Here is a 97,670-nt window from a genome sequence, read left to right on the forward strand (position 1 = left end):
CGAGCAATCCATCGAACGACTGCAAAACGAAATCATCAAGCTGTCGACGCAGGCGAAGGATATGCAGCAAAGGATGCAGCAAGTCGACGAATTGGAGCGGCAGCTTCAGCAGTTTATCCAAAAACACGGCACCGGCATGGCCGCGGATGATTCATCGGATAAAGCGTCTTCCCTGTCCCGGGATGCTTCGCAGCATGTCGGGGGCGAGTTCGTTGCCGTGCACCAAAACGAGATGCTGGATTTGGCCCGGGAGACGAAAGACGACTTTCAGGAGATGCAGGAGCTGCTAAAAACGATGGAAAGCAAGATCCCCCAAACGCTGCAAAAAGCCCAGGAAACCCAGCGGCAGATCGCAGGCAGCCCGACCTTATGGCCGACCGAATCCAAAGTGATGACCTCCAGCTTCGGGTACCGGACCGATCCCTTTACGGGCAGAGCTTCCTTCCATGCCGGCATCGACATTGCGGGAGATAACGGCGAACCGGTTTATGCCGCGGGCGCGGGAAAGGTCATCGCTGCCGATCAAAGCGGCGCCCGCGGGCGCTATATCGTTATCGAACACCCGAACGGGCTGCAAACCTGGTACATGCACCTCAGCAAACTGCAGGTCAAAGAAGGGGACTCGGTGGATAAAGGCGAGCAAATCGCTCTTCTCGGGTCCACCGGCCGCAGCACCGGCCCCCATCTTCACTTTCAGGTCGTCAAAAACGATAAGCCCGTGAATCCGCTTCCGTACATTCGAGCGCAGAATTCTGAATTCGATTAAGGAGGGTTTTATGTTGAGCAGATCCAAATCGTCCAAAAAAAATGCCATGCCGACGGATTCGTTGATCGGCAGAGGCACCGAGGTTGAAGGCGCCTTGGCCTGCCAGGCCAACGTGCGCATCGAAGGCAAATTCAGCGGCGTCATCGAAAGCACCGCCTGCGTCACCATCGGCGAGCATGCCGAGGCCAGGTCCGACATCAGCGCCAGGGAGGTTATCATTGCGGGAAAAGTGTTTGGAGACGTGCAGGCGGAAGGCAGGCTGACGATCACCTCGACCGGCCAGATGTTCGGCAACGTGCTCGCCGCCTCGTCCCTCGTCATCGCCGAGGGCGGGATCCTGAACGGTTCCAGCAAAATGGAGCCCAAACAGGACGAACGCCAGGAAAACGCCGGAGCAGGCGATGTGCATCTGCTGGAATCGGAAGCAGGCTAAAACCGATGCACTGCCGCCGGAAAACGTGACGCTTCACGCCATCATTCGTCCTCCCAGGGCATTTCTCAAAAAAGCCCGGCCTTCGCGGTACGCGAGCGAATGCGCGCACAGCTAAAGCCGGGCTTGACGAATTAGGCGGCAACGTCCCTTTTATGGAACACGTACCAGGAAACCGCCATAAACACGATATAATAGACGGCCAGCACCGCCAGGGAAAATCCAAGGGTCGCTCCGCCCGGTCCTTCGTCGGCTTTCAGATACCCCGAGAGATCCATGTGCGAAAACAGAAGATATTTTGCCCAGCCGTAACGGTCCGGGTTGAACAAGCTCGCAAAAATCCCTTTGGCGAACATGATGAACAGCGCCAGACCGATGGACAACCCTCCGGCACGGAACACGGTCGACAGCATGAACGCAATCGCCACCGTCATGAACAAATTCACGTAATCGCAAAGCAGGTAGCGGAACGTAAAGGCGGAACCGCTCTCGCCCGGACCGATCAAACTGCTTTCCCCGCCGCCCGCAAAGAAAATGCTCGACGCCAGCATCGCGACCGCGGCAAGCAGCAGCGTGCACAGCAGGCTAAACAGAATGACCGCTATATATTTGGAAAGCAAAATTTTGGACCGGCTCCACGGGCGGATCAAAAGCAGCTTGATCGTGCCCCAGGAAAATTCCCCCGCCACGGAGTCGGCTGCGACGATGACGGAAAAAATCGTGCACAGGTAAAACGTAAACGATGCGGTCAACATGACGCTGTCCCATAACGTGGTTTGCCCTCCCGAATCGACCATGGAAAAAAGCACCGGAAGGATCGCATTGCAAAACGCCAAAATCCCGAGCATGACCCACGTCCGGACGCGCCGGTAAATTTTCATGTTTTCGTTTCGCACGAGGCCGAGAAAATTACCCAATCGGATCACCTCCCGTCATTTCCAGGAACTGATCTTCCAGCGACCGGGTCACCGTTTGGATGCCGTACACCTTGATGCCCGCCTGAACCAGCCTGGCGTTGATTTCCGGAATCTCGTCCCGGCCCAGCTTCAGGGTAATCACGTTCCCCTCCCGGCTGCCGCCTTCCAGGACGGCCAGGGCGCGCTCCGGCTCATCCACCGCAAATCCGGTTTCGGCCGCTTCCGCCTTGCTTTCGCTGCCGTTTCGGAGCGATCTGACGTCGATCAGCCGACCGTTCTGGATAATCGCCACGCTGTCGCACATCAGCTCCATTTCGGACAGCAGGTGGCTGGAGACGAACACGGTCGTCCCTTCATCCCGGCACAGATGGCGCAAATAATCGCGGAGCTCCCGGATTCCTTGCGGATCAAGCCCGTTGGTGGGCTCGTCCAGAATCAAAAGCCGCGGCCGGTGCAAAATGGCCTGCGCCACGCCCAAGCGCTGCCGCATTCCCAGGGAATAAGTCCTAACCTTGTCGTGAATCCGGTTGCCGAGACCTACGAGCCGGACCACCTCTTCAATCCGCTTTGCGTCAATGCCCTTCATCATGCGGGCAAAATGGCGCAAATTTTGGTATCCCGTCAAAAACTTGTACATTTCCGGATTTTCGACAATAGCCCCCACATTGGCGACGGCCTTCTCGAAATGCTCCTTTATGCTGTAACCGCAAATGTTGATATCCCCTTGGCTGATGGAGGTCAAACCGACCATCATGCGAATCGTCGTGGTTTTCCCGGCGCCGTTGGGTCCCAGAAATCCGAATACCTGCCCGGGCGGAATGTCGAGCGTAACGTTTTCCACCAGCGTTCTGGACCCAACCTTTTTCGTTACCCCTTCCAGCCGGACCACCGGTTCATGCTGCATTCGCTTCACTCCCTCGTCGTAGATTATCGCCTCATTGTAACATAGCCGTGACGCAAATGCCCCATATACTGGTAATTTTTCTCTTTTTCCCCCTGTTGATAACATGGTTGACAGCAGCCCAAAGGAATCGTCCCCCGGTAGTATCCCGTCTGGAAAATAACCATCGCGTCCGATGCAGGCACCGCGCTCTCGCAGCACAAGCAATAGACGTACTGCAGGTTTTTCATTGGAACCGCCTTCCTCTCCCTGGGTATAAAGCCGCATTTTTTATCCTGATTCGTGGACAAACCGCCTGCCGCATCTTCTTGTTTCGGAAAGGTTACGTTTTGTATCGTTATCAGAAATCTACATCAAGCGCTGCTTTCTGTCAAGTTTCTTGCCGTACAATGCAAAAAAACCGCCGGGATAGTTTCCCGGTCGGTTACATCCTTACTCCATATGCTGCTTGATCAACTGATGGATCCGGCTTCGTTCCTTGTCGTTCACCAGGTAGTACCAGATGCCTTGGATCCGTTGCCCTTGGCCGCTGATTTCGACCTGATCGATTTTTTTGAGGTCGGTTCTGTAATCCATCAGAAAGGTTTTCATGTCTTCAAAGGTAATATCCGTTTTGACGGTGTCCGCAACCTCATCCAGCAACGACTCGATTTTGGTCACGGTGGCGATGTTCAATGAATTTTTGATGACCTGCTGCAAAATCTGTCGCTGCCTTGCGTTTCTGCCCATGTCCCCGCGCGGGTCGTCGAACCGCATCCGCGAATACATCAGCGCCTCTTGCCCGGTCAAATGCAGCTGTCCTTGATCAAACCGGTGCCCTGCATAAGAGAAAGCAAAAGGATTGTCGACATCGACGCCGCCAAGGGAGTCAATGAGGCGCGCGAACCCCTCCATATTCACCCTGACATAGTAATTCACGGGGTAATCAAGGAAATGCTCCACCGTCTTGACGGACATGTTGACGCCCCCGAACGCGTATGCGTGGTTGATTTTATCCACGGTGCCGCGGCCGATAATTTCCGTCCGGGTATCCCGCGGAATATTGAACATCAGCATGCTTTGCTTCGCCGGGTTGACCGTCAGAAAGATCATCGCGTCCGATCGTCCCCGGTCATGCTCGCGCTGATCGACGCCCAGCACAAGCACGGTGAATGGTTTCTTATCCTGCAAATCAAAAGGAGCGGCCTTTTCCGTTCGGGAGGCACTGTACTCCGCCCCGGCTGCCTCGGCGGTGTTCCCTTCCTTGCCGGCCGGCTCAGGCAGCACCTGCCCATCCCTGCTTTCATAGATTTTGTGCGCGGTCGTCTTGACCGATTGGTAAATGTAAGCGGCATATGCCGTAACACCCGCGACGGCGATGATCAATATGGAAGACACGATAAGGATCCATTTTTTCATTGAATCGGCACGCTACCTTTCGTTGGTTAATAGGTGTCCCCGCCCGTTGGCACAAAACCCGGTAAGCCTGGATCGCCCCCAAAAATGGCTTTTATGCTTTTGCGCAAATCCGAGTCCCCCGTATGGATTACTCCACGCTTATTTAAATGGTTTTTTCGGGCGAAAGCACTATGCAGCGCTTCGATAAATATAGTAAAATGACTTTATCCCATTGATATTCTTTTCCCGTAATAATACGGTTTTTTTCTAGCGATCCCATGTTTTTTTTCAACAACATTCCTATGTAGAAACATCAAAGATCCGGCCGCTTTCATGTTCAGCCATGACATCCGTATAGGGATCATATTGTTGCTGTCGAACTCTGCCGCCCGTGACGGTGCGGGTGATTTGTTTCGCCATGTTTGCTTGTCCGTGCTCATCCGGATCGAGGAGGACTCCGTACAGCTTGGCATTCGACAAACTGTCCTCTTTCCACAGCAGCTTGCCATGCATCCGGCAGATCGGCCTTCCATCGTAACCGATGTCGAAGAAGAGCCGGATTTCCGGCACGAGAGGAAAATCCAAATCACTGATAAATACGAGCGTGCGGGATTCGACTTCCCACAATACGGCCGGACGGGAGCGTCCCAGGGCAACGAGGGTTTCTCCTATTTGTTTAATGGATATGTACATTTGAAGGTGTATGCCGTATGACGTCAATATATTCATCGCACCGACCCTGCCTATGGGTATAAAAATATGTGAATCGTACTACACTTATTATCGATACATAATGTTTCTGATATGGATACATTTAGTATCACTCGCATTTTTTACTTTACGATACATTTTGTAACTAGTCAATCTTTTTTTAAGCCAATTTCGATATACATAAGCATAGGAAAGCATGCGATTCATTTGTTTCCTTAAATCGGTAATTTGCAAGCAATCAGAGGAGGTTAATTCATGAATCATGGTAATCGCATCGCAGAACTCCGGGACCAAAGAGGATGGACTCAAGAAGAATTAGCCCAATCGATTGGCATCACGAGAGCCGCACTCTCCCATTATGAAAAGAACCGCCGCAAACCTGATTTCGAAATATTGACCAAGCTTGCCGATAAGTTTGAAGTTTCCATCGATTATTTGATCGGCCGCACGAATCAGCCCAAGCTGGAGATGGACCCCGAGGTGCGGGAATTCGTGGATCATTTGGAGCTTTCGGATTCCGATTTGCTGGACCGGTTTAACTTGACCGTCGACGGACGGAGCCTGACCGAAGAGGAAGCCAGACGTTTCATCGCTTTCGTTCGGATGGAGCGCTCCATGAAATAAACAGAAAGAGACCTCGGCAGCCATCAGCCGCCGAGGTCTTCAAGATTATAGAATGTATGCGCTTTACGCAAAGGAAGAGGGATTCTATAATCATTTGCCGCAATTCTATACAACAGATAGGCAGATCCAACGTTTCAACCCAAGTTACCATAGAAAAAGTAGGAGCCCTGCAAGCAGTATTCCGCTGGAATGAACGGATCTATTTGGGTTCATGCCGTACCAAACGATCCTGCCGCTTACAGTAGCTATGCCAGCTGTCGGGGTGTATCCCGCATTGCTCCAGTACTTTAAGGATATCCACATGGGTCTGCGCCGGATGCTCATGATCGGTCCGTGCTTCGGTACCAAACTCCTTCTCTTCTCTCATCGAAAGATACCCTCGCTCCACTCATCGATTTATTCATCATAGAATCAGATCATCCGTCTTATCCTCAAGTCGAGTCTCCTTGACCAAAGAGAATAGGACTTTTCTATTATATCCCAAGAACGTCCGTGATGCTGTCGTCTGATGGAGAGTTTGTCTCTTAAATATAGTTCTATTTTTGTCGAAAAAAACGGGTCTGCGAGTTCTGTCTCCTTTCGGAGCCCGAATCACAGACCCGTTTATGACCGAGCCTACACGTTCACGAAAATGTTATGACTTATTGACTGCCGGTTCTGGCAAGCTCTCTCATGTTGGCTTCGAAGGCCGCCATCAGGGCCGCTTCGCCCGTCAGTCCTTTTTCTTGAACCTTGCGGATATGCTGCGTCATCCGTTTGTAATCCTTCGGAATGACCCGCACGAACTGATTCAAGTTTTGATCCCAGTTTTCGAGCACTCTTTGTCCCATGGCGCTGCCTGTATAGGATACGTGCTTTTGAATCAGCTGCTTCAGTTCTTCCGCCTCTTCGATTTCCTCCACCCGCTCCAGCAGCACCATTTCCAGGTTGCAGCGCTGGATGAAGTTATTCTCCGGATCATAGACATACGCGATTCCTCCGGACATGCCGGCCGCAAAGTTGCGTCCCGTGCCGCCCAGCACGACGACGCGTCCGCCCGTCATGTATTCGCAGCCGTGGTCGCCCACGCCTTCGACGACGACCGAAGCTCCGGAGTTCCGGACGGCAAAACGTTCGCCGGCAATCCCGTTGATGTACGCTTCGCCGCTGGTCGCCCCGTAAAACGCGGTGTTGCCGATAATGATATTCTCTTCGGCTTTGAAGGTCGCTTGATCCGACGGTTTCACGATCAGCTTGCCGCCGGAGAGGCCTTTGCCCGTATAGTCGTTGGCATCGCCCACGACCGTCAGGGTCATGCCTTTCGGCACGAATGCCCCGAAGCTTTGGCCGGCGGTTCCCGTAAACGTGAAGGATATCGTATCCTCCGGAAGCCCGGCCGCGCCGTATTTCCGCGTGACCTCGCTGCCCAGGATCGTGCCGACGGCCCGGTCCACGTTGGTGATCGGAAGCGTGCCCGATACGGCTGCCCCGTTTTCCAGCGCCGGTTCAGCGAGGGAAAGCAGGCGGCGCATATCCAGCGTTTCTTCCAAACCATGGTTTTGCGTTTTGCTGCGGTAACGCGTGCTGCCTTCCGGAATTTCCGGCATGTGCAGCAGCGCGGACAAATCGATGCCCTTCCGCTTCCAATGGTCGCTGACCGCATCTGCATCCAGGCAATCGGTACGTCCGATCATTTCTTGCACGGTACGGAAGCCCAGCTCGGCCATCAGCTCGCGCAGATCTTCGGCCACGAATTTCATGAAGTTGACGACATGGGCCGGATCGCCCATAAAATGCTTGCGCAGCTCCGGATTTTGCGTGGCGACGCCGACCGGGCACGTATCCATTTGGCAGACGCGCATCATGATGCAGCCGAGCGCAATCAGCGGCGCGGTGGAGAAGCCGTATTCCTCGGCCCCCAGCAGCGCGGCGACGGCCAGGTCGCGTCCGTTCAGCATTTTGCCGTCCGTCTCCAGCACGACGCGGTCGCGCAGATTGTTCAGGATCAGCGTCTGATGCGTTTCCGCGAGCCCGAGCTCCCACGGCATGCCGGCATGGCGGATCGAGCTTTGCGGCGATGCTCCCGTGCCGCCGTCATACCCGCTGACCAGAATGATGTCGGCTCTGCCTTTGGCGACGCCGGCCGCGATGGTGCCGACGCCCACTTCAGATACGAGTTTGACGTTAATGCTTGCTCTCGGGTTGGCGTTCTTCAAATCATAGATCAGCTCCGCCAAATCCTCGATCGAATAGATGTCATGATGCGGCGGCGGCGAAATGAGGCCGACCCCCGGCGTGGAACCGCGCACTTCGGCTACCCACGGGTACACCTTACGGCCGGGCAGCTGCCCGCCTTCGCCCGGCTTGGCGCCTTGCGCCATCTTGATCTGGATTTCGTCGGCATTCACCAGGTAATGCGACGTGACGCCGAATCGGCCCGACGCAACCTGCTTGATGGCGCTGCGGCGGGAATCGCCGTTCGCATCCGGAATGTAACGCGCGGGATCTTCCCCGCCTTCGCCGGTGTTGCTTTTGCCGCCGATCCGGTTCATCGCGATCGCCAGGCTTTCATGCGCTTCCTTGCTGATCGAACCAAAGGACATCGCCCCGGTCTTGAAACGGCGCATGATGGATTCGACCGGCTCGACCTCTTCGAGCGGCACGGCAGGTCCCGCCGGCTTCAGCTTCAGCATGGAACGGATGGTCATCCGCTGCTCGTTTTCGCCCTGCACCAGCTTGGCGTATTTTTTATACACCTGGTAATCGCCGGTGCGCACGGCCTGCTGCAGCAGGTGGATCGTTTGCGGGTTGAACAGATGCTCTTCCCCGTCTTTGCGCCATTGGTATTCGCCGCCGGAGTCCAGCACCTTGTCGTTGCCGTCCTTGTCGGTGAAGGCGCGGTTGTGGTGCGCCAGCGCTTCGGCCGCCACCTCTTCCAGGCCGATGCCGCCGATCCGGGACGGCGTGTTGGTAAAGTATCGCTCCACGAATTCTTCCTTCAGGCCCACCGCCTCGAAAATTTGGGCTCCGCGGTAGGACTGGATCGTGGAAATGCCCATTTTGGACAATATTTTCACGACGCTTTTCGTCGCCGCTTTAATATAGTTTTTGACGGCTTTTTCATGCGTTACGCCGCGCAGCAGCCCCTGCCGGATCATGTCGTCCAGCGTCTCGAAAGCGAGGTAAGGGTTGACCGCGCTTACGCCGTAACCGAGCAGCAGCGCGTAATGATGCACTTCGCGCGGTTCGGCGGATTCCAGCAGGATGCTCACCTTCGTGCGCGTTCCCTGGCGGATCAGGTGGTGATGCAGGCAGGAAACGGCCAGCAGCGCCGGAATCGCCGCATTTTCGCGGTCGACGCCGCGATCCGACAAAATCAGGATGTTATGGCCTTTGGCGATCACGCGGTCCGCGGCTTCGCACAGCACGTCAAGCGCCTGACGCAAACCTTCGGCCCCGTCCGCCGCCGTGAAAAAGATCGGAATCGTCATCGACTTGAAGCCCGGACGATGCACATGGCGGATTTTCGCGAAATCCTCGTTGGAGAGGATCGGCGTGTCCAGCCGGATCTGCCGGCAGCTTTCCGGCTCCGGATGCAGCAGGTTGCGCTCCGGTCCGATCGTCGTTGCGGTCGACGTGATGATCTCCTCGCGGATCGCGTCGATCGGCGGGTTCGTGACCTGCGCGAACATTTGCTTAAAGTAATTGTACAAACGCTGCGGCTTGTCGGACAGCACGGCCAGCGGAGCGTCGTACCCCATCGAGGCGAGCGCCTCCATGCCGGTAGCCGCCATCGGCTCCAACACTTTGCGCAGCTCCTCGAACGTATAGCCGAACGCCAGCTGCAGCTGCGTCACGTTGTCATGCTTCGGATTCGGCAGCTCCGGCGCGTCCGGAAGCTCATCCAGGTTGACCAAATGCTCGTCGAGCCACTGCCGGTAAGGCTGCTCGGATGCGATTTGCGCCTTGACTTCCTCGTCGGAAATGATGCGCCCTTCCTTCGTGTCGACCAGCAGCATGCGGCCCGGGCGCAGCCGGTCCTTGTACAGCACGTTTTCCGGCGCGATGTCGAGCACGCCCGCTTCGGAGGACAGGACGATCAAATCGTCTTTGGTCACGTAATAACGGGAAGGTCTCAGGCCGTTCCGGTCCAGGATCGCCCCGATTTGCACGCCGTCCGTGAACGCCATGGCCGCAGGCCCGTCCCACGGCTCCATCAGCGTGCTGTGGTATTCGTAGAACGCTTTTTTCGTTTCGTCCATCGTTTCATGGTTGTTCCACGGCTCCGGCACCATCATCATGGCCACGTGCGGCAGGGAACGGCCGCTCAGATAGAGGAACTCAAACGTGTTGTCGAACATCGCCGTATCCGAACCGTCCGGATTGATGACCGGCTTTACCTTGTCCAGGTCGGCGCCGAAAACGTCGCTTTTGAACAAGGATTGGCGGGCATGCATCCAGTTGACGTTGCCGCGCAGCGTGTTGATTTCGCCGTTATGGATCATGAAGCGGTACGGGTGCGCCCGCTCCCAGCTCGGGAAAGTATTCGTGCTGAAACGGGAGTGGACGAGCGCGATGGCCGTTTCGACCGCTTCGTTTTGCAGATCAAGGTAAAATTGGCCGACCTGCGCCGTCGTCAGCATCCCTTTGTATACGATTTTCCGGCAGGACAGGCTGGAAATGTAGAACGTTTCGCCTTCAGGCGTGCCGCCGTAACGAATGGCCCGTTCCGCGCGTCTGCGGATGATGTACAGCTTGCGCTCGAAATCCAAATCTTCTTTCAGGTCGGCGCTGCGTCCGATAAACACCTGGCGTACGTAAGGCTTGGCTTCTTTGGCCGATTTGCCGAGCATTTCGTCGTAGGTCGGGACGTCGCGGAATCCGAGGAATTTCTGCCCTTCTTCCTTAATGATCTGAATCAGCCGGCTCTCATGAGCCTCACGAACGGCCTCATCATGGGATAGAAACAACATGCCTGCTCCGTATTGCCCGGGCTCCGGAAGCTCGAAACCTTGTTTTTGCGCCTCTTCGGCAAAAAAACGATGCGGAATCTGCAGCATAATCCCGGCTCCGTCACCGGAATTCGGTTCGCTGCCCTGTCCGCCCCGATGCTCCATATTTTCGAGCATCGTCAGCGCCTGGGTGACGATTTCATGGGAAGCCCTGCCCTTGATGTGAGCAACAAACCCCATGCCGCAGGCGTCTTTTTCAAACTGCGGATCATAAAGTCCCTGTTTAGGGGGAAGTACCGTATGTCTCATGGAAAGCAACCTTTCTGTCTTCAGAATGAATAATGACTTAATTTCGGGTACGGCAAAACAAAACCACGTCGAGACGATCATTGGCTACAGAACAAAACAGTGACTAAGATTGGGGAATGGGGTAACTTACAACAGCGGACAACCTTGTTGCTTAGGGGAATGGGTATTGATATTTATTCAGCAAGAATTGGTTTTTTTATTTTATCACTGCCCTAAAAGCAGCGCAATTCAAAGTTTTTATGAGCCCGATAAATAATGATTTGCAGTGCCGCATTAAAGCGTTTTCCGGTTAAATACTATAAATGCCGAATAAAAATGCATGGGGCATCCTGGATTTTCCTCCACCGGCCATAATACTCCCCTTGCACAATGGATTCATCGTTGCTTGAAACATTTTTGCCTTCCGGGCCGTTTGTTAAAATGCGGTAATCTATCAAAGCTTATGGAGAAGGAGACTACATCCCATGAAAAAAACCTGGACTGTAACCGCCCTGTCTTTCGCCCTGCTGGTATCGGCGGCCGGCTCTGCCTTGGCTTCGGCATCTTTTCGGGACATCGGCGAAAGCGGCGCCAAGCAACAAATCGAAGCTTTGCAGGCCAAGGGAGTCGTGACGGGCGTTGCCGCCGACCGGTTTGCGCCAGGCGAACGGCTCCTGTTGGCCCAAGGCATGGCCATGATCGCACGCGGCCTGTTAGCCGATGCGCCGGCAGGCGATGACAAAACGGGCCCGGGCGGCGCGTATTTCACAAGCATCCCTGCGGATGCTTGGTATCATGCTTCATTTGTTGCTGCGCATGACCGCGGGCTCGATTTGCCCGCCGACGCCGATCCGGCAGGCGCCGTGACCAAAGAGCAGTTTGTCCATTATGTCATGCAGGCTTTGGAGTCGACGAAGCGTTTCCCTATGATCAATCTGGTTCCTGCAGCCCTCGCCGATGAAGACCAGTTGACCGTCGAATACCAGGGCACGATTCAGCGCGCCCTGCACTACGGTTTGGTTGATCTTGACGAGTCGGGCCGTTTCCATCCGCAAACCCGAATAACGCGGGAAGATGCCGCTTCGATTTTATACAAAGCGATCGCGCTTTATGAGAAGCAGGCCAAGACCAACGATCCAACGAAGCCGCAAAGCTCCCAGGATTCTTCCAAATAACGGGGCCTTGTGCAGGTTCGGAGTTATCGCGCGCCGAGGTCCGCATCAGCGGAAAAAACTCTTCGAAGCCCGCTTGAAACGCGGGATTCGAAGAGTTTTTTAATGGCTTAAGGTACGCTCGATCCGTTGATCCGGCATGAACCAGACCACGGCAACAAGCACGAAAAAGATGCCGGACAACCATGGACTCACGTAAGCGGTCAAAACCCCGAACAAGTAGAGCAGCGGAGACAATTTCCCTTTCCAGTCTTTCCCCATCGTTACGACGAAGGAGGAGTCGCCGGCATGCTGCTTCATGATCGTGCGCTGAAGCAGCCAGTACGAGAACGCCGCCAGCATTAAAACCATGCCGTACAGTGCCGTAGGAGTGGCTGCAAAATGGCTTTCCCCCATCCAGGCCGTCGTGAACGGCACCAGGGACAACCAGAACAGAAGCAGCAGGTTCAGCCACATTAACCGGCCGTTCATCGTTCGAACCATGTGCAGCAAGTGATGGTGATTGTTCCAGTAAATGCCGACGTACACGAAGCTGAAAATGTAGCTAAGAACTTTCGGCCCAAGGCCGATCAACGCATGCCAGTCATGGCCTTCCGGCACTTTGAATTCCAGGACCATGATCGTAATGATAATCGCCAGCACGCCATCGCTGAACGCTTCCATGCGATTTGCTTTCAGAGTGGTTCCCCTTTTCCCGCTTCCCGCGCTCTATTCAATATTCGATATCAGTAAAATTGCATGATCCCCTTTATATTGTCAAGGCGAATTTTTTTAGCGAACGGCCAACAGCCCCTGCCCTCGGCGTGATTCGTTATTTTTTCTCCGTGGCAAAATATAATATCGCAGCGACCGGAAATGCCAGACCGAACCATAACGCAGCGCTCCATCCTCCCGTGGCGTATGCCCAGCCCCCGACCGCCGAGCCCGCGGCGCCGCCCAAAAAGAAAATAGCCATAAAAAGCCCGTTCAAACGGCTGCGTATTTCGGGGCTCAGCGAGAAAAGCGCGCGTTGTCCAAGCACAAGATTCGCGGATACTCCCGCATCCAACAATATGGCTGCAGCGACGAGAACCGCGACGCCGACCGGCGAACCGGTCCGGACGACCAGCGGCAGCAACACCGACAGGACAACCGTAACGAGCGCGATTCCTGTGCCGGGCCTGGTCCAGCCGCGGTCTGCCAGCCGTCCGGCCACAGGCGCGGCAACCGCGCCCGCGATGCCCGCAAGCGCGAACAACGCGATGGCTTTCTGGGAAAAATGAAACATCGGGCCGGCCAACAGGAACGGAACCGTCGTCCAAAACAGGCTGAACGTCGCAAACACGCATGCATGATACGCGGCCCGGCGGCGCAAAAGCGGGGTGGTTCTCAGCAATCGCCACATCGATCCGAGCAGCGCGGCGTAGGAAGCGTTCGAGGAAGGCCGTCTCGCAGGCAGCACCTTCGACAATACGATCGCCAAAACCAAAACGGCTGCGCCGGACAAAACAAATACGGCATGCCAGCCAAAAAGATCGGCGACCAGGATCGACAGCGGGCGCGAAAGCATGATGCCGAGCAGCAAGCCGCTCATCACATTGCCGACCACGCGGCCGCGCGAAGATTCGGATGCAAGGTACGACGCAAAGGGCACCAGCACTTGCGCAGCGACCGAACCTAGTCCGATGACAAAGGACGCGGCCAAAAACAGCGGGACCTGTTTGGCAGCCGCAGCGGCGGCAAGGGCCAGCGCGGTCAGAAGCAGCGAGGCGGCGACGAGCCTGCGATTTTCAATGATATCTCCCATCGGCACGACAAACAACAAGCCGGCTACGTATCCGACCTGCGTCAACGTCACGATCAACCCGGAACTGTTTGCGGACAACCCGATCGAAGAACTGATGGTCCCGACCAATGGCTGCGCGTAATAAAGGTTGGCTACGATGATGCCGCATGCGGCGGCCAGAAGCATGGTCAGCCAAGCCGGGAGGTTTTTCCCGTTGGTTTGTGTTTTTGAATCCGTCATGTTGAGCAGCTCCTTATTCTTATTATAGAAATTTCTTGTTTTTCCCCGATCCATCCCTTTATCGCTTCACGGCAACTCCGATTCCATTCGGTTTTCTCCTCAGCATGAGCTCCTCCTCTTTTAAATACTAAACGTATAGTTTATAAATTCGATACCAAAATAATATACTGAACGTACAGTTTTGTAAATAGGCGATGACGGTTTTATCTTCGAACCATTATTGGTATACTGAACGTATAGTTTATTTTTTTCGGTAAAAAGCGATGTATGGACGAAAGAGGATGATGACGATGAGTGGAAAAAGAGGCCGCCCGCGTAACGTAGAAGCGCAGAAGTCGATCCTTTCCGCATCTTACGAGTTATTGCTGGATCACGGCTTTCAAGCCGTTACCGTTGATAAAATCGCCGACCGCGCCCAAGTCAGCAAAGCCACGATTTATAAGTGGTGGCCCAACAAGGCTGCGGTTGTCATGGACGGTTTCCTGCATGCGGCCACCGCCAGATTGCCTGTGCCTGATACCGGTACGACATTCGATGATATTCTCCTTCACGCCACGAATTTAGCCATGTTTTTGATAAGCCGCGAGGGTACCGTCATTACGGAGTTATTAGGCGAAGGGCAATTCGATGCGGGGTTGGCGGAGGCCTATCGGGCCCGGTTTTTCCGCCCCCGCCGGCTTGAGGCCAGAGGTCTTTTGGAGAAAGGGATTCAACGCGGGGAATTGAAAAACGATATCGACGTCGGCGTATGCATCGATCTCATTTACGGTCCGATTTTCTATCGTTTGCTCGTGACGGGCGATCCGCTGGACGAATCCTACGTGAAGCAATTAGTGACAAGCGCATTTGAAGGCATCCGTTCCGCCTGAACCAAGGTTGGATCGGCCCATGGAGCCATAAAGGCTTGGCATCCGGATACAACGGACCATGCCGGAAATCAAAAACGGGACCGCCCCCCGAATGAAACGTTGGGGAACGGTCCCTTATTCATGCCTCCCGTTAATTTAGGCCGACACGGAAGACTGCTGTTGGTCGAGGACGCTTTTATGCGATTTCATCAGGAAGTAAACCAGCGTCAGAGCCAGGAAGACGATACCTACCGCGCCAAGCACGGCCGTTTGCTGCCACATGGCCGCGAAATCGCCGGTGGACACGACCGCTTTGAAGCCGATCACGCTGTACGTCATTGGCAGGAGCGGATTGAGGGCTTTCATCCAGTCCGGAATGAGCTCCAGCGGGAACGTGCCTGCGCTCGTCGTCAGTTGGAAAATCAGCAAAACGATGACGACAAAGCGCCCGGGCTGATCCAACCAGGTGACGATGGCCTGAATCATGAACATAAAGGACAAACTCGTAATAAACGTAAACAAGTAGAACAGAGGCACGTTTTGCACATCGAGCTTCAAACCGTAAAGAATGATGATGGCCGACAGCAACGATTGCAGCACGCTCATCATGACAAACGACAACGTCCGGCTGATGAACCGGTTGAACCCGGATGCCCCGAGCACGGAACTGTCCCGCATCGGAATGACGATGGTCGAGATCAAAGCGCCCACGAACAGTCCCAGGGACAGGAAATACGGCGCGAAGCCCGTTCCGTAGTTAGGAACTTTGGAGAACTTCTTCTCCTCAATTTTCACCGGTTCGGCGAACATTTTAAAGTTCTCGTCCCCCGCTTTCACTTCCCCGCTTTTTTCGGCGGCTTCGTTCAGCTTGGACGCAAGCTCCCCGGAGCCGTCCTGCAGCTTGCCGAGTCCTTCCGTCAGTTGTCCGGCGCCGTCGTCCAGCTGCTTGGAGCCGTCCGCAATCGCCGCTACGCCGCTGCCCAATTGGCTCATGCCGCCTTTCAGCTTGCCGGAGCCTTCGGCGATTTGCGCGGCGCCGCTCGCCAGCTGCTTGCCGCCTCCCGCCGCTTCGCCAAGCTTCGTGCCGAACTGCTTCATGCCGGATTCCAGCTTGGATTGCCCGGCTTCAAGCCGCGTCGCTCCTTGAAGAAGCTCCTTTTGCCCTTGATGCAGCTGCTCCATCCCGGCCGTCAGCTGCTTCGCGCCTTTGCCGAGCTCATCCGCGCCTCCCGAAACCTGCCGCAGCCCGTCATGCAGGCCCGCGGCTCCGCTTGCGAGCTGCCGCTGCGATTGATGCAGCTGGAAGGTCCCCTCGCTAAGCTGTTGTTGCCCTTGATGCAGCTCCTCGGTGCCTTTGGCTACCGATTGGCTCGCTGCAACAAGCTTCTGGAAAGCCGGGTTTTGCGCCAGCTCGGGGTTCTGCTGAGCCAGCTGCTGGAGGCCCTGCGCCACGCTTTGGGCGCCTGCGGCGACCTTGGCTCCCCCGGCTTCGGCCGTTTTCATGCTTTCCGCCAGCTTTGCGCTGCCGGCCTCCGATTGCTTCAAGCCGTCCTGCAGCTTGCCGCTGCCTTCCAGCGTGGCCGCCAATCCTGCTTGCAGTTTGCCGCTGCCTTCCACGGCGCTTTGAAGCCCGCTTTGCAGCTTCGCGCTGCCGGCCGCCGAAGCCTGCAGCCCTTCTTTTAATTGGACCGTGCCCTGATGCGATGCACTCACGCCGTTTTCCAGCTGCTTATGCGCCGAGGCGAGTTGTCCAAGACCGCCTGCAAGCTGCTGCGAGCCTTCTTTCAATCTCAACGCGCCTTTCTGCAAATCGGCCGCACCGCCTGCAAGCGGCTGGACTCCCTGCTGAAGTTTGACGGTGCCCGCTACCATTTTGCTTAAGTTCTCTTTCAGCTTGGCAGCCCCTTCATTCAGCTTAACCGTGCCGTCGGACAGCTCCGAGGCGCCTTTTCCGGCTTCCCCGAGTCCGTCCGCTACCTTGGTGATTTGTTCAAACAGGCTTTTGGAATAAGCCTCCGTCACTTTTTCGGATACTTTGGCCCGGATTTCCTTGACGGCCGTCCCGCCGATTTGGGAAGCCAGGAAGTTATAACCCTCGTTTGGCTCGAAAATAATCTCCGAAGGTTGCGGATGTTCATCCAGCACCGTCGCGGCTTTGGAGGAGAAGTCCTCAGGGATGACGATCGTCATATAATAGCGGTTCTCCTCCATCCCCTTCTCGGCCTCGTCGCGGCTGACGAACTTCCAGGCGAAGTCCGCTCCTTTTTTCAACTCCTCAACGAGATCATTGCCGATCTGCAATTCCTCGTCCCCGTACTTCGCCCCGGTATCGTTATTGACGACCGCTACGGGCAGCTGGTCCATTTTGCCGTAGGGGTCCCAAAAGGCACCCAGGAACAGTCCGGCATACATGACCGGAATGCAAATGACCGCGATCATGGAAATGAGCAGTTTACGGTTGCGGGCCGTCGCAGCCATATCCTTTAAGAATACCGATAATGACCTCATCATAGTTCTCTCCTTAAATCCGTTTTGAAGTGATGAAACCAATTGACCGTTTTAATCATTTGGTCAATTTTTGACCGATAAAAACTTCCTCTTCGTCGCCGTCCGTCCGGACGCTTACGGGGAAGCACTTTTCATCAGGTATGCTGATATGGCCTGCATTCGGGATTCGCGAGACCGTCCGCCAAAAATAAACGGATATAATGGTGGATTTCTTCTTTGCCGAGCGGCTCCCGAACATGCTTGTAATCGGAAGTCAGCGCAATGTACAGCTTGAACATGACAAAAGCGGCCACCTGAGGATCGCATGTGCCGATCTCCTCATGATCCAGCGCATAGGCGATCTCTTTCTCCAAATACTCCAAGATGACCCGCTCCAGCCTGGCAAGGCCGTCTCTGGCTTTGAGCGTTCCGACGTCCCGCACCTCTTGGGAAAGCTTGATGAACAGCTCATGTTCGCCGCGAAACTCCAGCAAAGCATCCAGGACGCTGAACAGATTCTCGAAAAAGGTTTTCTCCCTGTCCACCTTGCTCTCGGCCAACCGTTTCATCTCCAATATGGCCGTATTCAAAATCTCGTCAAACAGCTCTTCCTTGTTCGAGAAAAACGTATAAATCGTCCCTTTGCCGACATTCGCTATTTTGGCCACTTGATCCATCGTCGTGGCTTTGTACCCAAAAAGCGTAAAAGATTGCGCCGCCGCACGAAGGATTTGCTTTCGGCGATCTACGGCAGACATACCCTCGCCCCCTTTCCGTGGGGAATGGTCGTTCATGAGTTATGACTGATTTTCCATTTCGGTCAATTGGTCAATTCATACTTTAGCACGCCGATCGCTTTTTGGCAACCCTTGCCATCCTCTTTTTTTGATTTTTTCTGCAATTTTCGGCGATGGTTTTCATGCTCCGGCGATTCTCTTGCTCTTTTATGGATTTTTGATATGGCCTCCTGTAAGATAGAGGAAGGAAAAGTGGGTGAATACATGCGAAAAAAGAGAGTGCTGCTGCTGTCCGAAGGTTTCGGCACCGGGCATACGCAAGCAGCCTACGCGCTGGCGGCCGGGATGAAAAGGCTCGACCCCCATTTGCAATGCCGCGTTATTGAGCTCGGCAATTTTTTGAATCCGAAGATGGGCCCCTTCATCCTTTCGGCCTACCGCAAAACGGTCAGCAGCAGCCCAAGGCTGGTCGGAATGCTCTATCGCAAGCAATACGACAAATCGCTGAACCGGCTGACCAAACTTGCGCTGCACCGGATTTTTTACACGCAGGCGGCCCGGGTGATGAAGCAGCTCAGGCCGGATTTGATCGTTTGCACGCATCCCTTTCCCAACGCGGTGATCTCCCGCCTGAAACGGAAAGGAATCCAGGCGCCGCTGATCACGCTCATTACGGATTACGACGTCCATGCCACCTGGGTCAACAAAGAGGTGAACCAATACCTCGTCTCGACGCCCCAGGTGCGGAATCTGCTGCTGCGGCGAAACGTGCCGGCCGAGTCGGTCCAGGTTACCGGCATCCCCGTCCATCCGAATTTTTGGGAACGAGGGGACAAGGAGCAGCTGCAGAAAGAACTGGGACTGAAGCCGATGCCGACGGTGCTGATCATGAGCGGGGGCTGGGGCGTTTCTTTTAATAAAGAAATGATACGTCTGCTCTTGTCCTGGGCGGATGACATTCAGTTGATATTTTGCATGGGAAGCAACGAAAAGCAGCTGCAGAAGATGAAAAGCACCCCCGAGCTCGACCACCCGAATATCCGCCTTCTCGGGTATACGAAGGATATCGACAGGTGGATGGATGTCTCCGATCTGCTGATTACGAAACCCGGAGGCATGACATGCACGGAAGGGCTCGCCAAAGGCATTCCGATGCTGTTTTACGAGGCGATTCCCGGGCAGGAGGAAGAAAACGGCCAATATTTCGTGGAGCTGGGCAGCGCGGAGATGATCTCTCCCATGGTGCTTCGCCGCTGGCACCACCGCCTCCTGCATGAATACGGCCAGGTGGAAAACGACAGGCTGAAGGCGCTGACGGCCACAGGCCCCGGAAAAAAACCTTGTTATTGCGCGCAGCAGGTTCTGGAATGGCTCCATCGACATACGCTGTCTTAAAGCAAGGGACTCTTCAACCAGGTTACATAGGATCCAGCCTAAATGCGGACGCAAAAACAGCTCCCTCCAACAATATGGAGGAAGCTGTTTTTTTGCGGCGATGAACGGGGAGTAAGTCCCCTTCTACAAGAAGCGCCTCCGGATGCGGCAATTATTTCCGGATGACGCCGATCCGCCCTTTGCTTTTCGCCGAATCCCCGTTCCCGGCCAAATAATCTGCATATAAAGACTGCAGCCGGATAGCCCAGCGGGTTTCCCCGTTCATGGCGCGCTGCAGCATCCATTGCAGCTGCGGATCCCGCGTGCAGTGCAGCAGTCCCTCGTACAGCTCGGCGGCATCAAGCGCATCGCCAATCAACAAGCGAAGCCCGTCCGGATATTCCTTGGGAGGCTCAACCTTGCTGAACACCGGATAACAGGCGGTCAAACGGTAATACCATCGCGTCCAGACCGCAAGGCGCTCCTTCTGCTTCATTTCCACGTTCCTGCTGAAGTACGCCCGATGCTCCGGCGGCGCAAGCTGAAGCAATCGCTGCGCGTAAATCATCGAACGATACTCCGCCTGAATCATGTATTGAAGGTCGTGAACGGCGATGGGGCTGCATCCGGTCATCCGGTCCATCATCGGGAGACTCCCGCCTTTCCTGTAGGCTTATTCCCGACCAGTATATGCCCGGGAAGCGGCGTGGTGTTTGTCTAAAGACATGACGCTGCTTGGGGAGGCGAAGTTCTAGATTTCGAAGCTTTCGCCGGATTTCAGCGGGTGACCCTGGATGCCTTTTTGGGCCAGCCGTTCGCAGAACGCGGAAGCGTCCTGCCGGATGCCTTCGAACGTATCGTAGTGTACCGGAAGCACGTGGGACGCCCGCAGCCATTCCGCCGCCACGAGCGCGTCCTCCGGCCCCATGGTCAGCGAATCGCCGATCGGGAGCGCCGCCGCATCGATCCGGTTCATTTCCCCGATCAGGCGCATATCGCCAAACAGTCCGGTATCGCCTGCATGGAAAAAGGTTTTGTCGCCGATCGTCAGCAAAATGCCGCCGGGTTCGCCGGTATAAATCACGGTATCCCCCACCGTAAGCGAAGAACTGTGAAACGCGAGCGTATATTTTACCTTAAAGCCGTCAAACGTCTGACTGCCGCCGATGTTCATACCGTACGCTTCAACCCCTTGGCTTTTGCAATATTCCGCCAATTCGTAAACGGCAACGATCGGGCACTCATTCGCTTTTGCGATGTCGATGCAATCGCCAAAATGATCTCCATGGCCGTGCGTCAACAGCACCGCGTCCACGCGGATATCCCGGGGAGAAACGGTCGCGGCAGGATTCCCCGTCAGGAACGGATCGATGATGATTTTTTTCCCTTCCGCCTCCACCAACACACATGAATGACCGTAATACGTAATTTTCATAAACGTCGGCACCTCCTACAATTAATCGCCAAAACATGATATTCCGGATTGAACGGCAAAGCCTGTACAACCCATCTCTATCATATCGAATTGGGATTTATTTGTAAAAAGTATGATTGCCGATCCGCTTTTCGTACGTGCGGGTATGATGAATGGTCAGGTCCTGCGCCAGCTTCAGGGACAGGAAGAAATACGTGTCATCCGTCACGGCTTTTTTGCCGTTCAGCGCCTCGTTCACCGCGCGAATGCAATCCCGGTTCGGCTTCACGCGGTCAAAGCGTCCGTTCGCCACGGGACTGAACTGATGTTTTTGATAGATGACCTTTTTAATCGTATTGGGAAAATTGGCTGACCGTAGCCGGTTCAAGACAACGTTCGCGACTGCGATTTTGCCTTGGTACGGTTCGCCTTCTGCTTCTGCCATGACGATTTTTTGCAGCAGGAGCACATCTTCAGCGGTCACGTTGTACTGCCAGGTGGCTTTCGCCCGTTCCGACGGACTCAGCAGTTTGGTCCGGCTGAAGAATAATGTTTTTGGGGGAGTCAGCTGAAGATTTTGCTTTTGCCGATGGGAAGCCTCCGCCTGAACGACCTTCGGTTTCGCTTGGGCTTGCTCGCGTGCCAACACCGTTTTGGACTTCGGCGACGTCGAAGGAAGCTGCTCAACAAAAGCAATTTTCGTTTTATTATTCCATGTTTTGAAATTATTTACATTTTGCAATTGAATAGGCAACTCAAAACGCGTCTGTTGCGACGTGCTCCGTTTGCCCTGGACCTGTATATGTTCCTTGTTCACCGCGCTCGCGTTTTCGTTCATGCTCAAAGAAACCGCACCGATCCGGTCCAGCGTCATATTGCCTTTATGCTGCAGTTTTTTCGCTTGCTCGTCTTGCAGAAGCAAACAAATCGCAGAGAAACACACCAGAAGAACTCCGATCAGCAAAGCCATCCAGCGGTTTTGTCTTAAAGTGTACATGTTTTTCCTCCCACTACTCCCGGCACATTCCCTTTTCACACCGAATTTTGCAAATGACGATCATCTTGCATCATTCTCATGTAACCGAAAATAGAGGTTTTGAAAACCTGTTAATATTTTCAGTGATTTGCTGCATCCGCGAATACGAGAAAACGGAAAATACGTTTGTTACATCTTTACAACACCAAACAGCTTCGTGACGGCACAATTTTACGGTTCACAGATACGGCTAAAGGGAACAAGCTATTGTTTTATGTGCAGGAATGTTTTGAATGATCGGATCTTGCCGGACATCCTCGCCCGGATGCCCGCAAAATCCATGTATGCTAAAAACGCTCGAAAATATCAATCTACGAATATTCCATACGGAAGGATTCTAGTATCTCATACATTGGCTTTTCGTGCAAATGTGTGGAAAAAAGTACAAATTCATCGGCGATCCATGTTGCCATGTCGTCCCCTTGTTCCGAAGCCGCTGTTTGCTGAAGCAGAGGGGGCATCGAAGCCAGCTGAAATCCCTGATTTCCCGCGTATTTTCGGGCGATCGTGATGTGCGGGCGATAAGGTCTGGACTCTTTGGCGAACCCTAAGGTTTCCATGGCGTCCGTCACCTTTTCCTGCAGTTCGGCGAGGCCGTTTTTGTAGTCAATTACTCCAGCCCAAAGCACTCTCGGGGATGCCTCTGCGCCAAACACCCCCGCCTTTCCAAAACCAAGCTCAAATGGGCGAAATTGGCTGGCGATGGACTTTAATTTTTCCGCGATGGCCGGCACGCGCTCCGGTTCGACGTCCCCTAAAAATTGCACCGTAATATGATAATCTTCCCTGTGCGTCCATTTTTTGAAAGGATACAGATGTTGATGGGCTTCCCGCCAACGTTCCAGCACCGATTTCAATTCATCCGGCAATCTGACCGCGATAAACAGCCGCAGCGGCCGCTCCTTATTTTCCTTGTCCAAGTAAAATCTGCTCCTTTCACAAATTTTTGCTACTATATAATACCGTCCATTTTATCATATCCAAAATCGCCTGTTTCCACCAAAACAAAAAGGATGTTCCGAAAGCTCCAAGAGCCTTCAAAACATCCTTGCCCCTATTCAGCGTTACCCAAATTGCGCCCGGTGCAATCTTGCGTATACGCCCCCGCTTCTCAGCAGATCCTCATGCCGCCCGTGTTCGGCGATGCCTTCCTCCGTGACGACGATGATCCGGTCCGCGTTCCGGATGGTGGCCAGCCGGTGCGCAATGACCAGCGTGGTCCGGTTCACCGCCAAAGCTTCCAGCGCCTCCTGGATGATCGCTTCCGTTTCGGTGTCGAGGGCCGACGTCGCTTCGTCCAAAATGAGGATCGGAGGATTTTTCAAAAACATCCTTGCGATCGCCAGCCGCTGGCGCTGCCCGCCCGACAGCTTGAGCCCCCGCTCGCCGATGACCGTATCCAGCCCGTCCGGCAGGGAAGCAACCAGCGACTCCAGATGGGCTTTGCGCACCGCATCCATCAGCTCGTCTTCGGAGGCGTTCAAATTGCCGTAAAGGATATTTTCCCGGATCGTCCCGCTGAACAAAAACACGTCCTGCTGCACCATGCCGATTTGCGAGCGGAGCGATTGCTGGGTCATTTCGCGGATATCGATGCCGTCAATCGTGATGCTTCCCTCCTCCACCTCGTAAAACCGCGGGATCAAGCTGCACAGCGTCGACTTGCCGGCACCCGAAGGCCCGACGAGCGCTACCGTCTCCCCGGCTTTGATGCTCAGGTCGATCCCTTCCAAAATCCGCCGCTGCTTCTCATAGCCGAAGGAAACGTTCCGGAACTCGATGTTCCCGCCCAGCTGCCGCACCTTTATCGCATCCGGCTGATCCTGGATGTCCGGCTCGGTGTCCATCAGCTGGCAGAAGCGCTTGAAACCCGCCATTCCTTTCGGATAGATCTCCATCAAGGCGTTGATTTTGTCGATCGGCTTCAGGAAAATGTTGACGTACAGCAAAAATGCCACCAATTCGCCGTAGCTCAGCTTGTTTTGGTATGCAAACCAGGCCCCGCAGACGAGCACGATCAGCGAAATCAGCCGCGTCAGCATATACATGCCCGAGACGCTGAACGACATGGCCAGGTACGACCGAAGCTTGGCGAGGCGGAATGCGGCGTTGCTTTCGCGGAAACGCGCGATTTCGTATTCCTCGTTGCCGAACGATTTGACGACCCGGATGCCGGACACGCTGTCTTCCACGCCGGCGTTCAGCTCCGCGATGTTGCGGAACATTTCCGAGGAAGCATGGTTCAGCTTCTGGTTAAAATAAACGATCATCCATACAATGACCGGCATGACGATAAACGTGATCAGGGCAAGCTGCCAGTTCACCGACCACATGATCGCAAACGCCCCGAAAAAGGTCATGACGGCGATAAACATGTCCTCCGGCCCATGGTGGGCCATTTCCCCGATATCAAACAAGTCGTTGGTCATGCGCGACATGAGATGCCCCGTTTTCGTATTGTCAAAAAACTTGAAGGACAGCTTCTGCACGTGATTAAACGCCTGCTGGCGCATGTCCGACTCGATGTTGATCCCCAGCTTATGCCCCCAATAGCTGACGATAAACTGCAGCCCCATGCTGATCAAATATAAAGCGAGCAAGCCGCATCCGGCGGCGACGATCGTCCCCCACGCCCCGTCCGGCAGCAGCCGGTCCACGACCCACTGGACGGCGACCGGAAACCCGAGCTCCAGCAAGCCCGCCACCACCGCGCAGCCGAAATCGACCATAAACAGCCGTTTATGCGGGCGGTAATACGACATAAACCTTCGAATCAGGCCGGGCTGAGCGCCCGAAGCCTTACCTGCTGCATTTTGCATCATAACCGTATTCGTGCCTCCAAATTCTGTATGAAATACTCTAATTATAGCGTATTCCTCGCACATGGGACCAGAAAAACTGGATGTTGGTTCGCCGCCGCTCCAACGGCGATTCGTCCAAACGCCTTTTCACTTCCCGCCGGAATCTGGTATCCTAAAAACAATTCTGCTTAGGCAAATAACGATCGACGGAGGAGCCGAACCATGAAATCTATCGTATGTCTTCATTCCTTAACGCCGGAACAAGTCGGACAAATCAAGCAGGCCGCCCCAGGCTACGATTTGATCGTAAAAAATAAAAAGGAACTCAGCGCGGAACAGGTTCAAAACGCGGAGGTCATTCTCGGCTGGTCAAAAACGATCGTCGAAGACGCCCTGCTCGCAACCAGCAAGCTGAAATGGGTGCAGACCTGGTCGGCGGGCGTGGATACGCTGCCTTTGGAACGCCTGCGGGACAAAGGGGTGCTGCTCACGAGCGCCAGCGGCGTGCACGCGATCCCGATCTCGGAAAGCATCATCGGCATGATGCTTTCGTTCTCGCGCCAGCTGCATATGGCGGTTCGCCATCAACTGAAAAAGGAGTGGAAATCCGACCTCTCCGTTCCCGGTCTCGCCACGTTGGGCGAAATCAGCGGCAAAACGCTGGTCATCGTCGGCGTCGGCGAAATCGGCCGCGAAACGGCCCGGCTCGCCAAAGCGTTCGGCATGCGGGTGATCGGCGTCAGACGGTCGGACCAGCCGGAACCGCATGTGGACCGGATGTATACGATGGACGGCCTGCATGAGGCGCTGGGACAAGGCGATTACATCGTGAACATCCTGCCGTTGACGGCCGAAACGCGCCGCATCTTTAATGCAGCGGCTTGGAACGCAGCCAAGGAGGGCGCTTATTTCTTCAATGTCGGCCGCGGACCTACGGTGGATACGGACGCGCTTATGGATGCCCTCAAAAGCGGCCGGCTGAGCGGCGCGGGCCTCGACGTGTTCGAAGCGGAGCCGCTTCCGGCGGACCATCCGCTCTGGGACATGGAGCAGGTCATCATCACCCCGCATGTCGCGGGCAGCAACGACCGTTATACCGAACGCGTCATCGCCATTTTTACGGAGAACCTCAAAGCCTATGCCCAAGGCCAAAAACCGCCTCGCAATCTGGTGGATTACGGGCGGATGTATTAAAATTCAGGCATATTTGAGAAAACGATAGGCTTTAACGAAAAATATCCCTTAACCGGGCACCGGAGCGCCATGCAGGCCTCCGATCCCCTGTAAGGGATATTCTCATTCGGCGCAAACGGGCGCCTTTTCCTCTCCATTTCCTTAAGACAAGCGTCTATTCGAAGGCCGCAGAGCCCACGAGAGCATATTTAGCGCAGCATAGGAAAGCGGGAGGATCAGATTAAACCCGTAATCGCCATAATCGTTAGCCAATGCATGGGAACATGCCGCGCCCGTCATTAAAAAGAAGATCCCGGCGTGAACCCATTCTTTAAGCCGAGGCAAACCCGGCACGACGAGAGCGACGGCCCCCAGCACCTTCCAAATCCCGAGAATGGTCAATACGTATAATGGATACCCCAGATTTTTCACCAAATCGATGTTTCCTCCAAATTGCATCAGCTGTCCGATCCCGCTTAACGCAATCGCAATGACGAGCAGTGATGTGACTGACCAATAAGCCACCCTTTTTCCAAGGGGCTGGGGATAGACTTTCATGCTTGTTTCCACACCGACCATCTTACTCATTTTTGACTCCTCCTCATCATTATAAAATCTTTTTTCGTTTCAAAAAAACGAGCCGCGAACGTCTCTATTTCCTAACGACCGGAATCCACATTTCTCCATATACCAAACCGTTTCGCTCACCCATCTCCACCGTTGCGTTTGGCCCGCCGACATAGGCAAAATCGGTGGCTTCCGGCAAAACTTGACCAAAGGCAATGCCGGAAAGCATGTTGCCCAGCTCATCGGCCGTTTTTCCTTCCCCTTTGACAACGAGGTATTCCCCTTTAGGGAACTCAATCACGCGGGTTGCTTCGGGTACCGAGGCCTCCGTCATGACGCCGGCGTAGTACATCATCTTGTTGTTTACCGCTTCGTTGACGGCAAAAATGCAGTCGTTTGCGGCTACGGATTTTAAAGCGTCAAGTCTTCCGTCTTGCATCACGGCTTTCCGAAAGTCGGCCTTCTCCTGGTTTATGCCGGCATAGTCCGTGTAATCGCTTCGAAGCTCCGTCCCAATGCCCAAAACGTTAAAGCTTTCTTTTTCCTCAAGGGTGTAATTTTTCATCTTCGATTCCTTCCTTCGCTTTAAATTTTCAATGATTCGTCTTTTCTCTTGATGGGTTTATCATAACTTCTAATCATGCCAAAAAATGATACTGTTTAAGGCCCGCAGAAAAATAAAGAGGAGGACCAACGCGGTCCCCCCTTTAAAGTACGACCCGGAACTTTCAATGCCCCGGTATTGGCCGGGGAGCCTCGGCGCAGGCCCCCCATCCCCATATATTATAATTTTTCGATTTCCCGCATGTTACTGGAGCGCTTCGCAAAGCCACACCTGCCGCACGAAGCTTCCTTTCCTCACTTGGCATTCATCGGCGATCCGATACCCCGCTTCTTGCACCCGAACCCGCACATCCTCTTCCGTCGTGACGATCACCGCACGGGGCGCCAGGCGGCGCAGGCTTGTCAGCATCCTCTGCTGCTCTTCTTCCGGAAGCACCGAGCACAGATTGTAGGGCATGTCCAACACCGCCGCATCGTAATGGCCTTCCAGGTCGTTCATATCCCCAAGCGTCACCAGCGTTTCGGGAAATCCGTAATGCTTGAGGTTCGTTCTGGCGCCGCGGATCGCAAGCGGATTGATGTCCCTTCCCCGGATATCCAGCCCCATGGATAATGCCTCGATCAGGACGTTTCCCATGCCGCAGCAGGGATCAAGCAGGCGCAAGCCTTCCGTCTCCGGAGCCGCGATGTTCACCAGCGCCCGGGCTACGGCCGCGGAAAGGCCGGTGGAATAATTCTGCGGCTTATGGATATGCGCGTGCCAAGCCCGCTTTGAGGCATGCCATACGCCAAGTACCCAAGTCCCGTTCACAGCCGTCAGCCCCAGCGTCACATCGGGATGCTTCATGTCCGCCTTGCCCTGAATCCGGCTGCCGACCAGCCGTTCGAAGCTTCTTTGTTCTGCATAATCAAACGGATCCCCGGCTTTGATGTACGTGACCTTAAACGTTTCTCCGCTTTCTACCCAACGCCTTGAGCCCGCGAGCTCGGCGATTTTTTCCGCAGAGTCCCCGCAAGCGGCGATATCCAGACGCAGGTTTAGAAACGGGCTGCGATCCGGGTCGATCCTCCGGCGGCTAAGCAAAAGCGACTCCGTCTTCCATTCCGTCCAGCCGCCGAACAGCGCCCGCAGCTCCATCGCGCAAAGCTCGGCTTCCGTTTCATGGCTGGCGTACGCGTATAGATAAAGCGAGCGGCCGGCGGCCAACGCTTGTTGGATCCGTTCACCGATCCGTTCATCGATTGGTTCATCCATTCGCCCAGCGATTTGTTCATGCATCGGCCGATGCATCCGACCACTTGCCTGTTCCTGTTTTTTATTCATTCATGTAACCCGTACCTTTCCCTGCATCTTTCGGCTTCTTACCCTTTCCAGCCGCCGGCGGCCAAAAGCCTGTAAGATTCCAGGCGGTGCCGGTAATCCTGGATGGGGCAAAAGATCAAAAACTCCCGGCATCCGGTCGATTCCGCCACCCGAACAAGCCGTTCCCGCACCTGCTCGGGCGTACCCGCTATCAATCGCCTTTGCGGATCGGAGTGCTCCTCCGGCTCCCCCTGCTCCGCGGCCCGCTCGGGTCCCGGCAGCTTTGCGTCCTCCAGCAGCTTCCGGGCTTTCGCCTCCGTCCGGGCGCAGATGACCCCGATCGACAGCATCGCACGGGGTTTGTCCAGCAATGCCGACGGCTTGAACTGTTCGCGGTACGTTTGCAGCACTTCGGCCCCGTCCCGCTCGCTCATAAACTGCCCGAAAACATACCCGGTCCCGTATTCGGCGGCAAAACCGGCGCTTTTGCTGTTCGTTCCAAGCATCCACACATCGGGCTGCACCGTCGGCAGCGGCCGCGCCTGGACCAGCCTGTCCTCATACATATAACGGTCTTCCAGCAGCTTGATCAATGCGCGCAGCTTTTTGGGCATATCCGCCACGTTTTGCAGGAAATTGCCGCTAAGCGCCATCGAAGCGTGGGCCGACCCGCCGGGCGCCCGCCCGATGCCGAGGTCGATCCGTCCCGGATACAGCGCCGCCAGAAGGCGGAAGCTTTCCGCGACCTTCAGGGGGCTGTAATGGGGCAGCAGCAGCGCGCCCGTGCCGAGGCGAATGCGTTTCGTTTTCGCCCCGATGTGAGCCAGCAGCACTTCCGGCGACGCGCAGGCCAAATCCTTCAGATCATGGTGTTCGGCCGCCCAATAACGTTCATAACCCCATTTTTCCGCGGATACGGCCAGCGCCGCCGCCTCTTGCAGGGCTTGTTCGTAAGAAGCGTCCCCGATTTTCGGAACCAAGTCCAGCACTCCCAAGCTTAACCCCGTAACCATCTGCGAAACTCTCCCCTCATGCCGCTGTTTCTCGTCTCTTCTCAAGTGAACCCGGCCGCTTAATCCAAATCGTAAATGGACCCGACCTTCAGTCCGTACAGTTCATTATAAATCTTTTCCGCAAAGGCGTCCGTCATGCCCGCAATATAATCGATCACCATATGCTCCCAAGTCCAGATCGGGTTCGGGCTGGCCTGATCCCTTTCGAACCGCTGCAGCCAGTCGGAAGGGATGATGGATTTCGATGCCACCGGATCAAGGAAAGCGTCCCACAGCCGTTTGATCATCCATTCGCTCCGTTTTTGCAGGCGCTGCACGCGCAGGTCGCGGATCATCGTCACCCACGCGAAGCTTTTCAGCACGCTGACGGTCCGAAGCATATCGAAATCTTCTTCCTGTCCTTTGATGAAGGTGACCTTTTTCCAATCCCCGTCCGGGATGACGCCAAGGCTGCCGACAAAATGGCTCACCCAAAAAGCTTTGACCTCGCGCCGCGCCCGCGAAAAATCATGCTCGCAATACGGCAGCTTCTCCTTCCACACGTGAAGAAAAGCGGCCATGACCTCTTCCACCTTCAGCCGGATGCGGTCCGCGTCCCAGCCCTGCCAGAAAGCGTCCTCGAGCGTCATGATTTTTTCGATGATCAGCCGGATAATGTACGGGTCATATAGAAAATGCTCATGCACTTCGATTTTGCCCGCCTTGATGCCGTCCTCCAGATCATGGGCCGAATAGGCAATGTCGTCGCACAGGTCCATCAGCTGGGATTCCAGCGTTCTTTTTCCTGCCGGAATGCCCCATTCGTTGCGAATCTCCGAAATATAGCTCCATTCATGCTTGTACAAGCCCTTTTTATTGACCGTGCCGGGAAACGGATATTTGTTGATGCCAAGCAGCACGGCGTCGGAGAGATTCAGGCCGTCCACGTTTTCGCGTTTTTCCAGAAACATGATCAGCCGGAAATTATGCGAATTCCCTTCAAAATGCTCGTATTTATGCCGCATCCGCGTCCGCACGTCCTGGATTTGCTCGGAATTCATGTAGAGCCCTTCCACGGCTTCTTTCGTTTTATCCTTGATCAGCTGCTCCAAAATGCCGTCCAGCACTTCTTCGCCCTTATGGCCGAAAGGCGGATGGCCGAAATCATGCGCGATCGCCGCGCATTCCACCACCTCCGGATCGATCACGAGCCCGGGGTTGCCGGCCTGTTCCTCGGTTACTTCCGGGTAAGCCCGCACGAGGCTTTTGGCCGCTTCCCGCGCGATTTGCGCCACCTCCAGCGAATGCGTCAGGCGCGTCCGGTAATAATCGCCCGTGCCGGCACCGAAGACCTGCGATTTCCCTTGCAGGCGGCGGAACGTCGGCGAATGGATCAGCCGCGAATAATCCCGTTCATACGTCGCCCGGGATGCGTCCGCTTTGGTTTGTTCAGGGTACTGACGATGTTCCCTTTGATCCTTGATATTCATATACAGCACTCCCTACTCCGTTTTTTTATTTTTTCATTATAAGGCATTTCGGCCTGTGCCGTTCTTTGATTTTTTCATGAGCGCGTGGTGCCTCTGTCACCCATTGTTGCCAGTCCGCCAGCCCATTAGGAGGTTGGGAGTGCATGTCTCGAAAAAAAAGGATCCTTTCGGTAGGGCTGCATGCAAAAATAAACCGCCCCTCTCGGCCATTGCCTGAAAAGACGGTTTATGAGTAAATCATTCGGCGCGGCCTATTCGCGCCAGTTCCACAGCGCAACCTCCCCGATGCGGATCGCGGATACTTCCGGATCTTCTTTCAGTTTTAAAATTTCTTTGGTCGGTCCGGTAATGACGGCACCGTAGATTTTGACCCCGTTTTTTTCGACGTAGTCCAGCGTTGCTTTGAAATCGACGGAGGGAACCAGACTCCCGGCAGCCCGTTTATGTTGGTACAGGACGCGCAGCGTCTGGATGAAATTCGCTTCCCGCAAAGCGCCGGAGCCGTACGGATCGATCGGAGGGTACGAGGTGGAAGATGAGCTCATGGTGACAAACGGTCCGACTTTTTGTTTTGGCCCTTCGGTCACTTGGCCGTCCCCCGGGTGCCATACCGGCATCGCCGGAAAACCGATCGGGCTGATGACGAGCCCGTCAAAGCGTTTGATGTCTGAGTCCCCATTGTCAACGGCAAACCAAAGCGGGTCGTAATGTTTGCCCTCGAACCTTTTCAAAAACTCGTCGGTCGAATAGAGCTTTTTATAAGAAACATAGGCCTCCGCCACCGTTCCTTCAGGCAGCTTCTCCAACCGTGTCCATTCCCGCCCGCTGTCGCCCCCCTGATAACCCGGGAAAAGAAACATTCCCTTATAGGCCACGCTGTTGTCCGACCAGGAAAAATCATAAAGCCGGAGCCATTGAAAGGAATACGTCGCCGAAAAATCGCCGACCTCCCGTTGTTCGTCCCCGATGCGTTTGGACATTTTGCCGCTAATCTTCATATTAAAATAGGTTCCGGCGTTGCTGTTGGGTTGAATCGTCACATTCGGATAACCGACCGCAAACGCCGATTTCACAACGTCGCGGTTGATTTCGCTAAAACTCGGATCTCCCGCCTGATAAAAAATGGACGTGCCGATCGAACACAGGATGCTAAACCCGATAAAAAAGCCGATCAACGTAAACGCCGTCCCGATCCGCGCCTTCCATTTTCCTTTTCTCAGCAGCCTGGCTTCACGTTTATGCCTTTTCTTCTCGGCGTCCGATAGGGGACGAGGGTTCATATTTGCCGCGTGTTCTTCAAGGTCCATCATTTCATCCAGATAGGATTGGTAGACCTCCATCTTTTCGAGTTCACGCTCCAGCTCTTCCCGCTCCTCCCCGGACAGTTTTCCGTCCTTGTAATCCCGGAGCTTTTGCTTAAAATCGTCGCTCATCCCGCTCCTCCTTTTCCCGGATCTTCCTCAGCTGCTGCCGCGCCCGAAACAGCACGACCTTAAAATGGGACAACGTGATGCCCATGATCTCCGCGCCCTCCTGGTACGAAAATTGATGCAGATCCACCAAAACCACCGCTTGCTTCTGCATCTCCGGCAGCCCCCCAATCCATGCCAACAGCCGGTCATGCCCCTCTTTGCGCAAAAGCACCGATTCCGGCCCATTCCCGTCGTCGTCCGGCAAGCGATGAAACCACTCGTCCGCAGACGCGATGCTCCGGCTCTCTTTGCGCTTCAGATCGATCAACGCATGATAGGCGACGCGGAAAAGCCAAGGTTTGACCTGCTCATCCCTATAATTTTCGAGGTGCAAATAAGCGCGGTAAAACGTCTCCTGCACCAAGTCTTCCGCTGTCGCATCGTCCCCGCAAAGGGAACGCAAATATCGGTAAACGTCCGGCATATAAGTTCGATATACGCTTTCGAGCGTGCTGCGTTTGGCCATCTCATCCCCTCTATCTAAACACGTTTCAAACAGGGGAATAGTTACATAATTTCGGAAAAATATTCATGTTTCGGAAAGAAGGGAGGGTAATTCCCCAGCAAATCGGAGTTTATTTCCGCACAAAAACGGCCCGCCGCCTGGATCGGAAAGGCAGAGGGCCGCGTCGTGGGCAAATATTTATTCAGTCTATGGATGTTTTACGGCATGAACTTTAGGGTTTCAAGCAGATTCCCGCGCACGCCCCTCCGAATAATGCCGATCCCGGCCGGACGGCCCAAAGCTGCGCTAGAAAAAGCAAGCATATCACGCCCATGGCGAGAACCAGGATCCGCATATAAAGGAATACCTTCCCTACGCCCAGTTTGCGGATCAGCGTTCACCCAAGCAAAGGCGAAACAACCATGATCAGGCTGGCAGACATGTTGGGCCATATGCGTCCCTCCTTTCTGCTGATTCGCAGGATGCTGAAAACAAAAGAGACCCGCCGGTTGCGGGGCTCTTCTCTCCTTCTATTTGAATGCCATGGCGGCGTGGATCGCTTTTTTCCACCCGGCATACAGCTTATCGCGCTCCTCTTCCCCCATCACAGGCTCAAATTGGCGCTCCTTGGCCCACATGGCGGATATTTCCTCCTGGCTTTTCCAATAGCCGACCGCAAGTCCGGCCAAATAAGCCGCGCCCAGCGCCGTCGTTTCGTTGATCACCGGCCGTTCCACCGGCACGCCAAGCAGGTCGCTTTGGAACTGCATAAGGAAGTTGTTCTGCACGGCCCCGCCGTCTACGCGGAGCGTCCGCAGCTCGATGCCAGAATCGCCCTCCATCGCCGAGATGACGTCCCGCGTCTGGTAAGCGAGCGACTCCAGTACCGCCCGGATAAAATGCTCTTTGGACGTGCCGCGGGTCAAGCCAAACACCGCTCCGCGCACATCGCTGTCCCAATACGGCGTACCGAGGCCTACGAATGCAGGCACGACATAAACGCCTTCCGTGCTTGCGACCCGGTTTGCGTAATTTTCGCTTTCTTTGGAATCCTTCAGCATCCGCAGTCCGTCCCGGAGCCACTGCACCGCCGATCCCGCCACGAAAATGCTGCCTTCCAGCGCGTATTCTACGCGGCCGTTAATGCCCCAGGCGATGGTGGTCAACAACCCGTGCCCGGAGCGAACCGCGGTTTCGCCGGTATGTTTGAGCATGAAGCAGCCGGTGCCGTACGTGTTTTTCGCCATCCCTTCGTCAAAACAAGCCTGCCCGAACAACGCCGCCTGCTGGTCGCCGGCCGCCCCGGCGATCGGAACCTCCTGCCCGAAAAAGTGGTGCTTCACCGTGTGCCCGTAAATTTCGGAGGATGGGCGCACTTCCGGCAGCATCGAAGCCGGCACGCCCAGGATTTCCAGCAGCTCGTCGTCCCATCGGAGTTCGTGGATGTTGTACATCAGCGTGCGGGAAGCGTTGGAATAGTCGGTGACATGCCGTTTGCCCCCGGTAAACTTCCAGATCAGCCAGGAATCGATGGTGCCGAACAGGAGCTTGCCCTGCTCGGCTTTTTCGCGGGCGCCTTCCACATGGTCGAGAATCCACTTGACCTTCGTTCCCGAAAAATACGGATCGATGAGCAGACCGGTTTTTTCGCGGATCTTGTCGTCGTATCCTTTCGCTTTCAGTTCCTCGCATATGCCGCCCGTCTGCCGCGACTGCCACACGATCGCATGGTACACCGGCTCTTCCGTTTCCTTATCCCACACGACGGTCGTTTCCCGCTGGTTGGTGATGCCGATGCCTTCGATCTGCTCCGGCTTCACGCCCGATTCCGACAGCACCGACGCGATGACCGACAAAATCGACCCCCAAATTTCGTTGGCGTTATGCTCCACCCAGCCGGGCTGGGGAAAATGCTGAGTTATCTCCTTTTGCGCGATATGAACGATTTCGCCCGCTTTATTAAACAAAATCGCCCGCGAGCTTGTCGTCCCCTGATCCAATGACAATATGTAGGTTTCCATCGTTCTCCCCCGTTTCGTTGGCATGTTGAATGTTTCGTAAGCGCTTTATCATTAAGATGAAATGAAATGATCTAAGTATGGACTTATGTGGGTATGGCTGCTGCAATTGGCTTCCTACTTCTTATGCTATTCGAAAACGGGGAGGTTTTGAAGGGGGATTTTGAAAAGAGGAGGCGGAAAGGACGAACAGAGGAGAATTCGCGAGATTATACAGAGTCAAATCGTATGTATTCATTGGTACAAACTTGAATTTAGACCGTTCTCCCTGCATTGCTAGCCTTTCGTTTGAGTTGTAGCAATAATCTCGTTTTTTTTAGCAATTTCTATTTTTAATTCTAATCCGGACTTTGAGCATCAAAGAATACAATTTCAGCAACGTTCTGCATTTTACTTATCCGGTTAAAAAACCAAACTTAGTTAAAAGCCGCCGATCCATAAGGTCAGCGGCTTTTTATGCCGACACTCTTAAAAGCGTGCTATGACAAATAAAACAGTTCATTCCTTCGTGCCACCACTTCGGCGGTTAAATGCCAATTCAAACAAACCTGTAGCGGACAGCCCGGCAATTCCTCCTGCCCAGATCCTGAGCACCAGTCCTAACTCCGTAAAAGGATAGGCTGCCGCACCGATGATGAAGCCGATAATCAGGCCAACGACCGGTACGATATTCTTCGGCACGTTTACCGCGCTTTTAACAAGTTGGACTAGCGACAGAACAAACACCGCCAAAACGGAGGCAAATGCTAGCACATGATCCAATACTTCATTTTCCATGTCGATTCTCCTCTCTTATTCTTCCGGAATCCCCGCGGCGCGCCGCAAATTATTCGCCAAGTTATGGTAATGATTCATGGCCGTCCGGTCTCCAGCAGCTTTAGCCTGAAACCATGCCGGCGAAAGCCAACGGAAAATAATCTCCTGCGCGTTGCTTTTCGGCAATCGGGTAAGCGGTTGGGCTGCCTTTCCCGCTTCCAGTGCTATCCCTGCAGCCAAACGAAGATTATTGGCCAAGTTATGGAAATGGGTTTTCCCTGCTTCATCCCCGAAGTTATGAGAGGAAAACCACGCTGGTTGTATATAGTAGCGGATCAGCGATTGAGCGATAGCAGCGGGTAAAGGTTCAAAATCAGGTGCAGCGATCGGAGCCGCCAACTCAGCACCCACGTCCAGGATTAAATTCTTGAAGGTTTTATTGCCTGCGAAGAGGGCTTGTTCGCAATCGCTCTTACGGGCTGGATCAAGCTGTTTGTGGCTCACGATATAAGTGGAGGGATTTTTGCCCCACTTGTCGCAGCAATACGCCAAATACCATACGAACCGTTTGTAAGCCTCCACGAAGCTGATCTTGCCGCCATAACAAAGCTCAATGCCCAAAGCAGCATCGTTGGCGTCGTAGCCGAAACGTTCGTTGTCTGTCGTGACGTTATAAATCACATGCCAGGCTTTTTCCGCCGGATCAGGTCCGGTCCCGGTCGGAATGATCTCCAAAATCTTTGTGTCGTCGATAAAAACCTGCGCGGAAGCAGAACGGTCCTTAAGGTTATTGAAATACGTATAATGGTTATCTGCCGTAGCCCCCGGATTTCCTGTGTCATGGGCAACAAAAAAGGCCGGGGTTCCGGTTGTTAGTCGGAGTCCAGGCCTTGTGTTATGGCGAACGCCGATATATCGACGCTCGATGTTGTATTTGGCTTTATCCAAAATTCAATCTCTCCCTTTTGCTTTTTCAAAATGGTCTACTCGTTTTTGCATCGATTTCTGGGATTCTTCCAGGCGCGTAACACGTTCGGCCAGCTCGTCGAACCGCTTTCCTTGGGCCCGTTGTTCATGCTTGATGTCCTCAATGCCCCGCTTAATGTACTCGATATCGGCACGAGCCATGGCATCCGACCGGGCTTCTTCCTTTGTATCCTGCCTTACTGCGCGGGTTCTTCCCGACCAGCCGATAATAATACCGCTGATTACCCCGCACACCGATAAGAGAGCAGTGATCGCTGCGAAGTCCATCATCGATTCCTCCTTTCGTGAAGGTGAATTGCCCCCGGGAGCTCCGAGGGCAAAATAAAAACGCCTATGCGGCGTTGAACTGTACTGAAATACCATTCTTTGGATCATTATAACTACCCGAGAACAAGGTACTTTATGTCAGTGTAGTATCGAATCCGTTCCCCCGGCTGGGCTGCAGCAGAGGTTGCCCAGTACGCAAACCCGTCCGGAAGAAAGTCCGCTTCAGACTTCAAATACACTGATTCGAGTGCCCCCTGGGGATTTTCGTACCATGCAGTTCCATTTCTGAGCTCGGTCAATCCCCTAAAAGCAATGGTGACACAATCGTACGAGTATGAGGATGAGTTACTCCTTGAGATGATTATGATTTTGGGAGTGAATGGAATCCCCCTGATTTCCCCTCCCTTGACTGACCCTTTCCCGGAGTCGACAATGAAGTCTGGAATCACGCCGCTGTATAGTTTCATGCCCAAGGGGATTTGCATTATCTTGGTTGCTAATGTTGCAAAATCATCACTTCCTGATGCTGGAACTCCTTTGCCGTTGATGGCGGAAGCGATTCGAGATTTTCCATCATTGGCATATTGAAAAAGCAAGCTACCATCCGCATCATCATTCCATACAGCTTCTGTTGTTCCTTCATTAAGCATGATTCTGCTGAAACCTCTAGATGCCTTTGGCAAATCGGATTTCACGACCAGTCTTATTGTTACGCCTCTTGCACTTCCAGTATTAAAAGTATAGCTCTTACGATGCCACTCAGTAGAAGCGTCGCAAAATACTTGTCCGATAATGCTTCCGTTCCCCAATACCTCAGCGTAGATCTCGGACGCAGTGTTTGTCGGATTTAGAAAATCTAAAGACAGTGTATAGTAAACATTTGACCATACCGGTATTGACTCTGATTCTATATAACGGTAATTCACCCCAGATGGCTCGGCGTCAAAGAAAAAAGACGAAATACGATTTCCCGCCTCCCTATAATAATTCCATCCGGTTTCGCCATTTACTTTGGTCCATCTCGCAAAACCCAATAACCCCGTGCTGTTGGATACTAGGTTAGGTTTATAGCTAAATCCATTCAATACAGGTTCCCATCGGGTCCATGCGACTACATTCAAGCTGAGTGTACGTGATTGGCGTATGAACTCTAGACCCGTATAAAAATGGGTAATTCGCTGTGTTACCCATCGATTATCAGGTGTGTCAAATCTATGCCTCTCAACTCGCAAATACCACCAGTTTCCAACGGGCATTATAGAAGATGGAGCGTTAAGCGGAGCATTTACATCGTAAAAACCAATATTTACAACTGTGTTTAGATCAGTGCCATCCGGGAGATTAATACCTCTTCCATCATTAGTCGTTAAAGGGGACTTTTGCCAACCCCTTGCCTCGATATATGAAACAGCCTGATTATAAGCCGCTTTTACCGCTTTTTCAGTCGCAGCTACATCTTCCCTCGTCCCATTGGTCGCATTAGAAAGCTGCACGACCCCCTTGTCCGTCAAAGAAGCATCAGGAACTTTAATATTCCCCACAGCTTCATCGATCTTATCCCAGTTATCATTCAGCATCGTTTGAATATTAAACGTCTCGTTCCCATCAGCTATCGGATCTTTTTTTAACAAACCAAGATTAGGCGTATTACTCGCCATTTCAAGCACCTCCTGCAAATTTGGATAATGGCGTTTGTTCCATTTGATCTAGGGTCATGACGCCTTCAATGTCCCGGATGAGTAAATAACTGAATTCGTATTTTACAGTCAGATGCGCGGGCTTCACTTCTTCGATCACGGATTTGAGATCCTCCAGATTCGGGGGAATCCCGATCGTATCAACGAATTTGATCGTAAAACCCCACTCGGCAGGTTGAAAAGAAACATCTACCTTTCCGCCGTCATAGGCCTCCGCAACGTTTTTGACCAGACGCCCTGAGAACTTGCCTGCTCCGCGCAGCTTTGATTCTACTAAGGAACGCCGCTGTTCGATCGGTTTAGTTCGATCCGTTTCGATTCCAAGCTCATACTCCCATCGATCCAGTCCCCATGTGGCCGTCCGGACAAAAAACTGATCAAGCGTTTGGTTCAGGGCCGTGTATAAGGCATCCATCTCCGTCCCTTTTGCATTCAAGTAAGCCTGCATGACTCGGGAAGACTCGTAATAGGCAGGCAAATAAGAAAAGAGCTCAGCGCCTCTCGGACTAGCGATCGTAAAATCAGCCATTCAGCGTCACCGTCCCCAATACGGCCACCTGACCGGGGTTGATCTGAATATTAGTGTCCGACTGGTCATTGACGGTAAGATTCGAGTAGTCGATAATCGGAGGAATATCCAGCAGCACCGCAGCGATCCGGGTGTAACGAACGAGCGGATCCGCAAAAGCAAGCTGCTTAAGATACGCAGTAACCCCCTTCTCTACCTGTTCCTTTACTTGTTCGATCGTTGCGTCGGCCGCCAGTGTGAGCTGAACCGAGATATGAATAGGCACCTCCTCGGCCGCCATGACGGTGACGATCGGCCCGGCTGGCGCTTGCCCTTCTCCTTGACCGTCCATCGTCGGATCGATATAGTCTTGAGCGGCTTGTACAATCGCCGGACTTGCGGCGCGTTTATCCATATCCAGCAAATAAATACCGACCGTGCCCGGTCCTTTCCACAAGGGTTTGACCTGAACCCCGCCTACACCGGCGACCTCATTCGCCCATTGAATGTATTGGGCTTTGTTGCCGCTTGTCCCCTGGTTACGAACCCGGGTATAAAAGCGCTCCAGCAAGGATTCATCGGACTCCACATCCGCGCCGCCTTTGATCGCTTCCGGATTTGTCACCGACACTACGCCGGTAACCGGTGCCGAGATGATTTCGATGACGCCCGCGGGCACGTTGCCGGCTTTGCCGGGCACAACCGCTGTCACTTGAGCGATCCCTTCGCCATTACCGTCCAGCGTTACTTCCGCAGTCGTTTTGTATTCGATGCTCGGTTCCCCGGAAATTTCATCAGCAGGCGTGGCGACCACGATTCCGGAAGGGATCTGCTTTCCGGGCGCCCCCTTAAACTTAACCGTTCCGGTAGCGGCCACCGCTTGACGGCGCGTCACCCCATGCTCCTCCGCCCGCATATCCAAATATTCTCCGAATGTAGTCCGGGCAAAGCCCCGATCCAGCACCTGCTGCGCCCAAATCGCCGCTTCGGACAGCATAAACGCCACGGGCGCCTGCGCGTCCCAAATAAAAGAGCCTTCGGATTTATCGATATCCGCGGGCACCCGGCTCAGCATGCGCTGCATGATTTCGTCTTCGGTTTGATCTTGCAAATAAAGCGGCAAATCCGCCATTATCCCACACTCCCTTCCAATACGGCTTCTTCATCGCGGATATTCGTAATCCGGCAGGTGAAACGACAGCTTTCCCCTTCCCACTCGAAAACAAACTGGTCCACGTTTTGCGTTCGCGCATCCGCGAGCAGCGTTTCGGACACCATACGCCGGATTTCGCTTTCCTGAATCGCCCGGTTGCCGCTGCCGATCAATTCTTCCAGCTCGCTGCCATAATCACGGGAATAGATGAGATGGCGGTAACGCGGCGTTCGAATCGCTTTTTCGCACCAAAGCACCCAAGCCTCTTTTTCATCGGCCACGGCCATTTTACGGGTCGGCGACATGACAAATTCGCCTGCGTCAAAATCGAACTTCCAGCTGCGGCCGAACACGGCCCCGCTTCCTTCATACGTCTCCGGCTCTGTCGCATCCTCCCAGACCATGTCCTCCGTCGCCGGAAACAAATTAGCCATGCCCGCTCACCACCTTGCATACGACCACCACATCATTCCCACCATTCACCCGAACCGCCAGCACACGATCCCCAGACTTTAAGGCCAAGCTAAGACGAGCATCTTCAATTTCGGTTTTAGCCGAAGAAGTTTCCTCCTGCTTAAGGTCCCCTGCCGACCGTACGTCCAACATGGGTGTCCCTGCCATGACAGAACCCGGAACAGCCAATACGCCCGGCAGCTCCGCAACTAAGTAGTCTTGAAACTCGTGTTTAAAATCATCCAGCTTCAAACCGGTTCCGGTAATCGTACCAAGAACGGCTCCCACGCCGCCAAGCGCCTGCCTCGTATGTTTGCCGACAGAAGAATAAAGCGCTGACGCCAGCTGTCCGTAAGGATCTTTATTCAAGATAAAACCTCCTTTTCACGTCATCGTAAGTGCCAAGCTCAAGCGACATGCTTCCCGGATTCCCCAGTTCCCTGCTGACTGAAATAACGATGAGCCTCATTGTTCCAAGCATAACGGCATCCCCGGCACGTATCGTGTTGATGTCAGGGGCGTTGACGGAAATCGTCTGCGAGATTCCACGCAGTTTGCTTTTGGCCAACTCTTTCGCCGCTGCTTGCGACTTGACTTCATCGTCCTGGATAATCGCCTGGAGCTGGCCATATTTGTCGATGTCCTTCTTGGCGATCGCCATCACTTTGGACGGGACCTCTTTCCCGGATTCGCTGGCTGTCGTTGCAAGTACCTTCACCTGGGTAGCCGCTCCCTCCAACGTCCGGGATTGGGTCGTATCCGTAACATGTTCAAGAATGTATACCTCCGGGTTGGTCCCGAGCTCATACAGCTCAAGCCCGGATGAAATCATCCGCGGATGATACAGCTTTCCGCCGGCTTTGGCCGTCTCCCTGAGGTCGGCGAACATGCTGGCATAGATGGACTGCGTGCGGTAGACGGAACGTCCGAGCTCTTTTTTGGTATCCGGCAGCTTTTCGATTTTTAAATTCCAATCGGAAGCATATTTTTTGAAACGTTGGGATGCTGTCTGTTTCGCCGGAAACAAGTATTCATCCTCGGACTTGTCCAAGTAGATCGTGCGGTCATAAATGGTCAGCGTCATCCGTTTAATTCCGTTGTTCGAGGTCTCCACTTCCCAAACAACGCCGGGATTCAACAGCGGCACGTAATTCGTTTTGCCGTAAGGAACGCCGCTGATCCGAATGGACATGCCCGGCGAGATCGGCGGCATATCCGGCGAGACGACCAGATTCACCGTAGCTTGATAGGCGACCTGCTCTAGCGAATCCCGCAGATTGATAGCCTCCACCAGCGGAGTCAAATCATATTTGTTCTGCAAAATCACCTTGTAGCTCATGGCAGCACCAGCTTCTGTCCGGGTTTGATCGCATTCGGGTTACTGCCGATGATCTTTTTGTTCAGCTGATAGATTTTATTCCAGGCCGAACTGTTTCCAAGCTCCAGTTTTGCAATTTTGGATAGGGAATCTCCCGGTTTGACGACGTAGGTTTTGCTTTTTTCCTTCAAGTCCACGCGCGGCTTTTTGTTAACCGTGGATGTCTTTCCCTGGCTGCCGCCGGCGGTTTTGGCCACCTTCAGTTCCCTCCAGGTCCGGAGCGTAATTTCAAAATATACGTCCCCCGGCTCACCCCCGCGAAAAGTGGAATTGTGCGAAGCCACAAACACCGGCACATTCACGGCTGTTTCTGAAATAATAAAACGCAATGGCGTCTTTAACGCCAAAAATTCATTCAGCTTATTCATCGCCGTCTGCGGATCAGGCAGATCGTCCTTACTTCCTCGGCAAAAGGATCCATCGAATGTTTTAGGAAAAAAAGAGGCGAAGGAAATTTCCTTCACCTTATCTCCCTGCGGAAAATCAAATTCCCCGGATGACAAAATATTCACCGTATCCAGACCCTTTTGCCTTGAGATCGTAACCTCTTCCGGATTGACCGGAAATAGAAAGTCTTTCCCTTTGCCGTCCCTCAGCAAAAATTCCATTGCTTCCGCCTTCCTCCTTTCAGCAAAAAATTAACCAGTGTACCACCCTGCAACTTCGCTTTAAGCAAGCGCCATAGACTGCGGTTTTCGATTTTGCGTCGCCTTCGCGAATTCCGCCCGCAAACGCTGGCCGACTTGCTGGATAATACCTTCGACATCGACCGGATATTCCTCGTGAACCGTCACCTGTACCGCACCTGGCGGCAGGTTGTATTGGGTCGTCGTTTCGGTTTTCATGTCCCGCAAAAATCCCGACAACGTCGTCAACTGCTCCGGACTGATCTGGACAACCTGCGGTATTTTTCCGCCTGCCGAAGTAGCGTTGTTTGTCACTGCAGACTGCATGCGGGGGCCGGGCCCAGCCATGTTCATGTTCTGTGGTGAAGTCATCCCCATACCCATTTGATAACTTTGGTAGTACGGAGAGGACGGTGGATAAGGTGGTAAGGTCGGCCTCTGCATGAGTGGTGCCGGAGGCAATAAGGGCTGTTTTTCCGGCACAGCCGGAGTCCTGATTACGTCAGGTTTCTTGGAAACGTCCTCTTTGTCTTTTGGCTTGTCCTTTTTACCTAAAATATTTTTGGAGAACCAGTTGGATACCCCGGTAAATGTTTCTTTGATTTTTGGCGCGCTATCGGCTATAAAGCCCCCGATTTTACCTCCAAGAAAATCTCCAGCCATGTCGCCCAGTACGGTCCCGACCGCTGTACCAACCCCTGGCAAAAGGAAAGTTCCGATGGCGCCTCCAGCTGTTGCAAGCAAGTTGCTTCCAATCGTAGAGCCGATCGCTTGTGCACGCTCTTTACCTGGTTTGGCGGAAGCGATCGACATCACATCACCGACAAGGCCAAGCGGCCCAGGCAGCTTTTTAAGGCCTCCTTTTATTAATCCGCTCGCCATGGCGCCAACACCGCCATTTCCGGCAACCTTTGCTGCAGAGCTTGCGATATTGGCCGTTGAGCTTACGGAATTAGTAGCGGCACTTGTTGCCTTAGTAACAGTACTTGCAGCGCTCGCTGCAGAAGTGGCAGCTCCTGTTGCATTTGCCGCGGAACTCGCCGCATTGGTTGCTTTTGAACCAATCCCTAACCACTCTTTCCCTGTCTTCCACAAATCCTGGCTGCCTCCTATGAGATCTGCGCCTGCGGAACCAAAGGTTGAAACTAGGTCACCAACAGCCCCTACTGTATTCAGTATCCTCGTTCGTTTTGGGAGTCTGCCTCCCTCTATTCGTTCTTTCCTAGTCTTCGTTATGGGTTGATCTTCATCTTTAGCCGTCCCGCTTTTACTTGCGTCCCCCTTTTGGTCTTCAGGAATTTTCCCTTGCCAAGCTTCCCCTACTTTCTTAAATTTCCCTGGGACCTCAGCTGCGCTTTTAACTCCACCTCCAAAGGTTTTCATAGCTCCAAAACCATCCTTCAATTTGTCCCAAACAGTTTTCGGCTTCTCCGGAGTTGGAGCTGTGGCCGATGCAGCAGCCCCCCCAATTTTGAGGGATCCCAAAGCCTTAGTTAACTCCAGCAAAGCCTTCGTATTCCCCTGAAGGACTTGGACCAGCGGAGAAAAATCGGGCTGTTGTCCAGATGTATGCTTAACGGTCAAATTGATATTTGCCGAAGCATTCACCACCTCCGACCTTACCCGCTGCAGCTTGTGCAGCAGGTTGTCCAGCCCCTTCGAAGCCCGGTCCTTCAGCACGATCTCGGGAGCCATACGGGTTCGGCCGATTCTCAGGACGCGGCCCTGGATGCGCTCGAAGTAACGCTCCATGGCCCGCAGCTCGCGGTTGGCTTTGATGACGTTTTTCGGGTCGATGACCAGGTTCATCCGGTAATTCATCGTTTCAGCCATCTCTTTGTCACCTCCTCATCGGTCCAAAATTTGGGCTGCCAGCCGGTCCATCTCTTCTTCCGCAAAAGCGATCAGAAGAAGGCGCTCGCCGCGCGGCAGCCGCCAGAAATCTCCGGGACGAAGGTGATGCCGTACCCACAGATGATACAGCATCGTCGTCATTCCCCCGGAGCGGATTAGTTTTTTACGTCATCGATGTCGACGCCGAAGCCGGACAGCTCCAGCACCTTGTCGCCGACAGCGTCCAGTTCGCCTGCCAGCAGCATGCGGCGCACCGCCTGCTCCCCGCCGGACAGCTTCATACGGCTCGTAATCCGTGGATCGCCCCAGCCGTTCAAGGCCAAGCCCTTCACTTCCAGCTTTCCGGTCGCTTCCGCGATCAGCAAGGCGTTAAACGTTTCGCTGTCCACCTTCTCTTCCACCGAACCTTTCACCGTGCGGCGGATCATGCAGCGCTCGCGGATGCTGTCCACCTTGCTCGAAGTAAGCCCGTGCAGCACGATGTTCATGTCCAGCCGTTTGATGCGGACGGTCGCTTCAGGCAATTTTTCCGCAGCCTCGAACAAGCTGTCCAAAATTTGCTCCTCCGTCATATGCTCATGTACGCTCATGTCTCATTCTCCTTTTCCCTGGTTTCGAAAAATGCCTTAGTTGCCGACGATCGGATCGAGCAGCTCGTAGCCTTCAAACGTAAACGGCGTCTCTTCCTGCACCTCTTCGCCGGCCGTCCAGTTGGCAAGCTGGATTTTGTCCGGCATGCAGTTGATCAGGCGCACGCGCTCATGCCCGAAAGACTCCGGATCGTCGAGCTTGGAGATAATGTCGAACTTGGAAAACCCGCGCTGAATCATGTCCGACGTGACTTTGTAGCCGCTCATCGTGCCGCTGCCCTTTTTGGCGCCGTTTTTATGCACCTTCCAGTCCCGGCCGACCAGGTTCAGCTCTTTCTTTTCGATCTCCACGCTCGCTTCCAGCTTGTTAATATGCGTTTGCCATACCCCGTCGATATAGGCCTGGCCATACGTCCCCATAATGACTCTTGAAGCATCCAACATTGTTTTTTCCTCCCCGTATTTTAAAAGTTCATGAAATGTTTGTTTAATCCGCTGAATCGTTCAGCCTGTTGAATCGAAAACCGTCCTTATTGCACGTAAAACGTTCCGAACAGCTGCTCCATCACGTCGGTCAGCTTCACGTTCCACTGCAGGAACACCTGATCCGGCTCCGGCGTGTTCACGGCGCTGTCGCCGTAATAAGCCGGGTCCAAAATGACGTCGTAACCGTTTGGCTCGATGACGCTGCTCAAAGACAACTGGGCCAAATACTCCTTCACGGCGCCGATCAGCGCCAAACGGCCTTCCTCGGTGTTGTTCACCTTGCCGATATACGATTGCTCGGCGGCAAGCTGAAGGTCGGCGTTGATCGCGTCCATGACGCGGATGGAGCGGATTTTTTTCCAGGCGTTGTTTTGGCCTTCGGCAGGCGTCACCAAGCTGTTGATGCCGCGCAGCGCTTTAACCTGGCGGCCGTCGTAAAAGAGCAGGAACACGCCGTTTTTCACCGCTTCCTCCTGCTCGGAACGGGTCCAGCGGCGGGTCACGTCTTCAAAAGGCGTCACCGCATACGTTGCGGACTGGTTCAGCCGCTGCCCGGCAATGAGGCCCGCAACGTATGCCGCCGTCTGCGCGGAGCTGTAATCCGTCCCGGCGAGGCGCACGCCCGTGCCCACATTGATGATGCCTTCATGATTGAGCGCCAGAGATCGGGACGCAGCGAGCTTCACGGCATCCTTGGCCGTATCGTCCGCAGCCGAACCGCCAAAGACGGCCATGACGCCCCTGCCCTCGCGGCGCATCCGCTTGATCCATGCCGCAAAGCTTTGCAGCAGCGCCATATCGGCGGCGTAATCGAGCGCAAGCACGTCAAAATCCTGGCCTTCCGCCGCTTCCTGCATGGCGATGTAGTCGGCATTCGTCAGTCTGCCGTTGCCGCTGGCGCCTCCCGTAAAGGCAGCGCCGCTCACGTCGGCAGGCGTTCCGCCTTGCCCCAGCACTTTGGCCGTAATCCAGGCATTGCCGTTATCCTTGTTGATCTGTTCGGCGATCGAGGCGGCCGTGCCGTCGGCTCCCTTGTAAGTTCCGAGCAGTTTGGCACCCTCGTACAGGCGAAGTTCCTTCGCATTCGGCTCGCCAAGCGCCGGCTGAATGGTTACGGTAAAGCCGTTGCCGCGGCTTCCCGGATATTTCGCCTGCAGCTGCAGCGCGTCTTGCGGCGTGGCATCCCCCGTTTGCAGCGTCAGGCTGGCTTGCGCCGCGGTATCATCCGCGAGACGGTAAGCGACCAGCTTTTTCGGTCCGCCCAGCAACGCGAGATACAGCGACTTGTACGCCGTCGCGCCGTCCGCTGCGTCCGTCGAGTACACCTGGCCAATGGCCGTTTCGCTTCCGATTTCCACGAACTCGCGCACTGGCCCCCAATTTGCCTTCACCGGCACGAGCACCGTGCCGCGGGAACCGCCCTGGATCGCCGAAGCGGCCGCCGCCTTGAAATTCATATACAATCCCGGCAATACCGGTTTATTCGTGTTTTCCCATGTTCCGCCTGCCATAATTAATCCACCTTCGCTTTCATGAATTGTTCGATTTTTGCTTTTGCTTCCGCCACTGAAAACGTCTTGTCCCCTTCGCCATAAAAGGCACCCGCCATCACTTCTTCCTGAACGCCAAACAAATCTTTGGATCGATCCGTCAGCTCCGAAAGCATGTAACGCGGTTCACTGGCTGTTCCTTCGGTTTGCGCCGTTTTTTTAACCGCCATGCCAAACACCTCATTTCAAAATAGGATGAATCTCTACCCTGCGGATCAGCGCCGCCTCTTCGGCCGGCCGCATCCGACGCTGCACCAGCGTCAGCTTCACCTGCCCATCCAAAAACGCATCCGCGTTCAAGTCGGCCGACGCTTCCGTAACGGACATGTACCTGCGCTGGTCGGTGCTCAAAGGCAGCTGCACCTGAGTTCCCAAGCCTTCGATGAGCGAAACGGCCGCCTGCTGCTCTACGTCGGAATTCGGGGCGGCGATATGCCCTGCAAAATGTTTGCGGACCTCGTAAAGCGACGCCCCCGCCATTTTTGTCTCGCAGCCCGTCATCCGCCACAGCACGGCATGGTCGTCCGGTCCGGAAGGCCACGACGTTTGGTATACCGCCCACGGCTCGCCTAACCTTTTCCCGGTCCAGCCGGCCAGCGCGCTTAACCATTCATCCGGCCCGGCCCCCGGGCTCCCGGACTCCGCTTCCGGAACATACACGGCAAACCGCAGCGTCCGGACCGCTTTGCCCGTCGCTGGTTCCAGCCTTTCGGCTTCCCGCGCTCCCAGGTAAACCAGCGTAAACGGCGCTGCATCCGGATAGGCCACCCGCTTCCGGTGCAGCCCGCCGACAAGCGATTCCGCCCACTGATCTGCTTGATCCAGGCCTGCGTTGCCTGCGTAAAGCTTAAGCCGGATTACCTGCCGGTATCCCGCCCAGGCCGACTTCCAGATTTCCTCGCCGAACGCGATCACCCCGTAGGGCTCCGCTGCACCGTCAGCCGGGGGCTGCACGTCGTACAGCCTGTCTTTCAGCGCTGGCACGACCTCCGCGATCGCTTGCTTGAGCGCCGCCCTCATACCGGGGGCTGCCGTAGCGCCCCTCGTTCCCTAAGGCTGTTCATGCCTGCAAACACCGCTTGCTTTTTCATTTGCGGCTCCTCCTTTCTGCCAACATTCGCACCGGACATGAGCCAAGAGAATTTCACCGCCAATCAAAAACCGGCCACATGGGCCGGCTTGAACATCGACTGTTAGCGTCTTCGGTTGTTCTCTTGATTCATTTCCGATGATACAATCTTACACCCCTCAAACGGATGCGCTGACGCCGAATTGGACGGTTTCAGACGTATTGTCGGATGAAAAAGGTACGAATGTATGTTCGTATTTTTGTTCGGGTTTTTCTCTATATATCGAGGTCTGCACACCGTTAATAGATGAATTGATATTTGGAAATAAAAAAAGGACAGGGGGCTCTCCCCTATCCTTTCAATCATAGCCTCAACGATATTCTAACGGACCTCACAACCGCTAAGTAGGTAAGAAAGGCCCGTTTAATATTCTAACGGTTATCACTGTGCTTAATTGCTCCGAAACACCACCAAAAATGAGCTTTTTCAAGCAATAGCCTCAACTGCATCCGTTAAAAAACAAATGGAGCCAATTTACCCTCAATAACGGCGGCTGCAACCGTTAGAGTTGTTCGTGCGATGCAGTCAGTACGTTCGAGGATAGAGCCACGACTGTTTCACGGCGGTTACTGCGACTGATTTCACGATCGCTTCTACAATTGCTTCTACCAAGGCTTCTACGATCGCTTCTACGATTGCTTCTTCAACGGCTTCTACAACCGCTTCTACAACTAGCCTCTCGATTGCTTCCACGACTGCTTCAACGACTGCAGCTACTTTTATTTCCACGGGTCTCTACGCCCGTTTCTATCACAGCTTAACTCGCCTGTTCCTCAGCGTTTCCACGACTTCTTCAACAGACTCCATTCTGCCAATTCATACTAGGGGTGCCCCAGCCGCAGCGACCTGAACCGTTCATGCGAATATTTTGCTTCCACAAATCTAAAATCTAGCCCACCGTCACCCGCTTTTGCAGCCCGTCAAGCTTAAGCAGCCCCAAATCGGCGAAGGCCAGCGCCAGCTTATAAAACGCCCGGGTCCGGATTTTCGTGTACGTGTCCTTGCTGACCGGCGGATCCAAAATGTAGTTGTACACTTTATAATCGAACACATCGTCCTGCTTCATGTACCGCTCGCGGATGATCAGCCGTTCCCGTTCCCCCAGCCGGTCCACGACGGATTCGATCGTTTCGCAGTACGCCCTGCGGGCCGCAGGCACGTCCACGTTGTAAACGGCGATTTGCGCGGTCTGGTCGGAAGTGACGTTCGTCGGTCCGTGGAAGCGTTCGGTATACGAAGCGGTAATGCTGGCTTCCCTTGCTTCGAAGGTGATCGTTTTATAAATGCGATATTTTTCGAACAAAGCCTCGATCGCGGTTTGCGTTTTGCGGCGGTCCAGCTCCGGCAGAAATTGTTCCATGAATATGCACTCCTTCAAGATTAAAATAGTAAATAGTTGTAGCGTGTTCGCATTTTTGTTCGTATAATGATGTTAACATACCACTTTTTGGTACAAGCCGCAAACCGGCAAAATCGAAGAAAACGGGTGATTATCCCTCCTCTTTTATACCTTTTGGCATGAAATTCTCCTTTTTCTTTACCTTTTGGCAACAAGACGTTATAGTAGTATGCGGGAACGTAAGTTCTTAATAGAGGATCTGCAAAAACGCCGCGCTTCCACAAGCCGTTCGAATTTTGCACAGGTCCTGATGGATGCAAAGGAGTGGACATACTCGTGGAAAACGAATTCGGAATGCTGTTAAGAAAACTTCGCGAACAAAAAGGCATGTCGATCAACCAGCTGGCGGAAACCGCGGGAATCAGCAACTCGCAAATTTCGCGGATGGAAAACGGCGTACGCGGCGTGCCCAAAGCCCCCACCATCCGCAAGCTGGCCGATGCCCTGGGCGTTTCCTACGGGGAGCTGATGACGGCCGCGGGATATTTGGAGGGAAGCGGGACTGCGCACGATGCCGCTCAGGCGCCGGAGTGGGCCACGTACAAAGACAAACGCGATTTCAAAAAAATGCTGGAAGAAGACGGCGAGCTGATGTTCGACGGAATTCCCCTGGACGAGGAGGACCGGCAGCGGATCAAGGACGTATTGACCGGGTTGTTCTGGGAAGCCAAGCAAATGAACAAAAGAAAGAAAAAACCAAACGGAACGCCGGATGGAAAATAGCTCCTCCACACGCTGCCAACTTACGACTAAACGACAAAGCAGGTGAATATGGTGGACGAGATCATTCGAAAATTAACCCGCAAATACAAAACAAGCTGTCCCTTCGAGCTTGCGCGTGCGCTTGGCATACAGATCCGTTATACCGACCTTGGCAAATCGACCAAGGGACTGTATTACCGCAAGCTGCGAAGGCGGTTTATCGTCATACACAACCAGCTTTCCCCCGAGTGGCAGCGATTCGTTTGCGCGCATGAACTGGGCCATGACCGGCTGCATAAGGGGATTAACCGTTTTTTCCTGGAGGAGCATTCCTATTTTGCGCCGGGCAAGCTGGAGCGGCAGGCCAACCGGTTTGCCGTCCTGCTGTTGACCGCAGGGGTCGCCATACGTCAGGATGAAACCGCCGAGGACGTTTGCAGGCGCAGCGGCATTCCGCCGGAAATGTGCCCTTTGCTTGAGGGCATGTCCCGGACATGAGTCCCGCCAGAAAAGAGCCGCTTCGAGCCAACCACAGCAAAAGAAAAAGGAGCTGTCCGCGCCATGTGATGGCCGATCGGTACAGCTCCTAATTTTTTTGGCAGCATCCGGATTATGACAGAATGCCGTCCCGGATATGGGTCGCCGCAAAATTCGGCGGATTAAACCAGTTGCCGCTTTGCGCCCACGTCGGATCCAGCGGAACCCATTTTTTTTGCTCGCTCAAGTAGACTTCGTTCCAGGCATGCGGACCATACCCGCCTTGTCCGTTATACCCCTGCCCGGTGACGACCCGGACCTGCAATCCTTGTGACCGGGCCATCATCGCATACAGGCGGGCATAGTCGATGCATACCCCTTTTTTCGTATCGAACGTATCCTGCGGCGTCTGTTCATGCCAAATGCCTTTTTGCTCGTAATCGTCGACCTTGCCGTAATCGTACTGCACCCGGGTCCCGACCCAGTCATACAGCCGTCTCGCCTTGTCTTCGTCGGTTTTGGCGCCTTTGACGATTTCGGCGGCGGCCGCATCGATATCGTCCGGAATCGCATGGTCGATGACCTCGTATTTGCGCTGCATGATGCCGCTAAGCTCTTTTTCCACTGCCTTCGTAAATACCGGTAGCTTGTCCTTCACCAAATTGCCGGATAACGGCTCAATGACCCGCTTGGCGCCTTCCTGATAAATCGGCGAGGCCTCCACGTAACGGGTAAAAGAAGAGTCGGGGTACAGCGTAGCAAACACGAACAGCAGCGCCACGACGACAATGCAGCGTCCCGCTCCGATCAGAAGACCAAGCGCCGCGCCCGATAATCGGCTGAACAGCGACGAGGACTGGCGCGTCCCCGGCACGAACAAAGCGTCTTTGCCGCCGAATACGAGCACCGTCAGCCAGCGCATCAACAAACGGATGATGCTGTAGCTGAGCATGAACAGCACCGCAAACCGCAGCAGCGGAAACTCGGCCATCGACGACATCAACGTATAATAGATCTGCTCCCACACGCTCAAATCGCGGTTCGGGATCGTGCTCGAATATTCCGTAAGCCATTCCTGCACCTTGGGCGATGCCCATAAGGTAAACGGCACCGACAGCACCAAGGCCACTAAAATAAAAACTCCCTCCCGCAGCAGGGAGAGGAGTCTTCCGGCCGAGCGCGACGCTCCCCGCCGCCAGCCTTGAAGCAGCGAAACCAGCAGGATCAGCAGCAAAAAAATCGAAACCGCGTTAAACTCCCGCAAGCTCTGGATCCATGTTTCTACCATCAGACAACCTCCCTCCACGACATGCCCTGGTACGATGATCGTTTTCTTGTTTTATTTCGCAGTGACATTGGTGTTGTTCTTCGATTCCTCGATAAACGACTTAACCGTATCGCTGATCTTCCACTCGCCAAGCGAAACGCCGCGCAGCGAAACCTCCACCTTTTCCTTCCCCTTCTGGCCTTTCAATTCCAGGTTGGGGGTCGTGATCGTAAAGTTTCCAGCCGCATCCGATGTATATTTTGCCTCTTTCGCTTCCTTCATCATGAGGTTCGTGGCTTCGCTTTTAAGCGTATCCACGGTTTCCGTCTTCACGTCATTCACCACGTCCTTGATTTGATCGAGGGAAACGCCGCTGTACACCACCAAGGCCACGACGATGATGGCGGCAATCGCCCATTTGACCATGGTCTTCACCAGATTCAGGACCACGAACAGCACAATGAGAGCAATAAGGATTACCAGCCAGTTTTGCTGTAAGAAATCGGACCATACCTGCGTATTCATTCACATTCACTCCCATCAGCTAAAGCTTGGTATCAGAATAAAGACGTTCTTATTATACATGATCGGAACAGGGCCTGTCAGCCCGCCCTCATGCTGCTCCCTCAAGCTGCGAACGCTGCTGCGGGCACCACCCGAAAATTCGGGTCTAATACGGGACGTACAAGCGTAAAGGTATATTATGACTTGTCTTCCGCCGGAAAGGAGCTGCCTCAAGTGAAAACCGCCATTTGGCTGTACATGTTTTTGTTTCTCGCTTTTTTCGATCTCCATGCCCAATACCCCATATTAACGCCGTTTGCCGTGTCCCTCGGGGCGGCGCCCGTTTTTATCGGCTGGATGATGGGCATCTACGCCTTGACGCATTTGCCCGGCAATCTGATCGCAGGCGCCGTGATCGACAAACATGGCAGCCGACGTTATATCATATTCAGCCTCGTGTCGGCCGGCATCGTGCTGCTGCTCCAATCTTACGTTCATTACCCGTGGCAGCTGCTGGCGCTCCGGTCGGTCAGCGGTTTCGTGCTTGCCTTTCTTTCTCCTGCCTGCCTTGCGCTGCTCGCCTCGCTTTCTTCGGATAAAGTCGTCCAGGGCAAATTCATGTCCGGCCACGGCGTCGTGCACACGTTAGCTTCCGTCGTGTCCCCCGCAGCAGGGGCGTTTATCGTTGCCAAAGCCGGGTATTCGGCTACGTTCCAGGGGCTTGGCTGGCTTCTGATCGCTACCGGCATCATGGCCATGTTCAGCCTTCCGCGGACGCTGCAAACAGCGGTTCGCCCTTCCGGCAATACGCCGGAAATGGACGGCCAAGTTTCCCCGGCCACTAAATTCCAGGTCCCCTGGCGCATATATATTCTGCCGTTCGTTATCTCATGCTCGCAGGGAATTCTGTTTTTCGAGCTTCCGCTGCGGGCCACCGGCATGGACGGTATTATGTCGACGGGCATTCTGTTTTCCGTCATGAGCATCGGCGCGTTATTGACGCTCAGCATGCTTTTCGTCAACCGGTACTCCCCCTTCAAAAGAGTCTTGGGCGGCATTTTCCTGCTGGCGCTTTGCTTTTATGGCCTGGCAGCCTTTCAGAGCATACCGCTTACGGTGACGCTGTTTATCCTTGGAACCGCCAAGGGGATCATTTTCCCCGCCATGGCCTCGCTGTTTATTCAATTGAGCGGCGGCAGCAAGCTCGGCCGGGTTTTTTCGCTGCAGTCCATCGCCATGTCGATCGGCTCTTTTATCGGGCCCATCGCGGCGGGGCAGCTTCGCGACTTCGTGTCGCCGTATTTTATTGCGTTTGCCCTGTTGATGCTCGGGCTGATGATGATCCCGACGAGCCGCAAGCCCGGTTCCCTGCTGTATCCGAACGCGAAGCAGACGCCGGCTTCATGAGCGATCGTCCCATATGGGTAAAAACCTAAATCAGGGCGAATGGGCCATTGCACAAAACTTATGCCTTATACCCACATAGGATACATTGTGTCATGCGACATAAACGAGAGCGGGGTGATAGGTATGGGTCATCATTTGGGACACTGCGGTTGCGGTCCCGTAGCGCCGGTTGCTCCAGTAGCGACTGCACCGGTCGTTTCGCCTTGCGTAGGCAGCAATGTCGGAGTGGTTCTGGTGCTCTTTATCTTGCTGGTCATCATTTTGCGCGCCTTCTGGTGTTAGTTTAGGGAAAACCTGAATAGACGATCTGCCTGCCAAGGCCGATCGTCTTATTTTTTGCATGACGGCCATCAAAAGAGCTACACTAAAGGAAACCGGGGACGATGTTTGTTTTCAACATTTCCCGGGGAATTTCGATAGGAGACGGCAGCGTCTCTCCTTACCCGAGGTGAACTCATGGCCATTTACATTATCGTCGAGGGCAAAAACGACCGCAGCAAGCTCCGCCGTTTGCTTCACGAGGACGTCCGGATTGTGTGCACCTTCGGCACGCTCAATTCCAACAAACTCGAATCGCTGCGCAAAGAAATCAAGGACGAAGAGGTTTATCTTTTTATGGATAACGACAGCTCGGGCAAAAAAATCCGCGGCGTGCTCCGCGACGCGTTTCCCGATGCGGGCCATATTTATACGAGGCGAGGTTATCCCGGGGTCGAGGGTACGCCGGACGAATACCTGGTTGCCCAGCTTGAAAAAGCGGGACTTGAAGAATTCATCATTTACCCGGACCTTCCTCCGATTCCGTGACGATCACTTCTTCGTTCATGCACGCAAACAAGCGCCTTTCGACTCAACCTAGAACCTCTAGGTGAATGAACGGCGCTTTCGATTGCCCGTGTATGCTTTTATTGTTTCGCCAGCTCCTCGACGTCTTTGGCCAGCGCTTCCGCGGTGACGTTATCGGTGTCATTGGCGTTGTACAGCTTCCGCACCTTATTGTCGCGGTCCACTAAAGCGATGATGTTGGAGTGGGCGAAGTTGTCCTTGTTGTCGCCTACGATCGCGATTTTAAACGACTTTTCGGCGACATCCCTGATTTTTTGGTCTTCCCCTCGCAGGAAATACCATCCGTTGTAATCGACGTAAAATTTATCCGCAAACTCTTTGATCTTTTCCCGCGTATCCACTTTTGGATCGAAGGAGATCGATACGAATTCCGCATCCTTGCCGAACGTTCCGTCTTTAATCAGCTGCTTCTGCGTCTGGGAGAGCAGGAACGTCGTTACGGGGCATACGTCCGGGCAGCTGGTGTAAAAGAAATAAAACAGCCGGACTTTTCCTTTGGTGTCGTCGCGGGTTACCGTTTTGCCGTCCACGTTTTCGAAGGAAAAATCCTCGACTTCCCCGAGAACCGGCAGCTTGGATTTCCCGATCCCCGTACCGGCATAAACCAAATATCCCGCCAAAATGACGATGATCGCCAGCAGAATCCATGTCCATTTATAGCGTTTCAACATGTTCCATTTTTCCTCCCACGATCCGTTCGCAAGCTGTCCGCCAACTTGAAGCAAACGGTTATTATAAATTCAGGTAGACGCCCGAAAGCTTCTACCTGATTCCAATCCTTTCCCCTGCCGTCCCGGGCCATATTCGATGTTGTCGGAAATTGAAGGCTTTCCAGAAAAAATCCCATGCATCCATGGGATTTGTCCGGTTATATATTGGTTAATGAACGGTATTCAAAATCATGACGATCAGGCTCAACGTCAAAAAATTGATCGAAAAGATAAACAATTTTTTCGCCCAAGCGTCGTCGTCTTTAGCCGTCAAACCTTTGATGCTGAGGTACAGCCAGAAGAGCGAAAGCAGCGTTCCGATAATCGCGAAATAAATGCCGGTATAACCAAACACATACATCAGGATCGGAATGGGAACGAGCAGCGCCAGATACGGAATGATCTGGATTTTGGTTCTTTTGATGCCTTTGACTACAGGCAAAAGCGGATAACCCGCGGCTCTGTATTCTTCAACGCGGCGAATGCCAAGCGCCCAGAAATGCGGCGGCTGCCACAGAAAGAGCAATGCAAACAGAAGAAAAGCTCCGAGATCGACGCTCTGCGTCACGGCGACGTAGCCGATGACCGGAGGCATCGCGCCGGAGATGGCGCCGATCGACGTGCTCCATGTCGATGAGCGTTTCAGCCACATGGTATACACGATCGCATATACGAACATGCCGACGAGCCCGAAAATACCGGCAAGAACTCCCGAAAAAATAAAAAGATCCGCCAGTCCAAGGACCCCCAGGATAAATGCATACCATAACACAATCGAGGGCTTCAGGCGACCGGCTGGAAGCGTACGGTTCCGTGTGCGTTCCATTTTCATATCGAGTTCTCGATCAAAATAATTGTTATATACACAGGCGGAGGCCATCACGAGCACCGTTCCCAGCAGCGTGAGGATCAATTTCCCGAATTGAATGTCCCACTGGGAGGCAAGCCAGTAGCCTGCAAAAACAGCAATTAAATTAGACCGGATAATCCCGGGTTTTGTAAGTGTAATGAAATCTTTCCATGTAGCCGATGAATTCGGCGGCGTTTGCTTGATGGAAAGGGTCGCGGAATCCGAAGGAGCCTGGTAACTTAAATGATTGTCCACGCCTTTAGAATCCTCCTTATTCTGTCGTTCTGGAGGAATTGAAGCCTCCGCTATAAAGTTTATCATATCAAAAGGCAAAAGTGTTTGACAATCCTCTGCAAATTCTTTCACCTTTTTGACAATTCGGTGACACAAATTAGTATGGTCAAACCCTTATATATTCATCCAAAAGTGGGTAGTAACTATTATAAGGAAGAAAATTGCACTATTCGCAAAATGGTCACACGAATGGCCCCGTCGGGGCAGGAATGCATTTTCAGGTTTTGTTACAATGGAAATAAGAACAACAAGAAGGAGACATGGAGATGGATACAGCCACACATTTTGTCATGGGCCTCAGTTTGGCCGGACTCGCTTACGTCGATCCCGCCGTCGCCGGCAGCCCCATGCTCGCCACCGCGGTGCTTCTCGGCACGGTCATCGGCTCCCAGGCCCCCGACTTCGACGGGCTTTTGCGCGTCAAGAGCAATGCCCTCTACGTGAAGAACCACCGGGGCATTACGCATTCGCTTCCTTTTCTCGTCATTTGGACCGCGCTGATCAGCGGCATTTTGGCGATGTTGTTCAGGAGCGTGCCGGCAGGGCATATCATTCTCTGGACCGGAATCGCCGTTTGCGTTCACGTGTTCAGCGATTTGTTCAATACGTACGGTACGCAAGCCGCACGCCCGTTCTCGGAACGCTGGATATCCTGGAACATTATCCATATTTTCGATCCGTTTATTTTTTCGACGCATGCCGCGGCCGTGCTGCTGTGGAGCACGGGAGCGATGCAGCCCGCTCCCCTGTTCACGGGACTATACATTCTGACGGCCCTGTATTACGTATGGCGAACCATCGTCCATTCCATGAAAACGGCCGAGGTCAAACGTCTCGATGCTTCCCGCCAAGAAGGCGACCGCTATTACGTCATCCCGACCGTCACTTTCCATAAATGGCATGTCGTCAAGGCTTTAAAAGACGGCAGCTACGAAATCGGGGTGCTGAACGGAAATGAGCTGGAGTGGCGAAAACACGCCCGCACCGAGCAGCATCCGGCCGTCGAGCATTCCAAGCGTCATCCCGACGTCCAAGCGTTTCTTTACTTCACCTCGTTTGCCGTGGCCGAAGTCGAAAACCTGCCTTGGGGTTACGTCGTCCGCTGGGCCGACGTGCGTTACCGCCACCGCAAGCAATATCCGTTCGTGGCCGTTTTGGTCATGGATAAACAGTATCAACCGATCAACACGTACGTTGGATGGCTCAGCGCCAAAAAAATGGATAAAAGACTGTCCATCAATTCGGGCTGATGCCCGTGGATTAACGCGAAGCTGCTTCCTTTTTAGGGGGCGGCTTTTTATGCGTCTTCCCGATTTCGGCTTGACGAATGCTTTTCGGTACGAGAGAATCACCGTAAGAGCGTTTTCGCGCGTAGGAATCGCCTTTACCGCAAGCAGGGGGTTGCATTGCTTAAAGCGATCTTTCGCAGAGCCACGTTAAAAAGGCCCGAAACGCTTCATGCGCTTCGGGCCTGGGACAAGTCGAATTATTGACGGCCTTGCAACGATTGTTCGGCCAACTGGACCAGACGCTTGGTAATATATCCTCCAAGGGAACCTGTTTCGCGGGAGGTCATGTTACCGTAGTAACCGTCCTGGGGAATTTGAACCCCCAGCTCGCGCGCAGCTTCCATTTTCATTTGCTGCAAAGCTGTTCTTGCTTGCGGAACGACCAGATTGTTAGAACGAGATTGACCCATAATAAAAATCTCCCTTCTATTCTGCATGTGAGTTCGGAATTTGCAAACATCCGGCAACGGCTCCCTTCAGGCGCCGAATCTGGCACAAGCACATCGCTCAAGCCAGCTCCCGTCCAAAGTCCCGTTCGGATCTTTGCAATATCCTCAAGTGAGTAACGAACTTGCAAGCTTAGTATGTCACCGTCTTTAAGAGTTATACAGAACAGAATTCATATCTTGTCTGGAGGTTTTTTACATGAGTAAAGGTTTGTCCCTTTGGTTTGCATGCTCGTCCATTTTCCTTTTGGGTGCCTGCGCCATTGCCATAAGCTATAACGGATGGATCGCCATATTGTTAGGCGTGCTGGCCATCTGCAACATCGGCTGGGGTTTTGTGGTCAAGGCCAAAAAGAACCGTTCCAACGAAGCGTAAACCCGTTTATTTTTTCGGCAGCAGGAAGCCCATCCGCTCTTTCACGTCCGAAAGCGTGCGCGATGCGGTTTCCGTTGCTTTTTCGGCGCCTCTTTGAAGGATATCGTGAAGCTCGCCGGACTCGCGGATTTCGTAGTATCGCTTTTGCAGCGGTTCAATCACGGAAACGACCGCCTCGGCCAAATCCTTTTTAAATCCGCCGTACATTTGCCCTTCGTATTTGTTTTGGATCTCGGCGATCGACATGCCCGAACATTCCGCGTAAATGCTCATCAGGTTGCTGATTTCGGGTTTTTCGGCAGGGTCGAAACGGACCTCTCTGCCCGAATCGGTCGTCGCGCGGCTGATTTTTTTGCGAATCTCATCCGGCGTATCGAGAAGCGCGATATAACTTCCCGGATTCGGATTGCTTTTGCTCATTTTTTTCGAAGCGTCGTCCAATGACATGATGCGTGCGCCCACTTCCGGAATATACGGCTCGGGAATCGTAAAATATTCGCCGAAGCGGTGGTTGAACCGTCCCGCCAAATCGCGGGTCAGCTCCAGATGCTGCTTCTGGTCTTCGCCGACGGGCACCAGATCCGCATTGTACACCAAAATGTCGGCCGCCATAAGCGACGGGTACACGAAAAGACCGGCCCCGACCGAATCTTTTCCGGCAGCCTTGTCCTTGAATTGCGTCATGCGTTCGAGCTCGCCCATCGAAGTGAGCGTCGTCAGAATCCATCCCAGCTCCGCATGCGGCGGTACATGGGACTGCATATATACGTTGGCTTTATCGGGATCGATGCCCGCGGCGATGAACAAGGCCGCTACCGCCTCAGACTGCTCGCGAAGCGCCGCCGGTTCCTGAGGAACCGTGATCGCATGCAGGTCGACGACCATGAAATTGCAGGCGTAGTCGTTTTGCAGCTTGACGAAGTTTTTCATGGCGCCGATATAGTTGCCCAGCGTCAGCTTGCCGCTCGGCTGAATGCCGGAAAGTACCTTTTTCATGAAATATCCCTCCAAATGTTAATTGATGTGTATGCAAAAAAGGCCCCATCGCCCGCAAGGGACGTGAGACCGTGGTGCCACCCTTTTTTGCCGCCAGCATGGAAACGATCATGCATACGAAGCGTACGCAAAACCCATGTTCTGGAAGCCTTTCGATTCCTTAACGTGGAATAAGCCGGCCGGCCTACGCGGGAAGCTTACCGCTTCCGTTCAACTCGGCACTCAAGGGTCCATTCGGCAAAATCGGCCCCACCGGTTCGCATCAACCACCGGCTTTCTGAAGGTTATGCCGCCTTTGCTTACTTGTCCCTGTCATCGTGTTCGTATAATCATTGAAAGCCTTTATGCAATGCCTATGATATCGCTGAACTTGTCAAATTGTCAAACCTCTTTTTTACGAACCGTCGCAAAATCTGTTATGATATCTTAAAGTGACCGTTAACGAACTGAATTCAAAGATTGGAAAAGGAGCATCGATATGAAACAAGTGACCAAAGGGCAATGGAATGGTTACGATACTTACATCCTTCATAGTCGCGAGCTTGAAGTCACGCTGCTGCCGTGGCTGGGGAACAACGTGATTTCCATCTGGGACAACATCCAGAACCGACAAGTCTTAAGAACACCCGATGAAAACGATTTGGCATTTTATATGCAAAAACCCTATCATTTCGGCATGCCGATGCTCATTCCTCCGGGCAGAATCCGCGGGGGGCACTTCGAATATGAAGGCCGCAAGTATCAATTCGACCGCAACACGGCCGGGGACAACCATATCCATGGTCTGCATCGCACGCAGCCTTGGAGAGTCAGCGATATCGAAGAAGACGAAGAAGGCTGTGCGGTAACCACGGAATTTCTGACCGCGGACGATCCGAATTGGATGCGGCAGTTTCCGGCACCGATGAGGCTTGAAGTCACGATGCGTTTGCAGGGGGCAAGATTGACCCAGCATTTTAAGGTAACCCATTTGGGAGATCAGCCCGTGCCTTTCGGAATCGGGTACCATACGTGGTTCCTGCTGGATGGGCAACCCGAAGAATGGACGCTTAAACTTCCGGTGGACGCCGTCTACGGTCTGGATCAGGATTTGTTGACGACGGGCGAAGTGCTGCCGCTGGGGCCTTTGGAACAACTTAATGAAGGTTTAAACCTTCAAGGAACGAATTTCGACACGCTTTTCCGAATCGGACAAGGCCAGCCGGCCGTTGCGACATTGATGCGCAGCGACGGTTACGGGCTTCAATATTCGGCGGATCCGCAATATTATAAGCATTGGGTCCTATACACCAAAGGCGATGCCAAGGAATTTTTGTGCATCGAGCCTTACACCTGGCTCCCGAACGCTCCGAATCTGGATGCGGGACCCGACGTCACGGGCTTGATCCGGCTGGAGCCCGGGCAAGCGGTTGAAATGGATTTGCATCTTGATATGGTGTACCCTGCAGGGTCTTAACATACGAAGGATTACGCAAAAGGCGTCCTTTCGACATATGTCGAAGGGGCGCCTTTTTACGAAAAAACGCAAATTTGACTGTCAAACCGTACAAGCTGCTTTCGACGAAAAATCGGCGTGCCCCCATTTTTTCAACAAAGGCCGTAATCATGTAAAATATTCCCACCGTTTTTCGTTCTCTTTTACCGCATGTTTTCAAATCTTTAAAACCATAATAACACCATAAAGTTCAAAGGAGGTGACAATCATGGGTCAAGCAGGACAACAAAACCAAGGACGCGGCAACCGTTCCAACAACCTGGTGGTTCCTCAAGCTAACGCAGCTCTTCAACAAATGAAGTTTGAAGCTGCTCAAGAGCTTGGCGTTCAAATCCCTCAAGACGGATACTACGGCAACATGACTTCCCGCGAGACTGGTTCTTTGGGAGGTTACATCACGAAACGTCTGGTACAAATCGCAGAACAGCAGCTTTCCGGTCGTCAATAATCTGCTTTCGGCATTTGTATAATGTGATATCATGTCGGTCGGCGGCAAGGCGTGAGCCATACCTGCCGTCCTGCGGCCAAAACGTCCGCAAGAAAAGGCAGCCTTCGAGGTTGCCTTTTTTGCTTGCTTCAAGCTGCTGAGCGTATCTGGTTAAAAAACTTCGGTCAATGAATCTGAATATGTATGTCTGGGATAGCGGATCATTAAATTCGCCATGTTATAATTCGACTCCAAAATGGCGTCGACGATGATCGAGCCCTGCCGGACCGCAAACTCATAGCTGATTTCGCCGTGCGTCCAGTGGCGTTTGTACTTCAGGCTTTCAAGCGCCATGATGCGGAATGAAGAATATTGAACCGGAGTCAAGCCGGAATCCCCGGATCGCAGTTCTCCGTTTCTTCCCTCCAGCGGATGATGACGAATCCCGAATTTGCCGATGGTGTTATTTCGTATTTGCACAAACACCGTTCCTGACGATAGGCCTGAAAGCTCTTCTTCAAGTTCCTTGAAGACCAGATCAAGTTGTCTTGCTAGGGATAATTGCTCAGTTTTCATCATTTCCTTCTTCCTCTCTTCAACTTTCGCCAAAATAATTAGGGCTTATGACTCATTATAAGACAGGGTGCCGGAACAGACAACAATATAAAACATAATTGGGTATTTATTCCTAACACTTTCGCTTTTTCGATCCTTTTTTCGTCTAGATTCCGATATAATTCTGGTTTATATGACAAAATCCTTGATTTTTCCTTTCAAACGCAAAAAAAACAGGAAAACCGCCATCAAGGGCGGTTTTTCCTGTTTTTATCGTTCCGTGCCGAGTTCAAGCAGGCCTTAAGCCATAGAATCGGTCATAGCCAAAAATTCTTCCACGTCTTGTTTGAGGAGATCGGAAGCGCTTTGCCAGAACTCCCGTCCGGTCAAATCCGCATTCAAATGCTTTTTCGCCAGCTCTTCGACGGTCATGGCGCCGGTATCCTGCAGGAGCGCATCGTATTTGTCCGCGAAGCCGCTGCCTTCCTGAAGCGCCTGCGCGTAGATGCCCGTGCTGAACATATATCCGAACGTATACGGGAAATTGTAGAAAGGAACGCCGGTGATGTAGAAATGCAGCTTCGAGCACCAAAATGTCGGCTCATAAGCCGATAAAGCGTCGCAATACGCTTCTTTTTGCGCTTCTTCCATCAAATCGTTTAACTCCTGGACGCTAAGCAAACCGTTTTTGCGTTTTTCGTAGAAGCGGGTTTCGAACAGGAAACGGGCGTGAATGTTCATGTAGAACGCAACGCTCCGCTGGATTTTGTCCTCAAGCAGCGCAAGCTTTTCCTGCTCGTCGCCGGCTTTTTTCACCATGGCGTCGGAAACGATCATTTCCGCAAACGTCGAAGCCGTTTCGGCCACGTTCATCGCATAGTTTTGGTTGAACACCGGAAGGTCGTCCATCACGTGCTGATGATATCCGTGTCCCAGCTCATGCGCGAGCGTAGACACGTTCGAAGCCGTGCCGCTGTATGTCATGAAAATCCGCGTCGCTTTGCTGACAGGCAGGGAGGTACAGAACCCGCCAGGGCGTTTGCCGGGACGGTCCTCGGCTTCGATCCACGACTTGTCAAAAGCCATTTCGGCAAAATCGGCCATTTTCGGGCTGAATTTGCGGAACTGCTCCACGATCGTTTCCGCCGCTTCCTGGTAAGACACGGTGGAGGAAACCTTGCCGATCGGCGCTTCGACATCGACCCAGCTCAGTTTGTCGACGCCGAGAAGCTTGGCCTTGCGTTCCATATATTTGACCAGCATCGCCTTGTTGTCCTGAATGACGCCCCACATCGCGTCCAGCGTCTGCTTGGACATGCGGTTGATGGCGAGCGGCTCCTTCAATACTTCGTCCCAGCCGCGGCGCTCATACAGCTTTAAGCGGAAGCCGCCCAGATGGTTTAACGTATCCCCGCAAAAATCGGCCTTCTCGGCCCATGCTTCCTTCCACTTGACGAACATGGAGTCGCGGACTTCCTTATCCGCGTCATGCAGTTTGTTATGCGCTTGCCCCGCGGACAGCAGCACGGTCTCCCCGTCTTTTTCGAACGGGATTTTGATATGGCTGACAACGGTATCATAATGATCGCCCCAGCCATGGTAACCGTCTACGGCCAAATCCAGCGCCAGGCTTTCCAGCTCAGGGCTCATCTTTTCGCGTGCCTGATCCCTGCTTTCATTCAGGACGAAGGAAATCGGCTGCACCTCTTCGCGCTGCATCCAGGCTTTCCAAGTATCGTCGTCCGTGCGGGCGAGAAGATCGTCGAACTGCGTGGTAATCGTGCTGAGCAGCGCATGCAAGCCGGTGATGCGGCCGGAGAGCTGAACGGCTTTTTTATCGCTCTGATCCTGCGCCTGCAAACAGCTGACGAACGCGCTGCCTTCGGAAAGGCGGGAAATGCAGCTGCTCATCGATGCGATGATCGCGTCGAACGCTTCCGTCTCCTGAACGCTGGCCGGAGCTTGGGCGGCTTCCACGTCCTGCTTCAGCTGGCGGAGATCCTTCTCGAGCGTATCCAGGAACGTTTGGTATTCCGAAGAAGATGAACCACCCGGAAATATGGATTCCAAATCCCAGGTCAATTTCAATGGGTTATTCATAAACAATCACCTTTCTTTGAATAGGATTTCAATTGAACGGTTTTCGTGATAAGGTGTATTACGTAAGGGAACAATCCTGCAAACAGGTCCCAAAGGGACTGAAATAGATCCGAATGGAGGGATGCTTGCCATGAAACCACTGCAAATCTCGCCGGAAACGGCCGTCAAGCTGTCCGAAAAACTGGGAGTGCCGCTCGAACATCTCATGCACATGCCGCAGCATATTTTGCTGCAAAAAATCGCGGAGCTCGGCAAAGAACCGGCCGATGCCAAAGAAGCGGAAAAGAAGGACAAGCCATGATCCCTTTTTCGCATACTTGGCCTTACGACAAACAGATGGGCGACATCTATGTGCATGAATGCCCTTTTTGCGGTGCCCGGAACGTGAGGTTGAACCTGAAGCCAAGCGAACTGAAAACCGTCAACGAAGGCCGCAAAAAGCTGGTGGTTTTCCCCTGCTGCAGCAGCAGGTTGAACGTCATCGAAACGGATAACGACTATCTTCGCTTCGACCAGCCTGTCCGATAAAATAACCGTCTTTGTACGCAAAACACGCATGAGTCATGCGTGTTTTTGTTTGCTTAAGCCGGATTCATTTCGGAAGGCAGCTCCAGTTTGCGGGCCAGCATTTGCTCGCGGAGAACGCCCCATTGTTCGCGGGAGGCCCGGATCATGGCCGCGTCGATGATGTTTTTGTCGTTGATGACCCGCGAGAACCAACGGACCGCTTCGTTGAAAGCGCCGATTCTGCGGTTCAGCTCCCCGATCAAATATAAAAGACGGGCGTTGTTTGCGCCCACGCCTTCGAGTTCATAAACTTTTATGTATGATTCCAGGCAGTATTTCAGGAACCGCTGCTCTTGTTTTTCGTCTCCTTTATACCGGTACAGCCAGGCGATGTGGTGAAGCAGGCTTGCGATGATCCGCTCCCTTTCACCGATCGTCTGGGCGACGAGCAAAGCGAGCTTGTACGTCTCCAAAGCCGCTTCCCAATTCCGGTGCCCTCCGAAGTCCTTGCCGGTCCAGCGGCTGCTGATGCTGCTTTCGAACCGCCTTTTTTGCGAATCGTTCAGCCGTTCCACCGAGTTTTCCGTCGAGGCAAACCCGCATTTGGGGCATACCCTGACGACGTAGTAATCCGGATTTTCGTCCTTATAATACGCGCAAAAGTCGGAATCGGTCCGGATGGCTTTCTTGAAGCTGGGACGGACGCGCGAGGTTTGAAATTCATGTTCGCAAAAACTGCAGGTCACTTTAATGGTATAAAGAGGTTCTAAAGCCACATCCCCACGTTCCTTTCATGTCTTTCGTTCTATAGTCTGTGGATCCATGGTGTTTCAAGCAGGCAGGACCCAAAAGCCGAAGAGGCGCATGGTTTCATTTCCAAGTATATCAAAAAACAAAAAAAGGCGCTAAACGTTTGTTTAGCTCCTTCAAGATAATGATTAGTAGCTGCTCCAATCCTCTTCCCCAGGATGGACCAGTGAGGCGCGAATGACATACACGAAGGCGCAGACCAGAACACCGGCGACAATACTCATGATCCCATCACTCCATCCATATATTCAAATTTAATCCTTTAAATTGAGGTTTTGTTTGTATATTTTAACATACATTCGCCAAAAAAACACCCGTTTTTGTAAACGCTTTCTGACTTTTTTTGTACTGTTTGTCCGATGCGAAACATAAATTTTGGGTATACAGGTTCATTTCCATTGACCCATGAACAGGAAGGTGTGACTATGTCCGTAAAAAAGCTGGGTCTTCCGCTCATGATCGTTTCACTTGCCGCGCTCCTTCTACTCATGATGCTGTTCCCGGGGGCATACCTGGAATCCGCCTTGCGAGGCCTTGAGATATGGTGGGACGTCCTTTTTCCTTCCTTGTTCCCGTTTTTTATCATTTCGGAAATCATGCTTGGCTTCGGCGTCGTCCATTTGTTCGGGACGCTGCTCGACCCGCTGATGAAGCCGTTGTTCCGGATTCCCGGCAGCGGAGGATTCGTTGCGGCCATGGGTTACGTATCCGGCTACCCGATCGGCGCCAAGCTGACGGCCAAGCTGTGGGAACAGAACATGGTGACCAGGGACGAAGGCGAACGGCTCGTCGCTTTTACGACGTCTTCGGATCCGATTTTTCTGATCGGAGCCGTCTCCGTAGGATTTTTCCATGACCCGAAAATGGCGGTTATTTTGGCGATTTCCCATTACGGCGGCGGTTTTTTGATCGGGCTGCTCATGCGCTTCCACGGGAGCCGGCACAGCCTGCCTGCGGCTTCGGGCGCTTCGGGCCAATCGGCGCAAAACGTAAAAAATCGGCGCAGCCGGATTCGGCGTGCTTTTGCGGCGATGCATCATGCAAGAATGGAAGACGGCCGGAGTTTGGGCGAAATGATGCGGCAGGCCGTGGAATCCTCATTAAGGCTTATTATTGTCGTCGGAGGGCTGGTCGTATTCTTTTCGGTTTTTTTAGAGCTTCTGACCCAGGCCGGCGTGATGAGAAGCTTGTACCTGGTGCTGGAACATTTGCTGAGGATCGGGGGGTTCCCCCCTTCGCTGTCCGAGGCCCTTGTGGGCGGGCTTTTTGAGGTGACGCTTGGCGCCCGTTCCGCCGGAGAAGCGGCGGCTTCCATTCCACTGCCCTTCAAAGCGGCGGCGGCGGCGTTTATTTTATCCTGGGGAGGCCTTTCGGTTCATGCGCAAATCGCGAGCATCCTGCATGCCACCAATTTACGCTACCTGCCGTTTATGTTTGCCCGCCTGATCCATGCCGTTTTGGCGGCGGCGCTTGTCCTGCTGCTGTGGAATCCGGTGATGGGCAAGCTGTTGCCTGCGCCTGCATTCCAGCCCTTCGTGCCGGATCCGGGGTTTGCATGGGCTCCCGGCGCGTTCGCCGACCGGTTGGCGTACTTCTGCCTCTTGATCGCGTTCATTACCGCAGCCTCGCTGTTATGGACGGTCGCTCGCTCGATCTGGCGGCGGCTGCATGCGGAAAGGTGAAATAACGTTGTGTTATGCTCCGATATTGTTTATGATCTTTATATCCCCAAATAAAGGAGCTTAACTCTCTTGAGATATTATGTTCTGGATCGCGGTGATCAGTTATCCGTTGATTTAAGTGAGCAGTTCCACAAGATGGCGGCCAAGCACGGTTTTCGGCTCGATGCCGAATCCCCCGAGATCGTCGTTTCGATCGGCGGCGACGGGACGATGCTTCATGCTTTCCATACGTTTATCGACCATATTCCCGATATCGCTTTTGTTGGCGTCCATACCGGCCATCTCGGCTTTTACGCCGATTGGCAGGCAGACGAGCTCCCGCAGCTCGTCGAGCTGATGAGTTCCGCCAGCAAGTCCGGCTCCGTCCGGCCGAGGATCGTGAAATATCCTTTGCTTGAGCTGGAAATCCACCGGAAATCGGGCAATACTTCTTATATCGCTTTAAACGAGTTTACGCTGAAAGGCATGGACGGCACGGTCGTCGCCCAGGTGGACATCAATGACCAGACCTTTGAGATGTTCCGCGGCGACGGAATATGCATCTCGACTCCGACCGGCAGCACCGCGTACAACAAAAGCCTTGGCGGCGCGATGGTGCACCCGACGATCGAGGCGCTGCAGATTGCGGAAATCGCGTCGATCAACAACCGCGTGTTCCGAACGATGGGATCTCCCCTGCTGCTGCCGAAACACCACCATACCGACATTTTTTCGCGAAAGGAACAGCGGCTGCTGCTCACGATCGACCATATCAACATTCAAGTGGACGATTTGATTTCGGTGCGCTGCCAGGTCGCGAAGGAAAAGGTCAGCTTTGCCCGTTACCGCCCGTTTCCGTTTTGGAACCGCGTCAGGGAGGCTTTCCTGGGTTAACATGCCTAACGCGGCCTGCGTGCCGTTCAATACATGGATTTAAGCAAAACGAAAGCGGCTCCTATTGGGAACCGCCTTTTGCTTTTTCGGGCTTATCTTTTTCTTTATCTTTTTCCTTGTCCTTCTCTTTCGGCTGAACGTCCCGGTTCTTTTGCAGAACGAAGTAAGCACATCCAAAATTGCAGTATTCGTTAATGTAGTCCACCATGCCGGAAAAAGCGGTGTCTTTGGTGGCTTTAGGATGCTTATCCCGGTAAAATCCCTTCAACCGCAGCTGGTTGTAACCCCAGTCTCCGACGATGTAATCGTAGCGGTCCAGCACTTCGCTGTAACGGTCGCGAAAGGCTTCAGGGTTCCAGCCGTTTTTATGGTCTTTCAGCAGCTCGTAGCTTTTTCCGCCTATCAGAATCAAATGTGCTCCCCCTGCCTTCCACTGCTCAAATGAATAAATTGATTTTATTTATGGCTTGCCGCCGATTTCACCTGCTCGTGGGCATGATAGGAACTGCGGACGAGCGGTCCGGATTCCACGTGGCTGAAGCCTCTCTTCATGCCTTCTTCCTTCAGCTTGGCAAATTCGTCAGGATGATAATATTTAACGACGTTCAAATGCTGCGGCGACGGCTGCAGATATTGGCCGATGGTCATGATGTTGCAGTCCACGGCGCGCAGATCGTCCATTGCCTGCAGGATCTCGTCCCATTCTTCCCCTACGCCGAGCATAATGCTCGATTTGGTCGGAATATCCGGCTGAAATTCCTTCGATTTTTTCAAAAGCTCCAAGGAGCGGTCGTATTTCGCTTTCGCGCGGACGCGATTCGACATGCGTTCCACGGTTTCGATATTGTGGTTCAAAATATCCGGCTTGGCGTCCATCACAACCTTCAGCGCATCCCAGTTCCCCATGAAATCGGGAATAAGGACCTCGACGCTGCACAGCGGCAGGCGTTTGCGGATCGCCTTAATCGTTTCGGCAAAAATACCAGCGCCTCCGTCGGAAAGATCGTCCCGCGCAACGCTTGTGACAACGCAATGCTTCAGCCCCATGTTTTCGGCGGCTTCCGCAACGCGCTCAGGCTCCTGCAGATCCAGCTCGGTCGGTTTTCCCGTGTTGACCGCGCAAAAGCGGCAGGCGCGCGTGCAAATATCGCCCAAAATCATAAAAGTCGCCGTGCGGTTCGCCCAGCATTCGTATATGTTAGGGCAACGCGCTTCTTCACACACGGTATGTAGTGTCTTCGAGCGCATCATGCTCTTGATTTCCTGATAATTGTCACCGGTTGTCAGTTTGATGCGAATCCAGTCCGGCTTTGGTTCCTTGACGGTTTGTTTAGGCAATGATCTGACCTTCTTTCGCTTCATGGTTTTACTGCTGCATGCCCCATATTATATCATGAAATACCCCAAAATACTTCCATTTCTCTACCCGGGATAAAATGACTTCCCTTGTATCAATCTAAGTTTATGACCGTTACGTCCGGAAACTTCGATAAAAGCTGCCAGCAGGAGGTTAACGATGAAAAAATCCGAATCCAAGCCGAAAAAAGCGCGCCGTTTGTTGATTAGCGCAACCGCCGCAGCGGTTCTTTTCGGTACCGCGGCTTGTCCTGTTAGGGGAAGCGCCGATCCCGAATCCGCCACAACCGCCGAATCTTTGGACAAGATGAGCCGGGAGGACATACTTGCCTCGCGAAAAAAGCTTTACGATAAAATAGCGGCGACCACCCGGATTCCATGGTACCGGATCGCCGCGGTCGACCAGTACGAGCATACGCTCACCAAAGCCCATCCGAAAGACCGCAGCCACCCGAAACGGCTGACCGGCATTTACATGAACGAACCGGTCTGGAGCGGGATGTTCAATCCCGACCGGAACGACAGCAACCCCCGTTCCATCAGCATCTTCAACGGCTACGGCAAAGACGGGTCGGGCGACGGCCGCGCCGACATCAACGACGATATGGACGTGCTTTACAGCATGGCCTCCTATCTTCTTCGGCACGGTCAATCCGAGGACGACTTTGGCATCGCCTTATGGGAGTATTATCATAACAGCCGGTCGGTGCAGCGCATTTTGCAGTTTTCCAAGCTGTACGAAAAATTCCAAACCCTCGATTTGTCCGGACATGCCTTTCCGCTCCCCGTTTCGGCTTCGTATTCGTACCGGGACACGTGGGGCAGCGGGCGAAGCTGGGGCGGATACCGCATCCATGAAGGAACCGATATTTTCGCGCCGTACGGAACCCCCGTCCGCAGCACCTGCTACGGCATCGTGGAGCTGAAAGGCTGGAACCCGTTTGGGGGCTGGCGCATCGGCATTCGGGACCTCGATAACCGGTACCATTATTACGCGCATTTGCAAGGCTTCGAGAAAAGCCTCAATCAGGGCGACATCGTCACCCCCGGCCAAACGATCGGCTGGGTGGGCAGCTCCGGTTACGGCAAGCCGGGCACCCAAGGCAAATTCCCGCCGCATCTCCATTACGGCATTTACCGCGACAGCGGATTGGCCGAATGGTCGTTTGATCCCTACCCGCTGCTGCGCCACTGGGAGGCGGAGGAACGGAAGGCGATCAAGGCCAAAAGAAAAGGGACCTTCTGAGCGAAGGTCCCTATTGTCATTTAAGAAATCGTCTTAACGCGTTTCCCGCATCGTCCGGAGCTTGCGCTTCCATGACGATGAGCTGCCGTTTATGATTCGCCTGCCGATCGATCAGATAAAAGACGAACAACGTTAGAATCACCACGACCGCGGTTCCATATAACGTTTTGCCCCACCATGCGGACGTGTCGGAGCCCATCCACAACGCGTGCCCCAACATGAGCAGCCAAGAAGGGAACACCAACAAATGCACCGCCTTCCACACCGAACGTTTTAATCGGCTCATAAGGAGGTCCGATGTGAATAAAACAACAAGCAGCAAATAAAAGGAAATCATGCCCAGCGAGGTGGCCGCCCGCATATAATCCGATACGAACGGGACGAATATTGCAGCGAATGTATACGGCTGGTACCGATCGATCATAAGGATCAGCATATGGACCAGACACGCGTTGATTCCCGCCCAGCTCGAGGAGATATGAATCAATTGAAACAAGCCCTTATGCCTTCTGAAACGGTTGAACCTGCCCAACATGCCGAACGCCAATGAAATCGTAAAAAAGAAAAAGGCGAGCAGCCCCATCCATCGAATGACATGCCAGGAACTGAAAAGTTGAAAGACCCTATCCATATCAAGACCTTCTAGTCGTTCCGTCGGTTTGATGCCTTCCTGCAAACGGCCGCTCGCCTCGGGTCGCAAACCGCTCCTCATTCGATCCGTCGAACGATGGACTGCTCTCCTGCTGCTCTACCTGGCCGTTGTTTTGGAAATCCGCCGCGTGTTGATCGGCCGAGCCGAACTGGCTTAATACGAAAGCCGAAAATGCCACGCCGCTGACGCCTATGATCCATTTTGCCTTTTTGTTCGCTTTCATGATGCACTCTCCTTGCTTCTATTTCGTACGACCGTCCCATCCTCCATAACCAGCACATACAATACGTCCGGAAAACGTTCGGCAAACCATTCCTCCCGTTCCCCGCAGCCGAGCAGAAAGCACATTTTGGCGCAAACCTCCGCTTCGACGCAGTCTCGGGCCATGACGGTCGCTTGGACGATATCCGATTCAACGACCCGGCCGGAACGGCCGTCCAGCAGATGATGTTTTGTTCGACCGCCCTGCATCCAGCTGCGGTAAAGGCGGTTGGACGTCGCGACCGCCCGATTTTTCAGGCGCAATACATCGATCGGTTCCACCCGGTTCCAAGGATCGGCAATGCCGATGTTCCACTCCTTCGATCCATCGGACCAAAGCGTCATGTCGCCTCCCCCGTCGACCATGCCGAATCCGGCACCCTGTCGTTTCAGCCATTCGGCTGCGCTTTGCACCGCATAACCTTTGGCGATGCCGCCCAAGTCCAGCTGCTCCGACGTAAGCTTTTCAATCGCGTTCCCCCCGCAAAAACGTATGGGGCGTTCCTCAAGCTGAAACGTAAAAGGCGGCGTATCATCCGCATGGGAAAACGGAAACGGGCGGTCATACCCTTGATGCTCCATGGCTCTTTTCAAAAAGGGGGAGAATCTTCCTTCCGTCAGCTCCCGATATCGCTCCGCCATCCTTAGAACATCATAGAGGGGAGGCGGCAGCCCGATCTTCACCCCTTCCGGCGCTTGATTCAGCCTACTGAGCTCATTATGATCCCGGAACCTGGACCACTCCCGGTCAACGTACGCAAACCATCGCCGCATCTGTGCTCTCCACCCGGGAGCCACGCCGTCCGAAACGGCAACCGAAAAGTCGGTGTTCATAAAGCGGCCCGCGTAATGCTGCATCGTCCTCCCCACCTTCCGTCGGTAAAAGGTTCGCCGCCCAACGCGGCTTGTTCAGAATTATAGATTCCGATGCTTAACCGAACCTGAAAGCAAAAGGGAGCACGGCTAAAATCACTCTATTAAGCGGGGGATCTGCTCCGGTCGGTTATCCAAAGCGCCGGATAAAACCATAAAAAAGCACCTGTGTCAGGCGCTCAGGCTGTCGAGAAACCCACGTCTTGGAGACGCTGGGTTTCTCTTTTTTTCTTTGCAGTTGCTAAAAAGCCAAAGCAAAGCCCTTTAAAAAAGTTGTCTGATTTACTATTGACAGTCCAGTAAAAAGACCATTGAACGCAAAGAGATATAAGGAACCATGGAGACTAATTGAATGTGAGGAGATGTGGGGAATCGAGGGTACAATTGGACGCGAGGAGATGTAGTCAATGTGAGGAGGCAAATCAAAGTAGGGAAGTAAATTTCTAACGATTGCCACAGCGGTTAATGCCGGGAAAATGGAGGTTATGATATTTTAACGGTTCTGGTTGACGTTATTTGGGCATTATGGTGGAACTTCATATGGTAATCTTTCAAATAACCCCATTGGTAACCGTTAGAACTTACAGAGAACCATTTGAAGCCACATAGGCGCTGTCACAACCGTTAGAATTTGAGAACAGCTTACGCACAGCGATCTAACCCTGTTTGTGCCTCCGTAGACATTTCAGAGGATGATGAATTTCTCCATGAACTGCCCGGCGACGCTTGTCTGCCTACCCTTATCTGCTAAAATGCTTGTTTACCGACGTTATTCTATCGATGCTTATCTACGACACGTTCTACCCCTAACGAAAAATAGCAACTCTGTGGCGCTCTCCGTCCTCCCCTATACGGCGAGGCCCCGCTCCCAGTGCGGGACCCGCCTCACTTGCAAGATTCATCCCTCATCTCCGAAACAAAAATACTCATTGGAGCGCCTGTGTCAGGCGCTGCATGGGTTTGTCTCAACTCAAAGTCAACCTTTATATTCACTATTTCGCCTTTCCGGTCTGGGATTTCTCTTCCGCCCCGCCCTGCTCTCCGGCCGGAATTTCCGGCACCGCGGCCGCTCCCCCGCTTGGGTCCCCGGGTCCGCTCTTGTGGGATGAAGCCCCTTGGCCGGCAATGCCGGGCAGCGCGATGTTCGGCGCATTGGCGCCGTTGCTGCCGATGGGCTGGCCCTGGCTGTTGTAGTAATACATCGGCACGTCCCCGACGACCATCAGGTAGGAAACGGGAATTTCCGTATCGATCACCTCCGGCTCCATGTCAAACGGAATGACGACCGCCACTTCCACGGTGACATGGATGAAAACCTCGACCAGCACCATGTTGATGCCGGCGTCTTTTTCCCTCGTGTTCAGCTCCACTTTGACGGCCCCCTGCGGTTCGACGCGGATCGGAACGTTCGGGCCGAAAGAAGCAAGAATCGGGCTGCCCAGCGCCTGCCCCAGCGGGATGCTTTCGGAAAGCATATGCTTGTTTTGCAGCGTATTTTGCACGACCTTGAACGTCTCCGACGTGATTTTCATATGTTCGGCATAATTCAGCATAAATCCGGATACTTTGCCGGAGGAGTCCATCTTCCAGTCGATCAGCTCTTCCGCGTTTTCCCCTTTGGCCACCTGCGATGCGACGGCTTCGTTGATGGCGTCCGTTCCGATTTGCTTCATGCGGATTTTGGCCAGATGCATGATCGGGGGTTTCATGTGGTTTTCCACGTACGCAAAAAATTGCAGAAGAAGAATAAGGCACACCAATATGGCGATCAGCCATACCTTCCGTCTGCTGCGCGGTTTATTGGCGCCTCTGCTTCGCCATCTCGCCCTTCTTCTCATGTTCGCCCATCCCTCCTTTGAAGAAGAGGTTGCCTACCTTACAGCATATGTCCCTGTCCACCGAAATAACCCACAAAGTCGGGCCGAGCCATATAGCCCCTGCCTTTTGCGAACGTGGCCGATCATTCTGTTCAGGCCCCTTCCGGTTTGCCAAAAAACGGGCTTGCCGTTCTTTGATGAAGAAGGAATTTCATGCACGAACGGGTATAATGGGAAAAAGGCTGCGAATTTTTTTTGCGCGCCCGTATCCTTTAATGCCATCCCAAACGTTTATTATGTAGAGGCCTCTCAAGGAGAGTGATTAACATGTTAATCCATAAAGAAATGGAAGACGTTTACCCGAAACTGAAGCACTTCTGCCTGAGCGTGACCGGCAATCCTTGGGACGCCGAGGATTTGGCCCACGACTCCATGCTCAAGGCGCTGAGATTTTGCCAAAAGGACCCTTCAGGCAAACGAACGCCAAGCTTCCCGCTGTTGGCTACGATCGCCCGCAACCACTGGATTGACCAGCTGCGCAAAAAAGGGCGCGAAACGACGGGCCAGTCCGTAGACGAACCGTCCTCCGACAAACCGCTGGAGCTTTTGCTCAGCGGACTGGAGACGCTGATGGAGCGATTGACGCCCAAGCAGCTGCTTGCCTTCGTGCTGAAGGATGTCTTCGAATACAAGTTGTCCGATATTGCCGATGCGCTTGAAACAAGCGAAACGGCCGTCAAATCGCTTTTGCATCGGGCGCGCCACAATGTAAACGGAGAAGAGTTTCCGGAACCCCCCGCTTCCGCCCAAGAGTGGGAGCCTGTCGATGCGGATTGGTTCCAGCGGCAGCTGCTTGTTGCCATCCGCATGGAACAGCCCGAGCTGCTGCAACGGCTGGCCGTCCAACTGCGGAAAGTCAAGCAAGCAGAACCTGCGCAGCGGCATGCGCATCCATCCGGAAGCGGGTCCATATCCCTTCGGTTGCGTGCGGCGTAGCCCTTTCGCAAGGTTCATTTTGAATACCCGAAGGAGGCTGCATGCATGAACACGATTCCTTACGTCGTCGAGCAATCCCGTCTTGGGGAACGCTCGTATGATATATACTCCAGGTTGCTGAAAGACCGGATCATTTTCCTCGGTTCCGAGGTGAACGACCAAGTGGCGAACAGCATCATCGCCCAGCTGCTGTTCCTCGCCGCCGACGATCCGGACAAAGAAATTTCGCTGTACATCAACAGCCCGGGCGGATCGATCACATCCGGGTTCGCGATCCTCGACACGATGGATTACATCAAGCCGCAGGTGAGCACGATTTGCATGGGCATGGCCGCTTCCATGGGCGCATTCCTGTTCCTCGGCGGCGCCAAAGGCAAACGGTATGCCCTGCCGAACAGCGAATTTATGCTGCATCAGCCGCTCGGAGGCGCACAGGGGCAGGCCAGCGACATCGAAATTTCCGCCCGCCGGATCCTTAAAACGAGAGAAAAAGTCAACAAATTCATCGCCGAAAAAACCGGCCAACCGCTGGAGAAGATATATAAAGACGCCGACCGCGACTTCTTCCTTACCGCCGAGGAAGCCCTCGAATACGGGATGGTAGACAAAATCATTACGCAGCCGCTGTCCTGAAGCATTCAGGATCCCATAGGCAAAGGCTGCCTGAAGCATACATGGCTTCAGGCAGCTTTTTTCCGCTTAAGATCAACGCTAGGGCCATTCATAGCGCCGAACAACTCGGGATCCAAGGCATCCAGGCTGACGTTCAGGCGCCGAAGCCCCGCCTCGTACAAACTTTGCGCCTGCCGTCCAAGCAGAAGTCCGTTCGTCGTGCAGCCGATATCCTCGATGCCCGGAATGCCTTTCAGCATTCGGATCAAATCGGGGGAGCCGCGCCGCATAAGCGGTTCGCCGCCGGTCAACCGGATTTTATGCACGCCAAGCATTGTAAGTACATGTATTCACAAAGGTAATAGGGAAGTTCCAAGGTCCCTCGTCCCAACCTCGCCCAAATTTCGAGATTCCAACTCCCATACTTGTATGGTAGTATGGAACCTAGGAGGTGAACCTTATGGATGATCGTATGCTTCAACCGTCGGGCTCGGCAGGCAGCATGGTATATCAGCGGCTGAAACAGCAAATCGTCAGCTTAGAACTGCCGCCCGGAACCTCTTTGTCCGAAAAGGAAACCTCCCTGGCCTTTGAGGTGAGCCGGACGCCGGTGCGCGAAAGTTTCGTGCGGCTGGCGCAGGAAGGATTGGTGCTTGTGCTGCCCCAACGCGGCACCCGGGTATCGCTGATCGATTCCGAGCAGGTCGAGGAAGCCCGGTTTATGCGCGAGCAGCTGGAAAAAGCGGTCGTGCGCCTGGCTTGCGGGGCTTTTCCGGAAGAGCGGCTTGCCGCCCTGGAACACAATCTTGAACAGCAGCGGGAAGCGATCCAGCGCCAGGACAGCAAAAACATGTTCGAGCTGGACGAAGAATTCCACCGGATCTTGTTTGACGGCTGCCGCAAAAGCGGAACATGGAACGTCATTCAGCAGATGAATGCCCATTTCAACCGCACCCGCATCCTGTGGCTGTGGACCGATCCGCATTGGGAGCTTCTTTATGAGCAGCACCGTCAGATGTTCCTCGCGATCAAGCAGCAGCAAGCCGACAAAGCCGAGCGGATCATGATAGAGCATATGCGGCTCAGCATCGCGAACCTTCCCGTGCTCAAAGAACGTTACCCGGAGTATTTCAAGTAAAAAAAGTTGTAAGCCCTACCAACTGCGAGATCTTGCCCGATGACCGGACATAGGCCGCTTCCCAAAGCTGCGGAACGTCCCGATTCATTACGTAAAAAGGCGGTGTAGATATGCGTATGGTATTCCGGTGGTTCGGCGAGGGAAACGACACCGTTTCGCTGAGCCACATCAAGCAAATCCCCGGCGTGGAAGGCATCGTTTGGGCGCTGCACGACGTGCCGGCCGGAGAAGAATGGCCGATGGAAAAAATCCTTGAGGTCCGTGACCAGGCGGTAAAACACGGCCTCCATCTCGACGTGGTCGAAAGCGTCAACGTTCACGAGGACATCAAGCTCGGCCGGCCGACCCGCGACCTGTATATCCAAAATTACATTGCAACGATCGAAAAGCTTGCGCAGGTCGGCGTCAAAGTGATTTGCTACAATTTTATGCCCGTTTTCGATTGGGCCCGGACCGAACTGCACAAAAAGATGGACGACGGCTCGACCGCGCTTTTTTTCGAAAAATCCCGCATCGACGGCATCGATCCGTTTAAGCTTGTCGAGGAGATCAACCGGAACAGCACCTTGACGATGCCGGGCTGGGAGCCGGAACGGCTGGCGCATTTGACGAGCCTGTTTGAGGCCTATAAAGGCGTTTCCGCCGAGGATTTATGGGAACATCTTGCTTATTTCCTCAAAGCCGTCGTACCCGTGGCCGAACGCTGCGGCATTCGAATGGCCATCCATCCGGATGACCCGCCATGGCCGATTTTTGGCCTGCCGCGCATCATTACCGGCCAGGAAAGCCTGCGGCGGCTGCTCCGTATCGTGGACAGTCCTTCCAACGGCATCACGCTGTGCAGCGGTTCGTTCGGGGCCAATCCGGAAAACGACATCATCGGCATGATCCATGAGTTCCACGAGCGGATTCCGTTCGCCCATATCCGGAATGTCCGCGTTTACGACAACGGCGACTTCATCGAAACCTCGCACCGCACCCAGGACGGAACCGTCGACATCGCGGGGATCGTCAAAGCGTACCACGACCATGGATTCAGCGGATACGCCAGACCCGACCATGGCCGCCATCTCTGGGACGAAGAATGCAGACCCGGATACGGGCTTTATGACCGGGCGCTTGGCATTATGTATTTGTGGGGATTGTGGGATGCCTTGGAGCGGGTCGAACCCATCCACGGAAAAGGAGGAACCGTATGAACGCCAATGCGAATACGATGCCCATCCACCCAGCCTTGAAAGGCAAAACGGCGGTCATTACCGGCGGGTCGGGCGTATTATGCCGGGCCATGGCGCTGGAGCTTGGCCGTCAGGGAGCCCGGGTGGCGATTTTGAACCGGACCGCGTCCAAAGGCGAAGCCGTCGCCGAAGACATCCGCGCCGCAGGCGGCACCGCCGTCGCCATTGGCTGTGACGTCACCGACAAAAACAGCGTGGAGGCGGCCGAAAAAGAGGTCCGTGAGCATTTTGGCGGCTGCGACATCCTCATCAACGGGGCGGGCGGCAACCATCCAAGCGCCAACACGACCAATGAAATTTATCGGAGCGGCGACGAAGCGCTGCCGGATGTCACGTCCTTTTTCGACGTCAGCGTGGAGGGCTTCCGGAACGTCATGGATTTGAACTTTATCGGCACCTTCCTTCCGACGCAAATTTTCGCCAAGCATATGGCAGGCCGCCCGGGAGCGACCGTGCTGAACATTTCCTCCATGAGCTCCGTCAGCCCGATGACGAAAGTGCCTGCTTACAGCGCGGCCAAAGCGGCCATCAACAATTTTACGCAGTGGCTTGCCGTGCATTTTGCGGAAACGGGCATCCGCGTCAACGCGATGGCTCCGGGTTTTTTCCTTACGGAACAAAACCGCACGCTGCTGACGAACCCCGACGGCTCGCTTACCGAACGTTCTCATAAAATCATCACCCATACGCCGATGCGCCGTTTTGGCGTCCCGGAGGATCTGCTTGGCACCATGCTCTGGCTGGTCGACGATACGGTATCCGGCTTTGTCACGGGAACCGTCATTCCCGTGGACGGAGGTTTCATGGCCTACTCGGGCGTTTAGACCAAGCCTGGAGATCCAAAAATCGTACCCTGAAAGATGAAAAAGCAAAGAACGGGATCAAGGGAAAAACCAAAGAGGCGAAACGTTCTCGCCTGCAAGCCATGGGAACCCGTGATCCCGGCGCGCAAAAAAGGGAAGCCCGTCGCATTCGCGATATGGGACTTCCCCTTTTTTGGGATTATTGTTTGACTTCCAGCACGATCAGCCCAATGCCGCCGGCGGTCAAACGATCCGGGTTCAAGGATCGAATATGTTCCTCGCCCATGACAGCGCTCCAATCTCCCAACGTTGGAAGCGGAAGGATCGTTTCCTCGGCCCTGGCATGATACAGCACATACAAATGCTTCGACGGGTCGCCGCCGGCATGATCGCGCAGCGTATATGCCACGCATCCCGCGGGCGCTTCTTCGAACACAAGATGCGTCTTGATCTGCTCCGCCGTACGAAGGCGGAAGGCCGGATGCTCTTTCCGCAGCCGGATCAAGCGCCGCACGTAGTCGACTTCGCAAGGGTGGGCGGCGCAGCGCTCCCAATCCAGCCAATTGACTTCATCCGGCGATTTGTAGCTGTTTTCCACGCCGTTTTTGGTACGCATAAATTCCTGGCCGGCATGGAGCAGCGGGATGCCTTGGCTGGTCAGCACGATCGCCGTCCCGAGGCGGTGCATGCTTTTCCGCATGTCATCCCCGATTCCTGGCGTCGAAAGCACCAGCTTATCCCACATCGTGTGATTATCATGGCATTCGGCGTAATTGACCGTTTGCACCGGCTCTTCGGCATACTGGCGCAGCCTGTCGCTGTACCGGATTCCTCCGGCCACGCCTTTTCGGATATCCTGTTCAAAGCCGGTCGCCCCGCTGATAAAACCTTTGTTTTCATGGTTGAAAATGCTGCCTTTAACCGCATCCCGCAGCCCGTCGTTGAATTGGCCGATTCCCGGAAGCTTGGCGGCATTCGCCTGGTTGGCCCGCTTCTCGGCAGGCAGCGTCGTATCGGACATATTCCAGCCTTCGCCGATCATGATGATGCCGGGATCGATTTCATCCAAGCGGCGGCGGATTTCATTCATCGTTTCGATGTCCATCAGCCCCATCAGGTCGAACCGGAAACCGTCGATATGGTATTCCTTCACCCAATGCAGCACGGAATCCACGATGAATTTCCGGGCCATTTTCCGTTCGGAAGCAAATTCGTTGCCGCAGAAGGAGCCGTCCGACAGCGTCCCGTCATCCCTGTACCGCAGGTAGTAGCCTGGCACAAGCTTGGTAAAGTTGATGAAATACCAATCGTACACATGGTTGTACACGACGTCCATTATGACGCGCAGGCCTTTGTCATGCAGCGTTTGCACCAGCTGCTTCAATTCCTTGATCCGCACGGCCGGATCATAAGGATCGGTTGCATAGGAGCCTTCCGGCACATTGTAGTTTTTCGGATCGTATCCCCAGTTGTACTGCGGAACGTCGGATTTTGCTTCGTCGACGCTTTCGGTCGCAAAATCGTAAATGGGCATCAGCTGGACATGCGTTACCCCAAGGCTGCGGATATGATCAAGTCCGGTCGGGATCTGTTTCGGCCCCCGCGTCCCCTCTTCGGCTAACCCGATATATTTTCCGCGATGGGAAATCCCGCTCTTTGGATGAATGGAAAGATCCCGGAGATGCAGTTCGTAAATGACCGCATCCACCGGCGATGCAAGCGGAGGCCTATCCTCCGTCCAGCGCTCCGGGTTCGTCGCTTCCATGTCCACGATCGCCCCGCGGTCCCCGTTGATTCCTACGGCCGTGGCATAAGGATCCACACCTTCATTCCACTGCCCGCCGATTTTCACCTTATAGTTGTAGCCGATTCCCTTGTAATCGCCTTCAAGGGTCAGGGTCCACGTCCCGCCTTCATCGCGGGTCATGTCCATCTCTTCGGCAAACGTGCATCTCCACACGGGATATAACAATACCTTCGCCTCGGATGCCGTTGGCGCCCATAGACGGAACTTGGTTGCCTCCGGCGTATAACGTACGCCAAGATCGTCGCCTTCATACGCAAATAAAGAGTCGAATTCCGGATCAAACACGGAAATGCCCTTCGTCACCGCCGGATTCCCGTAATCGACCACCACGCCATGATGCTCTTTTTGTACCGACACGCATGCCACTCTCCATTAATTTGTCATTGTCATTATGTATATGATATCAGGCCTTATCCATCGGTTGCATCGGCTTCCTTCACATGATTCAGCAGTTCTTTTAAGGCTGCCTTGTTATGGCCCGTCAACACCGGAATGGATTCCGTTATTTTTTCAATATCCCAATCCCACCACTTTAAGGCATGAAGCATCTCAATGGTTTCTTCGTCGAATCGATAACGGATTAATCGGGCCGGGTTGCCTCCGACGATAGAATAAGGGGCCACATCTTTGGTCACCACGGCGTTTGAGGCGATGATCGCGCCGTTGCCGATGCGAACCCCGGGCATGATCGTAGCGTTGTAGCCGATCCAAACATCATTTCCGACATTTGTATCGCCCTTGTAACCTCCGCTTAAATTCGTTAACCCCGTTTCCCAGTCTCCGCCAAACGCCCCAAAAGGGAACGTCGTAAACGAATTGATATTATGATTCGCCCCGTTCATGATAAATTTTACGTTGGATGCAATTGCGCAAAATTTTCCAATGATAAGTTTATCCCCGATAAAATCAAAGTGATAAAGAACGTTTTTCTCAAAATTCAGCGGATTATCATGATCGTCGTAATATGTGTAATCCCCGACTTCTATATTAGGATTGACCACAACATTTTTTAGGAAACAGAGGGTTCTGACATTTTTCATCGGAAAAACGCTTCTCGGATCCGGAACGCTCATCTCGCGACCTCCTTCAAGATATTATTGTACTACATCACAATCCACCTGCCTTATCGAAATCAACAGCTCTTAGAATCCATGCTGCTGGGGCAGGGCATTTACGCGGCCTTTCCATTATATTCGGTCATGGCCCGCTATAAGCTTAAAGGCAGCCGCTCCTTGTATGGTAAGGGTTGACTGCCTTTAAACTATCTCGTCAGAATGTATTTTTAAGCCTTGATGTATGTCATAACCGCTCAAACTTGGCAGGATTCACGGCTGATTAAAATGCCTCTGCCGCATCGCCTCGAACAGCAAGACCGTCGAAGCCATCGCGACGTTAAGCGATTCCGCTTGGCCCTTCATCGGAATGATCAGCGCATCATCCACCAGCTGCTGGGCAGCTTCGGACACGCCTTTTGCCTCATTGCCCATCAAAAGCCACGAAGGTCCGGTAAAATCGTATCCGTAGCAGGTCGACGTCGCCTGCAGGCTCGTGCTGACGATCCGAACGCCGCTCTCTTTCGCCTGCGGAAGCAATTCCATCAGATCCCCTTCCACGACGGGCAGATGGAACATCGACCCCATCGTCGAACGGATCGTTTTCGGGTTATAGATATCGGCCGAACCGCGTCCGACGATGACGCCGTCCGCTCCGGCCGCATCCGCCGTCCGGATGATCGTGCCGACGTTGCCCGGGTCCTGAACGGCGTCCAGAACGATGACCAGGCTGTTTTTTTGCGCAAGCAGCTTGCCGATTCCCGCCTTCTGCTTGCGGACGACGGCAAACACCGGCTGCGGCGTTTTCGTATCCGAGCATTTCGCAATGACCGCGGCCGACACCCCGATCCACTGCGTTTGACCGGTGTCCGCCATGGACGCCAGCTCAGAGGGAATCCCCCGCTCCACGTCAAAAGCGACGCATTCCAGGTCGGCCCCGGAGCGCAGCGCTTCCTGAACCAGATGGATGCCTTCGATCAAGTATTTTCCCTGCTTGTCCCGGTGCTTTTTCTCGAGCAGCTGCGCCCATTCCTTCGCCCGGGGATTTTGCGGTGATAATATATCCATAAAAACCGTCCTTCATGCAGGAGCAGCCTCGTATTCCGCCGACGATCCCTCGGGATCACTTCGGATACGCGAGCTCCAGCTTCGTCAAGTTGCCCGTTTCGCCCACGATGACCAGCACGTCGCCTTCTTCGAGGCGGTCGTCCGCATTCGGGGAAATATTCATCTTGGTGCCGCGTTTCACCGCCATGACGTTGCAGCCGTAGCGGGCGCGCACATCAAGTTCCTTCAAGTTTTTGCCGATCATTTCCTGCGACACTTTCATTTCGAGAATGCTGTAGTCCTCGGAAATTTCGATGTAATCGAGAATATTCGGGGAAATCAAATGATGAGCGACCCTCATGCCCATATCCCGTTCTGGATAAATGACTTTGTCCGCTCCGATCTTGTTCAGGACCTTCCCGTGAAGCTCGTTTTGCGCTTTGACGATAATCGTCTCCACACCGATGTCCTTCAGGATGAGCGTGGTCAAAATGCTGGACTGGATGTCTTCGCCGATTGCCACGACCACCACGTCGAAATTCCGGATTCCAAGCGCACGCAGCGCCTCCTCGTCCGTGCTGTCAGCCGAAACGGCATGCGTTACAATATTGGAAACCGCCTGGGTGCGCTGCTCGTCAGAGTCGATCGCCAGAACGTCGAAACCCATCTCGCTGAGCGCATTGGCTACGCTAAAACCGAATCGCCCCATACCTATGACGGCGTACTGCTTTTTCGCCATTTGTTAACCCCCCGGGTTGCAGAAGTCTATCCCGATTATTATATCACAGCGCGCAAAAAACTTGAATTTTGCCCAGCGGCATGGGGAACATTATGGAGGTAAACGATTTTTCACAGGTGGAGGGAATACGATGTCAATCACACTTGACCTGCGTCAAGCGGTCATCCATAAGGTTCATGACAGCAGCGAAGCGGATCTCCGCTCCATGATCGAAGGCTCGGTGGACGGGCCTGAACAGGCGCTGCCCGGGCTCGGCGTTATTTTTGAAATGATCTGGAAAAACATAGATACGAATCAGCAGGACAACCTGGTTCATGTCGTGAATGAACATTTGAAGCACGTCACTCCAGGTCCTTTGTCCTAAACCTGCAACGCCGGGACGAAAAAACCTCCGCCTATCCTGCGGAGGTTTTTTGCTGAACGATGGTTTTACGGAGCGGTGTCCAAAAATTTCGCGTCCGGATTTTTTTCCATAGCCGTACGCATGGCATATTCGTTTTCGAACAACACGACGTAATTTCCTTTTTTGTCTTTCACGAGCGTCGAGTTGATCCGGAACTTGCTCGGGTCGATGTCGTCGCCGACGATCCAGCGGGCGAACTGGTACGGCATCCGCTGCAGCTGCACGTCCACGCCGTATTCGCCTTTCATCCGGTATTCGAACACCTCGAACTGGAGCTGGCCGACAACCCCGAGAATTGTATCGTCGAAGCTGACCGTCTGGAACACCTGAATGGTCCCCTCTTCCGTCAGCTGGTCGATCCCCTTCTGGTACTGCTTATGCTTAAGCGCGTTTTTCACCGTGACCTTGGCGAAAATCTCCGGCGAAAACGTCGGCAGTTCGTCGAACACGACCTCGCTTCCCTGGCTGAGCGAATCGCCGATCCGGAAAATCCCGGGGTCGAACAGACCGATAATGTCGCCGGGATACGCCTCTTCGACGATATCGCGGTCCTGGGCCAAAAACTGCTGAGGCTGCGACAGCTTGATGTCCTTGCCAGCCCTGATATGCTTGACGCTCATCCCCCGCTGGAATTTGCCCGATACGATGCGCATGAACGCGATCCGGTCGCGGTGCGCAGGGTTCATGTTCGCCTGGATTTTGAAAATATAACCCGAGAACTTTTCGTTCGACGGCTCGATCAGTCCGGCCGTGCTGCTCCGCGGCTGCGGTTTCGGCGCCAGCTGCAGGAAGTTTTCTAGGAACGTCTGCACGCCGAAGTTGTTGATCGCGCTGCCGAAAAATACCGGCGTCAGTTCGCCTTTCAGCACTTTGTCCATGTCGAACGGATCACCTGCAACGTCAAGAAGCTCAAGGTCCTGGCAGAGCTGCTCATGGAAATATTCCCCGGCCATTTCCCGGATGACCGGATCATGGTAGTCATCGACCTTTTTCACTTGAATCATGGAATGGTCGTTGCCCTGGAACAGCTCAACCTGATTTTTCGCCCGGTCGTATACGCCGCACAGATCCCGGCCGGAGCCGATCGGCCAGTTCATTGGCACGGAACGGATGCCGAGCACCTGCTCGAGCTCTTCCATCAATTCGAACGGGTTGCGGCCTTCGCGGTCCAATTTGTTAATGAACGTGAAAATCGGAATGCCGCGCTTCGCGCACACCTGAAACAGCTTGATCGTCTGCGCTTCGACGCCTTTGGCCACGTCGATCAGCATGACCGCGCTGTCGGCTGCGGTCAGCGTCCGGTAGGTGTCTTCACTGAAGTCCTGGTGCCCCGGCGTATCCAAAATGTTGATGCGGTGCCCCAAATAATCAAACTGCATCACGGAGGAGGTGACCGAAATCCCCCGTTGTTTTTCGATTTCCATCCAGTCGCTGGTGGCATGCTTGCTGGCTTTGCGGGCTTTGACCGTACCGGCTAACCGGATGGCTCCCCCGAACAACAGCAGCTTTTCCGTCAATGTCGTTTTACCCGCGTCCGGGTGGGAAATGATCGCGAAGGTTCTTCGCTTATCGACTTCCTGCTGCAAGGCCTGATCTATCGCTTTGCTCATTTCACTATTCCCTTCATCTCAATAGATCGAACCGATGGCGGTATTAAGCACGATCGGTTCCTTCTATACTACTTTTGTCATTTTATTATTGTACCACATTCCATACGCAAATCACCCCCATGCAATGGCTGCATGAGGATGAACATTTTTTGCATATGGAGGATTTATTTTTGGACTTGCCACACGACGTTGTCTTCTTCCTGCCCGTTGACCGGCCACCAGTGGAATCCGTCCTCCTCGAGGATCTGGTCGGCTTCTTTCGGCCCCCAGGAACCAGCCGGGTAATGAAGCGGCCCTTCCGGGTCCTGCTTCCAAGCTTCGGCGATGCGGTCCACGAAAGACCAAGCCGTGGCCACCTCGTCCCAACGGGTAAAATAGGTCGAATCCCCGCGCGCCGCATCATGCAGTAGTCGTTCGTAAGCTTCCGGCGAGTTGATGCCCACCATGCAGCTTTGGCAGAAGTCCATCGCAAGCGGTTCGATTTCGGATTCGGAACCCGGCTTTTTGGCATTGATTTTGACGTAGATGCCTTCCATCGGATTGACCCGGATCACAAGCAGGTTCGGTTCGAGTTTGTATTTTTTCCCGAGGTAGACATTATTCGGCATACCTTTGAACTCGACGACGATTTCGGTCGTTTTGACCGGCAGCCGCTTGCCTGTCCGAATGTAAAACGGTACGCCCGCCCAACGGAAATTGTCCACGAACACGCGCGCCATAAAATACGTTTCGGTGTTGGATTGCGGATCCACTTTGTCTTCGTCGCGATAAGCCGGCAGTTCTTTGCCTCGCGAGCTTCCCTGCACGTATTGGCCGCGGACGACGTTTTTCTTCACTTCCTCCGCGTTGGCAAAAGGACGCAAGGAACGCAGCACCTTCACCTTTTCGTCGCGGATGTCTTCCGGAAGCAGCCGGCTCGGCGGCTCCATCGCGATCATCGTGAGCATTTGCAGCATATGGTTTTGTCCCATGTCCCGCAGTGCTCCCGCATGGTCGTAATATCCGCCGCGCTCTTCCACCCCGACGGTTTCTCCAAGCGTGATTTGCACGTTGGCGATATGCTTGTTGTTCCAAAGCGGTTCAAAAAACGCGTTCGCAAAGCGGATCACTTCGATATTCTGCACCATTTCCTTGCCGAGGTAATGGTCGATCCGGTAAATCTCCTCTTCCTTGAACACCTGGCGGATTTGCTCGTTCAGCTCTTCGGCCGATTTCAAATCGTACCCGAAAGGTTTTTCGATGACGAGGCGTTTCCAGCCTGCGCTGTTCAGCATGCCGCCTTTTTGCAGGTTGAACGACACGCTTCCGAACAATTCCGGCGCCAGCGCCAAGTAAAAAATGCGGTTGCCGGGGATGCCGAACTTCCCTTCCAAAGCGACCGTCTGCTCGTTCAGTTCGCGGAACCCATCCACATTGTTGATATCCAGGGACTTGTACTCAAAATGCGCTGCAAAGGACCGAAAATCGTCGTTATCCTCCGCTTTGTACCGGCAAAACTCCTGTATGGAATGAAGCACGTCTTCATGGAATTCGTCTTGGGTACGCGGACGGCGCGCCACGCCGATCACGGCAAAATCTTCGGCCAGTTTGCCTTCGCGGTACAAGCTATAAATGGCGGGAAACAGTTTGCGTCTTGCCAAATCTCCGGTAGCGCCAAAAATGAAAAACACGGCTCCCGGCGTCTTGAGCGATTCCAAATTTTGATTTTCAGCCATGGCCCTCAATCATCCCTTATGTAGTATGGTGTATTTTTATGCAAAAGGAACTTCCGCCTGGATCTCCAAGAGATCCGAAATACGCCGTCTTGGGCACCCCTTATTATAAAAGGAGCGCATAGCGGCCGGCGGCAATTCCCTGCGAAAACAACATCGCTTCAGCTTTTGCTGAACGGTGATCCAAGACAAACAGCAGCATCTTTATCAAGGCAAACGTCAGTTCATATCCTTTTATACCCAAAAATTAATGATACGTCATTTTAGCATATTCATCCAAATGTTGCTATCCGTTTTTCTTACCAAAACACTCAAAATATTATGGCCATTTCTTCAATAAACCATCCACCATCAATATTCGATCGTAATGACCGGCAGGCCGATCGTCACCCGGTTTGTTCCGCGTACATCATCTTCATGAACGGCAACCTGCATATTGAGCCACGTGTCGCCGCTTCTTACCCGCGTTTTCAACGACGGCACCTGATAAGCATTGCTGACGGTCGTGTCATCCTGGTACGTTTCCTTAGGGACGGCATCCAAAATCCCCTTAAGCTGCCCTTCAATCCGGTTCATGGTGTCAGCCGCTTCCGTCCGATCATCGACATGCCCCTGCAAAGCCGCATTCCACTTGGCATCGATGCCGGCATCCCGCATTTTTTCCCCGAACTCGGCCTGCAAATCGGCAAGGCTGTCCCACTGCTGCGGCGTTTGCGCCTCCAGCTGGATGATGACGTAACTTTGGTCGCCGGAGATTTCCTGCCAGTTGAACCGAACGTTGACCGCGTCTTTTTCCCCTATGGCCCGATAAGTCGTATGACCGTTTTCTTCCACTTCTTTCACGGACGGCAACTGCAGCGATCGGCTCAGATGTTGCGCAGCCGCTTCGGCATCGCCGCTTCCTTCCCAAGTTCCCTGCCATTTGATGACGACGCGCTGCGGCTCTTTCACCATTTGCCGGCCCAGGTTAAACAGCGTCCGGAGTTCGCTTTGATCGGCTTCGGCCTTAACCTTCGTTATGCTGTTCCAAAACTGAAAATACATGATTCCCAATAAAACCATTCCCGCCAAACCCAAAGCTCCCCATTTTGCCGCCGTTTTCATCCCCATCCATCCCCTCGGCCCTAAACTATCAATCTACTAAACAGGATGTCCGGGTTAAGAGAAGATTATACCCTGCAGGCAAAGTTGGATAAATGGGTGAATAACTATGGCATGCCAGCCTAAAGCCGAATACATTGTTAACAAAAATAGAAGAGGAGGATTGACCCTTTACATGATCCCGATCTATCCCCTTTCAGAAGAAAATATCATGAAACATCGCGGCAGAATGGTCCTTGCTTGTATGCATGACGGCAGAACCTACGTCGGAAGGTTGACGCATTGCCGCAACGGCGAAATCATATTAAACGGCGAAGAAAATACCGCGCTTCACGCCGCCAACCTCAAGCCGGCCCAGAAACGCCCGCACTCCTCGAAAAAACAGAAAAACGCCGCCCCGAAAGCCCAGGTTCGCGCCCTATTCCCGCCATACGGCTACGGGTACCCGCCTTACGGTTACGGGTATTACGGTTTCGGAGCCGGAGCAGTCGCTCTCAGCCTCGGCTTGCTTGCGCTTCTGTTCCTCATTTAAAACCGAAAATGCACCCTGCCGATACCTTTCGGGCCCTTTCAGGCTCCGTCGGTATAGGCATGGGTGCATTTGCTTTATTCCGCCAATCCGTTTTTATAGGCGTATATGGCCGCTTGGGTGCGGTCGTCGACCCCCAGCTTCGCCAAAATGTTCGTCACGTGGAATTTAACCGTTTTGATGCCGATGATCAATTCATCGGCGATCTCCTGATTCGATTTGCCTTGGGCCAAAAGCCGCAGCACGTCCATCTCCCGCTCCGTCAATTCCTTATGGGCAGGGGCTTCGGTTTCCGCATGCCGGAACCGGTTCATCATCTTGGATGCCACCTGCGATTCCAGCACCGATTGGCCGCGGGCGGCGGCCCGGATGGCTTCGGCGATTTCGCTTGCCCGGGACGTTTTCAGCAGGTAGCTGAAAGCGCCTGCTTCGATGACCGGATACATTTTCTCGTCGTCCAGGTAACTCGTCAGCACGATCACCTTGCAGTCCGGGTACAGCTTCAGCAGCTGCCGGGTCGCTTCAATGCCGTCCATTCCATCCATCACCAGGTCCATCAACACCACATCCGGCTTGTATTCGCGGGCCAGGCGTATGCCCTCCTCGCCGCTGCCGGCTTCGCCGACCACCTCGATGCCGTCCTCCGTGCCAAGCACTGCGGCCAGCCCGATGCGCACCATCTCGTGATCATCCACGAGCAGCACTTTGATCGCCGGCTTTTCTAAATCCTCCATGGTCCTCTTCCCCTCCTTTTTCTCCTTTTTCTTCATATACGATCGGAATCGTAATTTCGATTCGCGTTCCTTTGCCCGGAGCGGTAATGAACAGGATCGAACCCCCGATTTCGCTCACCCGTTCCTGCATATTGGAAAGGCCGTACGAGGCCTGTTTTTTCTCGTCCATTTCGAATCCCTGTCCATCGTCGCGCAGCATCACCCATACGGCGTCCTGCTTCTGATGAATGCGGATTTCCATTTTTTCCGCTTTGGCATGCCGCAGCGTATTCGACATCGCTTCCTGAATGATCCGGAACAGATGGTTTTCGATCCCTTTCATCAACTGGATGCCTTCATCCATTTCGAACGCGATTTCCATCGGTACTTTAACCTTAAGCTCTTTAATAAGCTCTTTCAACCCCTGCTCCAGCGGTTTCCCTTCCAGATACACCGGCCGGAGGTGAAGAAGCAGCGCCCGCATCTCCGATTGCGCCACGGCGGCCATCTCTTCGATCAGAGCCACCTGCCGCTGCGCCTTGTCAAAATCCTTCGCCAGCGTTCTTCCCACGGCCGTAGCCGTCATCGATATCGCGAACAGCTGCTGCGAGACCGCATCATGCAGCTCCCGGGCGAGCCGCTGCCGCTCTTCGACGATCGCGGATACCCTGGCCTGCTCGGCAAGCTGGGCGTTGTTGGTGGACAGGCGCTGGAGAGACGTAACCTGCTCCTCCCATTTCTTGCTGATGCGCCCGAGCTGTTCGCCGAGGCGGCCCACCTCGTCCACACCAAGCTCCGGCACGTCCCGCGACAAATTCCCTTTTTCCCAGGATAACAGCGTGTCGCGAAGCAGCTCCAACCTTCTTTTCGTCCGGTAGCTTTGGTAAAACCCGTACATCGCGCCGATCCCGAGAGGAACCAGTACCAGCGTCGTAATCGCCTGCACCCGTTTGTTCCAGTCGTCGAACGGCGCCAAATAACCATATGTATACAACACGTAAAAAATGATAAGCAGCAGTATAAAAGAAAGAAGGGCTCCCTCGCCCATGCTTCGGGAGACCATATTGACCGGCTTTTTTTCTTTCACGCGGGGAACCCCCATTTCTTAGGTAATATGAATATCAAGATCGCCAACGAGATAAGAGATGATGAATTTCACTTTCTGCTCGCTGGTCTCATAGTTGGGCGACTTCCAGTTCAAACGGTTCATCATGCCGTTGTCCCGTGCCCCCCTGAAGTCGATGGAGCCGAACAGGACGAAGGCTTCGATCTCGATGCCGTAATACTCCGGAATCTGCAGATCCATATCGCCCATGATTCCTTGGAACATCATCACAGTTTCCTTATCCTCCGGGATCGCCAGGGACAAGTCCATATCGGCCTCGCCAAACACATGCCATACGCTCATGCTGCGCATCACCCATGGCTGCTGGTCCCAATCGAAATTGGAGGAAAAGTTTTGCTTTTGAATAAAACCTTCCTTCGGCTGTACCTTTTTGGCCTTGATGAAAAAGAATCCGAGCGATAACAGCGCAATGCCGAGGACAATCATTAGATGGTCGAGTACGAGCAAAATGGCTCCGACCGCCAGCAGGCGATAGCCCCGCTTTACCTTGCCGCCGCGAATCGCATAGATTCCCGCCAATAAAAACAACAGTGCGACAATGGTAAAAAAGCCGACCCACCTGCCGACCAGCATGAGAAGGCCGACCCCGATGAGAATTAGGGCAATCAAGCGATTTCTTTTTTCCATGCCGCACCTCCTTGCGATGTCTTGAAACCGTTCATGGTAAAGGTCGGAAAAGCCATATGGGGCGAGGCTTTCGCACCAGTATGGCTTTCCACTTCTCATTCTTTATAGCATATCATATTGTCCTATTTTGTGAAGACTTATTCTTTCGTAGCTTTTGTCCCGCCGGCATTGCCGGAAGCGTTCATTTTGTTTTTCAGCGCCTTAAGCTGTTCTTCCACTTTCAGCTGCTTCTCGGCATCCACCGGACTCGTGAACGTGCTGGCCGATGGGCGGTATGGGGCGCGGAGGACGTCGGCTTCAGCTTCCATTTGCATGATTTTTTCTTCCATGCGGTGGAATCCGAGGGACGCGCTGCCGCTTTCGATCGTATGCAGGCTGTTGATTTGCGACATTTGCTTTTTGGCTTTCGCCATTTGGGCGCGGGTCACCAGCTCGTTGCGTTTGTTGCGCATTTTGTAGAACTCGTCTTTCATGTCATGCAGCTGCTGCACCAGTTCTTTGGCTTGCGTTTCGGACTGCGCATGCAGGTCGCGGTATTCGGTGATTTTTTGATCGAAGTAGATTTTTTCTTCGAGCAGCTTGCGTGCAATTTCCTCCTGGCCGTTTTTCAGGGCGAGCTCGGCTTGAGCCTCGCGCTGCACGGACATTTTTTCGGCTTCTTCAACGCGCTGCTTCATGCGGCGCTCGTTCGCCATTTGTTTGGCAACCGTCAGTTCGGCCTCGTGGATTTCAGCCTCCATATCGCGGAGGTATTGGTTCAGCATTACAATCGGATCCTCTACTTTATCCAGCAGCTCATTTACCGACGCTTTCGTCATATCTTTCAATCTTTTAAATACTCCCATGTTTTACACTTCTCCCTTCTCGTATTTGGACAGTTTTTTCTTCAGCTCTTCAAGCTCTTTTTTCATGGCTTTCTTTTCGATGTCTTCCATCATGGCGTCCAGGTTGGACGACGGGGAGGAAAATCCTCCGCTAGGTCTGCTGCCATAAGACGGATCGTTGTATCTGCTTCTTGGGTCAAAGGATGGGCCGTTGTTGTTGTAGTGGCCGTTTCCTCCGTAATAGCTTCCGTTGCCGTAAGCTCCGTTGCCCGGCTGGCCGCCGTAGTAACCGCCTGGGCCCGCGGGGCCGTATGGATTATAAGGCGGAACCGGTTCCTTCGGTACGACGAGAGCGGCGATGAAGTAGATGAACAAGGTGGTGCCGCCGGTGAAGAAAACCGTGACGATGAACAAAATCCGCAGCAGCGTCGAGTCCATCCCGATCAAGTCCGACAGTCCGCCGCAAAGCCCGGTGACCATCTTATCCCGTCTCGAACGGTAGAGTTTGCTCATGATGTTACTCCTTTCCGCTGTTGTTCAGCTTTTGTTTCAAACGGGCCATTTCCTTCTCCAGGATGCTGGATACCGTCTCGCCGGCCTGCTCTAAGTATTGTTGGCCCATGCGGCGCAGGTCCCGCAAGCTTTGGGCTTCAAACTCCCAGTCGGAGATGCGGTCCTCGAGGCGGTTGAACATTTTAGGAACGTCCTGGCCGCCGCCGTAGCCCTCCATCCGTTGGTTCATGCGCTGCTGGAGCCGAAGCGTCTCCATGCGCGCCACGTAATATTGGCGTTTGTTATAAACGGTCTGGTATTCCAGTTTTAATTCGTTCAGCTGGCTTTCTAGGTCCATCAAGGAACTTTGGGTCGTATTCAGCAATTCGCTGTATTGTTCCAGCTTTTCCTCATAAATGATCTTTTCTTGGAGCGCCAGCTTGGCGAGATGATCTTCCCCGGCCTTCAAGGCCAGGAGCGCCTGCTCTTCGCGTTTGTTTTTCATCGTTTCGGCTTGATCGACTTGCAGCTTCAGCTGTCTCATATGTGCGGTGGACTGCTGTACAAGCTTTTCGGCTTCGACGATGTCATCCCGCGTGGTGGCCAGAAACTGGTCGATCAGCCGCACCGGATCCTGACTTTGCTCCAAACGTTCATTGATATTCGCTGCGGTAATATCCCGCACCCGACGAAAAACACTCATCTTGTGTAGCCCCTCCTTATTCGTTTTTTCCGGATTTCGGATAACATCCTCTTCTTACGGATACGTGGTACGATATTTGCAACAGATTCATGTTAGTAGTAGCTTTTCTTTCCCTTCAGAAGGGAGATTCCGAAAATCACCAGCGCGATGCCGAGCAGCGGTCCGATGATCCAGGACAACTTCGCCAGCAAAGACAAAGCACCGAACGCAAGGATGATGGTTCCGATCACCACTTTGCCTCTGCGGATTCCGTAATAGCCAAGGACGATCAGCAGAATCGGGAAGAGCAAACCAATCAGTTTACCAAACAGTGGGGCGAACAAACCGAAGAGCATCAGCGCCCCGACGACGATCAATACGATTGCTGTTCCGTTATTGCGGTTTTTCATGCATTTCTCACTTCCTTTCAGTGCATCAACCTTATGTCTTTATTTTAGGTGGTACGGCCTCTTTCCAAAACAGACTGCAGACGGTTTTTCATCCTAGACCTTGGTCGGGGAACGTTTCAGACCTAAGGCTATCGGGGGTTTTTGCCCTATACAGCCGTTTTCCGGGTTGTTTAGCCTCCGAGAGTTTGCGAAGGCAGCTAAAAGCAAAAAGGCACCGGAAACATCCGGCACCCTATTATAAGAAGCTTTACATATTTGCTTCGGCCGAAACCGACTCGTTTGCGGCAGCGCTTTTTCCGTCATGCCTGACCAAAGAGATGAACAGGAGCGCAAGCAGCATGCCGGCCGAGGCGCAAATGAACAAGGAACGGTATCCGAACTGATCGATCATCAGGCCGAGCAATGGCGGCGACGTGATCGCCGCAAGCGACGAGACGAGATAATACAATCCCGTCCGCGTGCCGATGCTGCCCTCGCTGCCGACCGATACCACAAAAGGGTACGAGTTGATGTTAATGAGGGCCCAGCAAATCCCTCCCAGCGCAAGCAACACCCGCAGCAGCAGAACGGTATCGACGAACGGCACCGCCGCAAATACGGCAAACAGTCCGATCACGCCCGCAAGGATCGTTTTCCTTTTGCCCAACCGGTTGCCAAGCCAGCCGCTCGGGATCGCAAACAACACGAAAAACAAGGAAAAGAACGTGAGCGAAAATGCCGCGTCTTTTTCCGTTAATCCCATGTAATGTTTACCGTATAAAGTAAATAGCGCTTCCACGCCTTGATAGGACACAAACCAGAAAAAGATCGCTGCGAGCAGGAGCACCGTCGTGCGGTCCAGTTCTCCTTTGAGCTTGATTTTCGGGCGTTTCTCGGCAGGCAGCGATACGATGACGTCCCTATTTTCCTTAATTGCGGCCGTCAGAATCCATAATGAAATCAAGGTAATCGCCGCTGCCGCGATAAAAGGAAAGGAAGGATTCGCCCCATACAGCACAGAACCGGCTCCAAAGGCCAAAATGCCGCCAAAACCGCCCATAAAATTAATGATGCCGTTCGCTTTGGTCCGTTGATGATCGGGCGTAATATCCGGCATGAGGGCGACCGTCGGGGAGCGGTAAACGCTCATTGAAAGGTTCATCAGCATCATGAACAGAAGAAGCGTGATAAAACTCGTATGTAATGGAATCAGGATGACGAACAGCGCCGCTGCAGGCATGCCCAACATAAGAAAAGGCATCCGTTTGCCGAAGCGGGTCTGGGTTTTGTCGCTCAAATGACCGATCCATGGCTGCAAAAACAAAGCGAAGTAGTTGTCGAGGGTCATCATGAAGCCGATCAAGGCAGTGCTTTTAAGATACGGATCCAAAAAATAAGGAACAAACGCGTTATAAAGCGACCAGGTAATGCTGATGCTGAAAAAACCGAATCCGAGCAGCCATGTTTTTTTCATGAAGGGAATGACCTCCACTTTCTTTTAAAATCGGGATTCTGGCACAGTATAAAACAAAAACTTGATTCGCTTGTAGATTGTTAGCAGCCGTTGGGCGATATCAGCCTCCAATTGGGGATCTCAGTTTTTTTATATTATACAACAGGATCATTCATGTATTGTTTGATCTTCGTTAGAAAAACGTAAGAATGGCTTGATCAAGTTTAGAACCACCGCAACGGTGAAGGAAATGCAAAAAAGCTCTTAAGCTGCAATCATTGCAACTTAAGAGCTTGATCGTTCATGAGTATGCTGGTGAAGGGACTTGAACCCCCACTCCGTTGCCGGAAGCGGATTTTGAGTCCGCCGCGTCTGCCATTCCGCCACACCAGCAGATGAAGATGAAACGCGCCCTAAGAGATTCGAACTCCTGACCTTTTGATTCGTAGTCAAACGCTCTATCCAGCTGAGCTAAGGGCGCATATTTGGTTGTAATGGAGGCGCCACCCAGATTCGAACTGGGGATAAAGCTTTTGCAGAGCTGTGCCTTACCACTTGGCTATGGCGCCGTAAATATTGGAGCGGACGACGGGAATCGAACCCGCGACCCTCGCCTTGGCAAGGCGATGCTCTACCGCTGAGCCACGTCCGCGTAAATGGCTGGGGATATAGGATTCGAACCTATGCATGACGGAGTCAAAGTCCGTTGCCTTACCGCTTGGCTAATCCCCAACAATTTGAAAACTTAGAGGGCGATCGATGGGACTTGAACCCACGAATGCCGGAGCCACAATCCGGTGCGTTAACCCCTTCGCCACGACCGCCATATATAAAATTGAACTGGCAGGGGCAGCAGGAATTGAACCCACACTAACGGTTTTGGAGACCGCTGTTCTACCTTTAAACTATGCCCCTATATACTGGTGGAGGCTGATGGATTCGAACCACCGAACTCGTACGAGAACAGATTTACAGTCTGCTGCGTTTGGCCACTTCGCTAAGCCTCCACAATGGTGCCGGCGAGAGGACTTGAACCCCCAACCTACTGATTACAAGTCAGTTGCTCTACCAATTGAGCTACACCGGCTTTTATTCGTTTATGATTTCATGGTGGCTCGGGACGGAATCGAACCGCCGACACGAGGATTTTCAGTCCTCTGCTCTACCGACTGAGCTACCGAGCCTTACTATAACATGCTTAAAGCATGTATGCAATACTTCATATTCTGAAATATTGAATGGCGGAACCGACGGGATTCGAACCCGCGATCTCCTGCGTGACAGGCAGGCATGTTAGGCCTCTACACCACGGTTCCACGGCCTTAATAATTTCTCCTGTAAAGAATCTGCAATATGTTATGAAAACATATGTAGACCTTTTAGAGATAAATTGCGGGGGCAGGATTTGAACCTGCGGCCTTCGGGTTATGAGCCCGACGAGCTACCGGACTGCTCCACCCCGCGTCATTATGAATCCTCGTTGATGAGGATGATATGGTGGAGACTGAGGGGATCGAACCCCCGACCCTCTGCTTGTAAGGCAGATGCTCTCCCAGCTGAGCTAAGTCTCCATGGTGACCCGTAGGGGATTCGAACCCCTGTTACCTCCGTGAAAGGGAGGTGTCTTAACCCCTTGACCAACGGGCCTTAATTTAATGCTGATGAAATTTTATGGCGGAGAGAGAGGGATTCGAACCCTCGAGACGCTTGTGACGCCTACACGATTTCCAATCGTGCTCCTTCGGCCAACTCGGACACCTCTCCATAATGGCTCCCCGAACAGGACTCGAACCTGTGACAACTCGATTAACAGTCGAGTGCTCTACCGACTGAGCTATCAGGGAACAATAATTATTCAGATGTTTGATCACCTGAAAACTAGATACGAAACGTTTTGCGTTTTATAAAGCATATGCTTCCGTAGCAAGCTTTCTTTCAGAAAGCTTTTAGGATAAGCCCTCGACCGATTAGTATTGGTCAGCTCCATGCATTGCTGCACTTCCACCTCCAACCTATCTACCTCGTCGTCTTCAAGGGGTCTTACTAATTGGGAAATCTCATCTTGAGGGGGGCTTCACGCTT

101 protein-coding genes, 16 tRNA genes, 1 rRNA gene and 1 pseudogene (2 of these 119 only partly in view) are annotated in these 97,670 nt (G+C 53.5%); 28 read left to right on the forward strand and 91 right to left on the reverse strand.

Annotated features, from left to right (window positions below; all coding sequences use genetic code 11):
- Together MKY58_RS23050 and MKY58_RS23055 are read left to right on the forward strand one after the other, a co-directional pair.
- A protein-coding gene (locus tag MKY58_RS23050) for a M23 family metallopeptidase (protein WP_036709071.1) crosses the window boundary here: on the forward strand, window positions 1-766 show its 3' portion. It extends 245 nt beyond the left edge of the window; the window shows 766 of its 1,011 coding nt (coding positions 246-1,011); its start codon lies beyond the left edge, outside the window; its stop codon occupies window positions 764-766.
- A 13-nt stretch (window positions 767-779) separates the two neighbouring features.
- Window positions 780-1,199, forward strand: a complete 420-nt coding sequence (locus MKY58_RS23055) for a polymer-forming cytoskeletal protein (RefSeq protein WP_246536890.1) — start codon at window positions 780-782, stop codon at window positions 1,197-1,199.
- Window positions 1,200-1,330: 131 nt separating this feature from the next.
- Here MKY58_RS23055 and MKY58_RS23060 read toward each other — a convergent pair whose 3' ends face one another.
- The 5 genes from MKY58_RS23060 to MKY58_RS23080 all read right to left on the reverse strand — a co-directional run bounded on the left by MKY58_RS23060 (window position 1,331) and on the right by MKY58_RS23080 (window position 5,120).
- Window positions 1,331-2,113 carry an ABC transporter permease gene (locus MKY58_RS23060; protein WP_036709067.1) on the reverse strand — a complete coding sequence of 261 codons (783 nt, stop codon included), beginning with the start codon at window positions 2,111-2,113 and terminating at the stop codon, window positions 1,331-1,333.
- Window positions 2,106-3,017: an ABC transporter ATP-binding protein gene (locus MKY58_RS23065; protein WP_339322277.1), complete on the reverse strand. Its 912-nt coding sequence runs from the start codon at window positions 3,015-3,017 to the stop codon at window positions 2,106-2,108. Before MKY58_RS23065 ends, MKY58_RS23060 begins: the two co-directional genes overlap by 8 nt.
- 23 nt (window positions 3,018-3,040) lie before the next feature.
- Window positions 3,041-3,244, reverse strand: coding sequence for a hypothetical protein (locus MKY58_RS23070; RefSeq protein WP_339322278.1), 204 nt, complete (start codon window positions 3,242-3,244; stop codon window positions 3,041-3,043).
- A gap of 202 nt (window positions 3,245-3,446) precedes the next feature.
- Window positions 3,447-4,412 carry an LCP family protein gene (locus MKY58_RS23075; RefSeq protein ID WP_339322279.1) on the reverse strand — a complete coding sequence of 322 codons (966 nt, stop codon included), beginning with the start codon at window positions 4,410-4,412 and terminating at the stop codon, window positions 3,447-3,449.
- Window positions 4,413-4,691: 279 nt separating this feature from the next.
- Window positions 4,692-5,120, reverse strand: coding sequence for a hypothetical protein (locus MKY58_RS23080; protein ID WP_339322280.1), 429 nt, complete (start codon window positions 5,118-5,120; stop codon window positions 4,692-4,694).
- A 237-nt stretch (window positions 5,121-5,357) separates the two neighbouring features.
- Between MKY58_RS23080 and MKY58_RS23085 the strand changes: the two genes are divergently transcribed.
- On the forward strand, window positions 5,358-5,726 hold the full coding sequence (locus tag MKY58_RS23085) for a helix-turn-helix transcriptional regulator (RefSeq protein WP_036709062.1): 369 nt from the start codon (window positions 5,358-5,360) through the stop codon (window positions 5,724-5,726).
- Between the two features lie 641 nt (window positions 5,727-6,367).
- Here the strand turns inward: MKY58_RS23085 and gltB are convergent.
- The gene (gene gltB, locus MKY58_RS23090) at window positions 6,368-10,966 is read right to left on the reverse strand and encodes a glutamate synthase large subunit (protein ID WP_339322281.1); all 4,599 of its coding nucleotides are present in this window, start codon (window positions 10,964-10,966) and stop codon (window positions 6,368-6,370) included.
- A gap of 464 nt (window positions 10,967-11,430) precedes the next feature.
- On the opposite strand from gltB, the gene MKY58_RS23095 reads away from it, so the two are divergent.
- Window positions 11,431-12,120: an S-layer homology domain-containing protein gene (locus MKY58_RS23095; RefSeq protein WP_339322282.1), complete on the forward strand. Its 690-nt coding sequence runs from the start codon at window positions 11,431-11,433 to the stop codon at window positions 12,118-12,120.
- A gap of 99 nt (window positions 12,121-12,219) precedes the next feature.
- Here the strand turns inward: MKY58_RS23095 and MKY58_RS23100 are convergent, their stop codons facing one another.
- Together MKY58_RS23100 and MKY58_RS23105 are read right to left on the reverse strand one after the other, a co-directional pair.
- Entirely contained in the window at window positions 12,220-12,795 is a 576-nt protein-coding gene (locus MKY58_RS23100) for a TMEM175 family protein (RefSeq protein ID WP_339325234.1), read from the reverse strand.
- Between the two features lie 133 nt (window positions 12,796-12,928).
- Window positions 12,929-14,122, reverse strand: a complete 1,194-nt coding sequence (locus MKY58_RS23105; RefSeq protein WP_339322283.1) for an MFS transporter — start codon at window positions 14,120-14,122, stop codon at window positions 12,929-12,931.
- 290 nt (window positions 14,123-14,412) lie between these two features.
- On the opposite strand from MKY58_RS23105, the gene MKY58_RS23110 reads away from it, so the two are divergent.
- Entirely contained in the window at window positions 14,413-14,991 is a 579-nt protein-coding gene (locus tag MKY58_RS23110) for a TetR/AcrR family transcriptional regulator (protein WP_339322284.1), read from the forward strand.
- 135 nt (window positions 14,992-15,126) lie between these two features.
- Here the strand turns inward: MKY58_RS23110 and MKY58_RS23115 are convergent, their stop codons facing one another.
- Together MKY58_RS23115 and MKY58_RS23120 are read right to left on the reverse strand one after the other, a co-directional pair.
- The gene (locus tag MKY58_RS23115) at window positions 15,127-17,481 is read right to left on the reverse strand and encodes a YhgE/Pip domain-containing protein (protein WP_339322285.1); all 2,355 of its coding nucleotides are present in this window, start codon (window positions 17,479-17,481) and stop codon (window positions 15,127-15,129) included.
- A 131-nt stretch (window positions 17,482-17,612) separates the two neighbouring features.
- Window positions 17,613-18,215: a TetR/AcrR family transcriptional regulator gene (locus MKY58_RS23120; RefSeq protein WP_036709052.1), complete on the reverse strand. Its 603-nt coding sequence runs from the start codon at window positions 18,213-18,215 to the stop codon at window positions 17,613-17,615.
- A 243-nt stretch (window positions 18,216-18,458) separates the two neighbouring features.
- On the opposite strand from MKY58_RS23120, the gene MKY58_RS23125 reads away from it, so the two are divergent.
- Entirely contained in the window at window positions 18,459-19,589 is a 1,131-nt protein-coding gene (locus MKY58_RS23125) for a glycosyltransferase (RefSeq protein ID WP_339322286.1), read from the forward strand.
- 151 nt (window positions 19,590-19,740) lie between these two features.
- Here MKY58_RS23125 and MKY58_RS23130 read toward each other — a convergent pair whose 3' ends face one another.
- The 5 genes from MKY58_RS23130 to MKY58_RS23150 all read right to left on the reverse strand — a co-directional run bounded on the left by MKY58_RS23130 (window position 19,741) and on the right by MKY58_RS23150 (window position 24,795).
- Window positions 19,741-20,214 (reverse strand): hypothetical protein, encoded by a 474-nt coding sequence (locus MKY58_RS23130; RefSeq protein WP_339322287.1) that lies wholly within the window; start codon window positions 20,212-20,214, stop codon window positions 19,741-19,743.
- A 105-nt stretch (window positions 20,215-20,319) separates the two neighbouring features.
- Complete coding sequence (locus MKY58_RS23135; RefSeq protein WP_339322288.1) at window positions 20,320-21,003, reverse strand: metal-dependent hydrolase; 684 nt, start codon at window positions 21,001-21,003, stop codon at window positions 20,320-20,322.
- Between the two features lie 97 nt (window positions 21,004-21,100).
- Window positions 21,101-21,979 carry a cell wall hydrolase gene (locus tag MKY58_RS23140; RefSeq protein WP_339322289.1) on the reverse strand — a complete coding sequence of 293 codons (879 nt, stop codon included), beginning with the start codon at window positions 21,977-21,979 and terminating at the stop codon, window positions 21,101-21,103.
- Between the two features lie 350 nt (window positions 21,980-22,329).
- Window positions 22,330-22,938 carry an RNA 2',3'-cyclic phosphodiesterase gene (gene thpR / locus MKY58_RS23145; protein WP_212950210.1) on the reverse strand — a complete coding sequence of 203 codons (609 nt, stop codon included), beginning with the start codon at window positions 22,936-22,938 and terminating at the stop codon, window positions 22,330-22,332.
- Between the two features lie 144 nt (window positions 22,939-23,082).
- Window positions 23,083-24,795: an ABC transporter ATP-binding protein gene (locus tag MKY58_RS23150; protein ID WP_339325235.1), complete on the reverse strand. Its 1,713-nt coding sequence runs from the start codon at window positions 24,793-24,795 to the stop codon at window positions 23,083-23,085.
- A 246-nt stretch (window positions 24,796-25,041) separates the two neighbouring features.
- On the opposite strand from MKY58_RS23150, the gene MKY58_RS23155 reads away from it, so the two are divergent.
- Window positions 25,042-26,013 carry a D-2-hydroxyacid dehydrogenase gene (locus MKY58_RS23155; RefSeq protein WP_339322290.1) on the forward strand — a complete coding sequence of 324 codons (972 nt, stop codon included), beginning with the start codon at window positions 25,042-25,044 and terminating at the stop codon, window positions 26,011-26,013.
- 141 nt (window positions 26,014-26,154) lie between these two features.
- On the opposite strand, the gene MKY58_RS23160 is transcribed toward MKY58_RS23155, so the two are convergent.
- From MKY58_RS23160 to MKY58_RS23295, 28 genes are all read right to left on the reverse strand, one after another.
- Window positions 26,155-26,580 carry a DoxX family protein gene (locus tag MKY58_RS23160; protein WP_339322291.1) on the reverse strand — a complete coding sequence of 142 codons (426 nt, stop codon included), beginning with the start codon at window positions 26,578-26,580 and terminating at the stop codon, window positions 26,155-26,157.
- Between the two features lie 64 nt (window positions 26,581-26,644).
- Window positions 26,645-27,124 (reverse strand): GyrI-like domain-containing protein, encoded by a 480-nt coding sequence (locus MKY58_RS23165; protein ID WP_339322292.1) that lies wholly within the window; start codon window positions 27,122-27,124, stop codon window positions 26,645-26,647.
- 243 nt (window positions 27,125-27,367) lie between these two features.
- Window positions 27,368-28,402 carry a methyltransferase domain-containing protein gene (locus MKY58_RS23170; RefSeq protein WP_339322293.1) on the reverse strand — a complete coding sequence of 345 codons (1,035 nt, stop codon included), beginning with the start codon at window positions 28,400-28,402 and terminating at the stop codon, window positions 27,368-27,370.
- Between the two features lie 83 nt (window positions 28,403-28,485).
- Window positions 28,486-29,439, reverse strand: coding sequence for an MsnO8 family LLM class oxidoreductase (locus MKY58_RS23175; RefSeq protein ID WP_339322294.1), 954 nt, complete (start codon window positions 29,437-29,439; stop codon window positions 28,486-28,488).
- 59 nt (window positions 29,440-29,498) lie between these two features.
- On the reverse strand, window positions 29,499-30,908 hold the full coding sequence (dgt, locus tag MKY58_RS23180; RefSeq protein ID WP_212950199.1) for a dGTP triphosphohydrolase: 1,410 nt from the start codon (window positions 30,906-30,908) through the stop codon (window positions 29,499-29,501).
- 251 nt (window positions 30,909-31,159) lie between these two features.
- Complete coding sequence (locus tag MKY58_RS23185; protein ID WP_339322295.1) at window positions 31,160-32,341, reverse strand: anti sigma factor C-terminal domain-containing protein; 1,182 nt, start codon at window positions 32,339-32,341, stop codon at window positions 31,160-31,162.
- Window positions 32,325-32,846 (reverse strand): sigma-70 family RNA polymerase sigma factor, encoded by a 522-nt coding sequence (locus MKY58_RS23190; protein WP_339322296.1) that lies wholly within the window; start codon window positions 32,844-32,846, stop codon window positions 32,325-32,327. Before MKY58_RS23190 ends, MKY58_RS23185 begins: the two co-directional genes overlap by 17 nt.
- Window positions 32,847-33,043: 197 nt before the next feature.
- Window positions 33,044-33,277, reverse strand: a complete 234-nt coding sequence (locus MKY58_RS23195) for a hypothetical protein (RefSeq protein WP_339322297.1) — start codon at window positions 33,275-33,277, stop codon at window positions 33,044-33,046.
- Window positions 33,278-33,355: 78 nt separating this feature from the next.
- Window positions 33,356-34,846 carry a glycerol kinase GlpK gene (gene glpK, locus MKY58_RS23200; protein WP_339322298.1) on the reverse strand — a complete coding sequence of 497 codons (1,491 nt, stop codon included), beginning with the start codon at window positions 34,844-34,846 and terminating at the stop codon, window positions 33,356-33,358.
- A gap of 495 nt (window positions 34,847-35,341) precedes the next feature.
- Window positions 35,342-35,620, reverse strand: coding sequence for a holin (locus MKY58_RS23205; protein ID WP_339322299.1), 279 nt, complete (start codon window positions 35,618-35,620; stop codon window positions 35,342-35,344).
- 15 nt (window positions 35,621-35,635) lie between these two features.
- Window positions 35,636-36,547 (reverse strand): N-acetylmuramoyl-L-alanine amidase, encoded by a 912-nt coding sequence (locus MKY58_RS23210; RefSeq protein WP_339322300.1) that lies wholly within the window; start codon window positions 36,545-36,547, stop codon window positions 35,636-35,638.
- 3 nt (window positions 36,548-36,550) lie between these two features.
- Window positions 36,551-36,856: a hypothetical protein gene (locus MKY58_RS23215; protein ID WP_339322301.1), complete on the reverse strand. Its 306-nt coding sequence runs from the start codon at window positions 36,854-36,856 to the stop codon at window positions 36,551-36,553.
- Window positions 36,857-36,966: 110 nt separating this feature from the next.
- Complete coding sequence (locus MKY58_RS23220; RefSeq protein WP_339322302.1) at window positions 36,967-38,511, reverse strand: pyocin knob domain-containing protein; 1,545 nt, start codon at window positions 38,509-38,511, stop codon at window positions 36,967-36,969.
- A gap of 1 nt (window position 38,512) precedes the next feature.
- Window positions 38,513-39,079: a YmfQ family protein gene (locus MKY58_RS23225; RefSeq protein WP_339322303.1), complete on the reverse strand. Its 567-nt coding sequence runs from the start codon at window positions 39,077-39,079 to the stop codon at window positions 38,513-38,515.
- A complete protein-coding gene (locus tag MKY58_RS23230) occupies window positions 39,072-40,190 on the reverse strand; it encodes a baseplate J/gp47 family protein (RefSeq protein ID WP_339322304.1) in 1,119 nt (372 codons plus the stop codon). The genes MKY58_RS23225 and MKY58_RS23230 overlap by 8 nt, the downstream gene beginning before the upstream one ends.
- Window positions 40,190-40,645: a DUF2634 domain-containing protein gene (locus MKY58_RS23235; RefSeq protein ID WP_339322305.1), complete on the reverse strand. Its 456-nt coding sequence runs from the start codon at window positions 40,643-40,645 to the stop codon at window positions 40,190-40,192. Before MKY58_RS23235 ends, MKY58_RS23230 begins: the two co-directional genes overlap by 1 nt.
- Window positions 40,638-41,033: a hypothetical protein gene (locus MKY58_RS23240; RefSeq protein WP_339322306.1), complete on the reverse strand. Its 396-nt coding sequence runs from the start codon at window positions 41,031-41,033 to the stop codon at window positions 40,638-40,640. Before MKY58_RS23240 ends, MKY58_RS23235 begins: the two co-directional genes overlap by 8 nt.
- On the reverse strand, window positions 41,026-42,003 hold the full coding sequence (locus MKY58_RS23245) for a phage portal protein (protein WP_339322307.1): 978 nt from the start codon (window positions 42,001-42,003) through the stop codon (window positions 41,026-41,028). The genes MKY58_RS23240 and MKY58_RS23245 overlap by 8 nt, the downstream gene beginning before the upstream one ends.
- Complete coding sequence (locus MKY58_RS23250; RefSeq protein WP_339322308.1) at window positions 42,000-42,650, reverse strand: LysM peptidoglycan-binding domain-containing protein; 651 nt, start codon at window positions 42,648-42,650, stop codon at window positions 42,000-42,002. The genes MKY58_RS23245 and MKY58_RS23250 overlap by 4 nt, the downstream gene beginning before the upstream one ends.
- A 60-nt stretch (window positions 42,651-42,710) precedes the next feature.
- Window positions 42,711-44,501, reverse strand: coding sequence for a hypothetical protein (locus tag MKY58_RS23255; RefSeq protein ID WP_339322309.1), 1,791 nt, complete (start codon window positions 44,499-44,501; stop codon window positions 42,711-42,713).
- 15 nt (window positions 44,502-44,516) lie between these two features.
- Window positions 44,517-44,654 carry a hypothetical protein gene (locus MKY58_RS23260; protein WP_201452216.1) on the reverse strand — a complete coding sequence of 46 codons (138 nt, stop codon included), beginning with the start codon at window positions 44,652-44,654 and terminating at the stop codon, window positions 44,517-44,519.
- A 23-nt stretch (window positions 44,655-44,677) separates the two neighbouring features.
- On the reverse strand, window positions 44,678-45,112 hold the full coding sequence (locus MKY58_RS23265; protein WP_036709006.1) for a hypothetical protein: 435 nt from the start codon (window positions 45,110-45,112) through the stop codon (window positions 44,678-44,680).
- Window positions 45,113-45,148: 36 nt separating this feature from the next.
- Window positions 45,149-45,556 (reverse strand): phage tail tube protein, encoded by a 408-nt coding sequence (locus tag MKY58_RS23270; RefSeq protein ID WP_036709003.1) that lies wholly within the window; start codon window positions 45,554-45,556, stop codon window positions 45,149-45,151.
- 86 nt (window positions 45,557-45,642) lie between these two features.
- Complete coding sequence (locus tag MKY58_RS23275; RefSeq protein ID WP_339322310.1) at window positions 45,643-47,109, reverse strand: phage tail sheath family protein; 1,467 nt, start codon at window positions 47,107-47,109, stop codon at window positions 45,643-45,645.
- Window positions 47,110-47,111: 2 nt separating this feature from the next.
- Window positions 47,112-47,318: a hypothetical protein gene (locus tag MKY58_RS23280; RefSeq protein ID WP_339322311.1), complete on the reverse strand. Its 207-nt coding sequence runs from the start codon at window positions 47,316-47,318 to the stop codon at window positions 47,112-47,114.
- 10 nt (window positions 47,319-47,328) lie between these two features.
- Window positions 47,329-48,168, reverse strand: a complete 840-nt coding sequence (locus tag MKY58_RS23285; protein ID WP_339322312.1) for a hypothetical protein — start codon at window positions 48,166-48,168, stop codon at window positions 47,329-47,331.
- A gap of 635 nt (window positions 48,169-48,803) precedes the next feature.
- On the reverse strand, window positions 48,804-49,007 hold the full coding sequence (locus tag MKY58_RS23290) for a hypothetical protein (protein WP_339322313.1): 204 nt from the start codon (window positions 49,005-49,007) through the stop codon (window positions 48,804-48,806).
- A 160-nt stretch (window positions 49,008-49,167) separates the two neighbouring features.
- Window positions 49,168-49,638: an ArpU family phage packaging/lysis transcriptional regulator gene (locus MKY58_RS23295; RefSeq protein WP_212950166.1), complete on the reverse strand. Its 471-nt coding sequence runs from the start codon at window positions 49,636-49,638 to the stop codon at window positions 49,168-49,170.
- A gap of 315 nt (window positions 49,639-49,953) precedes the next feature.
- Here MKY58_RS23295 and MKY58_RS23300 point away from each other — a divergent pair, with 315 nt between their 5' ends.
- Together MKY58_RS23300 and MKY58_RS23305 are read left to right on the forward strand one after the other, a co-directional pair.
- Entirely contained in the window at window positions 49,954-50,400 is a 447-nt protein-coding gene (locus MKY58_RS23300) for a helix-turn-helix domain-containing protein (RefSeq protein ID WP_339322314.1), read from the forward strand.
- 51 nt (window positions 50,401-50,451) lie between these two features.
- Window positions 50,452-50,877, forward strand: a complete 426-nt coding sequence (locus MKY58_RS23305) for an ImmA/IrrE family metallo-endopeptidase (RefSeq protein WP_197069946.1) — start codon at window positions 50,452-50,454, stop codon at window positions 50,875-50,877.
- Window positions 50,878-50,989: 112 nt separating this feature from the next.
- On the opposite strand, the gene MKY58_RS23310 is transcribed toward MKY58_RS23305, so the two are convergent.
- Together MKY58_RS23310 and MKY58_RS23315 are read right to left on the reverse strand one after the other, a co-directional pair.
- Complete coding sequence (locus MKY58_RS23310; RefSeq protein WP_339322315.1) at window positions 50,990-52,144, reverse strand: transglutaminase domain-containing protein; 1,155 nt, start codon at window positions 52,142-52,144, stop codon at window positions 50,990-50,992.
- A gap of 51 nt (window positions 52,145-52,195) precedes the next feature.
- Window positions 52,196-52,648, reverse strand: coding sequence for a hypothetical protein (locus MKY58_RS23315; protein ID WP_339322316.1), 453 nt, complete (start codon window positions 52,646-52,648; stop codon window positions 52,196-52,198).
- Between the two features lie 213 nt (window positions 52,649-52,861).
- Between MKY58_RS23315 and MKY58_RS23320 the strand changes: the two genes are divergently transcribed.
- From MKY58_RS23320 to MKY58_RS23330, 3 genes are all read left to right on the forward strand, one after another.
- Window positions 52,862-54,034, forward strand: coding sequence for an MFS transporter (locus MKY58_RS23320; protein ID WP_339322317.1), 1,173 nt, complete (start codon window positions 52,862-52,864; stop codon window positions 54,032-54,034).
- Window positions 54,035-54,157: 123 nt separating this feature from the next.
- Window positions 54,158-54,316 (forward strand): hypothetical protein, encoded by a 159-nt coding sequence (locus MKY58_RS23325; RefSeq protein WP_156124547.1) that lies wholly within the window; start codon window positions 54,158-54,160, stop codon window positions 54,314-54,316.
- 174 nt (window positions 54,317-54,490) lie between these two features.
- Window positions 54,491-54,841 (forward strand): toprim domain-containing protein, encoded by a 351-nt coding sequence (locus MKY58_RS23330; protein WP_036708982.1) that lies wholly within the window; start codon window positions 54,491-54,493, stop codon window positions 54,839-54,841.
- Window positions 54,842-54,939: 98 nt separating this feature from the next.
- Here the strand turns inward: MKY58_RS23330 and MKY58_RS23335 are convergent, their stop codons facing one another.
- Both MKY58_RS23335 and cyoE read right to left on the reverse strand, forming a co-directional pair.
- The gene (locus MKY58_RS23335; protein WP_036708978.1) at window positions 54,940-55,551 is read right to left on the reverse strand and encodes an SCO family protein; all 612 of its coding nucleotides are present in this window, start codon (window positions 55,549-55,551) and stop codon (window positions 54,940-54,942) included.
- A gap of 208 nt (window positions 55,552-55,759) precedes the next feature.
- Entirely contained in the window at window positions 55,760-56,695 is a 936-nt protein-coding gene (gene cyoE / locus MKY58_RS23340) for a heme o synthase (RefSeq protein WP_212950156.1), read from the reverse strand.
- A 305-nt stretch (window positions 56,696-57,000) separates the two neighbouring features.
- Between cyoE and MKY58_RS23345 the strand changes: the two genes are divergently transcribed.
- Window positions 57,001-57,984: a metal-dependent hydrolase gene (locus tag MKY58_RS23345; RefSeq protein ID WP_212950154.1), complete on the forward strand. Its 984-nt coding sequence runs from the start codon at window positions 57,001-57,003 to the stop codon at window positions 57,982-57,984.
- 236 nt (window positions 57,985-58,220) lie between these two features.
- On the opposite strand, the gene MKY58_RS23350 is transcribed toward MKY58_RS23345, so the two are convergent.
- Window positions 58,221-58,433 (reverse strand): alpha/beta-type small acid-soluble spore protein, encoded by a 213-nt coding sequence (locus MKY58_RS23350; protein ID WP_036708971.1) that lies wholly within the window; start codon window positions 58,431-58,433, stop codon window positions 58,221-58,223.
- A 235-nt stretch (window positions 58,434-58,668) separates the two neighbouring features.
- Between MKY58_RS23350 and MKY58_RS23355 the strand changes: the two genes are divergently transcribed.
- Complete coding sequence (locus MKY58_RS23355; protein WP_339322318.1) at window positions 58,669-58,845, forward strand: hypothetical protein; 177 nt, start codon at window positions 58,669-58,671, stop codon at window positions 58,843-58,845.
- A 6-nt stretch (window positions 58,846-58,851) separates the two neighbouring features.
- Here MKY58_RS23355 and trpS read toward each other — a convergent pair whose 3' ends face one another.
- Window positions 58,852-59,841, reverse strand: a complete 990-nt coding sequence (gene trpS / locus MKY58_RS23360) for a tryptophan--tRNA ligase (protein ID WP_339322319.1) — start codon at window positions 59,839-59,841, stop codon at window positions 58,852-58,854.
- 478 nt (window positions 59,842-60,319) lie between these two features.
- Here trpS and MKY58_RS23365 point away from each other — a divergent pair, with 478 nt between their 5' ends.
- Together MKY58_RS23365 and MKY58_RS23370 are read left to right on the forward strand one after the other, a co-directional pair.
- Entirely contained in the window at window positions 60,320-61,297 is a 978-nt protein-coding gene (locus MKY58_RS23365; protein ID WP_339322320.1) for an aldose 1-epimerase, read from the forward strand.
- A 247-nt stretch (window positions 61,298-61,544) separates the two neighbouring features.
- Window positions 61,545-61,784 (forward strand): alpha/beta-type small acid-soluble spore protein, encoded by a 240-nt coding sequence (locus tag MKY58_RS23370; RefSeq protein ID WP_036708966.1) that lies wholly within the window; start codon window positions 61,545-61,547, stop codon window positions 61,782-61,784.
- Between the two features lie 150 nt (window positions 61,785-61,934).
- Here the strand turns inward: MKY58_RS23370 and MKY58_RS23375 are convergent, their stop codons facing one another.
- Window positions 61,935-62,342 carry an O-methyltransferase gene (locus MKY58_RS23375; protein WP_339325236.1) on the reverse strand — a complete coding sequence of 136 codons (408 nt, stop codon included), beginning with the start codon at window positions 62,340-62,342 and terminating at the stop codon, window positions 61,935-61,937.
- Window positions 62,343-62,618: 276 nt separating this feature from the next.
- Window positions 62,619-64,418 (reverse strand): M3 family oligoendopeptidase, encoded by a 1,800-nt coding sequence (locus tag MKY58_RS23380; RefSeq protein WP_339322321.1) that lies wholly within the window; start codon window positions 64,416-64,418, stop codon window positions 62,619-62,621.
- A 130-nt stretch (window positions 64,419-64,548) separates the two neighbouring features.
- Here MKY58_RS23380 and MKY58_RS23385 point away from each other — a divergent pair, with 130 nt between their 5' ends.
- Together MKY58_RS23385 and MKY58_RS23390 are read left to right on the forward strand one after the other, a co-directional pair.
- Complete coding sequence (locus MKY58_RS23385) at window positions 64,549-64,719, forward strand: YycC family protein (RefSeq protein WP_339322322.1); 171 nt, start codon at window positions 64,549-64,551, stop codon at window positions 64,717-64,719.
- Window positions 64,716-64,946, forward strand: coding sequence for a hypothetical protein (locus MKY58_RS23390; RefSeq protein ID WP_339322323.1), 231 nt, complete (start codon window positions 64,716-64,718; stop codon window positions 64,944-64,946). The genes MKY58_RS23385 and MKY58_RS23390 overlap by 4 nt, the downstream gene beginning before the upstream one ends.
- A 53-nt stretch (window positions 64,947-64,999) precedes the next feature.
- Here the strand turns inward: MKY58_RS23390 and MKY58_RS23395 are convergent, their stop codons facing one another.
- Entirely contained in the window at window positions 65,000-65,701 is a 702-nt protein-coding gene (locus MKY58_RS23395; RefSeq protein ID WP_339322324.1) for a DUF2225 domain-containing protein, read from the reverse strand.
- 459 nt (window positions 65,702-66,160) lie between these two features.
- Here MKY58_RS23395 and ylbJ point away from each other — a divergent pair, with 459 nt between their 5' ends.
- Together ylbJ and MKY58_RS23405 are read left to right on the forward strand one after the other, a co-directional pair.
- Window positions 66,161-67,417, forward strand: a complete 1,257-nt coding sequence (gene ylbJ / locus MKY58_RS23400; protein WP_339322325.1) for a sporulation integral membrane protein YlbJ — start codon at window positions 66,161-66,163, stop codon at window positions 67,415-67,417.
- Between the two features lie 69 nt (window positions 67,418-67,486).
- A complete protein-coding gene (locus MKY58_RS23405; protein WP_339322326.1) occupies window positions 67,487-68,290 on the forward strand; it encodes an NAD kinase in 804 nt (267 codons plus the stop codon).
- Window positions 68,291-68,351: 61 nt separating this feature from the next.
- On the opposite strand, the gene MKY58_RS23410 is transcribed toward MKY58_RS23405, so the two are convergent.
- Window positions 68,352-68,702 (reverse strand): YutD family protein, encoded by a 351-nt coding sequence (locus MKY58_RS23410; protein ID WP_339322327.1) that lies wholly within the window; start codon window positions 68,700-68,702, stop codon window positions 68,352-68,354.
- A gap of 44 nt (window positions 68,703-68,746) precedes the next feature.
- Window positions 68,747-69,652, reverse strand: a complete 906-nt coding sequence (gene lipA / locus MKY58_RS23415; RefSeq protein ID WP_339322328.1) for a lipoyl synthase — start codon at window positions 69,650-69,652, stop codon at window positions 68,747-68,749.
- A 154-nt stretch (window positions 69,653-69,806) separates the two neighbouring features.
- Between lipA and MKY58_RS23420 the strand changes: the two genes are divergently transcribed.
- Complete coding sequence (locus MKY58_RS23420) at window positions 69,807-70,892, forward strand: M23 family metallopeptidase (RefSeq protein ID WP_339322329.1); 1,086 nt, start codon at window positions 69,807-69,809, stop codon at window positions 70,890-70,892.
- Window positions 70,893-70,908: 16 nt separating this feature from the next.
- Here MKY58_RS23420 and MKY58_RS23425 read toward each other — a convergent pair whose 3' ends face one another.
- From MKY58_RS23425 to yunB, 4 genes are all read right to left on the reverse strand, one after another.
- Window positions 70,909-71,523: a hypothetical protein gene (locus tag MKY58_RS23425; protein ID WP_339322330.1), complete on the reverse strand. Its 615-nt coding sequence runs from the start codon at window positions 71,521-71,523 to the stop codon at window positions 70,909-70,911.
- A gap of 1 nt (window position 71,524) precedes the next feature.
- Entirely contained in the window at window positions 71,525-71,767 is a 243-nt protein-coding gene (locus tag MKY58_RS23430; protein WP_339322331.1) for a hypothetical protein, read from the reverse strand.
- Window positions 71,764-72,663: an FAD:protein FMN transferase gene (locus MKY58_RS23435; RefSeq protein ID WP_339322332.1), complete on the reverse strand. Its 900-nt coding sequence runs from the start codon at window positions 72,661-72,663 to the stop codon at window positions 71,764-71,766. Before MKY58_RS23435 ends, MKY58_RS23430 begins: the two co-directional genes overlap by 4 nt.
- A gap of 1,007 nt (window positions 72,664-73,670) precedes the next feature.
- Window positions 73,671-74,516 carry a sporulation protein YunB gene (gene yunB, locus MKY58_RS23440; RefSeq protein WP_339322333.1) on the reverse strand — a complete coding sequence of 282 codons (846 nt, stop codon included), beginning with the start codon at window positions 74,514-74,516 and terminating at the stop codon, window positions 73,671-73,673.
- A 306-nt stretch (window positions 74,517-74,822) separates the two neighbouring features.
- Here yunB and MKY58_RS23445 point away from each other — a divergent pair, with 306 nt between their 5' ends.
- Both MKY58_RS23445 and clpP read left to right on the forward strand, forming a co-directional pair.
- Window positions 74,823-75,491, forward strand: a complete 669-nt coding sequence (locus MKY58_RS23445) for an RNA polymerase sigma factor (RefSeq protein ID WP_339322334.1) — start codon at window positions 74,823-74,825, stop codon at window positions 75,489-75,491.
- Window positions 75,492-75,536: 45 nt separating this feature from the next.
- Window positions 75,537-76,124, forward strand: coding sequence for an ATP-dependent Clp endopeptidase proteolytic subunit ClpP (gene clpP / locus MKY58_RS23450; RefSeq protein ID WP_339322335.1), 588 nt, complete (start codon window positions 75,537-75,539; stop codon window positions 76,122-76,124).
- Window positions 76,125-76,207: 83 nt separating this feature from the next.
- Here the strand turns inward: clpP and MKY58_RS23455 are convergent.
- Window positions 76,208-76,435: pseudogene (locus tag MKY58_RS23455) on the reverse strand (radical SAM protein); the annotation flags it as partial.
- A 128-nt stretch (window positions 76,436-76,563) separates the two neighbouring features.
- Between MKY58_RS23455 and MKY58_RS23460 the strand changes: the two are divergent.
- From MKY58_RS23460 to MKY58_RS23470, 3 genes are all read left to right on the forward strand, one after another.
- Complete coding sequence (locus MKY58_RS23460) at window positions 76,564-77,241, forward strand: GntR family transcriptional regulator (protein WP_339322336.1); 678 nt, start codon at window positions 76,564-76,566, stop codon at window positions 77,239-77,241.
- 110 nt (window positions 77,242-77,351) lie between these two features.
- A complete protein-coding gene (gene uxuA / locus MKY58_RS23465; RefSeq protein WP_339322337.1) occupies window positions 77,352-78,440 on the forward strand; it encodes a mannonate dehydratase in 1,089 nt (362 codons plus the stop codon).
- Entirely contained in the window at window positions 78,437-79,303 is an 867-nt protein-coding gene (locus MKY58_RS23470) for an SDR family oxidoreductase (RefSeq protein WP_339322338.1), read from the forward strand. The genes uxuA and MKY58_RS23470 overlap by 4 nt, the downstream gene beginning before the upstream one ends.
- Before the next feature lie 178 nt (window positions 79,304-79,481).
- Here the strand turns inward: MKY58_RS23470 and pulA are convergent, their stop codons facing one another.
- The 4 genes from pulA to MKY58_RS23490 all read right to left on the reverse strand — a co-directional run bounded on the left by pulA (window position 79,482) and on the right by MKY58_RS23490 (window position 83,927).
- On the reverse strand, window positions 79,482-81,446 hold the full coding sequence (gene pulA / locus MKY58_RS23475) for a type I pullulanase (RefSeq protein ID WP_339322339.1): 1,965 nt from the start codon (window positions 81,444-81,446) through the stop codon (window positions 79,482-79,484).
- A 53-nt stretch (window positions 81,447-81,499) separates the two neighbouring features.
- The gene (locus MKY58_RS23480; RefSeq protein ID WP_339322340.1) at window positions 81,500-82,162 is read right to left on the reverse strand and encodes a CatB-related O-acetyltransferase; all 663 of its coding nucleotides are present in this window, start codon (window positions 82,160-82,162) and stop codon (window positions 81,500-81,502) included.
- 252 nt (window positions 82,163-82,414) lie between these two features.
- Window positions 82,415-83,209 (reverse strand): RNA methyltransferase, encoded by a 795-nt coding sequence (locus tag MKY58_RS23485; RefSeq protein WP_339322341.1) that lies wholly within the window; start codon window positions 83,207-83,209, stop codon window positions 82,415-82,417.
- 55 nt (window positions 83,210-83,264) lie between these two features.
- Window positions 83,265-83,927, reverse strand: a complete 663-nt coding sequence (locus MKY58_RS23490; protein ID WP_339322342.1) for a TrkA family potassium uptake protein — start codon at window positions 83,925-83,927, stop codon at window positions 83,265-83,267.
- A gap of 130 nt (window positions 83,928-84,057) precedes the next feature.
- On the opposite strand from MKY58_RS23490, the gene sspI reads away from it, so the two are divergent.
- A complete protein-coding gene (gene sspI / locus MKY58_RS23495; RefSeq protein ID WP_339322343.1) occupies window positions 84,058-84,291 on the forward strand; it encodes a small acid-soluble spore protein SspI in 234 nt (77 codons plus the stop codon).
- A 65-nt stretch (window positions 84,292-84,356) separates the two neighbouring features.
- Here sspI and MKY58_RS23500 read toward each other — a convergent pair whose 3' ends face one another.
- The 3 genes from MKY58_RS23500 to MKY58_RS23510 all read right to left on the reverse strand — a co-directional run bounded on the left by MKY58_RS23500 (window position 84,357) and on the right by MKY58_RS23510 (window position 88,756).
- Complete coding sequence (locus tag MKY58_RS23500; protein ID WP_339322344.1) at window positions 84,357-85,940, reverse strand: peptide chain release factor 3; 1,584 nt, start codon at window positions 85,938-85,940, stop codon at window positions 84,357-84,359.
- A gap of 164 nt (window positions 85,941-86,104) precedes the next feature.
- Complete coding sequence (zwf, locus tag MKY58_RS23505) at window positions 86,105-87,655, reverse strand: glucose-6-phosphate dehydrogenase (protein WP_339322345.1); 1,551 nt, start codon at window positions 87,653-87,655, stop codon at window positions 86,105-86,107.
- A gap of 348 nt (window positions 87,656-88,003) precedes the next feature.
- Window positions 88,004-88,756, reverse strand: coding sequence for a YwmB family TATA-box binding protein (locus MKY58_RS23510; RefSeq protein WP_339322346.1), 753 nt, complete (start codon window positions 88,754-88,756; stop codon window positions 88,004-88,006).
- A 208-nt stretch (window positions 88,757-88,964) separates the two neighbouring features.
- Here MKY58_RS23510 and MKY58_RS23515 point away from each other — a divergent pair, with 208 nt between their 5' ends.
- Window positions 88,965-89,285: a hypothetical protein gene (locus MKY58_RS23515; protein ID WP_339322347.1), complete on the forward strand. Its 321-nt coding sequence runs from the start codon at window positions 88,965-88,967 to the stop codon at window positions 89,283-89,285.
- Between the two features lie 74 nt (window positions 89,286-89,359).
- Here MKY58_RS23515 and MKY58_RS23520 read toward each other — a convergent pair whose 3' ends face one another.
- The 25 genes from MKY58_RS23520 to MKY58_RS23640 all read right to left on the reverse strand — a co-directional run.
- Complete coding sequence (locus MKY58_RS23520) at window positions 89,360-90,016, reverse strand: response regulator transcription factor (RefSeq protein WP_036714583.1); 657 nt, start codon at window positions 90,014-90,016, stop codon at window positions 89,360-89,362.
- Window positions 89,970-91,082: a sensor histidine kinase gene (locus MKY58_RS23525; RefSeq protein WP_339322348.1), complete on the reverse strand. Its 1,113-nt coding sequence runs from the start codon at window positions 91,080-91,082 to the stop codon at window positions 89,970-89,972. The genes MKY58_RS23520 and MKY58_RS23525 overlap by 47 nt, the downstream gene beginning before the upstream one ends.
- A gap of 18 nt (window positions 91,083-91,100) precedes the next feature.
- Complete coding sequence (gene liaF / locus MKY58_RS23530) at window positions 91,101-91,748, reverse strand: cell wall-active antibiotics response protein LiaF (protein ID WP_339322349.1); 648 nt, start codon at window positions 91,746-91,748, stop codon at window positions 91,101-91,103.
- A gap of 137 nt (window positions 91,749-91,885) precedes the next feature.
- Complete coding sequence (locus MKY58_RS23535; protein WP_212952765.1) at window positions 91,886-92,593, reverse strand: PspA/IM30 family protein; 708 nt, start codon at window positions 92,591-92,593, stop codon at window positions 91,886-91,888.
- Between the two features lie 3 nt (window positions 92,594-92,596).
- Window positions 92,597-93,085, reverse strand: a complete 489-nt coding sequence (locus MKY58_RS23540) for a PspC domain-containing protein (RefSeq protein WP_339322350.1) — start codon at window positions 93,083-93,085, stop codon at window positions 92,597-92,599.
- Window positions 93,086-93,089: 4 nt separating this feature from the next.
- The gene (locus MKY58_RS23545; RefSeq protein ID WP_036714572.1) at window positions 93,090-93,767 is read right to left on the reverse strand and encodes a PspA/IM30 family protein; all 678 of its coding nucleotides are present in this window, start codon (window positions 93,765-93,767) and stop codon (window positions 93,090-93,092) included.
- 92 nt (window positions 93,768-93,859) lie between these two features.
- A complete protein-coding gene (locus MKY58_RS23550; RefSeq protein ID WP_339322351.1) occupies window positions 93,860-94,156 on the reverse strand; it encodes a hypothetical protein in 297 nt (98 codons plus the stop codon).
- A gap of 247 nt (window positions 94,157-94,403) precedes the next feature.
- Window positions 94,404-95,609 carry an SLC45 family MFS transporter gene (locus MKY58_RS23555; protein WP_339322352.1) on the reverse strand — a complete coding sequence of 402 codons (1,206 nt, stop codon included), beginning with the start codon at window positions 95,607-95,609 and terminating at the stop codon, window positions 94,404-94,406.
- 289 nt (window positions 95,610-95,898) lie between these two features.
- Window positions 95,899-95,981, reverse strand: a tRNA-Leu gene (locus tag MKY58_RS23560).
- Window positions 95,982-95,995: 14 nt separating this feature from the next.
- Window positions 95,996-96,069, reverse strand: a tRNA-Arg gene (locus MKY58_RS23565).
- Between the two features lie 14 nt (window positions 96,070-96,083).
- Window positions 96,084-96,157 (reverse strand) — tRNA-Cys (locus MKY58_RS23570).
- An 8-nt stretch (window positions 96,158-96,165) separates the two neighbouring features.
- Window positions 96,166-96,240 (reverse strand) — tRNA-Gly (locus MKY58_RS23575).
- A 5-nt stretch (window positions 96,241-96,245) separates the two neighbouring features.
- Window positions 96,246-96,320, reverse strand: a tRNA-Gln gene (locus MKY58_RS23580).
- A gap of 19 nt (window positions 96,321-96,339) precedes the next feature.
- A tRNA-His gene (locus MKY58_RS23585) sits at window positions 96,340-96,412 on the reverse strand.
- Between the two features lie 17 nt (window positions 96,413-96,429).
- Window positions 96,430-96,503, reverse strand: a tRNA-Trp gene (locus MKY58_RS23590).
- A 6-nt stretch (window positions 96,504-96,509) separates the two neighbouring features.
- Window positions 96,510-96,595 (reverse strand) — tRNA-Tyr (locus MKY58_RS23595).
- Between the two features lie 4 nt (window positions 96,596-96,599).
- Window positions 96,600-96,675, reverse strand: a tRNA-Thr gene (locus tag MKY58_RS23600).
- A 21-nt stretch (window positions 96,676-96,696) separates the two neighbouring features.
- A tRNA-Phe gene (locus tag MKY58_RS23605) sits at window positions 96,697-96,772 on the reverse strand.
- Between the two features lie 55 nt (window positions 96,773-96,827).
- A tRNA-Asp gene (locus MKY58_RS23610) sits at window positions 96,828-96,904 on the reverse strand.
- Between the two features lie 74 nt (window positions 96,905-96,978).
- Window positions 96,979-97,052: transfer RNA gene (locus MKY58_RS23615), tRNA-Met, on the reverse strand.
- A gap of 31 nt (window positions 97,053-97,083) precedes the next feature.
- A tRNA-Val gene (locus MKY58_RS23620) sits at window positions 97,084-97,159 on the reverse strand.
- Window position 97,160: 1 nt separating this feature from the next.
- Window positions 97,161-97,235 (reverse strand) — tRNA-Glu (locus tag MKY58_RS23625).
- A gap of 25 nt (window positions 97,236-97,260) precedes the next feature.
- A tRNA-Ser gene (locus tag MKY58_RS23630) sits at window positions 97,261-97,352 on the reverse strand.
- 4 nt (window positions 97,353-97,356) lie between these two features.
- A tRNA-Asn gene (locus tag MKY58_RS23635) sits at window positions 97,357-97,432 on the reverse strand.
- A gap of 103 nt (window positions 97,433-97,535) precedes the next feature.
- Window positions 97,536-97,670, reverse strand: a 23S ribosomal RNA gene (locus tag MKY58_RS23640) (it continues 2,794 nt past the right edge of the window).

It is taken from the genome of Paenibacillus sp. FSL W8-0194 (genome assembly GCF_037969745.1).
Lineage (GTDB): Bacteria > Bacillota > Bacilli > Paenibacillales > Paenibacillaceae > Paenibacillus_AQ > Paenibacillus_AQ cookii.

Excerpts from the sequence above, each read along its gene's own strand:
- MKY58_RS23280 (WP_339322311.1), bottom strand. The coding sequence starts at position 47,318 with ATGGCGGTTAAAAAAACGGCGCAAACCGAAGGAACAGCCAGTGAACCG.
- MKY58_RS23185 (WP_339322295.1), bottom strand. The coding sequence starts at position 32,341 with ATGAGCGACGATTTTAAGCAAAAGCTCCGGGATTACAAGGACGGAAAA.
- MKY58_RS23345 (WP_212950154.1), top strand. The coding sequence starts at position 57,001 with ATGGATACAGCCACACATTTTGTCATGGGCCTCAGTTTGGCCGGACTC.
- gltB (WP_339322281.1), bottom strand. The coding sequence starts at position 10,966 with ATGAGACATACGGTACTTCCCCCTAAACAGGGACTTTATGATCCGCAG.
- MKY58_RS23295 (WP_212950166.1), bottom strand. The coding sequence starts at position 49,638 with ATGGAACAATTTCTGCCGGAGCTGGACCGCCGCAAAACGCAAACCGCG.
- MKY58_RS23370 (WP_036708966.1), top strand. The coding sequence starts at position 61,545 with ATGGGTCAAGCAGGACAACAAAACCAAGGACGCGGCAACCGTTCCAAC.
- MKY58_RS23140 (WP_339322289.1), bottom strand. The coding sequence starts at position 21,979 with ATGTACACTTTAAGACAAAACCGCTGGATGGCTTTGCTGATCGGAGTT.
- MKY58_RS23535 (WP_212952765.1), bottom strand. The coding sequence starts at position 92,593 with ATGGGAGTATTTAAAAGATTGAAAGATATGACGAAAGCGTCGGTAAAT.
- MKY58_RS23135 (WP_339322288.1), bottom strand. The coding sequence starts at position 21,003 with ATGAAAATTACGTATTACGGTCATTCATGTGTGTTGGTGGAGGCGGAA.
- MKY58_RS23160 (WP_339322291.1), bottom strand. The coding sequence starts at position 26,580 with ATGAGTAAGATGGTCGGTGTGGAAACAAGCATGAAAGTCTATCCCCAG.
- MKY58_RS23480 (WP_339322340.1), bottom strand. The coding sequence starts at position 82,162 with ATGAGCGTTCCGGATCCGAGAAGCGTTTTTCCGATGAAAAATGTCAGA.
- MKY58_RS23190 (WP_339322296.1), bottom strand. The coding sequence starts at position 32,846 with ATGGCCAAACGCAGCACGCTCGAAAGCGTATATCGAACTTATATGCCG.
- MKY58_RS23095 (WP_339322282.1), top strand. The coding sequence starts at position 11,431 with ATGAAAAAAACCTGGACTGTAACCGCCCTGTCTTTCGCCCTGCTGGTA.
- zwf (WP_339322345.1), bottom strand. The coding sequence starts at position 87,655 with ATGGCTGAAAATCAAAATTTGGAATCGCTCAAGACGCCGGGAGCCGTG.
- MKY58_RS23380 (WP_339322321.1), bottom strand. The coding sequence starts at position 64,418 with ATGAATAACCCATTGAAATTGACCTGGGATTTGGAATCCATATTTCCG.
- MKY58_RS23375 (WP_339325236.1), bottom strand. The coding sequence starts at position 62,342 with ATGATGAAAACTGAGCAATTATCCCTAGCAAGACAACTTGATCTGGTC.
- MKY58_RS23165 (WP_339322292.1), bottom strand. The coding sequence starts at position 27,124 with ATGAAAAATTACACCCTTGAGGAAAAAGAAAGCTTTAACGTTTTGGGC.
- MKY58_RS23425 (WP_339322330.1), bottom strand. The coding sequence starts at position 71,523 with ATGGATAGGGTCTTTCAACTTTTCAGTTCCTGGCATGTCATTCGATGG.
- MKY58_RS23555 (WP_339322352.1), bottom strand. The coding sequence starts at position 95,609 with ATGAAAAAAACATGGCTGCTCGGATTCGGTTTTTTCAGCATCAGCATT.
- MKY58_RS23155 (WP_339322290.1), top strand. The coding sequence starts at position 25,042 with ATGAAATCTATCGTATGTCTTCATTCCTTAACGCCGGAACAAGTCGGA.
- MKY58_RS23485 (WP_339322341.1), bottom strand. The coding sequence starts at position 83,209 with ATGGATATATTATCACCGCAAAATCCCCGGGCGAAGGAATGGGCGCAG.
- sspI (WP_339322343.1), top strand. The coding sequence starts at position 84,058 with ATGTCAATCACACTTGACCTGCGTCAAGCGGTCATCCATAAGGTTCAT.
- MKY58_RS23540 (WP_339322350.1), bottom strand. The coding sequence starts at position 93,085 with ATGAGCAAACTCTACCGTTCGAGACGGGATAAGATGGTCACCGGGCTT.
- MKY58_RS23285 (WP_339322312.1), bottom strand. The coding sequence starts at position 48,168 with ATGAGGGCGGCGCTCAAGCAAGCGATCGCGGAGGTCGTGCCAGCGCTG.
- MKY58_RS23220 (WP_339322302.1), bottom strand. The coding sequence starts at position 38,511 with ATGGCGAGTAATACGCCTAATCTTGGTTTGTTAAAAAAAGATCCGATA.
- MKY58_RS23250 (WP_339322308.1), bottom strand. The coding sequence starts at position 42,650 with ATGGAATTTTTGCTGAGGGACGGCAAAGGGAAAGACTTTCTATTTCCG.
- MKY58_RS23460 (WP_339322336.1), top strand. The coding sequence starts at position 76,564 with ATGGATGATCGTATGCTTCAACCGTCGGGCTCGGCAGGCAGCATGGTA.
- MKY58_RS23115 (WP_339322285.1), bottom strand. The coding sequence starts at position 17,481 with ATGATGAGGTCATTATCGGTATTCTTAAAGGATATGGCTGCGACGGCC.
- MKY58_RS23335 (WP_036708978.1), bottom strand. The coding sequence starts at position 55,551 with ATGTTGAAACGCTATAAATGGACATGGATTCTGCTGGCGATCATCGTC.
- MKY58_RS23080 (WP_339322280.1), bottom strand. The coding sequence starts at position 5,120 with ATGAATATATTGACGTCATACGGCATACACCTTCAAATGTACATATCC.
- MKY58_RS23225 (WP_339322303.1), bottom strand. The coding sequence starts at position 39,079 with ATGGCTGATTTTACGATCGCTAGTCCGAGAGGCGCTGAGCTCTTTTCT.
- MKY58_RS23125 (WP_339322286.1), top strand. The coding sequence starts at position 18,459 with ATGCGAAAAAAGAGAGTGCTGCTGCTGTCCGAAGGTTTCGGCACCGGG.
- dgt (WP_212950199.1), bottom strand. The coding sequence starts at position 30,908 with ATGAATATCAAGGATCAAAGGGAACATCGTCAGTACCCTGAACAAACC.
- MKY58_RS23075 (WP_339322279.1), bottom strand. The coding sequence starts at position 4,412 with ATGAAAAAATGGATCCTTATCGTGTCTTCCATATTGATCATCGCCGTC.
- MKY58_RS23170 (WP_339322293.1), bottom strand. The coding sequence starts at position 28,402 with ATGCATGAACAAATCGCTGGGCGAATGGATGAACCAATCGATGAACGG.
- MKY58_RS23330 (WP_036708982.1), top strand. The coding sequence starts at position 54,491 with ATGGCCATTTACATTATCGTCGAGGGCAAAAACGACCGCAGCAAGCTC.
- MKY58_RS23070 (WP_339322278.1), bottom strand. The coding sequence starts at position 3,244 with ATGAAAAACCTGCAGTACGTCTATTGCTTGTGCTGCGAGAGCGCGGTG.
- ylbJ (WP_339322325.1), top strand. The coding sequence starts at position 66,161 with ATGTCCGTAAAAAAGCTGGGTCTTCCGCTCATGATCGTTTCACTTGCC.
- MKY58_RS23110 (WP_339322284.1), top strand. The coding sequence starts at position 14,413 with ATGAGTGGAAAAAGAGGCCGCCCGCGTAACGTAGAAGCGCAGAAGTCG.
- MKY58_RS23205 (WP_339322299.1), bottom strand. The coding sequence starts at position 35,620 with ATGGAAAATGAAGTATTGGATCATGTGCTAGCATTTGCCTCCGTTTTG.
- MKY58_RS23120 (WP_036709052.1), bottom strand. The coding sequence starts at position 18,215 with ATGTCTGCCGTAGATCGCCGAAAGCAAATCCTTCGTGCGGCGGCGCAA.
- MKY58_RS23520 (WP_036714583.1), bottom strand. The coding sequence starts at position 90,016 with ATGGAGGATTTAGAAAAGCCGGCGATCAAAGTGCTGCTCGTGGATGAT.
- MKY58_RS23270 (WP_036709003.1), bottom strand. The coding sequence starts at position 45,556 with ATGTTGGATGCTTCAAGAGTCATTATGGGGACGTATGGCCAGGCCTAT.
- glpK (WP_339322298.1), bottom strand. The coding sequence starts at position 34,846 with ATGGAAACCTACATATTGTCATTGGATCAGGGGACGACAAGCTCGCGG.
- MKY58_RS23390 (WP_339322323.1), top strand. The coding sequence starts at position 64,716 with ATGATCCCTTTTTCGCATACTTGGCCTTACGACAAACAGATGGGCGAC.
- MKY58_RS23355 (WP_339322318.1), top strand. The coding sequence starts at position 58,669 with ATGAGTAAAGGTTTGTCCCTTTGGTTTGCATGCTCGTCCATTTTCCTT.
- yunB (WP_339322333.1), bottom strand. The coding sequence starts at position 74,516 with ATGAGAAGAAGGGCGAGATGGCGAAGCAGAGGCGCCAATAAACCGCGC.
- uxuA (WP_339322337.1), top strand. The coding sequence starts at position 77,352 with ATGCGTATGGTATTCCGGTGGTTCGGCGAGGGAAACGACACCGTTTCG.
- MKY58_RS23175 (WP_339322294.1), bottom strand. The coding sequence starts at position 29,439 with ATGGTTACGGGGTTAAGCTTGGGAGTGCTGGACTTGGTTCCGAAAATC.
- MKY58_RS23195 (WP_339322297.1), bottom strand. The coding sequence starts at position 33,277 with ATGGCCCAACATGTCTGCCAGCCTGATCATGGTTGTTTCGCCTTTGCT.
- MKY58_RS23255 (WP_339322309.1), bottom strand. The coding sequence starts at position 44,501 with ATGGCTGAAACGATGAATTACCGGATGAACCTGGTCATCGACCCGAAA.
- lipA (WP_339322328.1), bottom strand. The coding sequence starts at position 69,652 with ATGAAGCGAAAGAAGGTCAGATCATTGCCTAAACAAACCGTCAAGGAA.
- clpP (WP_339322335.1), top strand. The coding sequence starts at position 75,537 with ATGAACACGATTCCTTACGTCGTCGAGCAATCCCGTCTTGGGGAACGC.
- MKY58_RS23470 (WP_339322338.1), top strand. The coding sequence starts at position 78,437 with ATGAACGCCAATGCGAATACGATGCCCATCCACCCAGCCTTGAAAGGC.
- MKY58_RS23105 (WP_339322283.1), bottom strand. The coding sequence starts at position 14,122 with ATGACGGATTCAAAAACACAAACCAACGGGAAAAACCTCCCGGCTTGG.
- MKY58_RS23315 (WP_339322316.1), bottom strand. The coding sequence starts at position 52,648 with ATGAATACGCAGGTATGGTCCGATTTCTTACAGCAAAACTGGCTGGTA.
- MKY58_RS23365 (WP_339322320.1), top strand. The coding sequence starts at position 60,320 with ATGAAACAAGTGACCAAAGGGCAATGGAATGGTTACGATACTTACATC.
- MKY58_RS23245 (WP_339322307.1), bottom strand. The coding sequence starts at position 42,003 with ATGAGCTACAAGGTGATTTTGCAGAACAAATATGATTTGACTCCGCTG.
- MKY58_RS23490 (WP_339322342.1), bottom strand. The coding sequence starts at position 83,927 with ATGGCGAAAAAGCAGTACGCCGTCATAGGTATGGGGCGATTCGGTTTT.
- MKY58_RS23230 (WP_339322304.1), bottom strand. The coding sequence starts at position 40,190 with ATGGCGGATTTGCCGCTTTATTTGCAAGATCAAACCGAAGACGAAATC.
- MKY58_RS23385 (WP_339322322.1), top strand. The coding sequence starts at position 64,549 with ATGAAACCACTGCAAATCTCGCCGGAAACGGCCGTCAAGCTGTCCGAA.
- MKY58_RS23435 (WP_339322332.1), bottom strand. The coding sequence starts at position 72,663 with ATGCAGCATTACGCGGGCCGCTTTATGAACACCGACTTTTCGGTTGCC.
- MKY58_RS23545 (WP_036714572.1), bottom strand. The coding sequence starts at position 93,767 with ATGAGTGTTTTTCGTCGGGTGCGGGATATTACCGCAGCGAATATCAAT.
- liaF (WP_339322349.1), bottom strand. The coding sequence starts at position 91,748 with ATGGAAAAAAGAAATCGCTTGATTGCCCTAATTCTCATCGGGGTCGGC.
- MKY58_RS23420 (WP_339322329.1), top strand. The coding sequence starts at position 69,807 with ATGAAAAAATCCGAATCCAAGCCGAAAAAAGCGCGCCGTTTGTTGATT.
- MKY58_RS23550 (WP_339322351.1), bottom strand. The coding sequence starts at position 94,156 with ATGAAAAACCGCAATAACGGAACAGCAATCGTATTGATCGTCGTCGGG.
- MKY58_RS23265 (WP_036709006.1), bottom strand. The coding sequence starts at position 45,112 with ATGAGCGTACATGAGCATATGACGGAGGAGCAAATTTTGGACAGCTTG.
- MKY58_RS23350 (WP_036708971.1), bottom strand. The coding sequence starts at position 58,433 with ATGGGTCAATCTCGTTCTAACAATCTGGTCGTTCCGCAAGCAAGAACA.
- MKY58_RS23325 (WP_156124547.1), top strand. The coding sequence starts at position 54,158 with ATGGGTCATCATTTGGGACACTGCGGTTGCGGTCCCGTAGCGCCGGTT.
- MKY58_RS23430 (WP_339322331.1), bottom strand. The coding sequence starts at position 71,767 with ATGAAAGCGAACAAAAAGGCAAAATGGATCATAGGCGTCAGCGGCGTG.
- MKY58_RS23085 (WP_036709062.1), top strand. The coding sequence starts at position 5,358 with ATGAATCATGGTAATCGCATCGCAGAACTCCGGGACCAAAGAGGATGG.
- MKY58_RS23445 (WP_339322334.1), top strand. The coding sequence starts at position 74,823 with ATGTTAATCCATAAAGAAATGGAAGACGTTTACCCGAAACTGAAGCAC.
- MKY58_RS23130 (WP_339322287.1), bottom strand. The coding sequence starts at position 20,214 with ATGATGGACCGGATGACCGGATGCAGCCCCATCGCCGTTCACGACCTT.
- MKY58_RS23235 (WP_339322305.1), bottom strand. The coding sequence starts at position 40,645 with ATGGCTAATTTGTTTCCGGCGACGGAGGACATGGTCTGGGAGGATGCG.
- MKY58_RS23510 (WP_339322346.1), bottom strand. The coding sequence starts at position 88,756 with ATGAAAACGGCGGCAAAATGGGGAGCTTTGGGTTTGGCGGGAATGGTT.
- MKY58_RS23215 (WP_339322301.1), bottom strand. The coding sequence starts at position 36,856 with ATGATGGACTTCGCAGCGATCACTGCTCTCTTATCGGTGTGCGGGGTA.
- MKY58_RS23310 (WP_339322315.1), bottom strand. The coding sequence starts at position 52,144 with ATGGTAGAAACATGGATCCAGAGCTTGCGGGAGTTTAACGCGGTTTCG.
- trpS (WP_339322319.1), bottom strand. The coding sequence starts at position 59,841 with ATGAAAAAGGTACTTTCCGGCATTCAGCCGAGCGGCAAGCTGACGCTG.
- MKY58_RS23500 (WP_339322344.1), bottom strand. The coding sequence starts at position 85,940 with ATGAGCAAAGCGATAGATCAGGCCTTGCAGCAGGAAGTCGATAAGCGA.
- MKY58_RS23515 (WP_339322347.1), top strand. The coding sequence starts at position 88,965 with ATGAAACATCGCGGCAGAATGGTCCTTGCTTGTATGCATGACGGCAGA.
- MKY58_RS23065 (WP_339322277.1), bottom strand. The coding sequence starts at position 3,017 with ATGCAGCATGAACCGGTGGTCCGGCTGGAAGGGGTAACGAAAAAGGTT.
- MKY58_RS23275 (WP_339322310.1), bottom strand. The coding sequence starts at position 47,109 with ATGGCAGGCGGAACATGGGAAAACACGAATAAACCGGTATTGCCGGGA.
- MKY58_RS23260 (WP_201452216.1), bottom strand. The coding sequence starts at position 44,654 with ATGCTGTATCATCTGTGGGTACGGCATCACCTTCGTCCCGGAGATTTC.